We start from the raw sequence: 114,454 nt of genomic DNA, 5'->3' as shown, positions 1-114,454 counted from the left end.
TCTCCGGATCCGCCGCGCCGATCGAGCAGGTCGGCAAGCCGGTGACGGCAGGCGTCACCCTGCAGCCGGCGATGAAGGGTCAGTGGAGCTGGGTCGACGACCGCACGCTCAAGTTCGTCCCCGCGGAAGACTGGCCCGTCGGCAAGCATTTCGAAGTGCGCTTCGAGGTTGCCAAGGCATTCGCACGCCACGTGCTGATGGCCGACGACCATTTCGCATTCGATACCCCGGCGTTCGAAGCGAAGGTGGAGAACGGCGAGTTCTACCAGGATCCGCAGGACGCCACGGCGAAGAAGACCATCCTGCCGGTGACGTTCAATTATCCGGTCGACAGCGCGGAGTTCGAAAAGCGCATCGACGTGGGCCTGAAGCAGCGCGTTGGTGGCGATGCCGCGCTCAAGTACACCGTCACCTACGACCAGTACAAGCTGCACGCCTGGATCCATTCGCAGCCGCTTTCCCTGCCGCGCGATGAAAGCGCGGTGGCCTACACCATCGCCAAGGGCGTCCGCAGCGCGCGCGGCGGCGATGGCACCAGCGAGCCGATCAAAGCGCAGGTGCGCGTGCCGGGGCTGTACAGCCTCTCCATCGAAAGCGTCGAACCCACCCTCGTCGACAACGAAAAGTACGAGCCCGAGCAGGTGCTGATGGTCAACGTCGGCGGCACGGTGCGCGACAGCGAACTGGCCGGCCTGGTGAAGGCGTGGGTGCTGCCCGCGCGCAAGCCGGGAGAGGAGCAGGCCGACGACGCGCCGCCGTATGACTGGGCGGCATCCGAAGTCGGCGAGGCGCTGTTGCGCCAGAGCCAGCCGCTGAAACTGGAGATGGTGCCGACCGAGAATGACTACGAGGCCGTGCAGAGCTTCAAGTTCCATGCGGCGCCTGGGCAGCGCATCTACGTGCGCGTCGACAAGGGGCTGAAATCCTTCGGCGGCTACATCCTGGGCAAGGCCTACACCACGGTCGTCGCCGTGCCCAACTATCCCAAGCTGCTGCGTTTCATGGCGGACGGTTCGCTGCTCTCCATGTCGGGCAGCAAGCGCATCTCCGTGGTGTCGCGCAACCTGCCGGGCATGCGTGTCGAAGTCGGCCGCGTGCTGCCCGACCAGCTGCAGCATCTGGTGAGCTTCAACCAGGGCACGTACGCGCGCCCCGAGTTGAGCTACGACTTCAGCGAAGACCACATCGTGGAACGCTTCGAGCAGAAGCGCAGCTTCCCCAAGGATGACCCCGCCAAGGCCCATTACGAAGGCATCGATCTGGGCCAGTACCTGAAGGAAGGCAAGCGCGGCGTGTTCCTGCTGCATCTTTCCAGCTACGACGCCGCAGCCGAGAAGAAGAAGGAAGAGGCCAGGAAGGCGGCGGAGAACCAGCCGCAGGCAGCGCCGACCAACGACAGCGCCGGCGACGAGCCGGAAGAGGGCGGCGACGAGCAGGGCGAGATGGCCGACAACGGCGATGGCGGCGACACGTCCAGCCCCACCGACACGCGCCTGATCGTGGTGACCGACCTGGGCATGCTGGTGAAGCGCTCGCTGGATGGCAGCCAGGATGTGTTCGTGCAATCCATCCATAGCGGTCAGCCGGTGGGCGGCGCGACGGTGTCCGTGCTGGCGGTGAACGGGCAGACGCTGTTCAGCGACACCACCTCGGCGGATGGCGTGGTGCATTTCCCCACCTTGAAGGGCCTGGATCGCGAAAAGCAGCCCACGCTCTACGTGGTGAAGAAGGGCGACGATCTCTCGTTCCTGCCCATCGGCGGCTCGACCAGCTACGAACGCAAGCTCGACTTCTCGCGCTTCGACGTGGGCGGCGAGCGCAATGCTCAGAACGAAGGGCAGCTGTCGTCCTACCTGTTCTCCGATCGCGGTATCTATCGGCCGGGCGACACCTTCCACATTGGCCTGATCGTGCGCGCGGCCAGCTGGACGCGCAGCGTGGTCGGCGTGCCGCTGCAGGCGGAAATCGTCGATCCACGCGGCATGACGGTGAAGCAGCTGCCCATGTCCATGGATGCTTCCGGCTTTGGCGAACTCGAATACGCACCCGCCGAAACGGCGCCGACCGGCACATGGACGGTGAACCTCTACATCGTCAAGGACGGCAAGGCCGGCGCGCAGATCGGCAGCACCACGGTGCAGGTGAAGGAATTTCTGCCCGACCGCATGAAGGTCGAGGCCAAGCTGGCCGGGCAGGTGCCGGAAGGCTGGGTCAAGCCCGACCAGATCAAGGGCATCGTGGACGTGATGAACCTGTTCGGCACGCCCGCGGCGGATCGCCGTGTCGAGGCGTCGCTGACCCTGCGTCCGGCATGGCCGGCGTTCCGCAGCTGGCCGGACTACCACTTCTACGACGTGCGTCGCGCCAAGGAGGGTTACGAGGACAAGCTGCAGGACGGCAAGACCGACGACAAGGGCCACGCGGAGTTCGATCTCGACCTGAAGAAGTACGCCGACGCCACCTATCAGCTGTATTTCCTGGCCAAGGCGTATGAGCCGGAAGGCGGCCGCAGTGTCGCCGCCGCCGCGCAGACACTGGTGTCCAGCAACGACTGGTTGGTGGGCTACAAGTCGGTCGACAACCTGGACTACATCAATCGTGATGCGACGCGCAGCGTGCACCTGGTCGCCATCGACCACACGGCCAAGTCGATCGCGTTGAAGGACCTCAAGGCGCGCCTGATCGAGCGGCGTTACCTCTCCGTGCTCACCAAGCAGGACTCGGGCGTCTACAAGTACCAGTCCAAGCTCAAGGAAGTGACGATCAACGAGCAGCCCTTGTCGGTGCCCGCCAACGGCATGGACTACGCCTTGCCGACCGACAAGCCGGGCAACTACGCGCTGGTGATCGTGCGCAGCAGCGACGGCGTGGAAGTGAACCGCGTGGAGTATTCGGTGGCCGGTGCCGCCAACGTCTCGCGTTCGCTGGATCGCAACGCGGAGCTGCAGCTCAACCTGAGCAAGCAGGATTACGCGCCGGGCGAGTCGGTGGACATCGCCATCCGCGCGCCCTATGCCGGCAGTGGCCTGATCACCATCGAGCGCGACAAGGTCTACGCGCATGCGTGGTTCCACGCCGATACCAGCAGCTCGGTGCAGCACATCACCGTGCCTGCGGATTTCGAGGGCAACGGCTACATCAACGTGCAGTACATCCGCGATCCGTCCTCCGACGAGATCTTCATGAGCCCCTTGAGCTACGGCGTGGTGCCGTTCTCGGTAAACCTGGACGCGCGCCGCAACGCCATCAAGGTGGAGTCGCCGGCCGTGGTGAAGCCGGGCGATACGGTGACCTTCAAGCTCAGCGCACCGCAGCCCACGCGCGCGGTGGTGTTCGCCGTGGACGAGGGCATCCTGCAGGTGGCGCGCTACAAGCTGGGCGATCCGCTGAAGTTCTTCTTCCGCAAGCGCATGCTGGAAGTGGGTACTTCGCAGATCCTCGACCTGATCCTGCCGGACTTCGAGAAGCTGATGGCCATGGCGGCGCCCGGCGGTGACGCTGACGCAGCCATCGGTCGCCAGCTCAACCCGTTCAAGCGCAAGCGCGACAAGCCGGTGGCGTACTGGTCCGGCATCGTCGACATCAATGGCGAGAAGGATTTCACCTATCAGGTGCCGGACTACTTCAACGGCAAGCTGCGCGTGATGGCGGTGGCCGTGTCGTCCGATCGCGTCGGCACCTACGAGGGCAGCACCACGGTGCGCGGCGATTTCGTGCTCTCGCCGAACGTGCCGACCACGCTCGCGCCGGGCGACGAAGTGGACGTCAGCGTGGGCGTCGCCAACAACCTCACGGGGCTGGGCGGCAAGCAGGTGCCGGTGGCGGTAACGCTGAAGACCGGCCCGCAGTTGCAGATCGTCGGTACGCCGACGCAGAGCCTGAACCTCGGCGAGATGCGCGAGGGCGTGGTGACGTTCCGCGTCAAGGCGACCGACAAGCTGGGCTCCGGCAACCTGAGCTTCACGGCAGGCTACGGCGACAAGTCGGCGCGCCAGAGCGTGGATGTGTCGGTGCGCCCGGCCTCGGCCTATCGCACGCAGGTGGACGTGGGCCGCGTGGACGCCGGCAGCAAGCAGGACCAGCCGGACCTGCGTCGCATGTACAGCGAATACGCCTCGCGTGACTCGGCCATCTCCAACATCCCGGTCGTGCTATCGAGCGGCCTCACCACCTATCTGGTGAACTTCCAGCACTACTGCAGCGAGCAGCTCGTCAGTGCGGCCATGCCGCGGCTGGTGTTGTCCAAGTGGCCGCAGGTAAAGGTGTTCGCCGATGCCCTGCAGCCGGCGATGAACGGCGGCAAGAAGCTCAGCAACGAAGAGGCGTTGTCGCAATTCCTGGACGTGCTGCATTCGCGCCAGAACGGGCAGGGCGGCTTCGGCCTATGGTCGGCCACGCCGGATGCCAATCCGTTCGTGTCCACCTACGCCATGCATTTCATGCTGGAGGCGAAGGACCGCGGCGTGGACATTCCGCGTGACATGTTCGAGGCGGGCAACAAGTACCTCAAGCAGCTCGCCAGCGACGATACGCTGGACGGTCTCGACCTGGTGCGCCAGCGCGCCTACGCGGTGTACCTGCTGACCCGCCAGGGCAATGTCACCACCAATGACCTGGCGGCGGTGCAGAAACGCCTGCAGGACGCCTATCCTGACCAGTGGAAGAACGACCTGGCTGCGGCATGGCTGGCGGCGTCGTACCAGTTGCTCAAGCAGGACAAGCAGGCCGCGCAGCTCATCGCCGGTCCGCAGAAGCTGCTCGAGCGCAGCAAGGCCGACAAGGATTACAGCTATGGCTACTACTACGACTCGCTGATCCGCGACGCCAGCACGCTGTACCTGCTGAGCAAGCACTTCCCCGATCGCGCGAAGTCACTGCCGCCGCGCGTGATGGAAAACATCACCGAACCGTTGCAGTACGGCTGGTACAACACCTTGTCGTCGTCGATGGTGCTGCTGGCGCTGGATACGTATGCGCAGGAGAACAACGTGCAGCTCGACAAGCTGCGCATCGACCAGGTGATGGCCGACGGTTCGGTGAAGTCCATCGCTGCGCCGCAGGGCAACCTGCTGCAGGCGGGCAGCTGGAATGCGGACGCCAAACGCCTGCGCTTCACCAACGACAGCACGCTGCCGGCGTGGCGCGTGGTGAGCCAAGGCGGTTACGACCGTGACCAGCCGGCCAAGGCCATCAAGCAGGGGCTGGAAATCACCCGCGATTACACCGATACCAACGGCAAGGCCATCGACAAGGTGACCATCGGCCAGGAGATCGACGTGCATCTGAAGATCCGCGCCACGGACGACAGCGGCGTGGACGACGTGGCCATCGTCGATTTGCTGCCGGGCGGTTTCGAGCCGGTGATCCAGCCGCCGCCGGCCGTGACGGACCAGCAGCCCGATGGGAGCGACGCGAGCGATGGCGGCGGCGACAGCGAGGTGAAGGCCAGCGAATGGCGTTCGCCCATCGGCGTGGGCAAGGCCACCTGGGCGCTGGAGTACGCCGACATCCGCGAGGATCGCGTGGTGCTCTACGGCTCTGCCACGTCCGACGTCGGTGAATTCGTGTACCGCATCAAGGCCACCAATGCCGGCAAGTTCATCGTGCCGCCGGCCTATGGCGAAGCGCTGTACGACCGCCGCGTGCAGGCGCGCACGGCGGGCGGCAAGACCCTGGAAGTCGTCCGTCAACCCTGATGGATAAGGCGCGCCCGCTCCGGTGGGCGCGCCTGCGGATGTCACGCATGCTCATGTCTTCGCCCATCGTCCGTTGCTGGCACGCCATGGTCCGCTGGGTCCTCCGTTGGCAGAACTGGCTGGTGGGCGCGGCCTTGCTCGCCGCATTGCTGGTGGGGTGCCGGTGGTGGCCGCATCGTCCGCTGAATGCGTGGCTGCCATCGTCGACGGCGGTCTATGACGCGCATGGCCGCTTGCTGCGCCTCACCCTGGCAAATGACCAGCGCTACCGTCTGTGGGTGCCGCTCAAGGACGTATCGCCCGCCCTGGTGGATGGCGTCTTGCTGCACGAAGACCGCTGGTATCGCTGGCATCCCGGCTTCAATCCCTATGGACTGATGCGCGGCGCCTGGGTCACTTACGTGAGCCACGGCAATCGGCAGGGCGGCTCGACCATCACCATGCAGCTGGCGCGCCTGCTGTGGCGGCTCAATACGCGCACGCCGGCGGGCAAGCTGCGGCAGGTGGCGCGGGCGATCCAACTGGAGTTGTTCTACTCCAAGGACCAGATTCTCGAGGCCTATCTCAACTACGCGCCGTACGGCCGCAACGTGGAAGGCGTGGGCGCGGCGAGCCTGGCGTACTTCGACAAGCCTGCCGACAGGCTCAGCCTGCCCGAAGCGCTGACGCTGGCGGTGATCCCGCAGGATCCCAGCCGTCGCCTGCAGGCGGGCGGGGATGCGCCTGACCTTATCAGCCGCCGGCTCAGCGATTCGCGCAATCGGCTCTATGTGCGCTGGAAAACATTGCATCCGAAGGATGCCGGCCTGCAGCCATTGTTTGCGTTGCCGTTGCGCCTTCGCCCTTTGTCGCAGTTGCCGTTCGAGGCACCGCATGCGGTGGATCAGGTGCTCGCTGCGCGCCGCATGATGTCCAGCGACAGGGACAGCCGCGTGACGACCACGCTGGATCTCGATCTCCAGCACGTGCTGGAGCGCCAGCTGGATCGCTACGTGGAACGCAACAGCGGACGCGGCATCCGCAATGTCGCGGCGCTGCTGGTGGACACGCGCGACATGGGCATCAAGGCCCTGGTGGGATCCGCCGACTACGGCAACGCCGATATCCAGGGACAGGTGAACGGCACGCTCGCCAAGCGTTCGCCCGGCTCGACGCTCAAGCCTTTCATCTATGCGCTTGGCTTCGACCAGGGCGTGTTGCATCCGCAGACGGTGCTGCGTGACGTACCGACCGCCTTTGGTCCCTACGCACCGGAAAACTTCGACGGGCACTTCCTGGGACCGGTGACGGCCACGGAAGCCCTGATACGCAGCCGCAATATCCCCGCCGTGTGGGTGGCCTCGCAGTTGCAACAACCGAGTCTCTATCAGTTTCTGCGCGATGCCGGCATCAGCCGCATGGCGAGCGAAAAGCACTACGGCCTGGCGCTGGTGCTGGGCGGCGGCGAGGTCACCATGCAGGAGCTGGGCGGCTTCTACGCCATGCTGGCCAACCGCGGCGAACTCAAACCGTTGCGCCTGCTGGCCGACGATCCGCAAACCGCCGGCACGCGCCTGCTGAGTGACGAAGCCAGCTTCATGGTCATGGACATGCTGCGGCAGAATCCACGGCCGGACGAGACCACCGGCGCGCAGCCGGATCGCCTGCCGGTGTATTGGAAAACCGGCACGTCGTGGGGCTTCCGCGATGCGTGGACGGCCGGCAGCTTCGGGCCGTATGTGCTCGTGGTGTGGGTGGGCAATTTCGACGGCAGCAGCAATCCCGCCTTCGTGGGCGTGGACGCGGCGGCGCCGCTGTTCTTCCAGATGGTGGACGCGCTGAGGGCCGCGCAGCCGCGCATGGCCGAACCGCTGCGGCATATGCCTGCACACCTCAAACGCGTGGAGATCTGTCTCGCCAGTGGCGACCTGCCCAATCAGTGGTGTCCGCAGCGTGGCATGACTTGGTTCATTCCGGGCAAGTCGCCCATCCGCGTGAGCCAGGTGCATCGCCCGGTGGTGATTGACGATGACACCGGCAAGCCCGCCTGTCCGCCGTACGCGGGCAAGCGCACTCATGTGGAGGTCTACGAGTACTGGCCATCCGAGTTGCAGCGCGTGTTCGTGCAGGCCGGCATTCCGCGCCGCGCGCCGCCACGCAACGATGCCTGCGTGCTGAGCGGCGTCGACGGCGAGCCGCCGTCCATCACCTCGCCGCTGCGCGGCAGCATCTACGCCTTGCGGCTCAAGTCCAGCGGCGAGGATCGCATCGCCTTCAGCGCCAATGCGGATGCCTCCGTCCATGAGATGTACTGGTTCGTCAACGATGCCTACGTAGGGCGCAGCGTGCCGGGCGAGCCGCTGTTCTGGCAGCCCGGCACCGCCGGCAACTACGAAGTGCGGGTGGTGGACGACCGCGGTCGCAGCGACATGCGCCCGCTAGGCGTGAATGTCGTCGACTGAGCGCCCCTGCCATGCGTCATGGCGGGGAGACGCCGCACGGCTGCGCTATGCTTGATCGCCTGTACCGAGACAAGCCCACGCCCAACGCATGACTTCGTCACCGGCTGTTTCCTACTACCGCGCCACGGCGACGCCGTACACGCCATTTGCGCCGCTGCAAGGCAAGGTGGATGCGCGCATCGCCATCATTGGTGGCGGTTTCGCGGGCCTGCATACGGCGCTTGGCTTGGCCGAGCGCGGCGTGCGCGACGTGGTGTTGCTGGAGCGCGAGCAGGTCGGATTTGGCGCCTCCGGGCGCAACGGCGGCTTCGTGTTCGGCGGCTATTCGCTGGGAGAGCAAGCCCTGCTCGACCAGCGCGGACAGGATGCGGCCCGCGCGCTGTTCGGGCTGACCACCGATGCTGTTGCGCGTATCCGCGAGCGCGTGTCGCGTTATGCCATTCCCTGCGATCTGGTCGACGAAGGCGTGATCTGGGCGAACTGGTTCCGCGACCCGGCGGTGCTGCGCCAGCGCCAGGAGTTGTTGGCGAAGCACTATGATGTGGCATGGGAATGGCTGCCGCAAAGCGAGCTACGTGCGCGCGTGCACACCACCCGCTACTACGACGGACTCTATGAGCGCGACGCGCTGCACCTGCACCCGCTGAACCTCGCCATTGGCCTGGCCGGCGCCGCGGCAAAGCAGGGCGTGAGCGTGCATGAAAACACTGACGTCTGGCAGCTGCGCCGCGACGGCTCGCGTTGGCGTGTGGAAACCGCACAGGGCGCCGTGCATGCCGATCAGGTCGTGCTTGCCTGCGGCGGCTATCTCGCAGGGCTGAAGCGGCAGGTAGATCGGGCGATCCTGCCCATCGCCACCTATGTGATGGTGACCGAGCCCTTGGGAGAGCGCCTCAACGATGCGCTGGAAACACGCGCGGCCGTGTACGACTCCCGCTTCGCCTTCGACTATTACCGGCCTCTGCCCGATAGCCGCCTGCTGTGGGGAGGCCGGATTTCCGTGCGCGATCGCTCGCCGCGTGCGGTACAGCGCCTGCTGATACGGGATCTGCTGCGCGTGTTTCCGCAGCTCAAGGGCGTGCGCATCGATTACGCGTGGTCGGGCTTGATGAGCTACGCCCGCCACCAGATGCCGCAGATCGGCACCAGCGGTGATGGCCTGTGGTGGGCGCAGGCGTTCGGTGGACATGGGCTCGCCCCGACCTGCGCGGCGGGTGATCTGTTGGCATCGGCCTTGGCCGATGGCGACGACCGCTGGAAACAGTTCGCGCCGTATGGGCTGGATCCCACCTATCGGCCGTTCGGTTACCTAGGCGCGCAGGCCAGCTATTGGTGGCAGCAGGGCAAGGACTGGTTCAAGACGCGATTGGAAGGATGAGCGGGATGGATGCGAAGGCGCTGGAAGACATCAGCTGGGCGGATTTCGAGAAGGTATTGATCGTGGCGGGAACCGTCACGCGCGTGGAGCCGTTTCCCGAAGCGCGCAAGCCGGCATGGAAAGTGTGGGTGGATTTCGGGCCATACGGCGAGAAGAAGACCAGCGCGCAGATCGTGCAGCTCTATCGCGCCGAGGATCTGATCGGCCGCCAGGTCGTGGGCGTCATCAATTTCCCCGAAAAGCAGGTGGGGCCGTTCCGTTCCCAGTTCCTGCTCACCGGGTTTCCCACCGACGAGGGCGTCGTGCTTACCGCGGTCGAACGCCCCGTTCCCAACGGCACGCGCCTGGCCTGATCAACCGGCCTGCAAGGCTGGTTGCAGCCGCGCACGGCGATTGATCATCAGCGCCAGCCCGGCCGCGATCAGGCCGGTGATGCCCGCAACCACGAAGGGCTGCAGATAATTGCCGCTCTGCGTGCGCAACGCGCCTGCGAAAAACGCGGCACTCGCGGCGCCCACCTGATGGCCGGCCGCCACCCAGCCGAACACTACCGGTGCGTCGCGATCGCCAAAGGCTTCGGTGGCAAGGCGCAGGGTGGGTGGCACCGTGGCGATCCAGTCGAGGCCGTAGAACATGCCGAACAACGACAGGCTGGCGAACGAGAAATCGGAATAGGGCAGCCAGATCAGCGAAAGGCCGCGCAGACCGTAGTACACGAAGAGCAGCTTGCGCGGATCGTAGCGGTCGGTCAGCCAGCCCGAGAGCGTGGTGCCGACGAGATCAAACGCGCCCATCATCGCCAACAGGCCCGCCGCGCGCACTTCGGGAATGCCGTGGTCGCCGCACATCGCGATGAAGTGCGTGCCGATCAGGCCGTTGGTGGTGAAGCCGCAGATGAAGAACGTGGCGAACAGGAACCAGAACGTGCGCTGTTTCGATGCCGCGGCCAGCGTGCCCAGGGCGATGGAGAGCAGGTTGCGGCGTGGTGCGGTGTCGACCTCGTCCTCGGTGGCGCCGTAGGGGCGCAGGCCGATGTCGGACGGGCGCTCCGGCAGCAGCCACCACGCCAGCGGAATCAGCAGGGCGCAGCCGGCGGCGACCGTCCACACCACGGGACGCCAGCCGCCATGTTCCGCAATGGCCGCCAAGGCGGGCAGAAAGGCCAGGGTGCCGGTGGCCGTGCTGGCGGTGAGCAGGCCCATTATCAGGCCGCGATGCGTGACGAACCAGCGGTTCACCACCGTGGCGCCAAGCACGATGGCGACGCAGCCCGAGCCGATGCCGGAGAACAGGCCCCAGGTCACCATCAGATGCCAGGGCTGGGTCATCCATGCGCTGGCCGAGATGGACACGGCCATCAGCACCAGGGCGCCGATCAGGGTGCGGCGCACGCCCACGGCCTGCATGAGCGCCGCGGCAAACGGGCCGACCATGCCGTAGAGGAAGATGCCGAGCGCGGCGGAGAGCGAAATGGTGTCCCGGCTCCATCCAAAGGCCTTGCCCAGCGGCAGGATGAGCACGCCGGGCGCGGCGCGGACGCCGGCGGCGGCCAGCAGGGCAAGAAAGATCACGCCGGCAACGACAAAGGCGTACTTCTGGCCGAAGGGGCGGGTGCGCTGTATAGTCATGTTACCGGTCGGTACGGAAGGTTTGCGGATCGTACGTACCGATCGGTAACATTGTCAAGAGTCGTGCGCCATGTCGAACAAACATTCCCCTGCCGAGCCCGCCGAGCCTGCGGTCGAAGGTAAGCCCAAGGCCGCCGAGCGCATACGGCGCACCGCGCGTGAGCTGTTCTACCGCGAAGGCATCCGCGCCATTGGCGTGGAGGAAATCGTCACCAAGGCCGGCGTGACCAAGCCCAGCCTTTACCGCAGCTACGCGTCCAAGGACGAGCTTGCCGCGGAGTACCTGCGCGACTACGAAGTGGCGTTCTGGAAAGTGTTCGAGGCCGGTGCGCAGACGCATCCCGACGATGCGCGTGCGCAGCTGATGGCTTATATCGAGGGCCTTTCCCAGCGCGCCACGCAAGCGGGATACCGCGGCTGCGGACTGACCAATGCCGTCGTGGAATATCCGGGCGATGACCATCCGGCCCGCATGGTCGCCGAAACACACAAGCGCAAGCTCCGCGAGCGCCTGGTGGAGTTGTCGGCGGCGATGGGAGCCAGGGAGCCCTACATGCTGGCGGATGGCTTGCTATTGCTGCTGGAAGGCACCTACGCCTCAGGGCAGATGTTCGGGGAGCACGGCCCCGCGGAGTCCCTCGTCGCGGTGGCCAATCAGCTGATCGATGCCTCGTTGCGCTGAAGCGCGCATTGTCAGGCGGCGGATGTCTTGCGGCTGTCCAGCCACACGCCCAGGCCTTGCGCATTGAGTTCCACGTCCATGCCGAGCAGGTCGAGCAACGACGCGCGATCGCCAGCCCAACCATGCGCCTGCGCGCGCGACAGATAGAGGTCGGTCAACGCGGCCTTCATGGCTTCGTGTCGCTGCCCTTTATCCGACGAATGCGCCTGCGCGGCGGTGGCGATGTTCACCATGGCATCGATCTGCGCGTGCAGGTCGTTCGCCAGCTTCCCGACGTTTTCCACGGGACCGAAGTGGGTGAGGTACATCGCCGAGGGCTTCAGGCCCACCAGGCGGCGAATCGAGGCATGCAGCGCATCGGGGTCGAACTGTACCGGCGTGGTCGTCGGCAGTATGAAGGGACCGTTCGCCGTATCGAATTCCCGGTATGAGAGACCAAACGTATCGCCGGTAAAGCACACGTTTGCCTGGCGGTCGTACACGCTCAGATGATGGCGCGCGTGTCCTGGCGTATCGAGGCAGAGCAGGGGGCGGCCGTTGAGCGAAACCACGTGACCGTCGGGCGCTTCGTCCACGCGCTCGGCGGCAACCGGACGCAACCGCCCGTACGTCGTCTCCATCACGTCCTCGCCGTAGACCGCCGATGCGCCGGCCCACAGCTGGTTGGGATCGATCATGTGCCGTGCGCCGCGTGGATGCACCACCAGACGCGCGTTCGGCAATTGCGCGATCAGCTCTCCCGCGCCGCCGGCGTGGTCGAGATGGACATGCGTGAGGATCAGCCAATCGACGCTGGCAGGCGTGAGTCCTGCCTTGTCGAGCGCCTGGAGCATGCGAGGCACGCTGTGATTCGTGCCGCAGTCGATGAACGCGGCGCGACCTTCTTCGACGAGCAGGTAAGCCGCATCGAACCGTGGGCGGACAAAGCCTGTGTCGATGACGTGGACGCCGTGATTCATCGCCAACCTCGCGCGGAGTGATCGTGCGAGGTTAGCAAGGTCGCTGCGGTGGTTCACTCCCACCTTGGTCGGAAGGATGGCAGGCGTGGCCGCCCGCCATCCGGACTCACGGTGCGCTGTCGACCAGCACCAGTTCCGAGTCTTCGAGCGCGGTGACGGTGAGCTTGGTTTCGTCGCGGATCGCCGCGCCGTCACGCGCATCGAGCGTGACACCGTTCACCTCGAGCTTGCCCTTGGCCGGCACCAGATACGCGTAGCGACGTCCATCGAGCTCGTACACCGCGGTCTCGCCGGCCTTCAGCGTGGCGCCAAGCACGCGCGCATCGGTGCGCAGCGGAAGCGCATCGGTGTCTTCCTTAAAACCGCTGGCGAGCGTGACGAAGCGGCCGGAGCGGTCGCCGATCGGAAACGGCTTCGTGCCCCACGAGGGCGCGTTGCCGTGCTGGTCGGGCATGATCCAGATCTGGAAGATCTGCGTGTTGCCGCTCTCGAGGTTGTACTCGGCATGCGTGATGCCCGTGCCGGCGCTCATCACCTGCACGTCGCCCGCGACCGTGCGGCCCTTGTTGCCAAGGCTGTCCTGGTGCGTGATCGCGCCTTCGCGAACGTAGGTGATGATTTCCATGTCAGCATGAGGGTGGGGCGGAAAGCCCGTCTGCGGCGCGATGGTGTCGTCGTTCCACACGCGCAGCGCGCCCCAGCCCATGCGCGACTGGTCGTGATAGTTCGCAAACGAGAAATGGTGCTTGGCGTTGAGCCAGCCGTGGTTGGCTCCGCCCAGACTGCTGAAAGGTCGACGGTCGATCATGCGGCACTCCTGATGGTGGGATGCGCTGCTGTAGCGCCTGCCGCACAAGATAAGTCGGCGTGGCGGGGAAACCAGACCATGCAAATCGAACGGACTGTTGCTTGAGACGGACACAGGATGCGGCGCCGATCCGGCGGTTCGGGCGGGCTTTCCGATGCGCGTAGGCCCCGCCGGGAACCTCGGTTTGTGAATGTGAAAAAAGTCCTCCAGGGCTCTTCACAAATGCCTTTGTTCTGCTATTATTTCTGACTCCGATGCGGGAATAGCTCAGTTGGTAGAGCACGACCTTGCCAAGGTCGGGGTCGCGAGTTCGAGTCTCGTTTCCCGCTCCAGTTTTTCAGCAAAACCTCGGCAATCCGGGGTTTTGTTTTTTCAACGGATGGTAATCGGTTTTCAGGTTACGATTCGTGAGCAATGGCCTGGTGGCAGAGTGGTCATGCAGCGGCCTGCAAAGCCGTGTACGCCGGTTCGATTCCGACCCAGGCCTCCATTGCATCAACGACTTAGGCGCCGAAAGGCGCCTTTTTCATGCCTCGTTTTCGTGAAGATCGCGGTTTTTTGCGGCTCCGGAGGAGCGCAGGATCGCGTTGCGAGTGCGCAAGGCGACGTACCCGCCGCGTGCTAGGATGCGCATCCTTTCGCAGTGGCCCGGATGGCGAAACTGGTAGACGCAAGGGACTTAAAATCCCTCAACCGAAAGGTTATCCGGGTTCGATTCCCGGTCCGGGCACCACGCGAGACCATTTCAGGTGTGTCTCATGAGTGGCATCAGATTTCTTGGTCCTTATGACGATCGCGTCGCCGCCGAGTTGCCGCAGGGCTTTGTCGTGGGCCACTGCAAAGGCGACCGCAGGATCGAACCTGGTGGACTAATTTACGGCGTGTCTCGTCGCCTGGGCGAGCAGGAATGGTCCGACGATCAGGGACGCGTGATGACGGTGATCGTCGAAGATTTCGATCTGGATGCGCCAGGGCTGCGCAACTGGTCAACGGGCACCGAATAGCGCTGTCAGAAGCGCGGTCGCAAGGCTTGTAGGGCAATTCCTTTCGCCTTCGTAGGTGGGCTTTGTTGCTGCGTTTTTCAGGTGCTTCAGGTGCTTGCATTGCGTCATGCGGCGGCCTATGTTCGCTTAACACACCCAAGGAGGGCGACTGGTGATCAAGGTAGTGCTGATTGACGATCACGAGCTGGTGCGCACGGGCTTCAGGATGATCCTGCAGCAACAGCCGGATATTCAAATCTGCGGTGAGGCGGGTACCGCCGAAGAAGGTTTGAGGCTGATCCGCGCTAAGGTGCCGGATATCGCCTTGGTGGACGTGCATATGCCCGGCATGAGCGGTATCGAACTCACCGAGCGCGTATCCCGCTCCAAGCTGACGACCCACATCATCATCGTTACCGTGGTCGATGACGCACGCTTTCCCAAGCGGCTGCTCGACGCCGGCGCGCTGGGCTACCTAACCAAGGGATGCACGTCGGAAGAGCTGCTCGACGCCGTGCGCCAGGTGGCGCTGGGGCGCCGTTATCTGGTCCCTGCAGTGGCCCAGCAGCTGGCCTTGGCAACACTGGATGGCGAAGGCTCGCCCTTCGACGCGCTTTCCAGTCGCGAGCTCGAGGTGGCCATGATGCTGGTGCGCGGGAAGGCGCTGACCACCATCGGCGAGCAGCTCAACCTGAGCCCCAAGACGGTCTCGACCTATAAGCAGCGACTGATGGAAAAGCTGCAGGTGGATCACATCATCAGCCTTGCCCATCTGATGACCATTCACGGCCTGTTGGATACCCACAACAACCAGGTGGGCAACAACGTACCGGGTATGTGACGAGCGCATCCGGGCAGAATTCCCGAGGAAAGGAGCGGATGCCGCTTCGTTGAAGCGCCCGGGCATTCGTTCGTTTTCTATCCTTGCCCTGCATCGCCGCGACGGCTTCAAGGATGAAGCTACGTCGATGGCATCGAGAGCTTCCAGCGTCACGACAGGCTACCCGAGCCGCTTCGTCGCATCTGAGAATGCGGCTGTCGCGCGAACTATCGTTGCCACGAATTCTGGCGAGTCATCCATCGGGTGATGGTGCTGCAGCCCGACCTGCGTGTAAGCAGATTTTCTGAAGACACAAAAAAACCGGACAGTCGTCCGGTTTTTTTGTGCGGGGAACGCGTCGTCAGCCGTGTGACGATGCGTCCTTCTTCACTTCCTCGGTGCCTTCCTCGTCTACCGGAGCGCTGTGTGCCGGCTCGGCCGCAGGCTGCTGCGCCAGATCCGCATGAGCCAGCAGATCGCCCTGCGCTGGCTGTGCAGCCATCGTCGGAACGTGTTCCGTGGGCGAATCAACATGCACGGTCACCTTGTCGGTAGCGTCGGCAGGCTGCGCGGTGGCCAGTTTCTCGGTCGCCGGCTCGATCTTCGGCGACACGTCCACCGGCGCATGGAAGTCGACGGTCGTGCTCACTTCGACTGCGCTAACTTCTTCAACGATCACCGCCGGGGCTTCCGGTGCGTGGACGACGCTGGCGGCAATGTCGGTGGTCGACGTGTGTGCGGTCACGTCGGCGACAGGCGTCGCAACCACCGGGGCAGGTTGGTGTTCCTGCTCGGCACGGGTTTCGCGCACGGGCTCGGCAACCGCGGCGACGGCCTGCACCTGCTCAGTCGTGTTCTCCTGCGTTGCGGAGACGGACGGGATCGGCGGAAGCGTCGGCAGGTTGAACGATGCCGGCGCCACGGCGCTCAGCACCTGTTCGGGAGCCTGGATCGGCGCGGTCTGCGGCGCAGTGGGCACGACCTTTTCGATCGTTGCGGCAGGAGCATCGACCGTCGGCGCGGCCTGACCCTGTTCCGTCGCCTGGGACACGGCGACAGCGGTGGCGACCGCGGCTACCGGGATGGCAGCCGGCGCTGCTGCTTCGCTCCGATCTTCATCGTCCAGATCATCGAGATGCGCCGAGTCCGAGGACTCGCCTGCCAGGGCGCCGGCCTGCGCGGCGTCATCGTGACGACGGCGGCGACGGCCACCGCGGCGGCCACGGCGGCGACGCGACTGGTTGCCCTCGGCTTCCGGCGTACCGGCGGCTGCATCAACGGCACCGGCGGATGCGATCTCCGTGGTGGCGTTTTCTGCGATGACGGCGGTGTCCTTGATCACCTCGGGTGCTGGCGCGTGCTCCGGCCGCTCGGCGGGGACGGATGCGGCCACCGGGGCGGCGATGGCCGCTGCCACTACTGCCGGGGCAGTAGACTGCGCCTGCTGCGGCTGGCGCTGCTGGCGTTGCTGCTGCTCCTGGCGCTGCTGTTGCTTGCGCTCGTTCTGCGCCTGCTGCGGGTTCTCGGCCTTGGGCTGCGGCTGGCGCTGTTCCTGCTTGGGCTGCTGCTGGGCCTGCGGCTGGCGCTGTTGCTGCTGGCGGTTGCCCTTGGCCTGCTGCTGGCCTTTCTGCTGGCCCTGCTGCGGCTGTTCGCGGCGCTGCTGTTGCTGGCGATTGCCTTGCTGCTGGGTGCCCTGGGCCGGACGGGCGCGCTCGTCGCGGCGCTGCTGGTTGCGGCTTGCCTGGGCGGGTTCGGGCTTCGGCGCGGGCGCCGGGGTAGCGGGGCCGCGGAACCAGCCCAGCAGGCGCGAGAGCACGCCGCCACGCGGCGCGGGGGCGGCGGCGGGCTGACGGGCGGCCACGGGCTGGGGAGCGGGGGCGGACGCGCTTTCCTCGCGGACCGGCGCCGGCGAGGACGGCACGATTCCGCTGACCGCCGGCTGTTCGCCGCTGCCCAGGGTCTGGCCCATCTTCGGAATCGGGGATGCCTCGACCGCCGTCAGGCGCTCGTAGCTGGGCTTGCTGTGCTCGCCCATGTCCGCTTCGCGGATGCGCTGGATCTCGATGTGCGGCGTTTCAAGCTTGTCGTCCGCCACGATGACCACGTGCACCTTGTTGCGCAGTTCGATCTCGACCACGCTGGCGCGCTTTTCGTTGAGCATGAAGTTGGCCACGCTCGGCGGGGCCTGCACCAGCACCTGGCCGGTGTTGTCCTTCATGGCGTGCTCTTCGATCAGTCGCAGGGTGGACAGCGACAACGATTCCACGCCGCGCACATGGCCGTGGCCTTCGCAGCGCGGGCATACGATCTGGGTGGCTTCGCCCAGGCTGGGGCGCAGGCGCTGGCGGGACATCTCCAGCAGGCCGAAGCGGCTGATGCGGCCGATCTGCACGCGGGCGCGATCCAGCTTCAAGGCGTCCTTGAGGCGCTCTTCCACCTCGCGCTGATGCTTGGGGCTGTCCATGTCGATGAAGTCGATCACGATCAGGCCGCCGGCATCGCGGATGCGCAGCTGGCGGGCGATTTCCACCGCCGCTTCCAGGTTGGTGTTGAACGCGGTTTCTTCGATGTCGCTGCCCTTGGTGGCCTTCGACGAGTTGATGTCGATGGCGGTGAGGGCTTCGGTCTGGTCGATGACGATGGAGCCGCCCGAGGGCAGGCGGACCTGGCGGTCGAACGCGCTCTCGATCTGGGTCTCGATCTGGTAGCGCGAGAACAGCGGGGTGTCGTCGCGGTACATCTTGAGCTTGCGCAGGGCGTTGGGCATCACCTGCTGCATGAACTCGCGCGCGTCGTTGTACAGCGACTCCTCGTCGATGAGGATCTCGCCGATGTCGTTGCGCAGGTAGTCGCGCAGGGCGCGGATGAACAGCTTCGATTCCTGGTAGATCAGGAACGGCGCCTTCTGCGCCTGGGCGGCGCCGGAGATGGCCTTCCACAGCTGCAGCAGGTAATCGAGGTCCCACTGGAGCTCTTCGGCGTCGCGGCCGAGGCCGGCGGTGCGCACGATGAGGCCGACGTCGTCGGGAACCTTGAGGTGCTCCAGCGCTTCCTTCAGCGCCTGGCGGTCTTCGCCTTCGATGCGACGCGAGACGCCACCCGCCTTCGGGTTGTTCGGCATCAGCACCATGTAGCGGCCGGCGAGGCTGATGAACGTGGTCAGCGCCGCGCCCTTGTTGCCGCGCTCTTCCTTCTCGACCTGAACGACCACTTCGTGGCCTTCCTTGATGAGGTCGCGGATATTCGCCTTGTTCGGGTCCAGGCCCGGCGTGAAGTACTCGCGGGCGATTTCCTTCAGCGGCAGGAAGCCGTGGCGTTCGGCGCCGTAGTCGACGAAGCAGGCTTCAAGGGAAGGCTCCACGCGGGTGATGCGGCCCTTGTAGATATTGGCCTTCTTCTGTTCGCGGGAGGGGATTTCGATGTCGAGATCGTAAAGGGTCTGGCCATCGACAATGGCCACACGCAACTCTTCACGCTGAGTTGCGTTGATCAACATACGTTTCATTGTAATTTTTCCTCGGCTTGCCGCGCGTCGCGTGCCTCGGTGGCGCCAGTCGCTTCGGCGGCCTGCCGGGGATCGCGCCGCTGCGGTTAAGCGGCAAATGACGGCATCGTTCTCGGTGCCGGGATGATTCTTAGGCTTGCGTCGATCGTTCTCCGGAAACCTTCGGTAACCGGACAAACGACAACCCGAACCGTTACGATGTAAGGGAGCAGCAACCGGCTGCCAGAGAGGCGACCGGCGCTATCCTCGCCGACGTCACGGGATGGGCATCCCGACTCCATCCGAACTTCGGCAGGGCGGGATCAAACGCCGGCCGAGTATCCTATTTCGTCAGGTTTTTTTCAATGCAGACGGTAACTTCCCCCGACGCACCTCACGGTGTGCGTCAAGTCGAGATCGGCCCGGAGCGGGACGGTCAACGCATCGACAATGCCCTGATGACCCTGCTCAAGGGGGTGCCCAAGAGCATGATCTACCGCATCCTGCGCACCGGGCAGGTGCGCGTGAACGGCAAGCGCGCCAAGCCCGAGACCCGTCTCGCGGCCGGTGACATGCTGCGCATTCCCCCGGTGCGCACGGCGGAAAAGGCAGCCGAGAAGGGGCCGTCGGCTAGCATGGTCTCAGCCATCACTGAGTCGATCATTTTCGAGGACAAGCACTTCCTCGCCATCGACAAGCCCACCGGCATCGCCAGCCATGGCGGCAGCGGGGTGAGCCATGGAGCCATCGAGCTGCTGCGGGCGGCCCGGCCGAATGAACATCTGGAACTGGTCCACCGCCTGGACCGGGACACCAGCGGCGTGCTGGTGTTCGCCAAGACCCGCGCCGGCCTGACCGGCCTGCAGGCGGCGATCCGCGAGGGTTCGGTAACCAAGCAGTACCTCTGCCTGATGGACGGGCACCCCGGCAAGGCCAAGTTCAACGTCAACGCGCCGCTGCTCAAGTCGGTGCTGCAGGGCGGCGAGCGCATGGTCAGGGTGTCCGACAACGGCAAGCCGTCGCTGACGTTTTTCCAGGAAATGGAGCACTATCCGGGCGCCCGCCTGATGCAGGCGACGCTGGGCACCGGCCGCACGCATCAGATCCGCGTGCATGCCGCCCATATCGGCCATCCGCTGGCGGGCGACCCCAAGTACGGCAACAAGGACATGAACAAGGCCTTCAAGGACCTTGGCCTGAACCGCCTGTTCCTGCACGCCTCGCACATGAGCTTCGACCTGGACGGGCGCTCCTATAGCTTTTCGGCGGAACTGCCCGACGATCTCAAGCAGTTCCTCGACGCCCTGGCCGTCAAGGGCAACAAGATCAAGCGCCTGTGGGACCGGCTACAGGAAGAAGCGCGCGCTGACTTCGAGTGAGCGCAGGAGGTGGCCGGTAAGGCCGCTCTCCATCAGCAGGGCGCTGGCGGCATGGGCCAGGGCAATAGGCAGCAGCCGCGGCGAGCGCATGAAGCTCCACGCCCACCATAGCTCCGCCAGCAGGCACAGCTGCATGAGCGCCCCGTTGGGCGTATGGAGCAGTGCAAACAGCGTGGCGGTAACCAGGATCACGGCCGCCCGGGAGAGCCCGGTGCGCTCCAGCCGCCCCATCACCAGGGCGAGCATGGCCCATTGCTGCAGCAGTGCCCAGCCGAGATAGGCCAGGACATGGCGGCCATCCAGGTGGATCAGGTGATGGCCATCGGCCAGCGTCAACGCCGCTGCCACCGGCAGTGGGACGAGTGGATAGAGCCAGTCGGACACTCGCCGCCCCCACCAGCCCCATTCGACCGGGCGCCGCCGCCATTCGCTCTGGCCGCCATAGACCAGCGCAGCGAGGAAGGCGGTGATCCCCGGCAGGGAGGGCTCGGGCCCCCAGCGCAGGCCGGCGATCAACCAGAGCGGCCCCGCGGCAATGGCGGCGACCTCCGTCCATGGGCGGATCATGCCAGGACGCTGGCGCGCGGCCAGCCAGCCCAGCCACACCAGGTAGATGCCGCAGACTCCCGCGTCGAGCCAAATCGGCATGCGCGTCGCCAGGCCGTTCGGCAGCGGCTGGTCGAAGGGAAGAATGATCGCGGCAGGCCAGTGCTGGCGAACGCGGTCACGCAGCAGCAGCATGTTTTCCGCGGAGGCGCCTTTGGGAAGGCGCACCAGTGGCGCCTGCGGGTTGGCCGGTGTTTTCGACGGCGGTATCCAGATGCCAGTCGCTTCTGAGCCCGTCAGCCTGATGTCGGCGGCCTGCCGATCAAATGCGCCAGGGAGGGATAACGGCTGGGCGGATGTCAACGCTGCGTTACGGACGGTCAGCGCGCTGCCGGCGGGCAGCGTCACGCGTAGCCGGAGCATGTAGGCCACCACGGCGGGCGGCGGACAGGCCTGCCCAGCACCGGATCGCCACGCCAAGGTCCGCAGGTCGATAACCGCCTGCGCGGCACCCGTCGGTATCGCCGCCGCGTGATCGGCCGAGCAAGGTGCCGCGGACGGCTGCGATTGATAGATCAGGCCCAGCGAGCCGCCATGATCGCTACGCAGGTCCAGCCGAAGCAGCGGCCAATGCGCCAGGTCCACCGGGTTCGCCAACGGCAGGCCAAGCTCGAACGGCGTGCCGCCGCGGCTGGTGATTTCCAGTCCAAGGGGCGATGCGACCAGCGTCGCGGTGCCGAACACGCGACCGGCCACCAGGTCGGAAGGCCGCCGCAGTGTCCATTGCCAAAGCGGGGCCTGTTCCCGGAGCAGCGCAACCTGGTTGCTGGCCTCATGGAGCAACTGGCCACGCGTGACCCAGCCGGACAAGGCCGCCAGGCACCACGACAGGACCGCGACCACCGCGAGAAAGCCCGCGGCAGGAAGCAGGCGAGGCGTGGTGCGTGGATAGCTCAACGCGCGAGCAGGGCGTCGACGCGTGCGGCGCAGATGATGTCGTTCATCGACAGGCCGCCCACGTCGTGCGTGGACCACAGCACCTGGCAGTGGCCGTAGCCAGCTTCGAGATCCGGGTGGTGGTCCTCTTGATTGGCCATGAAGCCCACCGCATTGATGAAGCCGAGCGTGTGGTGGAAGTCGGGGAAGCTGAAGTCCTTGACGATGGCCTTGCCGTCGTCGGTGACCTTCCAGCCGGGCAGCGCGGCCAGCAGTTCCTTGAGCCTGGCGTCGTCGAGCGCGTGTTCCTTGCCCTTGCGCGGCGTGCAGTGCTGGCTGGCGAGTTGGCTGAGGTTCATGGCGAAACGTCCGTGACAAAGGAAAGGTGCGAAGCGTCGAAGCTAAGCGCGCAAAAGTCAAAGCCAGGCAGCGCGATCAAAATAGGACTAAAATGGTGCTGTATTGCCGGCGGTGCCGGAGTTTTCGCTGGAGTGGACATGATCGATATTTCAGAACGCGCGCAGAAGCACTTCCTTCGCCTGCTCTCCCAGCAGGGCATCGAGGGCCTGAGCATCCGCCTGCGCGTGACCTCGCCCGGCACGGCGGCCGCCAATTGCGAGCTGGAGTTTGCCGAGCCGGATGAACTGACCGGGCAGGAGTGGACCATCGTCTGCGATGGTTTCGATTTCAACGTCGATGGCGACAGCGCGCCTTGGCTGGAAGGCGCCAGCATCGATTTCGAGCCGAACGCCACGGGCGGCCAGCTCAATATCCGCGCGCCGCGCATCAAGGGAGAGATCCCGGGTGCGGAGGCCGGCCTGATCGAGCGCGTGCGTTACGTGCTGGAAGCCGAAGTGAATCCGAAGATTGCCTCGCACGGCGGACGCGTGAGCCTGCTCGAAGTGGATGCCGATGGCGTGGTCGTCCTGCAGTTCGGCGGCGGTTGCCACGGCTGCGGCATGGTGGATGTCACGCTCAAGCATGGCGTGGAAAAAACGCTGCGCGAACGCGTGCCGGAGATCACCGCCGTGCGCGACGCCACCGACCACAGCGGCGGCAGCAACCCGTACTACAGCAAGAAGGAAGGGCAGTCCGCGCTGGGTTGAGCGCTCGCCGTCTGGACGTCCAAAAGAAAAGGCCCGCATCGCGCGGGCCTTTTTTCTTGCCGATGGCGGCGCTTACTTGTCGCCCTGGATGTGGCCTTGCAGGGTGTCCAGCTTGGTCGGCAGGCTGGAGAAGTAGGCGGCGACGTCCTGGATGTCCTGGTCCGACAGCGTCGCGACGAAGCCCTTCATGATGGCGTTGTCGCGCTGGCCGCTCTTGTACTCGTTGAGCGCCTGCTGGATGTACATGTTGTACTGGCCGGCCAGGCGCGGGTACTGCGGATCGACCGCATTGCCGTCGGCGCCATGGCAGGCGAAGCACGCGGCGGCCTTCTGCTTGCCGTTCTCGATGTTGCCCGCGGCCAGCAGCTGGGTGGAAGCGAACGCCAGGACGGCGCCGAATGAAAGCAGGGTCAGTGCACGTTTCATGCGGGTCGGGTCCTTGGCTTACTTGGCGAGGCTGGAGAGGTAGGCGGCGACGTCCTGGATGTCCTGGTCGGACAGACTCTGCGCCTGGGCCATCATCGTCGGATGCTTGCGCTCGCCCGCCTTGTACTCGTGCAGCGCGTTGACGATGTACTGCTCGTTCTGGCCGGCGATGCGCGGCACGGGGTAGTTCGGATAAGCGTTGGCGTAACCCGGTACGCCATGGCAACCATTGCACGTGTAGATCAACTTGCGTCCGGCAGCTTTGTCACCCTCGGCATGCACGCTGGCAGTGGCGAAGAGAGCTGCGGCCACGGTCAGGCCAAGCAGTTGCACTCGAGTCATCAGGATCGTCCCCACGATTCCGGCTGGTACATGGTGAATGTCGCGGCAGTATAGTCGTAGCGTTCACGAACGGACAACATGTCGCAAGCCACTGATTTGCATCATCGATGGATGCCACAGTGGCCGGAAGGATGCGCGCACGGAGGCCCGGCGCGCCAAACCCAATGCAAGGGGCAATGCATGCGAAAGATGCTTGAAAAGGCCGGGAATCGACGCGTCCTGAAGGTTGCGGCGTTGGTGGCGATGGTGTTCGGCATCGCGTGGCAGGCGGGCGAGGCGAGGGCGGCGACCCCTGCGGCAGATTACCGCATCGTCGGTTACGTGGGAGACACCCAGCCCTTGCCCCACGTGAGCGCGGACAAGCTCGACGTGATCAATTACGCATTTGCCAAACTCGAGCCCAAGGGTGACGTGGTGTTTCCCAGCCCCACGGCAGGCCAGACGCTTGCCACCCTCACCGGGCTGCGCAAGCTCAATCCCAACCTCAAGATCATCGTGTCCATCGGTGGCTGGGGCGCGGACTACTTCTCGGACGTCGCCCTCACCGAGGCCACGCGTCAGCGCATGGCCGACAGCGTGGCCGCGTTCATCGAAAAGTACGACGTGGATGGCGTGGACCTCGACTGGGAATACCCGACCTTGCCAGGTCCCGGCATCAGCCATCGACCCGAGGACAAGCGCAACTTCAGCCTGCTGCTGGAAACGCTGCGCGCCCGTCTCGACAAGATCGGCGTCGCACATGGCAGCCGCCATTACCTGCTGACCATCGCCGCCGCTGACAGCGAATTCGTTGCGGGCATCGAGCTGGAGCGCGTGTCGCATTCGCTCGACTGGTTCAACCTGATGACGTATGACTTCCACAACAGCCTGACGCCGACGACGGGACACCACGCCGGGCTGCATCTGTCCGCTGTCGCGCCCGCGGACGATCGCGCGGGCGACAAGGCCGTGGCGCAGTTCCTCGCCGCGGGCGTGCCCGCCAAAAAACTCAACCTTGGCGTGGCGTTCTATGGGCGCGCGTTCACCGGCGCCGATCCCGCGCACGATGGCCTGCAGCAGAAGTACACCAAGTTCGCGGGCGCGCCCTCATGGGACGAGCTGGTGGCGAGCTACATCGGCAAGAACGGCTACGTGCGCCATTGGGATGCCAAGGCAGCGGCGCCTTACCTGTGGAATGCGCAGACGCACACCTTCGTGAGTTACGAAGACCCCGAGTCGCTGCGTGCGAAGGCGGCCTTCGTCAAGGCGAAGGGCCTGGGTGGCGTGATGTATTGGGAGCACAGCCTGGATCGCAACGAGGAATTGCTGGGCGTGCTGGATCAGTCGTTGCGGTCGCACTGATCTTGTTGCCTCAAAACCGGCTTGCGTCGGATCGAGCCTCACCGTCATCCCCGCGAAAGCGGGGATCCAGCGCCTTTTATGCGGCGTTACGCGAGCCTAAAGTCACTGGATCCCCGCTTTCGCGGGGATGACGGTGAGGTCACGTGAAATGGCGCAGAACTTTGACGCCGAACTCAGAACAAGCTCTTGAAGATATGAATCCCGGCGGTGTACTCGCCGATGATCGTGCCAAGGCAGACAAGGAAGAAGTTGAGCAGCGTGCGGGCGACGCGATTGCGCCACCAGCCGCGCCAGTGGCCGATGTCGTCGCGCAGCGTTTCGAAATCGGCCACGCGTGGGCGGCGCACCCATGCTTCCACCATCGCGCTGATGCCGCCAGAGGGAATGCCGGGGCGGAAGGGTTTGATCGGTCCGGCAATGAAGGCGGCGATCACGCTCAACGGATGCGCGCCGGCGATGATGGCGCCGATGGCCGAGAAGCCGCCGGTATAGAGCACCCAGTCGCGCAGCGCGGCGGTGCCCAGCGCCGCGTTGCGATGGAAGGCGAAGCCGATGGCGGCGAACACCGCCAGCACCAGGCCGATCGCGATCCATTTGGGCCAGCGTGATTTCGGTGGCGCGGCGGCCAGCGTGGCCGCTTCTGCGGCAGGGTCGCCCTGTTGTGTGCGCAACTGTTCGCACAGGCCCTTGAGGTGTCCCGCGCCGATCACCACGAGTACGCGGCGGCCTTCGCCGAAGCCCGACTGGGTCGCCTGTTCGCGCAGGCGGGCCGCCATATAGGCGTCGCGCTCGGCGATCAGCGCGCGATAGAGCGGCGCCGAGTTGGTGGCGAACTCGCTGAAGGCGCTCTCCAGCATGTCGCCTTGCTTGAGCTTTTCGATCTCGGACTCTTCGATGTCCTGGCGCTCGAACACGCTGGCGATCAAGCCGCCCATGAGGCCGAAGCGCTGCCAGAATCCCACGCTGTGCCAGGCGCGGCGCAAGGTGGTGCCGACTTCGCGATCCACCAGCCACACGGGAAGATGGCGCTGCTCGGCGCCTTCCATGCCCGCTTTCATTTCCGCGCCAGGCTCGATGCCGTACTGCTCGGCCAGGCGCTTCTGGAACGAGGAAAGCACCAGGCTCGCCGCCACCATGCCCGCCTTGCCCTGGCGGATCACCTGGAACAGGTCCATCTGCTTGAACGCATCCGGATCGCGCATGCCCTGCGCGCGGCTGTCGCACAGCTCCACCGCGACGGCGTCGAAGCTTTCGTGCGCAAGCAGGGCCTGCACTGCTTCGACGCTGGCGCGCGATACGTGCGCGGTGCCCAGCACCACGTATTCCACGCCGTCGCGCGTGACGCGCTCGATGGGCTGGTCGCGCAGCACCGGCGGCAGGGAATCGGCGATATCGGTCTGGCTCATGCGTGGTCGGCGTCGCTTAGGCTAAGGACTGCGTGGGGATGGTGCCGGTGTGATGCAAGTCGCGCGCGGCGACTGTTCAGTCGCGGAAGCGCTTGAGCAGGTCGCCGTAGGCGTCGATGCGGCGGTCGCGCAGGAACGGCCAGATGCGGCGCACGTGTTCGCTGCGCGCCATGTCCACGTCCACGATCAGCAGTTCGCGCTGGTCCGTGCCGGCCTGCGCCAGGAACTCGCCCTGCGGCCCAGCCACGAAGCTGGTGCCCCAGAACTGGATGCCGTTGGTGACGCCCGCCTTGTCGGCCTCGAAACCCGTGCGGTTGCACGACAGCAGCGGCAGGCCGTTGGCCACGGCGTGGCCGCGCTGCACGGTCACCCATGCCTCGCGCTGGCGATCCTTTTCGGCCTGGTCGTCCTGCGGGTCCCAGCCGATGGCGGTGGGATAGAGCAGCAGGTCCGCGCCGGCCAGCGCCATCAGGCGGGCGGCTTCCGGATACCACTGGTCCCAGCACACCAGCACGCCGAGGCGGCCCACTGAGGTGTCGATGGGATCGAAACCCAGGTCGCCCGGCGTGAAGTAGAACTTCTCGTAGAAGGCCGGGTCGTCGGGGATGTGCATCTTGCGGTACTTGCCCGCGATGGCGGCCGAGCGGTCGAACACCACGGCGGTGTTGTGGTAGAGGCCCGTCGCGCGCTTCTCGAACAGCGATGCGACCACCACCAGCTTCAGTTCCCCGGCCAGCTTGCCGATGCGCGCCGTGCTGTGGCCCGGGATGGTCTCGGCCAGATCGAACTCATCCACCGACTCGCGCTGGCAGAAGTAGGGGCCGTTATGCAGCTCCTGCAGCAGCACCAGTTCCACGCCCTTGGACGCGGCTTCGCGCAGGCCTGCCTCAATAGCGTCGAGATTGGCATCGCGGCTGCCGCGGTCGGTTTCCTGCAGCAGGGCGACTTTGAGGGTCTTGCGGGTCATCGGCGGGTCTCGGTAGGGGCTGTCGGGGAAGCAGGCCGCCCAGTTTAACGGATACGACGAAGCCGGCCCCGTTCGGGGCCGGCCGGCGGTTCATATATGGAGCATGCCGCGCCGGTTTTCACCGGCTGCGTTCAGACGATGCCCGCGGGAAGTTGCATGGTGATGCAGTGCAGGCTGCCGTTCTGCCAGATCAGCGGGCGGCAGGGCACCTGCACGATCTCGCGGCCCGGATGGGCCTCGCCGATGATGCGGGCGGCCTCGTCATCGGCCACGTCGCCATAGGCGGGCACCAGCACGGCGCCGTTGACGATCAGGTAGTTGGCATAGGACGCGGCCAGGCGGCGGCCCTCGTCGATGATCGGCTTGGCCCAGGGCAGGGGATATAGCGTGTACGGCTTGCCCTCGGGCGTGCGTAGCGCGGCGAGTTCCTCGCCCATGCGCTTGAGCTCGTCGTGGTGCGGGTCGCTGGCGTCGTCGCAGGCCTGGTACACGATGCGCTCGCCCGGGGCGAAGCGCGCCAGCGTGTCGATGTGCGCGTCGGTGTCGTCGCCTTCCAGGTAGCCGTAGTCGAGCCACAGCACACGCCTGGCGTGCAGGCTGTCGCTCAGGATCTCGGTCATCTGTTCGCGCGACTGCTCGGGATGGCGCTGGGTCAGGCAGCGCCAGGTGGTGAGCACGGTGCCCACGCCGTCGCTTTCGATGCCGCCGCCCTCGAGTGCCCAGTCGATGCGCTTGTGCAGGGCCTTGCCGAACACGCCTTCCTGCACGAGGCCGGCGATGAGTGCGTCGTCCTGCTCGGCGCCGAACTTGCCGCCCCATCCGGTGAAGCGGAAATCGGTGAGCTGGAAAGCGCCGTCATCGGCCTTCAGCGTGATCGGGCCGGAATCGCGCAGCCACGTATCGTCGTAAGGCAGCTCCACGAAACGTACCTTGGACAGATCGACGCCCTCGCCGGTCAGCAGGGCCTGCACGCGCAGGCGCAGCGTATTGTCGCCCACCACGATGATCAGCGACTGGAAGCGCGTGACCGCGGCGGCCAGCGCCACATAGGTGGTTTCCACATCGGCCAGGCGGTCGGCCCAGTCGGTGCCAGCGTGCGGCCAGGCGATCAGCACGGCCGACTGCGGCTCCCATTCCGCCGGAAGGCGAAGGCTATGGTCATTCATCGTGAACGTTTCTCTTGCGGGGGCGGCGACCCTGGGGGCCACTGAGCGGGTCAGGGCATCCCGAGCAGGGACGGTGGAGGGCGCAGAGTGTAAACGATGCGACGTAAGAGTCTGTGTAGGGGCGCTTCGCGGATGTCATGCCCGGAAACGACAACGCGGCCCGTGTCTCCACGAGCCGCGTGCAAGGCTCAGGCCGATCAGTTGGCGGAGGCGGGATTGGTGTTGTTGCCGGCCGGCGTGTTGAGCACGGCGTGGATCACGTGGCTCTTCTCGAAATAGACGATGAAATTGGAGTAATCCCAGCGGTTGATCACCGGATGCTTGGCGCTGTCGCCGCCGCGAGGCGCGAGCTTGCGCTGCGGGGCGCCGTACTTTTTCTCGACCTCCGCCATGCTCATGCCGCGGGAGGGCAGGTCCATCGACTTTTCCTGCTGCACGCGGTTGACGAGCAGGCTCTCCGCATGCGCAACGGCGGGCGCGCCGAAGCCGGCGGTGGCCAGCAGGGCAATGGACAGGCAGATGCTGGACTTGCTGATTCCGAACTTGTTCACGGTTCCCCTCTCCGCACAAGGCGTTGCGGCGTCGTTGTAGCAGAACTGTTCGGGCTAATCCACGCGAATCTGCGGCGATTGCGACGCCGTGGGCATTCGGGCCGTTATCATGGGCGGCTTCGGGCGGCAGGACGCCCGGTCCGGATGACGTGCCCTCATGATTTCGTTTCGCCATTTCGCTCTCCGCCGCGGCAGCCGGCTGCTGCTTTCCGACGTCGACCTGGTGATCCAGACCGGGTGGCGGCTCGGCGTGGTGGGGCGCAACGGTTGCGGCAAGTCCAGCCTGTTCGCCGCCCTGCAGGGCCAGGTGGAAGCCGATGCCGGCGACCTGGACATGCCGGCGAAGATCCGCCTGGCCTCGGTGGCGCAGGAGACGCCCGCCTTGCCGGATCCCGCCATCGAATACGTCATGGGCGGCGACGAGGAACTGGCCAAGGCGCTGCGGGACGAACTGGATGCGCAGGCACGCGGCGACACCGAGGCGATGGCGCGCGCGCATCACCGCATCGAGGAGCTGCATGGTTACGACGCGCGTGCGCGCGCCGGCCGGCTGCTGCATGGCCTGGGTTTCGCGCCGGAAACGCACGAGACGCCCGTCAAGGAGTTCTCCGGCGGCTGGCGCGTGCGCCTGAACCTGGCGCGCGCGCTGATGGCGCCCTCGGACCTGCTGCTGCTCGACGAGCCGACCAACCATCTCGACCTGGATGCCGTGCTGTGGCTGGAAGAATGGCTGCGCCGCTACCAGGGCACCTTGCTGGTGATCTCGCACGACCGCGAGTTCCTCGACGGCGTGATCACCCACACGCTGCACCTCAACGATGGCACCGGCAAGCTTTACACCGGCAACTACAGCGCGTTCGAGCGTCTGCGCGCGGAACAGTTGCGCCAGCAGCAGATCGCGCATGAACGCGAACAGGCCGAGCGTGCGCACCTGCAATCGTTCGTCGATCGCTTCAAGGCCAAGGCCAGCAAGGCCAAGCAGGCGCAGTCACGCGTCAAGCGGCTGGAGAAACTGGCCGGGACCGAAGCCGTGCGCCTGGAGCGCCCGTTCCGCTTCCAGTTCGCGGTGCCCGATCGCCTGCCCGATTCCATGCTGCAGATGGAGGACGTGGATGCCGGTTATCCCGGCGAGCATGGCGTGGCGCCCGCCACCATCCTGCGCAACGTGCGTTTCCGCCTGGAAGCGGGCGAACGCATCGGCCTGCTCGGTCCCAATGGCGCGGGTAAATCCACGCTGGTGAAGACGCTGGTCGGCGAGTTGCCGCCGCTCGCAGGTGAGCGCAAGGCGCACAAGGACCTGAAGATCGGCTACTTCGCCCAGCATACGGTGGAAAGCCTGCGCGAAGGCGCCTCGCCGTTCGATCACCTGCAGGACAAGGCGCCGGGCGTGGCCGCGCAGGCGCTGCGCGATTTCCTGGGCTCGTGGAATTTCGCCGGCGATCGCGCCTTCGAATCGGTCGATGGGTTCTCCGGCGGCGAACGCGCGCGACTCGCACTGGCGCTGATCGCCTGGGACAAACCCAACCTGCTGCTGCTCGACGAACCGACCAACCACCTCGATCTGGACATGCGCGAAGCGCTGGCCGATGCGCTTGCCGAATTCGATGGCGCGTTGGTGCTGGTTTCGCACGATCGCCATCTGCTCGGCATGGTGAGCGACAGCTTCTGGCGCGTGGCCGACGGCAGCGTGGAACCGTTCGATGGCGACCTCGACGACTATGCGCGCTGGTTGCGCAGTCGCGGCTCGGAGGCCAAGAAAGCCAAGAAAAAGGAAACCGCCAAGCCGGTCGAACGCGTGGAAACACCGGAAGAGCGCCGCCAGCGCACGGCCGCCGAACGCGAGAACGACAAGGCGGCACGCCAGCGCGTGAAGAAACTGGAGACACGCATCGCCACGCTCGAAGGCGAACTCGCCGCGCTCGATACCAAGCTGGCGGACCCGGAAACCTACAATGGCCCCACGGCCGAGATGATGCGACTGGGGCAGCGGCAGGCCGAGCTTCGCCGTGAGAAGGAAACGTTGGAGGGCGAATGGCTCGAACTCTACGAAAAGCTGGAGGCATGAGCGCATGGACGATCCGGCCCGCCGCGTGATCGATATCTGGCTGCCCCACCTCGCGAGGTTCGCGCCGAACCATCCGCTGCGGAGCCTGCTGCGCAAAGCCGATCCGCTGGCCGGCGGCGCGCGTGGCTATATGGAAGGTCTGGCGTCGCGTTTTGGCTTGTCCAATCCGTTGCCGGCGGGGGCGTTGACCAGGAAGTTGATCGCCGGCGATGCCGGGACGGATGCGTGGTTGTGCGCCGATCCCGCGTGGGTGCAGCCCGATCTCAACGGTGCGCGCCTGCTCGCCTACGGGCAGATGCAGTTGTCCGACGACGATGCGCAGCGGCTTGCCGACGCGTTGAATCCCTTGTTCGACGAAGCCGGCATGGCGCTGCGGGTGTCGTCGCCCGATCACTGGCACGTGCGTTTGTCCGCCGGTATGGACATCCCCGATTTCGCCGCGCCCGAGCAGGCGCTGGGCGAGGATCTCTACTACCACCTGCCGCAAGGCGAGCAAGGGCGTCCCTGGCGCATCCTGCTCAACGACGTGCAGGTGATGCTGCATCAGCATCCACTCAATGAAGAGCGCCGCGCCCGCGGCCTGCCGCCGGTGAACCACCTGTGGCTATGGGGTGGCGGTGTCTTGCCGGGTTCCGTGAGTGCCACGCTCACCCAGGTGATTGGCGACGATCTGTTGCTGGCCGCGCTGGCGAAGCAGGCGCGTGTTTCCTGCACGCCACGCACGAAAGCGTCGGTATCCGCCGCGACGCCGGGAACGCTGGTCGATCTGCAGGATCTGCCCGTGGACGATATCGCCACGCAATGGGCGGACGTTCTCGTCGCACTGGCGAAAAAGCATGCTCTGCAGCTCAGCTTCGCCAGTGGTGAGCGCTGGCTGCATCGCCCATGGCATCGGCTGCGCTTCTGGCGCGGGAGTGGCGCGTGAAGAAGGTTAGTCTTCGACGGCGCGCGGCGCAGGGCGCCCCTTCGGGTTGGGGTTTGGACGTCCATCCGGTGCTTCAGCAGGTGTTCGCGGCGCGCGGCGTGCTTACTCCCGACGATGCCGAGTATCGGCTGGCGCGCCTATTGTCGCCGCAGCAACTGGGCGGGCTCGATAAGGCCGTCGCGCTTTTGTCGGAAGCGATCCGTGACGACTGGTCCATCCTGATCGCGGGCGACTACGACTGCGATGGCGCGACCGGCACGGCCGTCGCCGTGCGCGGGCTGCGCATGCTGGGCGCGCGACGCGTCGATTACGCGGTGCCGAACCGGTTCGTGCATGGCTATGGTCTTAGCCCAGCGCTGGTGGAATCCCTGCAGCCGGCACCGCAGCTGATCATCACCGTGGACAACGGCGTGGCCAGCATCGCCGGCGTAGCCGCCGCGCAGGCACGCGGCATCCGCGTCATCGTCACGGACCACCATCTGCCAGGCGAACAGCTGCCCGCTGCCGACGCCATGGTAAATCCCAACCTGGGCGGCGACACGTTTCCCAGCAAGGCGCTGGCCGGCGTGGGCGTGATGTTCTATCTGCTGCTGGCATTGCGTGCGTCATTGCGCGAGCTGGGCGCTTTCGCCTCTGGCAGCGAGCCGGATCTGTCCGTGCTGCTCGACCTGGTGGCCGTGGGCACGGTGGCCGACCTGGTGCCGCTCGACTTCAACAACCGCGTGCTGGTGGAAGCGGGTATGCGCCGGGTGCGCAGCGGGCGCGGCCACGCGGGCGTCATGGCGTTGGTGGAAGCCAGCCAACGCAGCGCGGCGACCTTGTGCGCCAGTGACCTGGGCTTTGCGATCGGGCCGCGCCTCAATGCCGCCGGGCGCCTTGAAGACATGCGCATCGGCGTGGAGTGCCTGCTGACGGACGACGTGGTGCAGGCGCGCAGATATGCGGAACTCCTCAGCTCGATCAACCAGGAACGCCGCGAATTGCAGGCGGCCATGGTGGCCGAGGCCGAGGTGATGGTGTCGCGCGCGGCCGATATCGATGCTGTCGGCGTCGCCTTGTTCGAGCCCAGTTGGCACGCCGGCGTGGTCGGGCTGGTGGCATCGAAGCTGAAAGAGCGGCTGCATCGCCCGGTGATCGCCTTTGCGCCGGCCAGCGAGGATCTGCCGGATGAACTGCGGGGTTCCGCACGATCCATTGCCGGGTTCCATATCCGCGATGCGCTGGCCATGATCGACGCCCGCCATCCCGGCCTGATCGCGCGTTTCGGCGGACACGCCATGGCGGCAGGGCTTAGCCTCAAGACGGAGGACTATCCGCGCTTTGCGCAAGCCTTCGACGCCATCGCGCGCGAATGGCTTGACGATGACCATCTGCAGGCGGTGCAGCATACGGATGGCGAACTGCCGCCGGGTGCGGCGACGCTGGAGCTGGCGCGCCAGCTGCGCGCGGCGGGGCCGTGGGGGCAGGCCTTTCCGGAGCCCGTGTTCGACAACCTGTTCGAGTGCGCCAGCTGGCGCGTGATGGGCGAGCGGCACCTGCGACTGAGCCTGCGCGATCCGCGCGACGGCTCGGTGCATGATGCGGTGATGTTCAACGCCTATGAAGGCACGCCGCCGCCGTCCGTGCTGCGCGCGGCATACGAGCTGGTCATCAACGACTGGCAGGGACGCGAAAGCGCGCGACTGCTGCTGCGCTACATGGAACCGGTTTGAGCGCTGTCAGACGACCAGCTTCAGCAACTGCGTAAGAATGACCTTGGCGGGAATCACCGACAGCCAGATCGGCGCGAAGGGCAGCAGCGTAGCCACGGCGAGCGAAATGGCCGCGCGCGGGTCGAACAGCATCGGGCGCATGGCGTAGACGTTGGCGGTCACGCCATAGAGGTCGGTAGTGGAGGAGAAGTCGGGCTTCTCCAGCGATTCCTGATCGACAAGGCTATCCGCGCCCAGCCACTTGTCCTCGAACTGGGTACCGAGCTTGCTGGCCAGGGCGCCGTACTCGAAGACGCCGCGGCGCCACGCCATCAGCAACGAGCGCCCGAAGATCAGCGGCGGACTGATGAAGATGGCCACCACCACGAGGGCGGTGGCGATCGGAACGGCGGGATGATCCAGCGGGTTGAGCCCGAGATGGAAGACTTCGTTGGCGAAGGTTCCCGCCGTGATGATGCCGATGGTCAGCGCCAGCGACATGAACATCCGTGGGGAAAATGCGACGAACTGCAGCCCGGCGGCCTTGTCCGGGTGCGAGGCGATCAGGTGCAGGTTCATGCGCGACACCTGATGCAGGAATCGCGTCCACACGCCGACGCGCCATACCCAGCTGAGCAGCAGGCCAAGCAGCAGCGGAAGACTGATCAGCATGTGCCACCAGCCCGCAAGCGAGAGGTGGCTGGCATCGTCCGCGTGGTGCCACGCCGGGAACAGGCCGGGGTGGACGGTCAGGGCAATGACGACGACGATGGCATAGACCAGTACCGTCATGCCGGCGGATGGCCAGATGCCCACGCTGAGGCGGCGCGTCGATGCCACCGCTTCATCGAAGCGCTCGCGGTCGGAGGCATCGATGATCCGCGAAACGAGAAAATGCCGGGCGGTGATGTCAAGGCGCGGAAGAATGATGTATTCCGAAAGAATCAGGATAGGCACCGCCAGCAGGTAGCGTGCGTGCACAGCGATGTCGGTGAAGAACGCATGCAGCAATTCCGGATGTCCGTCGATGACGGCATGCACCGCCGAAAGCAGGGCAAGCGGCACCCACGACACGAGCACGGCGATCACCACGCGCCGGAAAGCCTGGGCGCGTTGCTCAGGCTTGATCAGGCGTAGCCGCCGCAGCACGGCAACGTGCTTGGGTTCCTCGAAGATGCTGGACGTGGGCTCGCTCACGCGGTGTGCTTCGATGGCCCTGTGCCGCCGCTCAGAAGTGCCAGGTCAGGCTGAGCGCTGGTCCGCTCAGTTCCACGCTCTTGAGGAACTCGCCGCCACTGTTCTTCTTGTATTCCACGTCGCGATAGTTGAGCGCGATGTCGCCCCAATGGAAACCATAGGCCACGCCAACCATGAGCTGGTAGGTGTTGTCCGAACCGCCCGCGCCGATGTCCGCGTAATAGGGGAAGAACCAGTTGCTGCCCGCAAAGGGCGACCAGCGGCCGCGAATGCCGACGATGCCATCGGTCACATGGGTCTGGTTGTTGAGATGCCCGCTGTTGGCGATATCGAGGTTGCCGCGATTGCCCGTCAGGCTGAAGTCCCAGTTGAGATTGCCCTTGAGCCACAGGTAACGGGCGCCGAACACCACGTCGATATAGCCCTGCTGGCCATGGGCCACGGTGTAGAGGCCGGCCAATGTCACCATGCCGCCCTTCATGTTCCAGCGCGTGTCGAGATTGGCATTGGCCCCGAAACGCTGTCCCCCGATGTTGGTGAAACGGCCTTTTTCATCGGAGAACTTCACCCAGTCGACATCGCCGTAGATGCCCCAGTCGCCCTTGCGTACGGTGCCATCGAGCATGAAGGCGCCGCTGAGGTAATCGAAGATGCTGTTGTCGGTCTTCTGATCCACCGTGCCGGCGTTGTTGGGCAGTTGGTAGCGGGTCTCGGCGCTGATGCCGGGGAGCCATCCGTAGGGCTGGATGCTTCCGTGCCAGTCGCCATCCCAGTAGTCGGGTGTATCCGCCTTGGCCGCCGGCACCGAAAGCATGCCCAGGCACAGCACGGCGAGGAGGGAGCGGGCACAGGCAAGGCGCGAAGACGCGGGGCGGCGCATGGGTGTCATCCTTTTCTGTCAGGGATTGACGATATCGTCCTTCGCTATCGCTGACACTCACAGCGAACTCTTACTTATTTAGCGCCTAGTAAATTTACGTGCTCTCTTCGACGCCCCTTCATGGAGCGCTCCATCTAAGTAGTTTTACTCGGTTCGCTTCCGCATAAATGCAGTGGTCAATCCCGCATGGCTGGCTTCAAGCTGATATGCGGTGAAAGCTGCATGGGAGCGGCGCTATGAAGATGGCGAGATACGGCGAGTTCTGGCGGATCTGCCTCGTTTGCCTTCTGTGTGTGCCGTTGTTGCTGGTCGGCCCAGTGGCGGCGCAGGGCCAGCAAGGCAGCACGCAGAAGATCTACAACAACCAGCAGCTCGACCAGATGCTGGCCCCGGTGGCGCTGTACCCCGATGCGCTGCTGTCCCAGGTGCTCATGGCCTGTACCTACCCGAGCAACGTGGCGGACGCCGCGGCGTGGTCGGCCGCCCATCCCAAGGCGCAGGGCGACGACGCGGTGAAGCAGGTGGCCAACCAGCCCTGGGATCCAAGCGTGCAGTCGCTGGTGGCTTTTCCACAGGTGCTGGCCCAGATGAAGCAGCAACCCGACTGGGTACAGAACGTCGGTGACGCCTTCCTCGCGCAGCCGGACGACGTCATGGCATCGGTGCAGCGCTTGCGCGCACAGGCGCAGAAGGCGGGCAACCTGAAGTCGACCGACCAGCAGAAGGTGGTGGTGCAGCAGGCACCGGCGAGTGCACCGAGCACCACGGTCATCCAGATCGAGCCCGCCAACCCGCAAGTGGTGTACGTGCCTACGTACAACCCGACCGTGGTGTATGGCACCTGGGCCTATCCCTCCTATCCGCCGACCTACTGGCCGCCGCCGCCGGGCTATGCGTACCCGGTCGCCAGCGGACTGGCGGCGGGGCTCGCGTTCGGCACCGGCATCGCGATCGCCAACTCGCTGTGGGGCGGCTTCGACTGGGGCCACAACGACGTCAACATCAACGTCAACCGCTACAACAACATCAACGTCAACAACCGCATCAGCGGCAACGGCAATGTGAACTGGAACCACAATCCGGACTATCGCCGCGGCACGCCCTACCGCGACCAGGCCAGCCGGCAGCGCTATGGCCAGGGCGTGGGCGGCGCCAGCCAGCGGCAGGCATTCCGCGGCAACGATGCCGCGGCCAACGCCAACCGCGAACGCGCCCTGCAGAGTTTCGACCGCTCCACCAACAACGGCTCGTCCATGGCGGCCAGGCGCTCCGCCGGCGAAACCGGCGCGGCCCTCAATCGCCCTGCGGCCGGAAACCGGGCGGGCGGCGCCGAGCGCGGCAATATCGGAGGCCAGGCGCGTGGCGGGAATATCGGCGGCGAGACGCGTGGGAACTTCGCGGGCAACCGCTCCAACGCAGGCCCGCGCAACAACGCGTTCAGCGGCGTGCAGTCGCCGGGTTCGGCGCGTACGCAGTTTGATCGCGGCCAGGCGAGCCAGCGCTCGATGTCGAGTTTCCACGGCGCGGGTGCCGGCGCCGGCCGGCAAGTTTCCAGGCCTGCTCCCAGCCGGGGTGCCGGCGGATTCCATCGTCGCTGAGGAGCCAGACCATGAATCGCATGTCCAAGATCCATCGCCTGGCCCTTGGCCTCCTGATTGGCGCGGGTAGTTTCGTTTCCGGTGTCGTGCTCGCGCAGCAGGCCAGCTATCCGACCGCGGAAGCTGCGGCCGACGCCTTCGTGCAGGCGGTACGCAACCACGATCAGGCCGCGCTGGCCAAGGTGCTCGGCAATGACTGGAAGGACTACATTCCGGTCGAGGGCATCCACCAGGATGACGTCGATCAGTTCCTGAAACGATACGACGAGAGCCATCGTATCGACGCCGCGGATGGCAAGACCCATCTCGATGTCGGTTCCGACAACTGGGTTCTGCCGTTGCCGCTGGTCAAGGGCAGTGCGGGCTGGCACTTCGACATGGCGGGCGCCAAGGAGGAAATACGCACCCGCCGTATCGGTGAGAACGAACTGGCCGTACAGCAGGCCATGCTCGCCTACTACGACGCGCAGCGCGATTACGCATCGGAAGACCGCGATGGCGACAAGGTACTGCAGTACGCGCAGCGCCTGATCAGTTCACCCGGCAAGCACGATGGCCTTTACTGGCCGACCAGCGGCGATCAGCCGCCGAGTCCGCTGGGCCCGAGCTTCGCCACCGTCCAGCCTGGGCAGGGCTACTACGGCTATCACTACAAGATCCTCACGGCACAGGGCCCTTCTGCACCGGGCGGCGCCTACAACTATCTGGTGGGCGGGCGCATGACCAACGGTTTCGCGCTGATCGCCTGGCCGGTGCAATACGGCGAAACCGGCGTGATGAGCTTCATGGTGAGCCATGACGGCCAGGTGTTCGAGAAGGACCTGGGAAAGGCGGGCGCCAGCACCGCTCAGGCGATGAAGTCGTTCGATCCGGACAGCAGCTGGAAAGAGGTAGACGTTTCGCCGGCCAACTGACCTCGTTTCTGTCCATCTGTTGATCCGGCTATGGCGCCCGCTGGACGCCACAGTTTTAAGTGCTTTTACCTAGGATTGTTCCGAGTACTTGCGCTGTCCGGGTAGGTCGCAGTTGGGCAAAGTCACTCCATCTGTCATTGCAACGATGACCGGACGATGGAGTTGTCATGAGGACTTTCCTCGTGGCTGGCGCGTGGTTCCTGCTGCTGGGAACGATCTTGCCGGCTGCCGCTGAACTGCACGCGCAGGACGTATCGACCGATTCGCAGCCCAGCAAGGGCAGCGCACCCTTGTCGCCGGACTCACCACCCGAAGTGTCCGGCGACGGGAAGAAATCCTGGTGGAGCAACTTTCGCGATCCCAAGGATGGCGCCATGGACATGTCGAGCTGGCTCCTCAAGCACAAGGGCGCCTTGCTCGTTCCCATCATCATTACCGAACCCGCGGTGGGGAACGGCGGGGGCCTGGCGGCCGTGTTCTTTCACAAGCCGAAGCAGTCGGAGGAATCCAAGGAAAGCGGGCGGCGCATTCCCCCGGACATGTATGGCGCGGGCGCATTCAAGACCGAAAACGGTACGTGGGGATTGGGCGCAGCTGGCTCGTTCCATTTCAAGGACGACACCTGGCGCTACGTCGGCGCCGTGGGCAAGGCGTATGTAAACCTGGACTACTACACGCAAGGCCTTCTGCTGGCTCCGAGGAAGATCGGGTACAACCTGGACGGCGTCTTTTCCTTCCAGGAAGTATCGCGACGGCTGGGCGCGAGCGACATGTTCGTATCCTTGCGCTGGATCTATATGGATCTGGAAAGCCGCCTCAACATCCCCAGCAACGACCAGTACTTCAAGCCCAGAGACTTCGCGCAGCGTGCGTCGGGCGTGGGGCTGGGCCTGAAGTACGACACACGGGACAACACCCTCACGCCATCGAAGGGTTGGCTGTGGCAGCTCGAAGCGACCGAGTACGCTCCCGCCTTCGGAAGCGACAACACATTCCAGAGCTACCGCGCGCACGCCTTCGGCTACTTCCGGCTTGCGCAGGACTGGGTATTGGGTACGCGCGCGGACTATCGGGCAGTGCGCGGTGGTGTGCCGTTCTACCAGCAGCCGTCGATCGATCTTCGCGGCATTCCCTACGGGCGTTACCAGGACCAGAACGTTGCCATGCTCGAGGCGGAGCTACGCTGGAACTTCACCGCGCGCTGGGCGTTGCTCGGGTTCGGTGGCGGGGGAAGGGCCTGGGGACACACGACGGATTTCGGCGATGCCAGTACCCATACGGCGGAAGGCGTCGGTTTCCGTTACCTGATCGCCCGGGCATTGGGGTTATACGTGGGCGTCGACTGGGCCTGGAGCCAGGGCGATCACGCTTACTACATCCAGGTGGGTAGCGCCTGGCGATGAGGCGGCCGGAACTGGCAGGCACCGGCCACCTCGACTCCGTCCCTCAGTTGACGGTATATCCCTTGCCCTTCATGCATGCCCCATAGGCCTGCGCCTGATTGGCGGCATTCTGGTTCTGTGTTGCTGCGGCAGCAGCGTTCTGTTCGCGTCGCTGCTCGCGCGCACGCATGCCGCCGGCTACCACGCCCGCGGCTGCCCCGACCGCCGCGCCATGGCCCGCGTCGTTGTTGGCAACGCCACCGACCACGGCACCCGCGGCTGCGCCGCGCATGGCGCCTCCCACGCGCTGGCCGCCGCCGACGGCGGGTCCGGTCTGCGGGGCTGGGCCCGCCTGCACCGGCGCATTGGACTGCGCCCACGACATGCACGCGCTCTTGTCCGCCTGCTGCTGTTCTTGGCTTTGTCCGTTGGCGGGGTAGGCGACCGGGAGCTGTTGTGCCTGGGCCGCGCCGGCCAGGCAGAAGAGCGCGATGCCGATGTTCCGCATGCGATGAATGGTCATGGTGATGTTCCTCGAGGAGCGTGAAAAAGGGCTGCAGCAGACTGCAGCCTTGAATGGGTCAACGGATGATGCCGTCCGCCTTCAGCTTCGGAATGATGGTTTTCGCCAGGTCCTGCGTGGCCTGGGGAATGTTGCTGGTTCCCACGCCCTCGGTGGTCACGGACCAGATGACCTTCTGCGAGCTGGCATCCCACGCGGTGGTTTCGAGGGTGACCGCGTCATACTGGGTCACGTCCGGCGTCGAGGCCCACGCGCCGCCATACCAGCCATAGAAGCCGCCCCAGCCCGGGCCGCTCGGCGTGACATTGAGCTTCTGCTCAACACGCTGTACGCGCGTGGTGAGGATGACCTGCGCGCCCGTGGCCTTGACTACATCGCCCAGCTTTTCCGACGTGGCGCCGGGCGGAATCTGGGAATAGCTCTGTTCCGCCTGCACTCCGGCGGCCTGAAGCTGCTGCGCAAAGGTGTCCTCGAAGACGTGGCGATAGGTGTCGCTCTTGGTGATGCCCAGCACCAGTACGTTGCTGGCGGGCGGCCCCTGCCAGGAGGGATCCTTCCATTGATTGCTGACGCTGAAGGTCGAGCAGGCCGCCAGCAGGACGGCGCCGAGAGGGGCTGCATATCGGAAAACATTCATCTGAAATATCTCTTTGGGATGCGTGTCGAAAAGGGGCTGCGGGGTACGTTGTGGCGGCGGTGTCTAGGGAAGCGGCTTGTCCTCCCGGGTCAGGTGCATGTCATACGGACCTACCGGGATGAGCCCCAGTCGCTCCGCCTCCCGAATGAGGGCGACGCCGCTGTGCACGCCAAGCAGGTCCAGCAGCGATTGGCGGTGGCTTTCCACCGTGCGCACGGAAATGCCCAGGTCAGCGGCGATTTCGCTGGTCCGCTTGCCCTTGGCCATCGACTCGATGACTTCCCGCTGGCGCTTGGTGAGGCGGTGCAGGGACTCGGGTGCATCGAGCAGCGACGCCATCAATTGGGGGCTGATGAACTGATTGCCGGTGCTGACCTCGGCCATCGCGGTGAACAGCTCACTGCTGGGAGACTGCTTGAGCACATAACCGTTCGCGCCTGCCTGCATGGCTTCGCGCACGATCAGCGGTTCGCCATGGGTGGAGAGCACCACGACGGGAATGTCGCTGCCTTGCTGCCGCAGGCGCCGCAGGGCCTGCAGGGCGCTGAAGGGCGGCATGGCGATGTCGGTGATGACGAGATCGACCTCGCCCGCCAGCACGGCTTCGATCAGCGCCTCGCCGTTGTGCACGATCAGCACGGAATGGGTGCGCTTGGCGAGCAGGCCGGCGAGCCCTTCGGCGACGCAGCGGTGCTCATCGGCCAGTAGCACGCGCAGCCTGCGGATGCTTTTGGCGGTGGGCCGTGCGTTCGCTTTCATGCGGGCGTGACGGGTGGGTTCCGGCGCGGGAGCGCGCGCGCCGGAAGGCAAGGCGAAGGGTGTGGGCAGGTGCTGCCCAGCGGGGATCGAGCGTGTTTCGGTCGCATGATCGGTCGGGTTTGCTCAGGCCGCTGATCTATTCGACTCAGCTTCTCCTGTCGCTGCCCGCTTGGTAAGCGAACTTTCACTCAAACGCGGCCGGTAAATTTACTGCTCAGTACGCAAACATGCGGCGGCCCGGCCCATTCACGTGAAGCCGGCGCGCTGCCTTCGCAGGGCGCATCGCTGACCGGAATCAGGGCGTGTGAGAATGATCTTGGGATGAACGTCCAGGGTGTCCTTCAGGCGCCGCGTAGAAGTACGTAAATCATCACGAAGCGATGACGGCCCCTATGGACAAATGTGTGTTGGCTTCGGTTGTCCGGCGATGTCTACTCTGGGGCGGCGGCTGTTTTTCAGCGGCGGGGCGAATGGATGCACGGAGCAGAGGGGTCATGAGCGGTAGGGCACCCTGGGGTGCGTTACCCAACTACCTGGTGCGTGGCGTGGGCGTTGGCCTTGCCGCGCTGGTGGCGCAGTGGGTGTCGTTGGGACTGTGGGATCGCATACACGATTCCCCGATTATCGGGCTGTCAGGGCCCATGCTGCTTGCGCTGCTGCTGTGTACGGATTATCGCTATTGGCCGGCGTACAACATCGGCTGGCTGGGCGGCATGATGCTGATGGCGATGCTGATGGAATTCCCGGGCAAGGGTATTTTCGCGGTGAGCCTTGTCATGCTCGGGCTCATTACTGTCGCCGCATGGCTGCTCAGTCGCCTGCGCAAGGATCAGCCGGCGGACAATTTCTTCCAATTGCTGGTCTTCTTGGCCGTAGCTGTCGTGGCACTGCCGCTGGCGACCGGCTGTCTGGTCTCGTGGTTGTCCCATGCGGTGGAGCTTCCCGGCTGGTTGTCCCGGGAATGGTGGCATGTGGCATTGGCCGGTTCGTTGGGCTATGTGCTGCTCACGCCCGCCATCCTCAGTCTGGTCAGTTCCGGCTCGTCCACGCGGCGCGATGCCATGCCGAGTTGGCATGTGCTGCTGATCGCCGGCGCTGCCCTGGTGATCCTGTGGTTTGGATGGCGAGAGCTCGGCTCGTTCCCCATGACCCGGCCGCTGATGTTGCTGGCTCCCGTGCCGCTGGCGATTTTCGCCGCCATGCGGGCGCAGGCGGTGGGCACATGTGTGGTCAATCTGGCGGTGGGGTTGATCGCCATCCAGCTGAGCCTGGACCACGTAGGTCCGTTCGTCCAGGAAGATTCTGGGCTGACCACCATCAGCGTGCAGTTGTGGATGCTCGGCGTGGCCGTGGCCTCGCTGTATCTGGTGGCGCTGGTGGAGCAGCGAAAGGCGACGCAGCGCGCACTGGTGGTCAGCAGCACCGAGGTGCGCGAGCTGGCAGGCAGGTTGATCGTTGCGCAGGAGCAGGAGCGCGCGCGCATTGCACGTGACCTACACGACGATATCAATCAGCGGCTGGCAGTTGCCTCCATTCGCCTGAGCGCCTTGCGACGCAAGGTGGGCGACAGCAATAAGCAGGACGTTAGCCAGCTTCAGAGTGAACTGATCGCACTCTCGGAAGATGTCCGGCATCTTTCCCATGATCTGCATCCCAGCATGCTTGCGCAGACCGGTCTTACCGCTGCGCTTGCCGGCCTGTGCCAGAACCTTCGCCATCGGAGCGGGCCGGTCATCGAGCTGCGGGTATCGCCCCACGCAAAAGAGCTGCCCGAGGACGTGGCGCTTTGCCTGTACCGCGTAACCCAGGAGGCGCTGGGCAATGCCTTGCGTCATGCACAGGCGCAGCGCATCGAGGTGGCGCTGCAGATTGACGACCACCGGGTGAACCTCACCATCGCAGATAACGGCAATGGATTTGTCACGGAGGGAGAGGGACGTCGAGGGCTCGGCCTGATGAGCATCGACGAGCGCACGAAGTTGCTTGGCGGAAGCTACCGACTGCAATCAACTCTTGGAAAAGGGACTGAACTATGCATACAAATACCGTTAGGAATCCACGAGCCAGTCTGAAGCCCGGGCTTGTCATCGCCGACGACCACCGCATGGTGGCCGAGGGGGTGCAGCACATTCTCGATGAGGATTTCGAGCTGCTCGAGATCGTTTCGGACGGCGAGGCGCTGATCGAAGCGGTGCAACGCCTGCAGCCGGACATCGTCGTTGCGGACATCAACATGCCGCGCTGCAATGGCCTGGATGCGCTCAAGCGATTGCGCCAGTCCGGCATCGAGACGCGCTTCGTGTTCCTGACCATGCACATGGAGCCCGCGCTGGCCGTCGCGGCGCTGCGCGCCGGCGCCCGTGGCTACATCCTGAAGAATTCGGCGGGCGAGGACCTCCGCAACGCCACCCAGCAGGTCATGTCCGGCGGAACCTACGTGACGCCCGCGCTTGGTGCGCGCTACATCAGCGGGCAGATGACGGACATGCGCAACCTGACGGCCAAGCAGCTGCAGGTGCTTCGCCTGGTGGGCGCGGGCCTGCGCTCGAAGCAGATCGCGCTGCAGCTGGGGTTGTCGGTACGCACCGTGGAAGCCCACAAGTACACCATGATGCAGGTGCTTGGCGTGCATTCCACGCTCGAACTGGTGCGCCGCGCGGAGGATCTTGGCCTGCTGTTCTGAAGAAGGCGGTTGCAGGCCCGCTGCGGCACCATCGTTGGTATTTTTACGTAGCGGGGTTTGGGGGCTCTTTCTGTGGCGGAACGCTGGCGGTTGGCAGATGCTGCCACCGATGCGCATCCATGAACGGAAACCGACGTGAAACGGGCCACCCTCGTATTGGCCGAAGATCACACGCCTATCGCCGACCAGCTGCAGGCGTTGCTTGGTGAGGAATTCGATGTGCTCGCCGTCGTGGCGCATGGCCACGCACTGGTGAAAGCCGTCCGCCGCTGGCAGCCGGATGCCGTGGTGACGGATATCGGCATGCCGGGGATGGACGGCATGCAGGCCGTGCGAGAGTTCCTGAAGGACCGGCCTGACACTCCCGTGGTCTTCGTCACCGTGCATGACGATCCGGTGCTGGCGCGCCGTGCGCTTTCCCTTGGCAAGGGCTACGTGCTGAAAGCCTCCGCGGGCGAAGAACTGATCGACGCCTTGCGACAGGTTCTGCAAGGCGGCTATTTCGTTTCCCCCGCGCTGGGGAAGCTCGATGCCATCATGGGTTAGCACGCTGCGAGCGGCAGCGTTCGCTGTGCCTTTGGGTCAACGCCTATCTTGCAGCGCGCCATGTTCTTCTCGCACTTTGGTCACAGCCGCAGGGCTACGTGACGACCCGATCAGGGCGTGGGGTAGAGGTCACGGTTGACGCCCTCGTCTTCCATCGGGCCGTGCCGCTCATCCACCCATGCGGCCATCAATGCCGCGAGTCGCTCGGCGCTTGCCGGCGGATGGCCGCCGCGTAGCGCGGCCATTTTTCGCTCCGCCTCGCGGATCTGCAGTTCACCCACGGGGTGCCTACGCAGCTGGCCGCGTAGCAATTCGTTTTCCTGCTCGAGCAGGCGATAGAGTCGAAGCAGTTCGTCGAACGCTTCGCGCGGCAGGAATCGGTTCTCTCGCATTCCGTCCGTCATCAGCAAGGTTCCTTGACGATGGGATTTCGAAACTGACGAGAGGGCGGTTAACAATGGGTGACGTATCGCTCTGCGTCGCGCCGCTTGTTCATGCAACAACCGCTTGGCGTTCATGGATGGCAAGCGCGCGTGTATCGGTTGTGAAACAGGTGGAGCGATGTCTATTCCTATCGTCGTAGTCGCATTCCTACGAAACGATGGGACAAGTACCCATAGGAGTGTTGGTGTAACAAAGGCATGCTCTTGTAGTCCTTGACGGACAGATCGCAACGCCAAACGCCTAGCGATCAGCTGGTGGCAGGACTCTCTCCCCTAAGGGTTGCATCAATGGTCACCTATTCGCTCAAGCAGTGTCCGGACGGTTCGTGGTGCGTGTGCCGTCTGGGGTTTTCCTTGTTCAACGATCTACGGCTCGGCGCAGCGATCAAGCTGGCACGGGAAGTGGCACGCGACGAGCACCTGCGTTCCGGGCGTTCCGTCTGCGTGGAGATGCCGGGAACGGAAGCCGCCATTCGATTGGCCCAATACGCTCGGCCAAAACCTTCGCTGGAAGCGGCGGCATAAGACGTCGTGCCCAGGGCGTAGGGGCGCCTTGGGCAACAACCACGTTTCGCGCGCTGGAACGACAAACGCCGCACCCAGGGGCGCGGCGTTTGCGGGGGACGGTGGTGCCGGTATGGCTTAGGCCGCTTTGCGGGCGACCGAGCCGATCGACGCGTGGGCGGACTTCAGCGATTCGACCTTGTTCTCTTCGCCAAGGTTCACGCCTTCAGCGCGGACGAACTCGATGTCGGTGACGCCGAGGAAGCCGAACAGGGCGCGCAGGTAGGTTTCCTGGAAGTCCATCGGCTGGGCCGGGCTGCCCTGGCTGTAAACGCCGCCACGCGAAGACACGATGATCATTCGCTTGCCGCCGGCCAGGCCCTCGGGGCCATTGGCGGTATAGCGGAACGACTTGCCGGCGACGGCGACGCGGTCGATCCACGCCTTCAGCTGGCTGGGGATTGTGAAGTTGTACATGGGGGCACCAATCACCACCACGTCGGCGGCCAGGAACTCCTCGATCATCTGGCTGCCCTGCACGGCGGCCGGATCGCTGGCGTCCGCCACTGGGGTCCAATGGGGAAGCGGGTTGGCGGCCAGATCGTGGTAGATGACTTCCGTACCGGGGTTGTTTTGCGTCAGTTCGGCTACGATGGCAGCGGTCAGACCGCGCGAAACGGAGTGGCTACCCAGGGCGCTGGCGTCGAGATGCAGCAGTTTCATGGTATTTCCTCAGTTAACGGGCCGGGTCGACCGGCGACGTGACTAAGTTAGCCATCGGACAATCGTCTGATAAGTCGGGTAAAATCGAACGTATCGTTCAATTAGGGAAACAGCGATGACGGTGTTGGACGGCGCCCTGCAGGATCTCAACGATCTGTACTTCTTCGCCGCCGTTGTCGAGCACGGCGGCTTTTCTTCAGCAGGGCGCGCCCTTGGCATACCCAAGTCGCGCCTGAGCAAGCGCATCGCGCAACTGGAAGAGCGCCTGGGCGTTCGCCTGTTGCAGCGAACCACCCGGCGATTCGTGGTCACCGAAGTGGGCGAGCGTTTCTACGGACACTGCCGCGCCGTGCTGGAAGAGGCGCGCGCCGCGCAGGAGGCCGTGGAAGAGGTGCGTTCCGAGCCGCGCGGCGTGGTGCGCGTCAGCTGTCCGGTGTCGCTGGTGCAGACCGTGGTGGGCCATATCCTTCCGGATTTCCTGGCCCAGCATCCGAAGATGCAGGTGCGCCTGCAGGCGACGGATCGGCGCGTGGACGTCATCGGCGAGGGCTTCGACATCGCCATTCGCGTGCGCAGCAAGCTCGATACCGACGCGACCCTGGTGGTGCGCACCTTCGGCCAGTCGAACGTGTTGCTGGTAGCCAGCCCGGAATTGCTCAACCGCGTGGGCCGGCCCAAGGAGCCGTCCGAGATTTCAGAGCTGCCGGCGCTCAGCAACCAGGAACACGAAGGCGCGCAGAGCTGGGAGCTGTTGGACAAGGAAGGCGAGCGCGTCATCGTGGACATCAAGCCGCGACTGATCTGCGGCGACTTCAACGCGCTGCTGCAAAGCTGCAAGCGCGGCATCGGCGTGACGCTGCTACCGGAGTTCGTGTGCGGCCCGGCCATCGAGCGCGGTGAGCTGGAAGTGGTCCTGCCCGACTGGAGCGTGCCGCAAGGCACCATGCACTTCGTCTACCCGAGCCGCCGCGGCTTGCTGCCCGGCGTGCGCGCCTTCGTGGATTTTCTTGCGGAGCGGCTGCCCGGCACGGTGCGCGAGAAACACGCCCAATGCAACAAATACGTGTAAAAGCACGCGCTGACGCGGGCCCGCAACGAGCACCGTGTTAGCATCGACGTTTAGCCATCCATACCTCCGGATCATGCAGATCGAAACCAAGCTTCCCAAAGTCGGAACCACCATTTTCAGCGTCATGAGCCAGCTGGCGGTGGAACACAAGGCCGTCAACCTGGGGCAGGGCTTCCCGGACTTCGAGCCGCCGCAGCCGCTGCGCGATGCCATCACGCGCGCCATGGGCGAAGGACGCAACCAGTACGCACCGGGTATCGGCCTGCCGGCCTTGCGCGAGCAGATCGCACTGAAGACCGAGCGCATGTACGGCCACAAGCTGAGCGCCGACACGGACGTGACGGTGACCTCGGGCGCGACCGAAGCCCTGTTCGCCGCTATCGCCGCCGTGGTGCGCGCGGGCGACGAGGTGATCGTGTTCGACCCGGCCTACGATAGCTACGAGCCCGCGATCGAACTGCAGGGCGCCCGCGCCGTGCACATTCCGCTGCAGGCGCCGACCTTCGCCATCGACTGGCAGCGTGTGCGCGATGCGATCACGCCGAAGACGCGCATGATCCTGATCAACAGCCCGCACAATCCCACCGGCGCGGTGCTGTCCGCGGCCGACCTGGACGAGCTGGCGGCGATCGTTCGCGATACCGAGATCGTCGTGCTGTCGGACGAGGTGTACGAGCACATCGTGTACGACGGCAAGCAGCATCAGAGCGTGCTGCGCCATGCCGAACTGGCGGCGCGCAGCATCGTGGTGTCCTCGTTCGGCAAGACGTATCACTGCACCGGCTGGAAGCTGGGCTACGCGGTGGCGCCGAAGGCGCTGAGCGCGGAATTCCGCAAGGTGCACCAGTACCTCACGTTCTGCACCTTCCATCCTGCGCAGGTGGCCTTCGCCGAGTTCATGGCGAGCACGCCGGAGCATTATCTGGAACTGCCCGCGTTCTACCAGGCCAAGCGCGACCGTTTCCGCGACCTGATCAAGCCCTCGCGCTTCAAGCTGCTCGACGTGCCGGGCGGCTATTTCCAGCTGGTCGACTATTCCGCCATCAGCGACAAGGACGATGTGTCCTTCTGCGAGTGGATGGTGAAGGAGGGCGGTGTCGCCGCCATTCCGCTCACGCCGTTCTACGAGAAGGCGCCGGGTACCCACCTGCTGCGCCTGTGCTTCGCCAAGAGCGACGCCACCATGGAGGCCGCCGCGGAGCGTCTATGCAAGCTTTAAGAATCAGCCTGATCCAGGGCGCCACCCGTTGGCATGACGCGCCCGCCAATCGCGATTACTACGGCGAACTGGTGCGCAGCGTGGCCGGGCAAACGGATCTGGTCGTGCTGCCGGAAACTTTTCTTTCCGGCTTCAGCAACGACACGCGCGCCAGTGCGGAAACCATGGATGGCGAAGGCGTGGCGTGGATGCGCGCGCTCGCGCAGGAAGTCGATGCCGTGCTGTGCGGTAGCCTGGCGATCCGCGAAGGCGATACGGTGTACAACCGGCTGATCTGGGCGCGCCCGGACGGCAGTTTCGCGCAATACGACAAGCGCCACCTGTTCCGCATGGCCGGTGAGCACACGCGCTACGGCGGCGGCAACGAGCGCCTGATTGTCGAACTGAGGGGTTGGCGCATCCTGCCGCAGGTCTGCTACGACCTGCGTTTCCCGGTGTGGTTGCGCAACGGTCGCCGCGAAGAAGCCGCCGGTGGCATGGACTACGACCTGGCCGTGTTCGTGGCCAACTGGCCGGCGCCCCGGCGCCAGCCCTGGCGCACCTTGTTGCGGGCGCGCGCCATCGAGAACCTGAGCTACGTCGTGGGCCTCAACCGCGTGGGCGTCGACGGCAACGATCTGCCCTATGCGGGCGACAGCGCGGTGCTCGATCCCGTCGGCGAGCCGCTGATCGAACTTGGCCCGCAGGAGCAGGTGGTGACGGTGACGGTGGATCCCGCGCCGCTGCTCGCGCATCGCGAGCGCTTCCCTGCGTGGATGGACGCCGATCGCTTTACGCTCGACGCGAGTTGACCCCGTTCCCGGCCGCGCGCGGTCACTCCGCGCGCGGCTGCGGGGTAGCTTTCGTCAGCGGCTTCCCCACCTCGAACTGCATGCGCCGGAAGTCGATCGTCCAGTATTCGAAGGCTTGCAGGATGTCGCCGCCGAGCAGGTTCACGTCCTTGCCGCCGGCCGCATCGTGCAGCGCGATGGTGATGGCGGGCAGCAGCGCCTGTTGATCGCCGATGCGGACGCGAATGTCCGGCCACGTGACGGCTTCGCTGGCGCGCGAGCCGCCTGCGCCGGCTACACGTTCCCGCTTGGACTGCAAGCCCTTGATCACGGCTGGATGGGCCGAGGCGAAGCCTGAGGAAAGCGCCGAGCGCGCACCGCCGCTATCCAGTTGCATGGACACCGGCATGTCATTGAGTCTCACGTTCACGTAGAGATCGCTTCCCACCATGCGCAGGTTGCCAGTGGCTACAGAGGATGCAGCGCTGCGCGACGGCAGCAGCCTGCCATCGGCGGTGAACTGAAGGCGTTGAAGCTGCCGCAGCACCGGGAAGCCCAGGATCGCATCGATCTGGTAGCCGCCCGGCACTGGCATGTCGAGTTGCTCGTCGTCCAGTACCAGGAAGGCGACATGGCTCAACGAGAGCCCCGCGAATTCGACGTGGTCGGCGATGCCGACTCGCGTTGTCACCGCCTGGCGACTGGCGCTGCCGACGCTGGATGTGCCGTCGAGCAACTTGAGCCCCAGTTTGCGCGCGGTGGAAAGCGACACCGTCGATAGATTGGCCCCGGTGTCGAGGATGGCTTCCTGCGCGTGGCCATTGATCCGCAGGATGGAACGAGGCAGCCCGACCTTGTCGCGGGTGACGTCCACCGGCACCGGTGCATACGTTTCCACCTGTTGCCTGGGCGCGATGGCGAGCTGATCGGCGATTGCCGCCATCTGGAGCGCGCCGGCGCGATCATCAACGCTCGCACCTTGCTCGGCCAGTGCTTTTTCCCATGCATGCGCCGCGTCGGCGGCCTGACGGTAGTCGCCGTCGGCAAAACTCGCGTCGGCCACGATGGGCCACGCCAGTGCGCGCTCCGCGGGAGAGCGCGTGCCTTCGGCAAGGTAGCGATCGACCAGTCGGCGCGCCTCCTCGGCATCGAGCCGCGTTGCCGCCAGTCGCGCCTGCGCCAGCGTAGACAGGCCTGGGTCCTGGATGCGTGGGAGCGAATCGGCGAGCGAAAACACCTCGCCGTCGGCGGCGTTGCGCAGGCTGTCCTCCGCTTGCTGGCGGGACAGGGCGGGCAGCGCCGACGGCCCTGGCGCTGCGAGGGCAAGGCCCGTGCCGGCGCTCAGGAGAGGAAGGGCGACAAGCAGGGCCAGCACGGGACGGTTCATGGTATGGTGCCTGTATGACGGACAAAAATTATCGTAATACAGAAAAAAATTATCATGCAACAGCGTTCGTGCTGACGCGTGCAGCGCGCCGGCTGGCGTGGGTGGCATGGCTGGCGGCGCTGGCCTGCCTGGTCGTGACGGCGGCAGGCATCTGGGGCCATGATCAGACGGCCGGGGTTGCTGCCGTTCTCTCGACCGATGGCCTGCCGCGTGGCTGGGCGGCCGTCATGGCGGCGGTGTTGGCGCTGGTGACCTGCGCAGCGCTGGTGGAGCTCGCGCGCATGCTGGGTCGCATTCATCCGGACGCGCTGTTCTCGAGCTCAGTCACCAGGCATTTCCGGCGCTTTGCCAGCCTGCTGATGGTCGCGGCCGTGCTTCGCATACTGCTGCCGGCCGCGGCGTCGCTGTGGCTGGCCATGCAATCGGGGGCGCATGCGGCCCATGTTGAATTCAGCGGCGACGACCTGCTCTCGCTGCTGCCCGTCGCCGTGTTTTTCTTCGTCGCGCGCCTGCTCGATGCGGCCGCGCGCTTTGAAGACGACCAACGCTCGATCGTGTGAGGCACTGATGGCGATCGTGGTCCGACTCGATGTCATGCTGGCGATGCGCAAGGTGCGCTCGCGCGAACTTGCCGAGTTCGTCGGCATTACGGAATCCAATCTGTCCTTGCTCAAGTCCGGCCACGTGCGTGGCGTGCGTTTCGAAACGCTGAGCAGGATCTGCGAATTCCTCGAGTGCCAGCCGGGCGATCTGCTGGCGTATGAGCCTGACGAGGAAACGGGAGAGAGCTGAGCGGCTCGGTGAAGCCCCCGCAGGCGCAGGGACTCGCCGGCTCAGAGTATGGACAGCACCGTTTCCGGCGGACGGCCGATGGCGGCCTTGCCATTGGACACCACGATGGGGCGTTCGATCAGTCGCGGATGGCTCGCCATGGCCGCGATCAGCGCGGTGTCGTCGAGCGATGGATCGTCGAGGCCGAGCTCGCTGTACTCGGCCTCGTTCTTGCGCATCAACTCACGCGGCGTCATGCCGAGCATGTCCAGCAATTGCGTGAGTTCGGCCGTGCCCGGCGGCGTGTCGAGGTAATTCACCACGTCGCACACCACGCCGCGTTCCTCGAGCAACGCCAGGGTGGCGCGCGACTTGGAGCAGCGGCTGTTGTGATAGATGCGGACCGCCATGGCGCCGGACGGGCTCAACGGTTGCCCGAGCGATTGCCGCCGCGGCCACCGCCGCCATGCGGTCGACCGCCACCTTGCGGACGTCCACCGGCACCGCCCTGCGGACGGTTGCCGCCACGGCCCTGCGGACGGCCGCCCTGGCCGCCTTGGCCCGGACGACCGCCGGGCTTGCCGCCGCGGTTGCCGCCGGCGCCGCCGCCAAAGCCACCGTAGGGGCTGCCGCTGCGGCCTTCGGCACCGCCGGCGCGGTTGCCGAACGGCTTGCCGCCGGCCGCGCCGCGACGGTTGCCCGCCGCGCCACCGCGACCACCGGCGCCGCCGCCTTCGCGCGATTCGCCGGCAAACCAGGTGCGCACCGAGGGCAGTTCCTGGCCGGGCGCCACGCCACGGCGGTTCTTGCGCTGCATGCCGCCACCCGCACGTTCCGGACGGGCGACGTTGCCGTTCACTTCCTTGCCGGGGCGGCGACGCTGCTGCTTGCCGCGCACGGGTTCCTCGCGAATGCGGTCATAGGCACGCAGTTCGCGCGCTTCATCCTGGTAGCCGCCGCTCCACGCACCGGTCGCACCGCGCTCGGGGCGGTACTCCGTGACGTTGCGCGGCGCGCGGCGCTGATGCAGCACCGGGCTCAGCGTGAGCACCGGCTGCGGCGCGCCAAGGCCGGTGGTCTTGCGCAGATCCTTGACGGCTTCCTCGCCCAGCGATTCGCAGTCGCCGCGACGCAGCGCGCGGGGCAGCTCCACGCTGCCGTAGCGGATGCGCTTGAGCCGGCTCACCAGGAAACCCTGGGAATCCCACAGGCGACGCACTTCGCGGTTGCGGCCTTCGCGGATCACCACGCGGAACCAGCTGTGGCTGCCGCCGCGGCTGATCACGGCGATCTCGTCGAAGCGGGCGGGACCGTCTTCCAGCTCCACGCCGGCCTTGAGCTTTTCGATGATTTCATCGGGCACTTCGCCGTGCACGCGGCACAGGTATTCGCGCTCGAGGCCGCTCTTGGGATGCATCAGCGCGTTGGCCAGTTCGCCGTCGGTGGTGAGCAGCAGCAGGCCGGTGGTGTTGATGTCCAGGCGGCCCACGGCGACCCAGCGCGCGCCCTTCAGGCGCGGCAGCTGTTCGAACACGGTGGGGCGGCCTTCGGGGTCTTCGCGGGTGGTCACCACGCCTTCGGGCTTGTGGTAGACCAGCACTTCGGTGTCGTCGCGGTTGTCGGTGGCAACGATGAACTGCTTGCCGTCGAGCACGACGCGGTCGCCCGCATGCACGCTGGCGCCGATGGTGGCGGGCGTGCCGTTGAGTTCGACTTCACCCGCCTGGATGCGCTGTTCCAGCATGCGGCGCGAGCCGAGGCCGGCGTTGGCGAGCACCTTGTGCAGGCGCTCCTCGATGGCGGGGGTGCTTTCGTCGCGCGGGGCGCGCTTGAGGGTCAAAACGGATTTCTGGGGCGCAGTCATGCGCGGTACTCCTCGGTGTCTTGCGTGGCGTCGCCTTGCTCGGCGTCCGCATGGGTCGCTGCCTCGTCGGCAGTGTCAGTCAAGGCCTCGACGTGCACGGCGGCGGCGTCGGGTTCGGGGGAAGCGATTTCCATCGCCTCGGGTGTTTCGTGGCCGGGTTCCTCGACGGCGGCCGGGTGGCTTTCGTCGGAATGGGCCGGTGCTTCTGCTTCGCCGGGTTCGGCAACGACGGCGTCGTTTTCTTCGCCGGCCACCACCAGGGTTTCGTCTTCTTCGTCCGGATCGATCGGCAGGTCGCGCGCCACGTGGGCAGGCAGCGGTTCCGGCGCGATGCTCATCTGCGGGTCTTCCATGTCACGGATTTCCGACAGCGGCGGCAGCTCGTCCAGCGATTTCAGGTTGAAGTAGTCGAGGAAGGCGCGCGTGGTGCCGAACAGGGCCGGCTTGCCGGGCACGTCGCGGTAACCCACCACGCGGATCCATTCGCGTTCTTCCATTGTCTTGATGATGTTGGAGGACACCACCACGCCTCGAATCTGCTCGATTTCCGGGCGGGTGATCGGCTGGCGGTAGGCGATCAGCGCCAAGGTTTCCAGCAGGGCGCGCGAGTAGCGGCTGGGCTTTTCGGTCCACATCCGCGAAATCCACGGATGCACCGCCTGCTTCACCTGATAGCGGAAGCCGGAGCCCACTTCGCGCAACTCGACGCCGCGGTGGGCGCAGTCTTCCGCGAGGGCCTCGAGCGTCTTGGCGATTTCCTCGCGGCCGACCTCGTCCTCTTCGCCGAACAGTTCCAGCAGTTGAGGCACGGTCATCGGCTGGGTGGATGCCAGCAGCGCCGCCTCGATGATGGGTTTGAGTTGTTCGATCTGCATAGCCTCGGATGGGATGCGATGCTTCGGTGAATGGTTCGGGCCGGGCTGCCTATTCGGCAGCGGCGGCCGGCTCGTCGTCGGCGAACAGGTCTTCGGCGGCCTCGTCGGCGCTCGTGACTTTCGCCCTGACGTAAATGGGGCCCAGCGGTTCCTCCTGCACGATCTCCACCAGCATTTCCTTGGCCAGCTCCAGCACGGAAAGGAAGGTGACGACCACGCCAAGGCGGCCCTCGGTCACGTCGAACAGCGTTTCGAAACGCTGGAAATTCCGGTCGCTGGTCAGTCGCCCCAGCAACTCGCCCATGCGCTGGCGCACGCTCAGCGCCTCGCGCTTGATGGCGTGATGGCCGAACAGCTCCGCGCGGCGCATCACGTCTTTCAGTGCCAGCAGCAGCTCCTTCAGGTCCAGCGGCGGCGGCAGCTTGATCACGTTGCGCTCGCCCGTGTCGGCGTGGGCGGGCGCGAAGTCGCGTTCCATGCGGGGCAGGGCGTCGATGTCCTCCGCCGCCTTCTTGAAACGCTCGTACTCCTGCAACCGGCGGACCAGCTCGGCGCGGGGGTCTTCCTCCATGCCTTCCTCGGCCGGGGGCCGCGGCAACAGCAGGCGCGATTTGATCTCGCCGAGAATGGCCGCCATCAGCAGGTATTCGGCGGCCAGCTCCAGGCGCATCACATCGCGCATCATCTCGATGTAGTCCATGTACTGCCGGGTGATCTCGGCGACAGGGATGTCCAGGATGTCCAGGTTCTGCCGGCGGATCAGGTACAGCAGCAGGTCGAGCGGCCCTTCGAATGCCTCAAGAATGACCTCGAGCGCATCCGGCGGGATGTACAGGTCCTGCGGCATCTGCAACAGCGGTTCGCCGCGCACGATGGCCAGCGGCATTTCCTGCTGTTGAGGTACCGACGCAAATGCGTCCTGCGGTGCGGGGACCGCCTGAGGCTCGACTGGCTCAGTGCTCATCAATGCATGTCGTTGGGCCGTCCGCGACGGCTTGCTCTGCGTTCAACACGTTAGGAAACGGTTTTATCCCACCGGCATTCGCTGGACGAATGTCCCCGCCCGAATCGTGACCCGTGGGCGCGACTCGTTGAAACTGACTTGCGATGCCACTCCGGTGCGCACGGCGTCACCGTCGCGGGCATGCATGATGAAATCGCGCGTCCGGCGTTTCGATCAGGCTGGCCGTGAGCGACCCTTGAGCGTCTCTGGCGTGTGTGGACCACGACAATAGGCGCAAGCCATAACGTGACGAAACCTGCGTCACTGGCTTCTCAATCGGTCGGCTGAGTGCATCGGGCGGGTGCCGTAGCGGTCGATCCTGGCCGATCGTGCGCGCACCCTTGTAACCCTGGCGATTCCAAGATTAGCCGCTGGAGCCGGGCAAGTCCAGTACACCCCGCGCCCGCGTAACGGCAAAATACAGCAGACATGCCGCCCGATGAACGCGCCATTATCCACGTCGACATGGACGCGTTCTACGCGTCCGTGGAGCAGCGCGACCGTCCGGAGCTGCGCGGACTGCCGGTGATCGTGGCCGGGCTGGGCCCCCGTGGCGTGGTGTCGACCTGCAGTTACGAGGCGCGGCGCTTCGGCGTGCGCTCGGCCATGCCCACGGCGCAGGCGCGTCGGCTATGCCCTGACGGCGTGTATCTGTGGCCTGATCTGGCGCGATACGAGGAAGTCTCCGACCAGGTGTTCGAGGTGTTTCACGAAGTGACGCCGCTGGTCGAAGGCCTGTCGCTGGATGAGGCGTTCCTTGACGTTACCGCCAGCCAACGCCTGCTGGGCTCGGTCGAGGCCATGGGGCAAAGGATCAAGACCGCCATCCGCGAGCGCACCGGCCTCAACGCGTCCGTAGGCATGGGGCCTAACAAGCTGCTGGCCAAGCTGGCCAGCGAGCTCTCCAAGCCGGACGGCTTTCGCCGCATCACCGCCGAGCGTGCGGCGGCCGAACTGGCGCCGCTGCCCGTGGGGCGCCTGTGGACGGTGGGCAAGGTGACGGAACAGGCCCTGCACCGGCTGGGCATCCGGACCATGGGCGAATTGGCAGCAAGTGACACGGCGCGTCTGGCGAGTGCGCTAGGGCGTCAGGTGACGGCCTTGCAGGCGCTTGCGCGCGGCGAGGACGAGCGTGGCGTGGAGCCCGCGCAGGCCGAACAATCCATCGGCGCGGAGCACACCTTCGATGTAGACGTGGCCGAGCTGGCGATGGCCGAGGCCTGGCTGCTCCGGCATTGCGAGCGGATCGCAGCGAGGGCGCGACAGCGAGGGCTGCAAGGCCGCACGGTGACGGTGAAGCTGCGCGAACCGCCTTTCGAGACCTACACGCGCCAGGCGCAACTGCCCGCGCCCAGTTCGTCCGCCACTGAAATGTATAAGCTGGCACGAGGCTTGCTTCACGCATGGTGGAAGGCGCAACGGCGGCCGCGCCTGCGCTTGCTGGGCGTGAGCCTGTCGGGATTTGCGGCCGAACGTCAGCCGGATCTGTTCGATACCGCGCCAGCGCGGCGCGTGGCCGACCAGGTGCAGGATCGGATCAACTCGCGGTTTGGCACGGGGAGCCTGGTTCGCGCAGGCGTGCTGAGGACGCGGGAGCGGGATTGAAGTTCAATGGAGGCACGCCACATTGCATGGTGGGACGTGTTCTTCAGGATGAAGCGAACGTGGCGCCTGGGCGCCTCACGTGGGGAGAAAGAGCAGGATGAGCAAGGCGGAAGACAAAGCCAGGAGCGGTTCCGACCCGGAACAGCTGCGTCCTGCGCGCATGCGGATCGAAACCACGGTGCTGATGAGCCGTGGCGACGAATCGCACCCTACCGAGCTGGTGGAATTTCCGCGACTGGCGTGCTGCTGCGCCGCCCGCTGGGCTGGCACGGCGAGCAGGGACAAAGCTGGATCCTCGACATGATTTTCGGGCACGACCTGCACATCCATCTGGAAGCGCAGGTGGCGCGGATTTCCGAACGGCACCTGGGCTTCGCCTACACGCACATCCCCGAGGACAAGCAGGTGCCGTTGTGGAACCTGCTGGGTGGCTATGCCGACATCCTGGAGATGTGGCATGACTGAAAAGCAGTAGTGAGTGAAGAGGAGTGAGTAGTGAGAGAAAAACCTGGCGATCTCCTGCTTTCCGCTCTGATTATCAGCTTGCCAACAAAAAGCCCGGCATATGCCGGGCTTTTTGCTTTGGTGCGAGACGAGGTCTTCTCTCACTACTCACTCCTCTTCACTCACTCCTCGCTCCTAGGCCGTCTTTTTCTCGTCGCGCAGTTCGCGGCGAAGGATCTTGCCGACGTTGCTCTTGGGCAGGGAGTCGCGGAACTCGATGATCTTCGGGCGCTTGTAGCCGGTGAGGTTGTCGTGGCAGAACTTCTTGAGCGCTTCCACCGTAAGGTTCGGGTCCTTGCGCACCACGAAGAGCTTCACCACCTCGCCCGAGTGCTCGTCCGGCACGCCGACCGCGGCGACCTCGGCCACGCCGGGGTGCTGCATCACCACGTCCTCGACTTCGTTCGGATACACGTTGAAGCCGGACACCAGGATCATGTCCTTCTTGCGGTCGACGATATAGACGTAGCCGTTCTCGTCCATGCGGGCCACGTCGCCGGTATGCAGCCAGCCGTCGGCGCCGAGCACCTTGGCGGTTTCATCCGGGCGCTGCCAGTAGCCTTTCATCACCTGCGGACCGCGCACCATCAGTTCGCCCACTTCGCCAATCGGCAGGGGCTGGTTGTCTTCCGACCAGATGGCCACGTCGGTGGAAGGAATCGGCAGGCCGATCGAGCCGTTGTAGTCCTTCAGGTCCAGCGGATTGATGCAGGCAGCGGGCGAGGTTTCGGTAAGGCCGTAGGCTTCAGCCAGCGTGCAGCCGGTGACCTTCTTCCAACGCTCGGCCACCGCGCGCTGCACGGCCATGCCGCCGCCCAGGCTCAGATGCAGGCGGGAGAAATCCAGCTCGGCGAAACCCGGCGTGTTGAGCAGGCCATTGAACAGCGTGTTGACGCCGGTCAGCGCGGTGAACCTGGACTTCTTCAGTTCCTTGACGAAGCCGGGCATGTCGCGCGGGTTGGTGATCAGCCAGTTCAGGCCGCCCAGACGCATGAACACCAGGCCGTTCGCCGTCAGCGAGAAGATGTGATACAGCGGCAGCGCGGTGATGATGATCTCTTCGCCCGGCTTGGCGTTCTTACCGATCCAGGCGCCGGCCTGCATCATGTTGGCGACCATGTTGCCGTGCGAGAGCATCGCGCCCTTGGCCACGCCGGTGGTGCCGCCGGTGTACTGCAGGAAGGCCAGATCCTCGTGGCCCAGCTGCACCTTCGGCAGCGGATGCGACGCGCCCTGCGACAAGGCATCGGTGAAGCGCACCGCCTGCGGCAGGCTGTAGGGCGGCACCATCTTCTTGACGTGCTTGAGCACGAAGTTGATCACCATGCCCTTGGCGCCCAGCAGGTCGCCGATGCCGGTGGTGACGATGTGCTCGACGTGCGTCTCCGCCACCACCTGCTGCAGTGTCGAGGCGAAGTTGTCCAGCACCACGATGGCCTTTGCGCCGGCGTCCTCGAGCTGATGACGCAGTTCGCGCGCGGTGTACATCGGGTTGGTGTTGACCACCACCAGGCCGGCGCGCAGCGCGCCGAACAGGGCGATGGGATACTGCAGCACGTTGGGCATCATGATCGCGATGCGATCGCCCTTGCTCAGCTTGAGCACGCCGGTGAGGTAGCCGGCGAACTGGCGGCTCAGCTCATCGATCTGGCCGTAGTTGAGGATCTTGCCGAAGCTGGCGAACGCGGGGCGCTGGCGGAAGCGTTCGAAGGCTTCTTCCACGACCGCGGCCACCGAGGCGTACTGGTTGACATCGATCTGCGGAGGAACGCCTTCGGGATAATGGGCCAGCCACGGACGCTCAATGCTCATGTTGGATCCAACGCTCCTGTATGTGTCTGCCCGCCGACAACGTAGGGCAAGATAATGACGCGGCATTGGAGCATACGCTCGCGTATAGCAGCAAGCCGCGCCGCAGCGAGATTTTTCCATGTTCCTGACGCGAAAACGGCTGGTAAATCCAATGCTTTGGCTGTTGCTGGCGACAAGCCTGACGGCCTGTCACCGCACGCCCGACGAAAGTCGAGTGCGGCAGGGCATCGAAAAGGCCGAACAGGCCGCCGAACATGCCAACGCGTCGGCGCTGGACGATGTCCTCAGCGACGACTTCAACGGCAACAACGGCGAGATGGAACGCCGCCAACTGCTTGGCCTGCTGCGCGCCGCCGCCTTTCGCGGCGAGACCATCCACGCGCTGACCGGGCCCATCGAGGTCGAGCCGCACGGCGACCGCTATGTCGCCCGCTTCACCGTCACCCTGACCAGCGGCGGCAAGCTGCTGCCCGCGCAGATCGGCGTGTACCGGGTGGAGACCGCGTGGCGGAAGGAGGGTGGCGAGTGGCGGTGCTACTCGGCCACGTGGACGGGGCAGGCTTGAGGCAAAGAAAACGCCGCCCGAGGGCGGCGTTTTCCTTCAAGCGTTACGCGTTGCCGGCCCTCAGGCCGCCTTCTTGCCGGCCAGCTGGCGCAGCACGTACTGCAGGATGCCGCCATGACGGAAGAACTCGCGCTCCTTCGGCGTGAGCAGCAGCACCTTCACGGTGAACTCCTTCTTCTTGCCGTCCGCGCTGGTGGCGACGACCTTGGCGGTCTTCGACTCGCCGCCATCGAGGCCGGTGATGTCGAAGGTCTCCTTGCCGGTCAGGCCCAGCGATTGTGCGTTCTGGCCGTCCTCGAACTGCAGCGGCAGTACGCCCATGCCCACCAGGTTGGAACGGTGGATTCGCTCGAAGCTTTCCGCGATCACCGCCTTCACGCCGAGCAGCAGGGTGCCCTTGGCCGCCCAGTCGCGCGACGAGCCGGTGCCGTATTCCTTGCCGGCGATAACCACCAGCGGCGTCTTGTCGGCCTTGTACTTCATGGCCGCGTCGTAGATGGCCATCTGCTCGCCCGTCGGCACATACAGCGTGTAGCCGCCTTCCACGCCATCGAGCATCAGGTTCTTGATGCGGATGTTGGCGAAGGTGCCGCGCACCATCACGTCGTCGTTGCCGCGACGCGAGCCGTAGGAGTTGAAGTCCTTCGGGTCCACGCCTTTGCTGATCAGGAAGCGGCCCGCCGGGCTGTCCTTCTTGATCGAGCCGGCCGGCGAGATGTGGTCGGTGGTGATGGAGTCGCCAAACAGGCCGAGCACGCGGGCCCCGTGGACATCCTCGATGGTGCCCGGCTCCTTGCTCATGCCTTCGAAGTAGGGCGGGTTCTTGATGTAGGTGGAGTCGTCCCACTTGTACACGTCGCCATCCGGCGAGGCGATGTGGTTCCAGCGCGTGTCGCCCTTGAACACGTCGGCGTAGCTCTTCTCGAACATCTCCGGGTTGAGCGCGCTGCCCACCACGTCCGAGATTTCCTGGTTGGTCGGCCAGATGTCCTTGAGGTACACCGGCTTGCCATCGCTGCCGGTGCCCAGCGGGTCCTTGCTGAGGTCGATATCGAGCGTGCCGGCCAGTGCGTAGGCCACCACCAGCGGCGGCGAGGCCAGGTAGTTCATCTTCACTTCCGGATGCACGCGGCCTTCGAAGTTGCGGTTGCCCGACAGCACCGACGCCACGGCCAGATCGCCCTCGCCGATGCCCTTGCTGATCTCGGGCGGCAGCGGGCCGGAGTTGCCGATGCAGGTGGTGCAGCCGTAGCCGACGATGAAGAAGCCGACCTTCTCCAGCTCCTTCAGCAGGCCGGTCTTTTCGAGATAGTCAGTGACCACCTTGGAACCCGGACCGATGGAGGTCTTCACCCACGGCTGCGCCTTCAGGCCCTTGGCCGCCGCCTTCTTGGCGAGCAGGCCCGCGCCGAGCATCACGCTGGGGTTGGAGGTGTTGGTGCAGGAGGTGATGGCGGCGATCACCACGGCGCCGTCGCCGAGCTTGAACGATGCGCCGTCCTTCTCCACGCGCACGCCGCCGTCGGTGATGTCGTTGGCCGGGTTGCCGATGGCCGACGAACCGCCTTCGGCGATGAAGGCCGAGGTATCGGCGTTGCGCGGGCGGCGGTTGGCGGTGAGCGGGCCGACCGCATCGTGGAAACTCTTCTGCACGCCTTCCAGCAGCACGCGGTCCTGCGGACGCTTGGGGCCGGCCAGCGAAGGCTTCACGTCGGCAAGGTTCAATTCCAGCGTGGTGGTGAAGCGCGGTTCCACCGCGTTCTCGTCATGCCACAGGCCCTGGGCCTTGGCATAGGCTTCGACCAGCTTGATCTGCTCGTCGCTGCGGCCCGACAGGTGGAGGTAGTTCAGTGCTTCCTGGTCGATCGGGAAGATGCCGCAGGTGGCGCCGTATTCCGGCGCCATGTTGCCGATGGTGGCGCGATCGGCCAGCGCCAGGTGCTTCAGGCCGCTGCCGAAGAACTCCACGAACTTGCCCACCACGCCGAGCTTGCGCAGCATCTGGGTGACGGTGAGCACCAGGTCCGTCGCGGTGACGCCCTCGGACAGCTTGCCCGTGAGCTTGAAGCCCACCACCTGCGGAATCAGCATGGACGAGGGCTGGCCCAGCATGGCCGCTTCCGCCTCGATGCCGCCCACGCCCCAGCCCAGCACGCCGATGCCGTTGATCATGGTGGTGTGCGAGTCGGTGCCGAACACGGTGTCCGGGTAAGCCCACTGCTGGCCGTCCTTGTTCGCGGTGAACACCACGCGGGCCAGGTGCTCCAGGTTCACCTGGTGCACGATGCCGGTGCGCGGCGGCACCACCTTGAAGTTGTCGAACGCCTTCTGGCCCCAGCGCAGGAAGGCGTAGCGTTCCTGGTTGCGCTGGAACTCGATCTCGACGTTCTTCTCCAGCGCGGATTCCGAACCGTACACGTCCACCTGCACCGAGTGGTCGATCACCAGTTCCGCCGGCGCCAGCGGGTTGATCTGTTTGGCATCGCCGCCCAGCTTCACCACCGCGTCGCGCATGGCGGCAAGGTCCACCACGCAGGGCACGCCGGTGAAGTCCTGCAGCACCACGCGGGCGGGCATGAAGGCGATTTCGGTATCGGGTTCGGCCTTGGCGTTCCAGTTGGCCACGGCCTCGATTTCCTTGGCCGTGACGTTGACGCCGTCTTCGTGGCGCAACAGGTTTTCCAGCAGGATCTTCAGCGAATAGGGCAGGGTCTTGAGGTCAAAGCGCTGGCCGAGCTTGGTCAGGCTGGCGATCTGGTACTGGCTGCCGTTGACAGTGAGGGTGTCGCGGGTGGCGAATGAATCCAGCATGGGGCTAACTCCTGTTGCGTGAGTCTGGCGAACGCGCGGACGCGTAGCTTGGGGATCCTAAGGCACGGAACGTGAGGGGAATTGCAAAGGCCCTTGCTCGTCATCCCGGTGCAGACCGGGATCCCGTGGCGGCGTCGGTGGGCTTTCGCGACCGCCTGGATGACGAGCAGGGAGACTGAGGCAAGACATCCTCTCCATCGGCACTGCCATTCAGTTTGGGCCAAATCCCAGGTCGTGCAAGAGACCCGAATGGGGATTGCGCCACATCCGCATTGCAAGATTTCGAACGCTGCCGGAAGCGTTGTCTTGCGTTGCGGCGCCTGGGGCCCGGCTGGCAAAATAGCGGGCTGTCATGCCGCCGAAAATGGCATGGCGACAAGGCCTTGCGCCCTGTCGAGCGCCGGTAGCGGCCACGCGGAACATCCCTCTGGGCGACCTCCGCCGCAATGGTGCAAGCCATCGCTCGCTGCCCCTTTGTTCTAGTTCACCGGACGAGACCACATGCTTAACGCCTACCGCCAACATGTCGCCGAGCGCGCCGCGCTGGGTATCCCGCCGCTGCCGCTGTCGGCCCAGCAGACCGCCGATGTGATCGAGCTGCTGAAGAATCCTCCGGCCGGTGAAGAGGCCTTTCTCGTCGACCTGATCACCAACCGCGTACCAGCCGGCGTGGACGACGCGGCCAAGGTCAAGGCCTCGTACCTGGCGGCCGTGGCGTTCGGCACCGAGAAGAGCGCGCTGATCTCGCGCGAGAAGGCCACCGAACTGCTCGGCACCATGCTGGGCGGCTACAACATCCATCCGCTGATCGAGCTGCTCGACGACGCGCAGGTCGGCACCGTGGCCGCCAACGCGCTCAAGCACACCCTGCTGATGTTCGACGCCTTCCACGACGTCAAGGACAAGGCCGACAAGGGCAACGCCAACGCCAAGGCCGTGCTGCAGAGCTGGGCCGACGCGGAATGGTTCACCAGCAAGCCCGAAGTGCCGCAAAGCCTGACCGTCACCGTGTTCAAGGTGCCGGGCGAAACCAACACCGACGACCTCTCGCCGGCGCCCGATGCCACCACGCGTCCGGACATCCCGATGCACGCGCTGGCCATGCTGAAGAACAAGCGCGATGGCGCGCCGTTCCAGCCGGAAGAAGACGGCAAGCGCGGCCCCATCCAGCTGATCCAGGATCTGGCCAAGCAGGGCCACCTGGTGGCCTACGTGGGTGACGTGGTCGGCACCGGTTCCAGCCGCAAGTCCGCCACCAACTCCGTGCTGTGGTGGACGGGCGAAGACATCCCGTTCATCCCGAACAAGCGCTTCGGCGGCGTGTGCCTGGGCAGCAAGATCGCCCCGATCTTCTACAACACCATGGAAGACGCCGGCGCGCTGCCGATCGAGCTCGACGTGTCCAAGATGGAGATGGGCGACGTTGTCGAACTGCGCCCCTACGAGGGCAAGGCGCTGAAGAACAGCGAAGTGATCGCCGAGTTCCAGGTGAAGTCCGACGTGCTGTTCGACGAAGTGCGCGCCGGCGGCCGCATTCCGCTGATCGTCGGTCGCGGCCTCACCGCCAAGGCGCGCGAGGCGCTGGGCCTGCCGGTTTCCACGCTGTTCCGCCTGCCGCAGCAGCCGGCCGACACGGGCAAGGGCTACACGCTGGCGCAGAAGATGGTCGGCCGCGCGGTCGGCCTGCCGGAAGGCCAGGGCGTGCGCCCGGGCACCTACTGCGAGCCGAAGATGACCTCGGTGGGTTCGCAGGACACCACCGGCCCGATGACCCGCGACGAGCTGAAGGACCTGGCCTGCCTGGGCTTCTCGGCCGATCTGGTGATGCAGTCGTTCTGCCACACCGCGGCTTATCCCAAGCCCGTGGACGTGAAGACGCACCACACGCTGCCGGAGTTCATCAGCACGCGCGGCGGCATCAGCCTGCGTCCGGGCGATGGCGTGATCCACAGCTGGCTCAACCGCATGCTGCTGCCCGACACCGTCGGCACCGGCGGCGACAGCCACACGCGCTTCCCCATCGGCATTTCGTTCCCGGCCGGCTCGGGCCTGGTGGCCTTCGCCGCTGCCACGGGCGTGATGCCGCTGGACATGCCCGAATCCGTGCTGGTGCGCTTCAAGGGCGAGCTGCAGCCGGGCGTCACCCTGCGTGACCTGGTCAACGCCATCCCGCTGTACGCCATCAAGCAGGGCCTGCTGACGGTTGCCAAGCAGGGCAAGAAGAACATCTTCTCCGGCCGCATCCTGGAAATCGAAGGCCTGCCGAACCTGAAGGTGGAACAGGCGTTCGAGCTGTCCGACGCCTCCGCCGAGCGTTCCGCCGCCGGCTGCACGGTGCACTTGGACAAGGCGCCGATCATCGAATACATCAACAGCAACATCACGCTGCTGAAGTACATGATCGCCCAGGGCTACAAGGACCCGCGCAGTCTGCAGCGCCGCATCAAGGCGATGGAAGCATGGCTCGCCAACCCGCAGCTGCTGGAGCGCGATGCCGACGCCGAATATGCCGCCGTCATCGAGATCGACCTGGCCGACGTGCACGAGCCCATCGTGGCCTGCCCGAACGACCCGGACGACGTGAAGACGCTCAGCGACGTGGCCGGCGCCAAGATCGACGAGGTGTTCATCGGTTCGTGCATGACCAACATCGGTCACTTCCGCGCGGCGTCCAAGCTGCTGGAAGGCAAGCGCGACATCCCGACCAAGCTGTGGGTGGCCCCGCCGACCAAGATGGACCAGCAGCAGCTCACCGAGGAAGGCCACTACGGCGTGCTCGGCACCGCCGGCGCCCGCATGGAAATGCCGGGCTGCTCGCTGTGCATGGGCAACCAGGCGCAGGTGCGCGAGGGCGCCACGGTGTTCTCCACCTCCACCCGCAACTTCCCCAACCGCCTGGGCAAGAACTCCAACGTGTACCTGGGCTCGGCCGAACTGGCCGCGATCTGCTCGCGTCTGGGCAAGATCCCGACCAAGGAGGAGTACATGGCCGACGTGGGCGTGATCAACGCCAACGGCGAGAAGATCTACAAGTACATGAACTTCAACCAGATCGCCGATTATCAGAACGTGGCCGATACGGTCACCGCTTGAGAGCGAGAAGTGAGTGAAGAGGAGTGAGAAGTGAGAGGGATCACCCTCTCGCTTCGGACCCCAGCAAAAGCCCGGCTACCCGCCGGGCTTTTCTGTTTTCAGGGTAGCTGTCCGCGTCGGGCTTCGCGGGCTGCACGCTCTTCTCTCACTACTCACTTCTCTCAACTCACTCCTGCTCGTTTATGCTTCCCGGCGTCAACAGCCACGCCAGCACCCAGCGGATGATCTCCTCCCACCTATCGGTAGTCTCGATCCGCGACCTCATGCTGGTGCAGGCGGTGCGTCGCCACGGCAGCTTCAACAGCGCCGCGCGGGCCATGCACATCAGCCCGTCGGGCCTCTCGCATCAGGTGCAGAAAGTGGAGCAGGCGCTGGGTGCGCCGCTGTTCGAGCGTGGTGGCCGCCGCATCGTACCCACGGCGGGTGGGCAACGCTTGCTGGAGCAGATCGACGCCGTGCTGGCGGCCGCCGAGCATCTGCAGCAGGTGGCGCGCGCGGGCGAGGTCGCCTTTGGCGGCGAGCTGCGCCTGGGTGTGCCGGCATCGCTGGGGCCTTACCTGCTGCCGCATCTGATCGGACCGTTTCCGCAGCATTTCCCCGGCACGCGCCTCAGCCTGTCCGAAGGCAAGCCGCGCGGCTTGCTGCGTCGCCTGAACGAAGGCGAGCTCGACGCCGTGCTCGCACCGCGCGTGCCGCCGGTGAGCGGCGTGGCGATGCGTCCCCTGTTCTTCGAGCCCTGGGAAGTAATGTTCCGGGCGGACCACGCGCTCGCCGGCAAGCGCACGGTGGCGCTGGAGCAACTGGAAGCCAGCGACGCCACGCTCATGACTGAAAGCCACTGCGAAGACGTGCTCGGCGGCGGCCACGTGCAGGACGTAAGCCTGGAGAGCCTGGCCGCGCTGGTGGAACTGCGCGGAGGCTATGCGCTCGTGCCGGCGCTGGCCCACGACCGACTCGCCTCCATGCCCAATGTCGTGCTGGCCAAGCTCAAGGGGCAGGCGCCTGGGCGCGAGATCGCGCTGTATTGGCGCGAGGCCTCGCCGTGGCACGCGGACTTGCAGAATTTCGCGGTGTTGCTGCGCAAGCTGGCGAAGCAAAGGCCGGGGCTAAAGCTGGCGGATGAGGCGTGTTGAGCGGAGTGGCTGCCGTCAGCCACCGGCGGGCAGCACAGATAACCGGCCTCAATATCCAGGCCGTCATCCCGGCGCAGGCCGGGATCCAGTAGCGACAGCTGTCGGTTATCGCGTTGGCTAAAGGCAGTTGCCTCTTGGCGAAGATCTATCCATGCAGTTACTGGATCCCGGCCTGCGCCGGGATGACGAGCAGGAAAAGCTGCGGCGTCCGTCAGAAATCCAATTCCTGCGACGCGCACAAATAGTCAATCATCGGCGCCACGCGCTTGTAGGTATCCACCAGCCACGGCAGCAACTCGCTGGAGCAGGCCAGCTTCTCGTCGAAACCCGCGCCGCAGGCGAAATCCTTGCGCTTCAGGTCGTCGATCAGTTCGTGGTTCGCGTCGTAGCCACGCGGCGGCCGACTCAGCGACTCGCCCCAGAACTCGAAGTGATCGCGGAACGCCTTGCTGCGCGTGGCGCGCTTCCAGGCTTCCGGATTATCGGCAAGGAACTCACGGATCTTCTTCAACGCATCCGACTCCGGATGCCACATGCCGCCGCCAGCGAAATTGTCGCCGGGCTGGATATGCATGTAGAACGATGGCGCATGCACTTCGTTGCGGCGCTCGTGATAGAAGCGCGCACCTTGCCAGGGTTTGTAGGGCTGCTTGTCGTTGGAGAAACGCGTATCGCGATGGATACGGAACAACGAGCCGCCGACCTTGCGCGGATCGGCGCGGTAGTGCGTGCTGATCTTGGACAGTGGCGCCTGCAGGTCGCCGATGAGTGCGAGAAAGGGTTCGCGCACATCCCTTTCATACGCGTCCTTGTGTTCATGGAACCACTCGCGGTTGTTGTTGCGGGCCAGCGAGCGAAGGAAACGGAACGTGGCAGGGGTGAAATAGGTCTTGGCCATGGGTCGTCGGTCAGGCGGTAAGAGGGGCAATGTCGGCGGCAAGCATCTCGCCCCAGGCTTGCAGATGGTCGAGGACGGCGAGCTTTTCCTGGGGCAGGTCGTCGCCACGCAGCTCGGCGATGCGGGCGAAGTAGTCGTCGAGGGTGAGGTTGGTCAGCGGCGTGGGGCGGGTCAGGCGGTCGCGGCAGAAGGCTTGCCAGCGGGCCTGCTCGTCCAGGCTGAGGGTTTCGGGCCAGTTGCGCGCGCGGTAGCGGAACAGCAGTTCCGGATAACGCGGGTCGCGGAAGGGGAAACTGCGCTGGCCCAGTTGTTCCGGCGGCGTCGCGCGGATATCCGCTAGCAGGCGCTTGTCCGCATCGGGCAGGAAGCCACCGTACAGGGCCAGCTCCGGGTCGGCGGGCGGCGGCAGGTCGGCGGCGCGCTGGAACACGCGGCGCAGCTTGGCCGCCAACCCGTCGGCGGAGGCGAGCATGTCGCGATGCGCCTGCATGCGCTCTAGGTTTATCTGCAGGCGGTCGAGGTCCACGCCTTTCAAGGTGGAAAGCGGCGCAAGCGCCGGTGCGCGATTGGCGCGCACAGTGCGCAGGGGAATCCGTTCCACGCCCTCGGGCAGGTCGGCGCGCGGCGTGAAGATGCGGTCGGCGATCTCGTCTTCGTCCAGCGCCAGCAGATCGGAAGGATCACTCGCCAGGTCGTACACGATGATCTCGGCCGGCCGGCTCGGATGCGCCGCCAACGGCGCGATCACGGTCAGGCGATGGCGGCTGGCCGGATAGCGGGAGGACACGTGCACCACCGGCGTCATGGCCACCACGTCGAGCATTTCGAACACGCGCTGCTTCTTGCGCAGATTGAAATGCCAATCCCACAGGCGCGGCTGGCGCACGCGGATCAGGCGGGCCAGGTCGATCAGCGCATACACGTCGGACAGCGCATCGTGCGCGCGCTCCTGCTTCAGGTGATTCGCCGCGGCCAGGTGCTCCAGCTTGAAACTGGGCGTGCCGTCTTCGCGCTTGGGCCATTCGATGCCTTCGGGGCGAAGCGCCTGGCACATGCGCACTAGGTCGATCAGATCCCAGCGCGAATTGCCGCTTTCCCATTCGCGGCCATAGGGCTCGAACATGTTGCGGTAGAACAGCTGGCGGCTGACTTCGTCGTCGAAGCGCAGCGAGTTGTAACCCACCCCGCAGGTGCCCGGCTGGGCCAGCTGCTCATGCACGCGGGCGGCGAAATCCGCCTCCAGGCAGCCTTCGCGCTCGGCCTGTTGCGGCGTGATGCCGGTGATCAGGCAGGCCTCCGGGTGCGGCGGCATTTCCCTTGGGGGCTTGCCGAAGAACATCACCGGCTCGCCCACGATCTCCAGGTCCATGGTGGTGCGAATGCCGGCGAACTGCACCGGCCGGTCGCGCCACGGATCGGCGCCGAAGGTCTCGTAGTCGTGCCAGAAAAAGGTCTGCATGCCGCGATCATCGCATGGCCCTGCGGCATGCTCCACGTCGTCCGGCATCACGCGAAGCCGGAATCCGGGGCCCGGCCGCTGCGCTGCTGCTAGACTTCGCGTCCAGGAGGGCGCATGAGCCAAGCGAACGAAGACAACCTGATCTGGATCGATCTGGAAATGACCGGTCTCGACACGGACAACGACTCCATCCTCGAGATCGCCACCATCGTCACCGACAAAGACCTTCGCATTCTGGCCGAGGGCCCGGTGTTCGCGATCCGCCACCCGCTGGACCGGCTGGAATCCATGGACGCGTGGAACCGCAACCAGCACCGCCGCTCCGGCCTGTGGGATCAGGTGGTCGCGTCCAATGACGATCACGCCGTGGCGGAACAGGCCACGCTCGATTTCCTCAAGGCGTGGGTGCCCAGTGGCAAGTCGCCCATGTGCGGCAACTCGATCTGCCAGGATCGCCGCTTCCTGCATCGGCAGATGCCGCGGCTGGAGCGCTATTTCCACTACCGCAACCTCGACGTGTCCACGCTCAAGGAGCTGGCGCGCCGGTGGGCGCCGGCCATCGGCAAGGGTTTCGCCAAGGAGTCCGCACACACCGCGCTGTCGGACATCCGCGATTCCATCGAGGAACTGCGCTACTACCGCCGCTTCATGGGGCCGCTGGGCGGCGAGTCCTGACGTCTATCCACGGGAGTCATCATGTCCCTCGATCTGTTCGCTCCCGTGCTCGACTGCAACGGCCGGCCGCTCAAGCTCGACCGGCCGCGCGTGGTGGGCATTCTCAACGTCACGCCCGATTCGTTTTCCGATGGCGGCAGCTACGCCTCGCTGGACGACGCCGTGGCGCATGGCCTGCGCATGGTGGACGAGGGCGCGGACATGCTGGACATCGGCGGCGAATCGACGCGCCCCGGCGCCGACGATGTCACTGTCGACGAAGAACTGCGCCGCGTGGTGCCCGTGCTCGAACAGCTCGCGGCGCGCACCAAGGTGCCGCTCGCCATCGACACCTCGAAGCCGGAAGTGATGCGCGCCGCGGTGGCGGCGGGCGCGGGCATGATCAACGACGTCTACGCCCTGCGCCGCGAAGGCGCCATCGACGCGGCCGCCGAACTGGGCGTGCCGGTGTGCCTGATGCATATGCTCGGCGAACCGCGCAGCATGCAGGACGATCCCCACTACGACGACGTGGTGGGCGACGTGCACCGTTTCCTAACCGATCGCCTGTTCGCCTGCGAGCTGGCCGGCATCGATCGCCGCAAGGTGATGGTCGATCCCGGCTTCGGCTTCGGCAAGAACCTGGAACACAACCTCGCCCTGCTGCGCGCCCTGGAACGCTTCGCGAATCTCGGCAGCGGCGTCTACGTGGGCATGTCGAGAAAATCCATGATCGGCGCGATCACCGGGCGGCAGGCGCCGGGCGAGCGCATGGCCGGGTCCGTGGCGGCGGCGGTCATCGCCGTGCAGCGTGGCGCGCGGATGGTGCGCGTTCATGATGTGGCGGCTACGGTCGACGCGCTCGCGGTCTGGCATGCCGTGCAGGCCGGCGACACGCCGGCGCGCCGTGACGACAAGCCTTCCATGCCGCGTTGGCCGGATGACGAATAACCCAACAGAACAGGACGTCTGGCGCCGCAACGCGCCGACGCCGGCAGGAGCAGTGCCATGACGCAACGGAAATACTTTGGAACCGACGGCATTCGCGGTCTGGTGGGCCAGTGGCCGATCAGCGCGGACTTCATGCTGCGCCTGGGCCGCGCCGTGGGCGTGGTGCTGGCCCGCCACGGGCGCGCGCGGCCGAAGGTGCTGATCGGCAAGGACACCCGCGTGTCCGGCTACATGTTCGAGTCCGCCCTGGAAGCCGGCCTGGTCGCCGCCGGCGCGGACGTGTCCCTGCTCGGTCCGATGCCGACGCCGGGCGTGGCCTTTCTCACGCGCTCGCTGCGCGCGGATGCGGGCATCGTGATCAGCGCTTCGCACAACCCGCATCACGACAACGGCATCAAGTTCTTCTCGGCCAACGGCGAAAAACTCTCCGACGAGGTGGAGCACGCCATCGAGGAAGAGCTGGAACTGGAGTTCACCACGGTTCCGTCCGAACAGCTCGGCAAGGCCACCCGCATCGCGGACGCCGTGACGCGCTACGCGGAGTTCTGCAAGTCCACCGTGTCGGAGGATTTCAGCCTGCGCGGCCTGCGCATCGTGCTGGACTGCGCCAATGGCGCGACCTACCAGGTGGCGCCCAAGGTGTTCTCCGAACTCGGCGCGGTGGTGAGCACCATCGGCGACCGGCCCGACGGCTTCAACATCAACCGCGACGTGGGCTCCACCCATCCGCAGGCGCTGGAGCGCGCGGTGGTGGAGCAGGGCGCGGACCTCGGCATTGCCTTCGATGGCGACGGCGACCGCGTGCAGCTGGTCGACCGCGAAGGTAAGCTGGCGGACGGTGACGACATTCTTTTCGTGCTGGCCAACGCATGGCATGCCCAGGGCCTGCTGCTGGGCCCGGTGGTCGGCACGCTGATGAGCAACTACGGCCTGCAGCTGGCGCTGGCCCAGCACGACGTGCAGCTGATCCGCGCCAACGTGGGCGACCGCTACGTGCTGCAGCAGCTCAAGGAGCACGGCGGCAACCTGGGCGGCGAGACCTCCGGACACATCCTGTGCCTGGACCGCGCCACCACGGGCGATGGCATCGTTTCGGCGCTGGCCGTGCTGGAAGCGCTGGCCTATGCCGGCACCGACCTGGCGGAAGCGCGCCGGGGCCTGAGCAAGATGCCGCAGATCATGATCAACGTTCGCGCGGACGGCGCCCGCGAGGCACTGCACAGCGATCCGGTGCGCGAGGCGTTGGCGGAAACCGAGCGCGCGCTGTCCGGCCGCGGGCGCGTGGTACTGCGCGCCTCGGGCACCGAGCCACTGGTCCGCGTGACGGTGGAGGCGGCCGACGAGGGGGAAGTGCGGCAGTTGGCCGAAAGGCTGGCCGGTGTCGTAAAATCCGCCGCAGAACGTTCGTGAGCCTGTAAGAAGTTCGGGGATTCGCATCCCACCCAGGTCGCCAAGGATTGGCCCGACGTGCCCCGCCCCTGCGGTGGCGGATGAAAGAGTCTGTTCGAGATGTTGGGCAGACTCCAAGTGGACCGCACGCACAACCTGTGGACAAGCCATGAAGAAAGTTCCAACCCTCGACATCCGTCGTTACGACACGGACCGTGCCGCTTTCGTTGCCGAGCTGGGCAACGCCTACCGCGAATACGGTTTCTGCTGCATCAGCGGGCACGGTATTCCGCGCGAGCTGATCGACGGCGCGTACGAGTCGTTCCAGCAGTTCTTCGCGCTGCCGACCGACACCAAGATGAAGTACCACGTGCCCGGCAGCGGTGGCGCGCGCGGCTATACGCCGTACAAGGTGGAAACGGCCAAGGACAGCAAGCACGCCGACCTCAAGGAGTTCTGGCACATCGGCCGCGAAATTTCGCGTGATTCGAAGTTCGCGGACGTGATGCCCCCCAACATCTGGCCGACCGAAGTCGCGGACTTCAAGAAGAACGGCTACGGCCTGTTCGAGGCGCTCGACCAGCTCGGCTCACGCGTGCTACGCGCGCTGGCGTTGCACATCGACCTGCCCGAGCATTTCTTCGACGACAAGATCGACCAGGGCAATTCCATCCTGCGTCCCATCCATTATCCGCCGATCACCGAAGACAACATCCCGAATGTGCGCGCCGGCGCGCACGAGGACATCAACTTCATCACGCTGCTGGTCGGCGCCAGCGCCGAAGGCCTGGAAGTGCTCACGCGCGAAGGCGAGTGGCTGCCGATCACCACCGAGGGTGACGCCATCGTGGTGAACATCGGCGACATGCTGCAGCGCCTGACCAACCATGTGTATCCGTCCACCTCGCATCGCGTGGTGAACCCGCAGAACGAGAACGCGCGCAAGCCGCGCTATTCGGTGCCGTACTTCCTGCATCCGAATCCGGACGTGGTGCTCGATCCGCTGCCGCAGACGGTGACGCCGGACAACCCGAGCCGCTACAACACCAGCATCACCTCGCACGAGTACCTGCTCGAGCGCCTGCGTGAAATCAAGCTGATCTAACTCCGCGGCACCTAACTCCCTCTCCCCTCGCGGGAGAGGGGTGGGGAGAGGGGGCAACCCGCGACAGCGTTGCAACAGCCGCTCAAGCCAACCCGCCCAGATCCCGATACCGCTTCGATTCCTTCGCCGATAACCAAAGCGTCAGCCGATCCGGCAGCAGTTTCATCAACGCCTTGATGAAGCGGTTCACGCCGCCCGTCACGTGCACCACGTCGCCACGCTCGACGGCGTCGTAACCCTCGCGCACCACCGCCTCCGCGCTCTGCCACATGAACTTGGGCAGCTTGTTCATCAGTTGGCGCGTGCCGGTAACGTCGTGGAATTCCGACCACGTGAACCCGGGGCAGAGCGCACACACGTTAATACCGCGATGCATGTTTTCCAGCGCCAGCGACTGCGAGAACTTGATCAGGTACGCCTTGCTCGCCGCGTACAGCGTGTGGCCGGCCGAGCCCGGAACATGGCCCGCCAGCGAGGCGACGTTGACGATGCGGCCATAGCCTCGCGCCTGCATGCCGGGCAGCAGGCGCCACGCGAGTTCGGCGGGCGCGGTCATCAGTACCCGGATAAAGGCCTCGTGCGTTGGCCAGTCCACCGCATCGAACGTGCCTGGCACGCCATAACCGGCGTTGTTGATCAGCCAGTCCACCCTAAGTCCACGTGCGTCCAGCACATCGCACAGCTGCGCCACGGCGGCAGGGTCGGCTAGGTCGGCCGGGAGTACAGTGACGGTGGCCTGATGGCGCTCGCGCAGTTCCTGGGCCAGCGCCTCGAGTCGCTCCACGCGGCGCGCCGTCAGCACCAGATCATGGCCGCGGGCCGCAAGTTCCCGGGCAAAGGCGGCGCCGATGCCGGCCGAAGCACCGGTGACCAGGCTGAGCGGACGGGTCGTGGTCATAAAGTGGTCTCCTTGTGGTTCTTCTGATTTTTTCCGTAAAGGCAATAGCTTGTCGTTGGCTCGTTGCCAGTGGCATGGTCGGACGTTAAGCTTTCGGGTTTATACGCAAGGGAACACGCGCATGCGCAAGAAACTCGTCGCCGGCAACTGGAAGATGCATGGTAGCCGCAGCATGGCGACAGCCCTGGTGGGCGACATTGCCGCTGCGCTGCCGCCGGACATCGACGTGGTCGTCATTCCGCCTTTTCCCTACCTGGGCGAACTGGCGATGCAGCATGCGGGATCGGGCCTGGGTTTTGGCGGGCAGGACGTGAGCGAGCACGAAGGGCAGGGCGCCTATACCGGCGAAGTGTCCGCCGCCATGCTGGCCGACGTGGGCGCGCAGTGGGTGCTGGTCGGGCACTCCGAGCGCCGCCAGTATCACCATGAAACCAGCGAACTGGTGGCCCGCAAGTTCGCCGCAGCGCGGGCGGGCGGCCTCACGCCGATTCTCTGCGTGGGTGAAACGCTGGCCGAGCGCGAGAACGGGCTCACCGACGCCGTCGTGGCCCGCCAGCTCAGGGCGGTGATCGAGCTGAACGGCATCGCCAGCTTCGATACCGCCGTGATCGCCTACGAGCCCATCTGGGCCATCGGCACCGGCCACACGGCCACGCCCGAGCAGGCGCAGCACGTTCATGCGTTCATCCGTAGCCAACTGGAAAAAGAAGATGCTATGATTGCCCGTCTGACCCGACTGCTTTACGGCGGTAGTGTCAAAGCGGCTAATGCTGCGGACTTGTTCGCGCAGCCGGACGTGGATGGTGGGTTGATCGGGGGCGCCTCGCTGGCATCGGCTGATTTCCTGGGTATCTGCGCGGCAGCTTACTGAGCGCTACGGACTCTTAAAGAGAACCATGTTCGTCATCTTCAGCGTCTTCTACATTCTGATCGCCGCGGCGATGATCGTGCTGATCCTGATGCAGCGCGGCGCTGGTGCGGACGCGGGCTCCGGCTTCGGCGGCGGCGCATCCGCCACCGTGTTCGGCGCACGTGGCTCGGCAAGCTTCCTTACCCGCACCACGGCCGTGCTGGCCGCGCTGTTCTTCGCGTTGAGCCTCGGCATGGGTATTTACCTGGGCCACAACGGCAAGGCGCAGAGCGACAACGGCGGTGATCTGGGTGTGATGTCAGGTCTTGCCAACAAGCCGGCAGCAACGCAGAATGCGCAGCCCGCCGCTCCGGCCAACGCGGAAATCCCGCAGGCCACCAAGCCGGCTCAGGGCGACGTCCCCGCCGCAACCGCTCCGGCAAAGCCCTCTTCGGGCGACCTGCCGGCCGCGACGGAACCGACGAAGAAGAACTAAGCAAGACACCTGCCCAGGTGGCGGAATTGGTAGACGCACTACCTTGAGGTGGTAGCGCCGAGAGGCGTGGGGGTTCGAGTCCCCCCTTGGGCACCATATGTAAGTTTCAGGACGTCCCATACAGTCCAGAAACAGTAAAGAAACCCGCTACTTGGCGGGTTTTTTTATGCCTGATTGTCCGGAATCGTCCCATAGCGTCCCTTGAAAGCGCGCTCATTCTGGGGGTATATCTGGGGGTATCGGGGGTATGTACCCCCAGTCCGGCGCCCGGGATACCCCCACCATGCCTCTCTCTGACATCGCCATCCGCAAGGCCAAGCCAGCCGACAAACCCCAGAAACTGGCGGACGGGGCAGGCCTCTATCTCCTGGTGAACCCTACGGGGTCCAAGCTCTGGCGCTGGAAGTACCGGGTGGCCGGTCGGGAGAAGGTGCTGGCGCTTGGTGCCTACCCAGCCATCTCCCTGACATCGGCCCGCGATGCCTGCACCGAGGCCAGGCGGCTACTCGCGCAGGGTGTCGATCCGAGTGAGGCGAAGAAGAACGCCAAGCAAGCAAAGATCGAGTCGAACACACCGGCCATCACCTTCAAGCAGGTTGCTGAGCAATGGATGCTCCGTCAGCACGTCGCCGAAGTGACGGCCAACAAGTCCCGTTGGATTCTTCAGTCGTTCCTCTATCCCGATTTGGGGGAGCGCCCCATTGCCGAGATTGAAGCTCGCGAGCTGCTGGAAACGCTGCGCAAGGTAGAAGATGCCGGCATGCTGGAAACGGCGAAGCGTGCGCGCGTGAAAGCGGGACAGGTGTTCCGCTTCGCTGTGCTGGAAGGGCTGGCGAATAGCGATCCGACGTCAAGTCTTCGAGGCGCATTGAAGGCACCTAAGGTCAAACATCACGCCGCCATCGTGGAGCCTGCAAAGGTAGGCGAGCTGCTTCGCGCCATGGATGGATTCTCCGGTCAGTTCGTCACGCAATGTGCCTTGAAGCTGGCCCCGCTGGTGTTTGTGCGGCCTGGCGAGCTTAGGCAAGCCCAATGGTCGGAGTTCGATCTGGACGAGGCTATGTGGCGCATCCCGGCCATGCGCATGAAGATGAAAGCGGCTCATCTGGTGCCTTTGTCTACGCAGGCAGTCGCCATTCTGCGCGAGTTGCACGCCATGACTGGGCAGGGAGACTACCTGTTCCCCGGTTTGCGCACAGCTAGCCGCCCGATGTCGGAGAACACCGTCAATGCCGCCTTGCGTCGTCTTGGCTACGGCGGCGATGAAATGACCGGCCATGGCTTCCGCAGCCTCGCAGCCACACGCCTCAACGAGATGGGGTGGAACGCCGACGCCATTGAGCGCCAGCTAGCGCACGCCGAGTCCAACAAGGTCCGCGAGGCCTACACCCATGCCGCCCAATACCTGGATGAGCGCAAGCGCATGATGCAGGCGTGGGCGGATTATCTGGATGGACTGCGAGCTGGCGGCAAGGTCGTGGCGATTGGAAGAAAGTTGGCCTGAGCAGCTCCGCACGCCCGTCGACTCTGGCGGCGTACGTCGCGGCTATACCTGGTTGCGAGCATTGCGTGCTGCAATCCGTGCCATCACCCAGGCGTCAATTTCTGACGCCACCCACCATACCGAATGCGTGTCATCGTCATGAACGGGCAACGGGAACGTCCCTGCCTTCATGCGCGCGTAGATGGATGATCTACTCAGGCCGGTTCGGCGCTCGACCTCGCGGCGTGGCAATAAGCATTCACTCATACAGAATCCTTGAAGCCTTGAAAGTATTCCGCCACGCATGACGCTGCGTGGGTGTACGATTCGCGCCATGTGGATCTGCATCCGCTGCCATACCGAATTCCCGGAATTCACGGGAGGTGCCGAGGCGAACATCGATAGCTTTGGCCTGCACTTCATGTGCCCGGTTTGTGGTCGCCGGAATCGCCTGCGTAGCTTAGGCTACGACGAAGAGGGCTTCTTGCGCCTGGAGCAGATTGACGAGCCGGAGTGAGTTTCTCAGCGCCGCGTGTTCATCGCCCACTCGTCTACTTCGGATTTTTCCATGACTGGGTACGGACTTATCAAGCGATTCAAAGTCACGTTGACGTTGTAGATCATGGTCTCTCCGCCAAGTGGTGAGATAAGCCGCTGATTCAGCGGATCTTTTCTTTCGCTGATTTCCGCCAGACTATATTTCGGCCCATATTGTGGTTTGTGCTGGGTCAGGCCGCTCTCGGCGTCGTTATATTGGCCGGGGAACCACATCCTTGAGCATGAGGCGAGGATGCGTCTTGGCTAAATTTCCTTGAGACGGTTATGTGCAAGACCGCACTCATGAACCATGCTCACCGTACGTGCCATCGGTAGCGCGATATTCCGCTACCGATGGCACGTGCTCGTGGTGTTCATCCGACGTAGCCGGACTCACAGGATTGCAGATAACCGATCACGTCGTCGGTGCGGCCTTCGGCGATCAGTTCAAGCGCGGTCTTGCCAGCAAACGTTGTGAGCGGCTGGCTGAGCCACCAAACCGCTTTGGCTCGATCGCCGGAGATCGATTCGGCAAGATCGATAACACGATCAACGTCTTGCATGGAGCCTTCCTCGCGCTAAATCTCTTCAAGACACACCGTGATTTTTAAGCCGTGGCAACTCGGGTAGAAAAAAGTCGATGCGAAACGTACCAACAGACAAGCCCCGTTATAAGCATCGATGGCACGACAAACCACCATGTCATGAGCAAGAACATGGCGTCTGTCGATGAACGAATAAATACCAATAAAACGCCGAGTGGGAGCGGTATTACCGAGAGTGTCCCAGCAGGTGCAACTGCAGGCGAAGCGAGCAGAACCCCACAGATGATGAACAATCCTTGCTTACGATGCGTAGGCCACGCCGACTTTTGTAGCTGGTAGAGGGCGAGTGCTAGCAAGCCCACGCCGATCACCATCTCGGCGAGTGAAAGTAGCCCAAGGATCAAAGCGGCGGACAGCATTGCCATGAGATTTAGACGCCGCCGCCTCCAAAAAACAACCATCCTAGCAGCGCCAAAAGTTGTATTCCGGCACATAGCACAACCACAAATGTGGTGAGCCGCTTAGAGAACAGGACAAGGACCCAACTCAGTATGGTCATGACTACAGGCACTACGAGATAAAATCTTGTCTGGCCTGAGTTGGGGTAACCCGGTACGTGTTGTGCGATCACCGAACGATATAAGACGCCCCCTAAAACTGAGATGATCAGCCACATGGTCGCCATGCAAATCGCGACTATTTGAGAGCTTGCCGTACGGCTTCTTGACATAGGTCGCATCCTCAGAACCCCGCCGCATTATTGTTGATGTCCGGATTGGCGTATAGAAACGCATTTGCGGTTAGCCATTGAAATATCAAAGGTCCGGTCTCTTGATTTAGCCACGCATTCGGGCCTTCCCCGCTGCCGACAATGTCTGCGCCAAATTCGCCGTGCGCACCCGCAACAATCGAAATCTCAACCTGGCCACCGAAGATATGACCCGGCCTGGTGATGTTAGTAATTTTCAATCTGCACGGGTCGACAATCTGCGTGATGGGATTTCCACCGGTCAGCGTCAAGTCGTGAGTTCCGGTTTCAGCATAGGGTGCACCTGGGGCGGAAAAATGCCGCATCGCCTCGAAGGCATCGCCAGCCGAACAGCCCCAACAGATGGGCGTATAGACGTGATAGTAGTGCGGATCCAACCCAAGGGGATCGACGTAGCTCAGAGGGTCGCTACCGACATAAGCGAACAAGCTTGGGCCTGCGGCTAGTCCCATCGGATCAGGCTGGTCGTACCGCCCCGTGGCTGATTCATAGTAGCGATGGACGTTGTAATTCAGCCCGGTCTCTACATCGAAGTACTGGCCGGGGAATCGCAATCCGTAGCTAAAGCCGTTTGAACTCGTCGGCACTTGCTCCCCAAATGCATTCCCCTGATAAGCAACCTGCCAGACCGTGTTCCCACTTGCATCCGTCACCGCACGCGGCGTATTCAGCCCATCCGTATGCACGTAACTCACCGTGCTTACGCCGCCGGCCGTGTCGACGGTCGCTACCGGCACATCGCCCAGCCACACATAGTCGCGTGAGCTGCTGCCGTACTCCCCGATCAGCTGACTCGCCTCATCGTAGGCAAACCGCAGGCTGCTGGCGGCGGGGAAGGTCGCCACCTTGGCCGTGCGCTGCCCCAGTGCGTTGTACGTGTACGTGCCCACCGTGCTGCCATCGCGCTGCACGATAGTCATGCGGTTGCGGGCGTTGTAGCCGTAGCCGAAGGTGTCGCCGCCGATGGTGCTGCCGGTGGTGTTGCCGTTGGCGTCGTAGGTGCGGGCAGCGTTGCCGATGGCGGTGAGGTGGTGGGTTCCCGGCTGGTAGGTATAGGTGCCGGTGGCGAGGCCGTTGCCGGTCTTGCTCAAGCGATCGCCGGTCTTGTTGTAGGTATAGGTTTCTTCCGGGTTGTTGCTGGCGTCGTAGAGGCCGGTGAGGCGGTAGAGCGGGTCGTAGGTATAGGTTTCCGTGGCCGGGTTGGCACCGGCCGCATTACCCAAGGCGGTGATGTTGCCCATGGCATCGCGCGCGAAGTGCAGGTTGAGCGCGGGGCTTACCACGTCGGTGAGGGCGTAGTTGGCGTCGTAGGTCCGCGTGATGGTCTGGCCGTTGCCCAGCGTGTAGCTGGCGATGGGGCCGAAGGGCAGGTAGCTGATGGCGGTGACCACATTGCCGGCACCCGCGCCAGTGGCGCCCGGCGGCAGCGCGGTGACGCCGCTGATGCGGCCGGCGGCATCGTGGCTGTACTGGATGGAGGTGCCGGCGGGCGTCAGCGTGCTGGCAAGGCGGTCGGCCAGGGTGTAGCCGTAGGCAGTGACGTCCGTCACCGTGCCCTGAGTCTGGCTCTTGCGCGTGACATTGCCGTGCGCGTCGTAGCAGTACACCGTGGTCACGGCGGTTTCGATGATGCGGGTGAGGCGACCCACCGAATACGATGCCGGGCAGCCCGTGACGCTGTTGGGCTCGTCGTAGGCATAGGCCACATTGAGCGTGCCATCGGCATAGGTAGTGGCGGTGCGACGGTTGAGTGCGTCGTACGTGCTGTGGCTCACCACGCCTTTGGCGTCCGTGCGCTGGATGACGTTGCCCGCCGTGTCGTACACATAGGCGGTGCTGCCGGTATCGGGGCTCTGCACGCCGGTGGCATTGCCCAGGCCGTCGTAGCTGTAGGTGGTGTTGAGTCCATCCGGATCGCTGACGCCTTCCAGCCGGTCGTTGGCGTCGTAGGCGAAAGCACTCTGCGTGTTCTGCGTGGCGGTATCCGTGCCGTTGTAGTTGTCGATGGTGGTGATCAGGCGATTGAGCCCGTCATACCCCTGCTTGCGCTGAACGCCCAGCGCATCGGCGGTATGCACCAGATTGCCGTTGGCGTCGTAGCTGTCGGTGTAGCTGGCGTTGAAGATAGCGTGGCTCAGGCCATCCGTGACCTGAGTGAGCTGACCCAGCGTGTTGTACGTGCGCGACAGGCTGCGACGCAACGTGCCGTTGCTGTCATAGGTCTGCTCGGCGGTTTTGTTGCCAGCCGCATCGAGCGTGTACTGCACATAGTTGCCGAGGGCGTCGGTGATCCGGGTGAGGCGGTGCGCGGCGTCGTAGCCGTAGTTGATGACTACACCATCGGGGTCGGTGATGGAGGCTACTGCGCCGTAAGGGGTATAGGTGAGCGTGGTGGTGGCATCAGCGGACGAGGCGGAACCGTTGGCGTTGACGCGCACGGTGCGTGTCAGCAACCAGCCGCGCGGGCTATAGGTGAGGTCAGTGATGACGCCGTTGGTATCGGACTGGCGCACCACACGGCCGTTCTTGTCGTAGGCAACGCTGGTGGTGATCTGACCCAGGGCGTTGGTCACCTGATAGAGATCGCCGGCGCGGTGACAGGCACCACCGGCCGTACCGCAGCCGGACTCGTCAGTCGCCAGGTAATAGGCGTAGCTGGTGACATCCGACACGTCCGTGCGCGGGCCATCCACCGAGAGCAGTAAACCGGTCAGCGGGCACTGCGCGCCGTCGGCGGCGGTGCAGTAGGTGTAGCGCCATTGGCGCACGCCGACGGGGGCGTTGGGGTTGCTGCCGCAGGGATAAGTGGTGGCGCCGGCGATGGCGGGGTCGACATCGCAGCGGGCGGTATTCCAGCCCGGTGTGTTGTAAACCCAGTCAGTCTTGAGGGTGCAGGCCAGTTTCCCCATCGCGTGAAGCTCGGCCAGGCTGCCAGCGCCTGGATTGAATCCGAAGTCCTTCAATGGTGCGCTGATCGCATCGCGGCCTCTCGCGGGGCGGCAGCATGAGTGCGCCCAAGCTAACCGGCTGCCGCTGCCAGTGCTGCGCTTGCGGGGAATACTTCGGAAACGTCGTGGTGTTCGACCGCCACAGGGTAGGGCGCCACGGCGTGGATCGCCGATGCCTGTCCCGGTCCGAGATGTCCGCTCTTGGCTGGGCGCAGAACGACCGAGGGTTCTGGCTCCGAAGGCCTCTGGAATGTGGCCCCGTGGGGGTAAACGCAGGTTCGAATCGCGCCCCCCGCTACCAACCTACAGGGGATATGCAATGAGGCCTCGTAGCCGCCAAAAGCACAAGGGACGGAAGGAGTCAGGAACCTTCACGATGATCCCGCATGCAGTCCAGGACTCACCTAACTGGAAGGCCTGTGGGGGCTCAGCCGTCAAGTTGCTCTGTGATGTGGCCCGTCAATACAACGGCCGCAACAACGGCGACCTCTGCGCGTCGATCAGTGTTCTTCGCAGCCGTGGATGGACGTCACCGGACACGTTGAAATGGGCGCTTCGCGAGCTGCGGTACTACGGCTTCCTGACACTCACACGTCAGGGTGGTCTGAACTGCGCCAGCCTCTACGCTGTTACCTGGAAGCCCATAGACGACTGCGGTGGCAAGCTGGATTGTCCATCGACGTCAGTTGCCTCCAGCGACTGGAAGGTCCCACGAGAGCCGTTCATACGCCCTAGGAAAAACAGCGAGCCCAGTACGGATTCCGTAGCAGATCGATACGTATTCCGTAGTAGTGGGCGTCAAGAAGCGGCCTGATCGATACGGATTCCGTAGCGATAGGGGCTGTTTTCGACCCTTCGCCCAGTACGGATTCCGTACACCTATATAGATTCTTACCAAGGGGCTTACGCTTATGCTCTCGCCTTCCATCTCTGCCCTGGACCACGGCGGCCAGTTTTCTGACTTAGAAAAACTGCTGGCGGCCACTGCACGAACTCCAGGCTGGAACAACCGGCCGCGAGACATCCGCCAGTACCAGTTGGGCAGCTGTGTCCTGTACGTCGTGCCGTATCGGCGTTGGGCATGGCATCGCCGTGAGCGTGAAATCGCTCGGGCCAAGCTCGACATCGCAAACTGAGGTCAAGTGCGATGGCGGACGGTGGGCAGACCGTTGACCAATGGGACCTCGTAGAAATGGCAGCGCGAATCCTGGCTAGGGCGTTTGGCACGGGTTACGGCTGGGCCCCGCTGATGCAGGAGGCTCGTATAGAGGAGCCCGGCAGTGAGGTACTGGACCAGTCCTGCGTGCTCGCCATAGCCAAGCGGGGCCCAGTCATAGAGCAGGCTGCGAAGTCCATCGACGGTTGCCGACATGTCCGCCGCCAGCATCGGTGGAGTACGTCCCGTACCGTCGTCGCCATCCCGAGCTATCGCCATGACACAGAGGCCATCGCCGCGCTGAGCTTCGCCAAACTGGATGGTCCTCTGGAAGCCATCCTGTTGCTGTATGCGACGGGGGGCGTAAACCGATACTGGCCGACCGTGAAACGGTTTGGGCTGGCAAGGAAACCGTCTTGGGCCGATGACTGCGCCATCACGGATGCGATGCAGCGGATTCTCTGTGGACGCGCAGCGATCTCCCAGGACGACCGGGCGCGAGAGCTTCGGATGCGGGCTAGTGCCTTCCGGGAACTGACGCGGGAATACGAGCGGCGATTGCTATGCTGGCTGGGGCGGGCGGCTTCCGCTTATCTTGTAGCGCTTGGAAAGTAGATTTTTTGGAGGGGCGATGACCGAAGACGACAAGGTGGCAGCAGTTGATAAAGTGCTGGGGGAGCCTTGGTTGGCCGAACTAAGTGAAGATGCCTTAAAGGTGCGTCGAAACCTTCTGGTGGCCAGCTTCATCTCAATTGGCGGAACAGTAGCCGGGGTGCGAATCGCTGCTGACTCTCCCATCTTCGGCTTTCATCTGCAGAACCTGACAGACGATTTGTTGCGATCTGGCATGGCGATCACGGTTGGGTATCTCCTGCTCCACTTTGTCTGGTATGCGTTCGATAGCTTCATGGGATGGAGGGTGCGGATCACGGGAACCAGGCAGGCATTCATAACGGCCGGGACGTTTGGTGATGAGAATCTCGACTACACCGGGGATTTGCGCCAATCCAGCCTCTACAACTGGTGGAAGGGAAAACGGCAATACTTTGGTTCCCTAAAGGGTCGAATGCCAGCTATCGAAGCATCAGTAAGTGACCTTCGCAGAACGATCGAATCCCTGCAGTCAGGTGGCGACATCATTCAAAACTCGACAGCCGTCACTGACGCTCTAGCCAGTGTTGAGGGCCGCATGGTGGAGTTAAGGCACGCAATTGAGAATGCAGAAAGGCAAGATTCTTCTCCCCGTATCCTTGCGTCGCTGAATCGATTCGATCGATGGTTTTCTTTGTGGCTGCGGAGCCAGAATCTGCGGTGGCTGGTAATTGACGTTCTTGTTCCGCTAGTCGCGGGTTCCGTCGCTGTGATCTTGTTGCTTTGCCATCGCGTCTGAAGGCAGTAAGGGTGATCAGGGACGGAAACGCACCCTGCCGACGACTAATTTAGTAGAGGGGCGTACTGCCTTGCGTATACCTCTCCCGACGCCGTGCCGGGTCATGCACGGCAATCAAATTCCACAAGGCAGAGAGGTGCCAAATCATGGGTGGTAGTAGCTAGCCGAAAAACACGACGACCACGACGGTCACGCAGCTTCCCGATTGGCTGCGCAACGACTATCAGAACTTCATCAACCAGACGAACGCAGTCAACGCGTTGCCATACCAGCAGTATCCCGGGCAACTCACCGCCCCGCTTACATCCGATCAGCAGAATGCACAGTACCTTGCTCAGCTCGGATCGGCTGGGTAGCTCGGTAATCAGCAGAATCAATCTTCGGCCCTGCAATCGATTGTCAACGGCCAGTACAGCATCAATCCGTCATCTAATCCCTGGATGGGAGCCACGACGCAGGTCGGGACGAACCAGTACATGGGTCAGAACCCGCAGTTGCAGTCGATGATCAACCAGGCCAATACGAACCTGACCAACACGTACCAGAACAGCGTGGCGCCATAGCTCGCTGCGCAGTTCGCCCAGGGCGGTGCATTCGGTGGGTCGGCCTACAACCAGCAGGTACAGAACGCCCAGAACACACTGGCGCAGAACATCGGCAACACCGACAGCAATCTGCTATTCCAGAACTACAACCAATCGGCCCAGCTCGCGCAGCAGCAGATCCAGAACCAGATCAATGCGCAGCAGACCGACCTTGCGCGCAATTCGGCGCTCTACCAGTCGGGCATCCAGAATCAGCTCACGGCTGCGCAGCAGAACGCCGGGAACATTCTCAATGCGTCACAGGCGATCACTGGGGCAAACGCGCTGCAAAGCCAGTTCCTCGGGCAGTATGCGAACCTCGCCGGCCTCGGTCAGCAATACAACCAGGGCAATCTGGACCAGGCTTACAACGACTGGTACATGAAGAATTATGGCTATCAGCAGCAGTAGCTCAACAACTACGGCAATGCGCTGAATGCCATCGCTGGCAATTTCACGGGATCGGCTACGACGGGTCGAAATCCCAACTATCAGGCACGCACTGCTGGCGGCGGACTCGCGTCTGCAGCAGGCGGAGCACTCTCTGGCGCTGCGGCGGGTAGCGTAATCCCTGGCCTGGGCACAGTCGCTGGCGGCGTCATTGGTGGCGCTGCTGGCCTTCTCGGCTACTACCTCTAAGGAGCGGACATGGGCATTTTCAATTTCATGACTGGGCAGACATAGCCCGCCTACGATCCGTCCGGCCTACAGCAGTATCAGCCACTCTGGAATACCGGCAACCCGCAGGGCATGAATTACGCGAACGTGCTGGGCGGCGGCAACGCCATTCCTGCATCGCAGGGCATTGACTGGTCAGTGCTTGGACCGTGGGCGCTATCACAGCAGGGGACTTCGCACGATTACATGTCGATGCTTTCCGCACTGGGTGGGGCGCTGCCGAACTCAGCTCCAATCGGACAAGGCTAGGATAGCCTCCCATCGGGCTATGTACGGCATCCACTAAGTCAGGTTGACCAGCAGGCAGCTGGCTACATCGGCCCCGGCTTCGCTCCCCTCATTCGCCCGGTGGGTTCTGCCCTCCGCACTCGCTAAGGAACAAGCGATGACTACCCAGAACCGTACGTTCAACCGTGTCGAATATCACGTCACCATTGATCGTGCATCGCCCCTTTCCAATATCCATGCGCTTGCCGCCCAGGCGTTCGTAAAGGCATAGACGCCGATAGGTGCAGACGAACAACAGACTTCCGACAGGGAAGGTCATCCAGTCCTGTACTGCGCCGAACTCGATTTTCGTCACCCAGCCATGTTGAGGGCGCTCGTCCATATTCCGGCAGATCGAGATACAACGATCTTCTGGATTCCTTACTCTCACGTCCTTGGCATCCTGGAACTCCACGGCGCCAAGCCCGGCAGCAAGGAAGATTCTGATGAGTCGATGAGCCATACCGCAGAGAAGGATGACGCTGGTGGTCTCGAATCGGCCAGCTCAGGGAGGTATCACTGATGACCTGGCAACCCGGCCAGCCGGTCCTGACTGCATCGGATGAATCCGAATGGCAGGCCTGGAGAAGGGCACGCAAGCTTGAGCAGCAGCGGAAACGCCGGAAGGCTAACCCTCGCATCGACTACTACCCGAGCAAGGAAGCTCGGGCGGTTATCGAGAGCCTATGGCAGCCCTGTGCTGGCGGCGACTACTCGTCAGTGATCGACAGTCTGGTGCTGGCCTCTGCTGATCTTCCGGAATAAACAAGGGCCAAGTGGGACTGCTGATAACAATGAAAATCAATCGAAGGAATCATTCGTCGGTTACCGGGCGCCGCCAGATTCCACTTATGCATGGTCACGATTCCTTCCCCACGGCCCCGCATGGGCGCACCGGATCGCACACGCGATTATTCAGGCCTGGTGACCACGCCAACCGATCCGGTCGGAAACTGGATGCGTGCGCGCGAGTTGTTGTCACGGTTTGAGATCGACAAGTTGAGCCGCGCCGTCGACCGCGAAGAATGGACCATGTCGCCGCAGTCGGTGAATGGCTACTACTCCGTCAGCCGCAATCAGGTCGTGTTGCCCGCGGCGCTGCTGCAGCCGCCTTACTTCCAGGCCGACGCCGATGACGCCGTCAACTACGGCGGCCTGGGCTTCTTCATTGCCCATGAATTGACCCACGCGTTCGATCGCGCCGGCAGTCAGTATGACGGAACGGGCAAGCGCGTCGAATGGATGACGCCAAAGGACCGTGCCGAGTTCGAGCAGCGCGCACATGCGCTAATCGCGCAGTACAACCGCTACGAACTCGCACCGGGCGATCACCTCAACGGCGAGCTGACGATTGGCGAGAACATCGCCGATACCTCGGGTTTGGCGATTGCGCATGACGCCTACCGGATGGCGCTTGGACAGCGATCGGCCCCTGTCCTGGACGGCTTCACCGGCGAGCAGGGCTTCTACCTGGGCTTTGCCCGAACCTGGGCGTCGGAGCCCATCAGGACGCAGGCAGCTATCACGCAGGCCCTGGCGGACACGCATGCGCCCGATCGATATCGGGTGCTCGGCGCGGTCGAGAATCAGGATGCGTTCTATCGCGCCTTCCAGGTGAAGGAGGGTGATCCCATGTTCCTGCCATCCGCCAGCCGCGTGCGCCTTTGGTAGCGATTGGAAAGCGGGGCGCGTGTCGATTCCGCGGTAAGCCGTTCGTCGTGTGTGCAAACGGAGGCGAGAACGGCTTCCCAATGATGCTGTTCATCGATGATATGGCTTCCGATCACAGCGCTCTGCAATCACCAGGAGATCACGATGATTCCCACCATCACCGCCTTTGAACGCTCGCCCGATGGTGGCAAGGGGCTGGCGCGCGATACGCGTGTGCGCTGGGCGCTGGAGGAGGCGGGCCAGCCGTATCGGGTTCGCCCTGTGTCGTTCGCCGCGATGAAGGAGCCTGCGCATATGGCTCTTCATCCCTTCGGGCAGATTCCCACCTATGAGGAAGGCGACCTTGTGCTGTTTGAGTCGGGCGCGATCATCTTCCATATCGCTTCGCGTCATGCAGGATTGTTGCCGGAAGAACCGAACGCCAGGGCGCGGGTGATCACCTGGATGTTTGCCGCGCTCAATACGGTGGAGCCGCCGATCCTCGATCTTTCCACCGCCAGGATCATGGAGGCAGACAAGCCCTGGGCCGAGGAGCGGCTTCCTCTGGTTGCCGATCGCGTCCGTCATCGGCTGAGTCAGCTTTCCGCACGGCTGGGAGACGCCGAGTGGCTGGATGGCGCGTTCAGCGCGGCCGACCTGACCATGGTGTCGGTGCTGCTCAGGACGAGGCCATCGGGCATCCTGAATGAATTTCCCAACTTGGCCGCCTATGTCGCCCGCGGCGAAGCGCGCCCCGCATATCAGCGGGCATTCGCTGCCCAATGGGCGTTCAATACCGGTCAACCCCAAGCCGGCTGATGGTGTCTTGCCGCAATGGCGAGTCTCACGCCCTTTGGTTTGGACGGCCGTGGCATAAAGAAACCCGATTGCTGCGGTGCGCATCAACGGCGTCAGCCTCCCTTCACGATTCCGCAAGAACAATCGCTTCGCTTAGTCGCAAGCGAAGGATTCGCTAAGACAGAACTCGGTGCCTCTTGTCCGGCGGGATATCCGGAAGACGGCTGGCATCCGATCGACCGGATGGGTGCAACCTCATGCCAGGCATATTTACTGTCTCACTTGATCTTGAGTTGTATTGGGGCGTGCGTGACAAGCGCAGCATCCAGGATTACGAAGCGAATCTGCGTGGCGAACGTCAGGCGATTCAGGAGATGCTGGTCACCTTCGATGCCTACGGGGTTCATGCCACCTGGGCGACGTTGGGCTTTCTTTTCTTTGCCGACGTATCGGAACTGCGCACGCGGCTGCCACACGCCACGCCGACCTATCACAACAGCGAGCTTTCGCCGTACCCCTATATCGAAACGCACGAGTGGGGCGTGGATGACCAGTATCACTTTGCGCCGGAAGTGATCGATCTTATCCGCAGCTATCCGGGACAAGAGATCGGCACGCACACCTTTTCGCACTACTACTGCCTGGAGCCGGGGCAGACGGCGGAAGCGTTCCGCGCCGACATGGCGGCCGCGATCGAAACGGCGAGGGCGCGCGGCATCGAGATTCAGAGCCTTGTTTTCCCAAGGAACCAGGGCAACCCGCAGTATCTGTCACTGCTGCAGGAACTAGGTATTCGCTGCTATCGCGGCAACGAAGTGGCGCCGTTCTACACGGCGAGAAACCAGGAGCAGCAGAACGCACTGGTTCGCGGCCTGCGACTGCTCGACGCCTACGTCAACGTGACCGGGCACAACACCTATAGTTTTGAAGAGTGCGCGCAGAGCCGGCCGTTCAACATTCCATCCAGTCGTTTCCTGCGGCCCTATTCGCCGTCTTTCGCGTGGATGGACGATCTGCGATTGCATCGCATCAAGCGCGCCATGCGCCACGCGGCGATCAATCATCGACTGTTCCATCTGTGGTGGCATCCGCACAACTTCGGCGCGCACGTGGCGGAAAACCAGCGGTTCCTCACTCGGATTCTTGAGTACTACGAGCAACTGCGGCAGCGCTATGGCATGCAGTCGCTGAACATGGGGGAGATATCCAACCTGTTGGAACGCATGCATGCCGGTTAGGCCGCGCGTTGTGATGCTCGCGGGGGAGGGAACCTCCACGCGGCTCATGTACAACGCCTTGCGTGCCAGTTGTGATGTCTGTGCCGTGGTGATCGAGGAGAAACCCTCGTCGTCCGCGATGATCCGATACCGGATGAAGAAGCTGGGCGTACTGGCAACCCTGGGGCAGGTGGCCTTCATCGCCTATAGCCGATGGCTGGCCAGGGCATCGAAGGCGCGTATAGACGAACTGATGCGGCGGTATGGCCTCGATGACGCGCCGATCCCTTCGGAGCTGGTTACGCATGTGGCCAGCGCCAACCGGCGCGAGGTCATCCGTCTGCTCACCACGTTGGCGCCTGATGCCGTCGTCGTCAACGGCACACGCATTCTTTCGAGCAAGTTGCTCGGGTCGGTGAAGGCACCCTTCATCAATACGCATATGGGGATCACGCCTGCGTATCGCGGCGTGCATGGCGGCTATTGGGCGCTGGCCACGGATGATCGCGAGCGCTGCGGCGTCACCGTGCATCTGGTGGACGAGGGCGTGGATACCGGTGGCGTCCTCTATCAGTCAACGATCGACGTTGAAAACGACGACAACTTCTCCACCTATCCCATTCATCAAATGGCCAAGGCCATCCCGCTGATGCAGGCGGCGCTGGTCGATGCCGCGGAGCATCGCCTTGCGCCAGTCGAGCGCAGTGGTGATTCGCGCCAGTGGTATCACCCGACGCTGACCTTCTACCTGAAGCAGCGGCTGTTGAAAGGGATCAAGTAGACCCTTCACCTAAGCGCCTGCGGCCGCTGAGTGGGCGTCGCTTCGTGACGAACCACCATCGGCAGGACTTCCTCGTTCACGTTTGTGCAGGTCGCCGTAAGCTTCATGCCTGGCCATGATCGCGATGGCAAATGAACGGCTCATGCTGCATTCACCATATGCGGCGTTGCGCGAACGTATGGACGTCCATTCATATTCGATGGAATCGCCTCGTTCTCTCATTTGTGTGTTGGAAACCCGGGCATTTCTGGCCCATTGGTGGCCTATTAACCGGTTTCGCCAACCGTTCTGACGAACTCATTAGCGCGCCTCGACCATCAGGCGTGGTGAACGCGTCGATACAACCTTATGGAAATGTCGAGGCTCCATGACGAAGCGAAGTCATGGAGAACGGTTCGTGCAAGTTTCGGCGAATGGCCGGCAATCCATAAGCCAAGGTTGGTGCGCCTTCTGTGATCCCATCAGGAAGAATGAACGAGAGTAGCGGTAGTCGACTAATCCTCGTTGTTCACGTTCGCGATGAATGTGCTTGGTTCTTCGCATCACGTCAGCCTTTGCGAAGAAAAGCCTGAAATTCAGCATGAACAAGGCATCAGCGCAAACGCGTATCACGCATCGAGCGGCAGCTATCCACGCGAATCTTCCCTGATCCGTTCCGCCTCGGTTCAAGGTTGAAATCGTAGTTAAGTATCTCTGCTCGACACGCTGTTCCGCCTGCTGATCATCCGATCGCAACAACAGGTGGCTATGCTTCAGGGGCTCCGCAAGTCGGAACGTCCCACATCAAAACAGGGGGGCTTATGGCTGGCATCGTTGGTGTCGGTCGACCTTGAACGGGAGCCCAAAAAAACTGTGTTTAGACGGATATTGATCGTGTGCAGAGGCAATATTTGCCGCAGCCCTACGGCCCAATACCTGTTCCAGCGTCGCACGAATATGCGTGGCCTCGAGGTGAGCAGCGCCGGACTCAACGCTGTCGTCGGGAGCCCTATGGATGCGACGGCGATGCAACTTCTCAGCGAAAAAGACGGCGTCGATGGATCGACTCATCGCGCCCACCAGCTTGTTACCTCGATGTTGTTGGGAGCGGACCTGGTGATATGCATGGAGAAGAATCACATCGATGAGATGACGGAGTTCGCTCCCGAGGCGCGCGGAAAGATTCACCTGCTCGGCAAATGGACTGACGGGCGCGACATTCCTGATCCATATCGCAGGAGGCGGCCAGTATTCGAGCGTACCCACGAGATGATCGTCCGTGGCGTCGAAAGCTGGATGCGCTATCTATGACCCCTTTCCTTCATTGGTGAGAATCCAGGCAACGAAATGACCGTACAACTGGCCACCATCCAAGATCCATTGTCGCGCGAAGACGAAATCGATCTTCGCGAAGTGCTCGGGACGCTGCGCGATTACCGGTGGCGAATCGCCTTCATCGTCCTCGCCTTCATCGCCTTGAGCGTCGTCTACGTGATGCTCGTCACGCCCATCTATCAAGCGACATCGATAGTGCAGGTGGAGCAGAAGGTGCCCAGCCTGCCCGGGCTGAGCGCGTTGACGCAGACGCTGGGCGCGGCGGACTCCCAGGCGACCACCGAATCGGCGCTCATCACGTCGCGCATGGTCGTGGGTGCGGCCGTCGACAAGCTCAACCTGAAGATCGAGTCGTCGCCGGCGCGCTTCCCGTTGATCGGCGGATTCTTTGCGCGTCATTTCGCGTCCAAGAATCCAGGCAAGCTCGCTTCGCCATTGCTCGGCATGTCGCGCTACGACTGGGGCGGATCGAAGCTGGAGATATTCCAGCTCGATGTGCCCGACGCGTTGCTGGACAAGCCGCTTCGGCTGACGGCTGGGGAGAACGGCGTCTATATCCTCCAGGACAAGGACGATAACGTCCTGCTGGTGGGCAAGGTGGGCCAGTTCTCGCAGGCGCATGGCATATCCGCGCAGGTTTGGTCGCTGGTGGCCAATCCGGGCACGCGCTTCAAGGTCATTCGCCACCGCGAACTTACCGTCGTCAACAAGCTGCAGAAAGCCATCACCACGACGGAGCTTGGCAAGGACTCCGGCATCATACAGCTGACCTACAGCAATACCAATGCAGCGCTGGCGGCGGAGTTCCTGCAGCAGGTGGGCGAGCTCTATGTGCGCCAGGACATTGACCGGAACTCCGCCGAGGCAGCGAGCAGCCTGAAGTTCGTCAGGGAGCAGCTGCCCAATGTGCGCCGTGACCTGGAAAAGGCGACCGCTGCACTCAATGCGTTCCAGAACCAGGCGCACTCGGTGGACGTCAGCATGCAGACGCAAAGCCTGCTGGATCAGTCGGTCTCGATCGACACGAACCTGCAGCAGCTGCAACTTCAGCAAGCGCAGATACAACGTCAGTTCACGCCACAGCATCCCGCCTACAAGTCGCTGATGCAGCAGATCGGCCAGCTGCAGGCGCAGAAGGCCGCCATCGAGAAGAAGGTCAACGGGCTCCCCGACACACAGCAGGAACTGCTGAAGCTCAACCGCGACGTGCAGGTGACCAACGATACCTACACGGGCCTGCTCAACCAGGCGCAGCAGCTGGATATCGCCCGCGCCGGTACGGTGGGTAATGTCCGCATCATCGACAAGGCCGCGGTCGACGTGACCGACCCCATCTGGCCCAAGGGAACGCTCGTATTGCTGGGCGGAACCTTGCTGGGCGGCCTGGTGGCGCTGCTCTACGTGTTCATGCGCGAGGCGCTGAATCGCGGCATCGAAGATCCAGCCGTGATCGAACGCATCGGATTGCCGGTGTACGCCACTATCCCCGTCAGTGTCCGGGAGCGCTCGCTCCAGATCAGGCGCGCGCGCGGGGACGGCAGGCAGCACATGCTGGTGGTGGATGCACCGAAGGATCTCGCGGCGGAAGCCTTGCGCAGCCTGCGGACGAGCCTGCATTTCGCCCGCCTGGAAGCAAAGAACAACGTGCTCATGATTTCCGGCGCGAGCCCGAATGCCGGCAAGACCTTCGTCGCGGCCAACCTCGCGGCGGTGATCACGCAGAGCGGCCAGCGCGTGCTGCTGATCGATGGCGACATGCGCATGGGATCGCTGCACAAGGTGCTTGGCGGCAGGCCTGAAGTGGGACTTTCCGAAGTCATATCGGGGCAGGCGCAGCTGGCCGACGCCGTGCGCTCGGTGCCGTCGCTGGAGAACCTGCATTTCCTTCCGCGCGGCAAGGTGCCCCCCAATCCTTCCGAGCTGCTGATGAATGCGCGGTTCTCGGAGCTGGTGAATCACCTCAAGACACGCTATGACCTCGTGATCATCGATACGCCGCCCATCCTGGTGGCGACGGATGCCTCCGTCATCGGACATCACTGCGGCACCGGCCTGCTGGTGGTTCGTTTTGGCGTCAACCAGGTACGCGAGGTCGCCGTGGCCAAGCAGCGTTTCGAGCACGACGGCGTCGTGATCAAGGGCGCCATCTTCAACGCGGTCGAGAAGCGCAGTACTGGCTACTACTCGTATGCGTACTACGAACTGAGCGATACGGGTACATGAACGTGACTTCCATCCATCGAATGACTCGTGCGGGACTTTCCTCGAATGCGATGGATGGAAGGTGTCGCGGACGAGGGAGTCGTGTAGGCACGGACGATGCCATTGCTGGCAGCCAGTCATCGCCAGGTCATTCGCCGAGAACCCCGAGGAACCGGAATAACGCCCATGAAGAACTTTGCGCTTATCGGAGCCGCTGGATACATAGCCCCACGCCACATGCAGGCGATCAAGGCGACCGGGAACGTGCTCCTGGCAGCTTTCGATCCCAACGACTCGGTTGGCATCATCGATAGTCACTTTCCAAATGCAGACTTCTTCACGGAATTCGAGCGCTTCGATCGCCATGTGGACATGCGGCGGCGAGCCCGGAATGGCGGCCAGATCGATTTCGTCTCCATCTGCTCGCCCAACTACCTGCACGACTCGCACATGCGCTTTGCACTTCGGTCGGGCGCCCATGCCATCTGCGAAAAGCCCGTGGTGCTCAACCCCTGGAACATCGACGGCCTCGAGGAGATCGAACGGGAGACGGGCAAGCGGGTCAACACCATTCTTCAGCTTCGCCTCCATCCCGCCATCACCGCATTGCGCGACAAGGTTCGGCAAGACAAGCGAAACACCAAGTACGAGGTGGACCTCGCCTACGTGACATCGCGCGGCCACTGGTATCTGCAGAGCTGGAAAGGCGACCAGAAGAAATCGGGCGGCATCGCGACCAATATCGGCGTCCATTTCTTCGACATGCTTCATTACATCTTCGGAAAGCTGCAGTCGAACGTCGTCCACCTGAGCAGCGAAACCAAGGCGGCTGGCTATCTGGAGTACGAGCACGCCCGCGTGCGCTGGTTTCTCTCCGTGGATGTGGAGGACGTGCCGGCGGCGCTGCGCAACACCGGGGTCCGCACCTACCGGTCCATCACCGTGGATGGCGAGGAGATCGAGTTCTCCGGCGGCTTCACCGACCTGCATGACCGTAGCTATGTGGAGATTTTGGCAGGCCGTGGCTATGGCCTGGAGGATTGCCGTACCGCCATCGAGACGGTGGCCGCGATACGCACGGGGCGACCCGTTTCCATGAACGAAGACATCCACCCGTTCCTCGCCAGGAAGAAGATTGCATGAGCTACTACAAGCATCCGTCCGCCATCGTGGATGACGGGGCACGGATCGGCGAAGGTTCACGGGTCTGGCATTTCGTGCACGTCTGTGGCGGCGCCCAGATCGGCAAGCACGTATCGCTGGGCCAGAACGTGTTCGTCGGCAACAAGGTCGTCATCGGCGACGACTGCAAGATCCAGAACAACGTATCGGTCTATGACAACGTCACCCTCGAAGAGGGCGTGTTCTGTGGGCCGAGCATGGTGTTCACCAATGTCTACAACCCGCGCTCGCTGATCGAGCGCAAGAACGAATACCGCGACACGCTGGTCAGGAAGGGCGCCACGCTCGGGGCGAACTGCACCATCATCTGCGGCGTCACCATCGGCGAGTTCGCCTTCGTGGGCGCCGGTGCCGTGGTTACCCGCGACGTGCCGGCCTATGCGCTGATGGTGGGCGTGCCGGCGACGCAGGTCGGCTGGATGAGCGAGTTCGGCGAGCAGTTGAATCTTCCCCTGGAAGGGCATGGAGAAGACGTCTGCCACCATTCCGGCAAGCGTTACGTGCTCAGGGGGCGTGTCCTGGAGCTGCTGGAGACCGTTTCATGATCGACTTCATCGATCTGAAGCAGCAGCAGGCGCGCATCAAGGACCGCATCGACGCCGGCATCGCCCGCGTGCTGGCCCACGGCCAGTACATCCTGGGTCCGGAAGTGGACGAGCTTGAGAAGCGGCTGGCTGATTACTGCGGGGCCACGTTCTGCGTTTCGGTAGCCAACGGCACCGATGCCTTGCAGGTGGCCCTGATGACGCTCGGCGTGGGGCCGGGCGATGAAGTCATCGTGCCCGGGTTCACGCACATCTCCACGGCGGAAGTCGTGGTGCTGCTGGGCGCCAAGCCGGTCTACGTGGATATAGACCCGCGGACCTACAACCTCGATGCGAGCTTGCTGGAATCCCTGGTGACTCCGCGCACCAGGGCCATCATCGCCGTATCGCTGTATGGCCAGTGCGCCGACTTCGATGCGATCCATGAGGTGGCCGGCCGGCATGGCATCGCCGTCATCGAGGACGCGGCGCAGAGCTTTGGCGCGAGCTACAAGGGCAGGAAAAGCTGCAACCTGAGCGTCATCGCGTGTACCAGCTTCTTCCCGAGCAAGCCCCTGGGATGCTATGGCGATGGCGGCGCGATATTCACCAGCGATCCCGATCTCGAAAAAGTGGCCAGGCAGATCGCGCGCCACGGCCAGGATCGCCGTTACCACCACGCGCGCATCGGCGTGAACAGCCGCCTGGATACCATGCAGGCCGCGATTCTCCTGCACAAGCTCGACATTCTCGACAGCGAGATGGAGCTGCGCTCGCAGGTGGCGCAACGGTATGCGGAGCGCCTGGCAGACGTGGAAGGCGTCGTTCTGCCAAGCATCGACGATCACAACGTCAGTGCATGGGCGCAGTACACCGTGCGTGTTTCCGACCGGGATGCCGTGCGCAAGCATCTGGAAGCCTCGGGCGTGCCGACGGCTGTCCACTATCCGATTCCGTTGAACAGGCAGCCCGCACTGTTGAACGGCGACGATCCGCTTCCCCGTTGCGACGAAGCGGCTGCCGAGGTGCTCAGCCTGCCCATGTCGCCCTACCTCGAGCGCTCGCAGCAGGACTTTATTGCTGATGCGCTGATATCGAGCGTTTCAAGATGACGCCGCGTTCGGAGACGGACGTATGAAAAAGCTCATCTTCGGAAAGTGCTATGCCTTTTGTGGGGAAGCGGACCATCTGGTCTGGCTGGCCGAGTGCCTGGCGCTGTATGCCGACGCCGGTGACCTGGAGACGCAGGTCGAGATCTGCATCTCTCGCGATGTCTCGTCGGACACGCCGCTGGCTGTGAATCCCCGATTCCATCGAACGCTGCAGGACGGGATGCTGACCTCCTTTCCGGCCGTGGACGTGACCTGGCGCTGGTCGACCAGCGGGTGCCTGATGGTCGATGCGGTGTTCAAGATGAGGGACGGCATCAAGCACCGCGTCAAGAAGCTGCTGTCCATGGAATACGCAACCGACGTGGAGTACTTCGAGCAGCTGCTGCACGAGTTCGTGCTGGTTCCATCCACGTATTTCTTCGACGATCTCGCGCCTGTCCACGCATCGTGCATGACGGTGGATGGCGCGGCGTTCCTGCTGGCCGGCACGGGCGGCGCCGGCAAGTCGGCGGCGATGCTCGCCATGCGCCGTCACGAACGCGTGGGTTTCGTCTGCGACGACATCGCCGTCATGTCGATCGCCCCGTCGTCGCGTTCGATGGTCTACGCCAACATGGCGTGGCCGAAGATCTACGGTTACGACTGCTTCGGCAACGAGCTCGGCGACCTGATTTTGGAGGGTCGCGGCTGGGTCGACCGGACCCATTTCCGCGTCAAAAACTGGATCGATCCGGCGATCGTACGCAGGAAGATCCGGCCCGATCACCTGTATCGCGAAATCGAGCCGCTGGCGGCGCCAGCGTCGCGGCTGTACTACGTGGTGCGCGAGGGTATACCCGATATACGCATGTCGGCGCTCGATGTGAGCAGCGCCGTGGAGATGACGGTTGCCGTGGTGGGCGCCGAATACAGCATATTTCACGACCACCTGTACTGGGAAAAATACAACGCGCTGGCAACGGGACGCCGCGCCATGCTCACCATGGACAGCGTGGTGACCAACTGGCGCACCGTGCTGGCCAACTGCCTTGCCTCGGTGGATTGCTACAAGCTGAGCGTCCCGTTCGACCTGGACCACGCCACGTACCGGCGTCGCATGGTCGACATCCTCATGGGGGAGGTGGCCGTCCCATGATGAGGGTAGTGATCCTTACCAATGCCTATCCCTACTTGCCGGGTGAGCAGTTCATCGATGATGAAATCGTCTACTGGGCCGAGCACAAGGATGCACACGTCACCCTGATGCCCGCCGTGGCGAACGGCGAGCCGCGCCCGCTGCCGCCCGGCATGAGCATCGATACGGCCTTCACGTCCGGGCGATGGCTCGGACGGCTGGTCGCCGTGATCGAAGCCCTGTTCAACGACATCTTCCACAGCGAGTGGCGGCATTTGCGCAGGGAAGGGAAGCTGGGCTGGCGCACCGCCTTGCGCGCCTTGCTTCACAGCTCGAAGGTGCTGCAACAGGCCAGGCAGTTGACGCGATACGCCGACAGGAACGGCGATATCGACGTGGCTTACTGCTATTGGAACGACACGCAGTCCTACGCGGCCATCCTGGCCAAGGCCAGGGGGCGCGTGCGCCGAGTAGTGACCCGCGTGCACGGCGTGGACTTGTACGAACCCCGCCGATACCGGGAGTACATGCCGCTCAAACGGCAGTTCATCCAGTCCTATGACCGCATCTACGTCTTGTCGTCGCATGCGGCGTCGTACATGGCGGCAACCTACGGTGCACCCGCGGAGAAGATGCAGCTGATTCCGCTCGGCGTTCCGCTCGAACAGGCGCTTTCGCGCCCGAGTCCCGAGGGGCGCATCCACATCGTGTCCGTGTCGTTCTGTCTGCCGGTCAAGCATCTCGAGCGGATCGTCGACGGGCTGGCCATGTTCGCCCGGGAGAACCCGCAGGTGCAGGCGAAATGGACGCATGTCGGCGGAGGTCCCTTGCTCGAGGAGATCAAGGCGCTGGCAGCGAACAGGCTCGGGCCCCTGTCCAACATCTCCTTCGAGTTTCTCGGCTATGTGCCGCATGAGGACGTCAAGAACGTCTTCCTGGAGGCTCCGGTGGATGTACTCGTCAACACCAGCGAGTCCGAGGGTACGCCGGTGTCCATGATGGAGGCCATGAGCACGGGTGTGCCCGTGGTGGCGCCCGACGTGGGCGGCATCTCCTATGTTGTATCCGATGAGTGTGGCGCCTTGATGAGCGGCAGTCCGGACGATCGCGAGATATCGCGGGCCATCGCGCGGGTCGCTCTGGGAGAGGACAGGCAGGTCCTGCGCTCCAACGCGCGACGCGTGATCGAACGCCGATTCGATGCGTCGAGAAACTACCGCGACTTCGTCGCCAATGTACTCAGCGTCGGAGCGAACTGAATGATCGCGTTCGAGCCGCCAATACATACCGATGCGTGGTCACCCGGCGCGACTGGAGCCATCGCATGGTGAACATCAAGACCATCCTGGCGTTCGCCATGGGGCCCATCGCGAGTGCTGCGCTCGGGTTGATGACGGTGCCCGCGATCGCATGGATTTTTCCGCCGAGAGACGTGGGTCGACTGAACATGGTTCAGGTGTCGGTGTCGTTCGGCGTACTACTATTCAACCTCGGTCTTGATCGCGCTTATGTGCGCGAGTATCACGAATGGCGCGACCGCGGCGCACTGCTCAAGGCATGTTTCACGCCGGGTTTTCTGTTGATGATGCTGGTCGTGCTGATCAGCATTCCATTCGATGAGCGCATTGCCGAGTGGCTGTTCGGCGTGGGCCACGTGGCGTACTACTGGATACTCGTCGCTTGCGTGATCGTAAGCTTCGTCTCGCGATTCCTGTCGCTCATTTTGCGCATGCAAGATCGTGGCATCGCCTTCTCCCTGAGCCAGATCTTGCCAAAGGTCATTCTTCTGGTGGTGATGGGCGTGTTCCTCTTGCCGATATTCGAACGGTCATTTGGTGGGCTCGAGGTGGCGTACCTGCTGTCGCTGCTCTCGGTGCTGTTCATCTATAGCTGGAACACGTGGCGCCATTGGGTTCCCGCAGTGTCCGCGTCGGTGTCGCGTGAACAGGTCAATCACTTGCTGAGCTATGGCGTGCCGCTCATCTTCGCCGGCGTTGCCTACTGGGGGCTGGATGCAACCAGCTCGGTGGCATTGCGTAGCCTGTCCACGCTTCCGGAGTTGGCCATCTATTCGGTGTCCATGAGCTTTGCTGGCGTGGGCGTGGTGTTCCAGACCATCTTTACCGTGCTCTGGGCGCCCATGGTCTACAAATGGGTGGCCGGCGGCGTGGACATGCGGCGCGTGGACGACATCGCGCGCCAGGCGCTGGCCGTGGTGTGCACGCTCTGGACGCTGACGGGCTGCCTGTCGTGGTTGACGGATTTCGTGCTGCCCGCGCACTACGCGCAGGTGAAGTACATGATGTTGTGCAGCATCGGCCAGCCACTGCTGTATACGCTTTCCGAAATCACATGCGTGGGCATCGGCATCACGCGGCGATCCATGCTGTCGATGTGGTCGACCATCGCCGCGCTGGCGGTGAACGTCGCCGGTAGCCTTTGGCTCGTGCCCGCGCATGGTGCCGCTGGCGCGGTGGCAGCCAATACCGTCGCCTTCCTTGCGTTCTTCGTGGCGAGGACGGAAGCCTCCGCGCACGTCTGGCGTCCCTTTCCGCGCGCGCGGCTGTACGTGTTCGTCACTCTGGCCGTGCTGCTTTCCATCGCAACGCTGGCGTTTGGTCCGGATAGCCGATTGCATGTCGGCCTGATCTGGCTCGCCTTGTTGCCTGTCGTCATGTGGTGCTTCCGCGCGGAGTGGATGGGCATGTACCGCTCGCTGCATGGCGCCATCAAGTCCGAATTCCTATCCGCCGAACCCGGGAAGGGATCGGGGACCGTTTCATGACTGCCATGGCTGGCCTAACCCAATCGTGCGGTGCTAGCGACGCGCCGCATAAGGACGAAGCGTCACTCCGCCGTGACGCTTCGTGCAGATCGAGGGCAAGCATGTGAGCAAGATCAACCTGTTTGTTTTTGCAGCACATCACTTATCCAACAATATTGCGTCCCAGCGCTTCAAGGGGCTGCTGAAGTATCTCGACCAGGGTAAGTACCGGGTGTTCGTCTTCGCGCGCGCAGGGCAGCAAGACCCGCCCGAGGTGAGCGACAGGGATGGCATCCGCGTCTACGCGCTGCCAGGGCATTGCGTAGGGAGCGAATCGCCGGCCATGGCGTCAATTCCAATACTCGCGGCGGCCTTTATCCGCTCACTGCCTTTCGCACTGGCGAACGACTCAAAGCCATCGCGCCAGTGGCTGGTGACGGCACTGTCCGAGGCCGACCGGTTGTGCCGGGAGCGGCTGGAGGCGGGAGAGCATTCCGTGGCCATTGGAACGTATTCGCCGGTCGATTCGTTGATTGCGGCGGCGAGCCTTTCCGCGCGGCATGACATCGCCTGTGTGCAGGATTTCAGGGACGGACTGGTTTTCGAGTCGCTCGGCAGGCCCGGCTGGCTTCCCCGGCTGGTGCGGGAAATCATCGAGCGAAGGGTGGTGGGCACGCGCGGCCTGATCACCTCGGTGAGCCGGCCGCTGGTGGACGACTTCAAGCGGCGCTATCCCGACAAGCCGGTGGCGGTGATTCCCAACGGCTACGATCCCGCCGATTTCTCGGCACTGGATCACGACGCCGAACGCGGGCGCGAAGCCGAGGCCTTGCTGGCGTCGACGGTCCCGGCGGGAGCGATGTTGATCGGACACTTTGGCCGCATCGGCGCCAGCGACAGTTCCGCATCAACGAGCCTGGCGTATTTCATCGATGCGATGAACGGCGATGATGCGGCAGCGTCGAGCCAGCGATGCGTGATGTTCGTGGGCGAACTGACGCAGGACGAGCGTGCGCTGCTCGAGCGGGCGCGCTTCCCGGTGGCCGTGCTTGGGCAGGTCGACCGCCGCCTGGCGCTGCAGTTGATGAAGCGTTGCCAGAAGCTGCTGTTGCTCACCGGCTCCCGCGCCAGCTGCGCTACCGGCAAGATATTTGAGTACCTTGCGGCCGGTGCGGACGTGGTCTGTGTTTCGGGCATCCACAACGCGGCCACGGCGATACTCGCGGAGACGCGGGCAGGGCAGACCGTGCTGACGAGCCAGGGTTCGCAGGGCGCCTTGAGCCTGCGCGGGGCCTTTGCGTCGCCCGGCAGCATCGATCACCGCGACATCGGCGCCTACAGCAAGGTCGAGCAGGCGCGCACGCTGGACCACTGGCTTTCCCGGGCGGTGACGGTATGAGCACCGGAGAAGGCCCCGTGACGACGCGTCACACGATGCAGCCCGCACCGCCGTCGCAGCTGCCGATGGTGAACATGTATCGGCTGACGGTAAGGCATCTTTTTCTCGGCTCGGCCTTCGTGCTGCTGCTGCTGGCCGTGGTCATTCCCAACTCGTTGCCCGTGCCCACGGCGGCCATGATCGGACTGAGCTGCCTGCTGTCGTTCCCGGCCATGCGCATGGGGCAGGGGCTCAGGAACCTGCTGACGCTGTACCTGTACAGCGTCATCGTGACGATCATCTACATGGTCGTCGGCGGACTGCATCATGCCACGATGGTGGCTCAGGCCCAGGTGGCGGCCGTCTATATTCTTTCGCCCCTGGCGTGGGTTTTCATCGCCGATGGCCTTTGCCGATACCTTGGCGTGGAGCGGCTGATTGACTGGTTCATTGGCCTGAGCATCCTATGCTGCGCCAGCGTGGCGGTATTCTTCTATCTGTTCCTGACGCGCGGCGCGGCTGCTGTCTCGTTCTTCTTCGAGGGAGCCAACGTCAATCTCGCCGAGGGCTTCTCCGGCGCGACGATGCACGTCTACGGCTCCATGATCTTTCTCTGCGGCGGCTTCTTCAGCTCGCCGGAAGTGATCAAGCATCGATCCCTGCGTTTCAGCCTGCTGGCCATGCTGCTCATCTGCGCGCTGACCTCCGGCCGCTCCGCGCTGATCCTGTCGGTACCGTCCGGCTTCGTGCTTGGCTGGCTGTTCTCGTCGCGCACGGTGGGTCACGCGAAGACGTCCGTGATGACGCGCACGGTGCGCTATGGCATCCCGGTGGCCATTGCGATCGTGGCGGTGCTGTTCATCCTGCAGTCGTACACCAAGATCAGCCTGTCGGTGGTCCTCAACACCGTCACCAACAAGCTCGCCTCCGGCGGCGGTTTCGAGCGGTCGCAGATGGCCAGGTCGCTGTACGCGGGCATACTCGACAACGGTGGCCTGGGTTCCGGTCATGGCGTGGGCGTGGACTACGTCAGCGACCCGATCCATCCCTGGCGCTACGAGCTGGTATGGCTGGCCACGCTGTATCGGGTGGGCTTGCTCGGCACCATCATCTACGTGTTGCCCTTCTTCCTGTACACGGCGTGGGTGATCAAGCTGGCCATTTCCTGCCGGCTGACCTCGCAGCACAAGTTCATGTTCTGCGGCTTCGTGTGTGCCTTCCTGGGAACCAACACCAACCCGTACATCGAGGCCTTTTCCCTGCAGTGGATGTACGTGATTCCGCTGGTGGCCATGTTCGTCGACTATCCGATGATCCTGAAACGGATGCCGAAATGAAGCGCATCAAGGTACTGCTGTTCTCCAAGTATTCGCGGCGCGGGCCCAGCTCGCGGCTGCGGAGCCTGCAGTACCTTCCGCTGCTGAAGGAGCACGGCATCGACGTGCAGGTGCGTTCCTTGTTTCCGGATGCGTACCTGGAGTCGCTGTACCACGGCCATGCCAGGGCCGCCCGCTACAGCGGCCTGTGGTACGGCGGGAGGCGCATGCTCGAGCTGCTGAAAAGCGAGGCGTTCGACCTGACCTGGATCGAGGGCGAGCTGTTTCCCTATCTGCCGATGTGGATCGAGTCGGCCCTGCTGAGCACGAAGCGCCCTTACGTGGTGGATTACGACGACGCGCTCTTCCACCGCTACGACCTTTCCTCGAACGCGTTGGTGCGCCGCCTGCTTGGCCGGAAGATCGACCAGGTGATGCGCGGCGCGCATTGCGTCACGGTCGGCAATGGCTACCTGGCCGAGCGCGCATCGAGTGCGGGCGCAAGACGTATCGAGATCATCCCCACCGCGGTGGACGACGGCCGGTACGACGTAACGGATCACGCTGGCGACCAGCGGCCGGTGATCGGCTGGATCGGCTCGCCTGCCACGGAGAACTACGTGCTCGACTATCGCGCGCTGCTTGAAAAGGTGTGCGTGGAGAACAACGCCCGCCTGATGCTGGTGGGCGCACAGCCGGCGGCGGCAGAAGGCTTCGATAAGGTCAAGCCCGAAGTGGTTCCGTGGTCCGAGGACACCGAAGCCGAGGCGATCGCCCGCATGGACATAGGCATCATGCCGTTGCGCGACAGCCCGTGGGAGCGCGGCAAATGCGGCTACAAGATCGTGCAGTACATGGCGTGTGGTTTGCCCGTGGTCGCTTCCTCGGTGGGCGCCAATATCGACATCGTCAATCATGGCGAGAACGGCTTCCTGGCCTCCAATGACAGCGAGTGGCGCGGCAGCCTGCAGCGGTTGATCGATGACCCGCGCCTGCGTCGCCGCATGGGGCGGGCAGGGCGGCAGTGCGTGGAAGACCACTACAGCATCAAAACGCAGGCGCCCCGGCTGGCGGCCTTGCTTCGCGACGCAGGGGGTGTCTGATGTGCGGCATTGCAGGCTTCTGGCGATTGGGTGGCGACGGCGGTGGCGGCCTGCGCGAGCGCGTCGAGGCGATGTCGGCGCGCCTGACGCATCGCGGCCCCGACGATGGCGGCAGCTGGCACGATGCGTTCGCCGGCATCGCGCTGGCCCAGCGTCGCCTGGCCGTGCAGGATCTCTCCGAGGCCGGGCACCAGCCCATGCATTCCGCCTGCGGACGTTACGTCGCCGTGTTCAATGGCGAGATCTACAACCATCTTGAGTTGCGCGAGCGCCTGGCCGCCCAAGGCGTGCCGGTGGCATGGCGCGGCCACTCCGACACCGAAACCCTAGTGGCGTGCATCGTGGCCTGGGGCATCGAGGAAACCCTGCGTTCCTGCGTGGGCATGTTTGCGTTCGCACTGTGGGATCGCAAACGGCGGGAGTTGATCCTGGCGCGCGACCGCATGGGCGAGAAGCCGCTGTATTACGGCTGGCAAGGCGGCACCTTGTTGTTCGGCTCCGAGCTCAAGGCGCTGCGGGCGCATCCTGCGTTCAAGGCATCCATCGATCGCAATGCCCTGGCCTTGTTCCTTCGCCACGACTGCGTGCCGGCGCCGCATACCATCTACAGCGGATTCTTCAAGCTGCGTGCGGGACACATGCTGCGCATCGGCCTGCGGAACGGGCGCGACGCGCAGCAACGACCGTACTGGCGCTACAACGACGCAGTGGTTTCCGGCGGCGCCGCTCCGTTCGATGGGTCCGACGCGGAAGCCACCGACGCACTGGAGCAACGCCTCAGCGAGAGCATCGGCACGCAGCTGCTTTCGGACGTGCCGCTCGGGGCCTTTCTCAGCGGCGGCATCGACAGCAGCACGGTGGTTGCCCTGATGCAGGCGCGCAGTCGCAGGCCGGTCAAGACGTTCACCATCGGTTTCGCCGAAGACGGCTACGACGAGGCGGCCCATGCACGCGCCGTGGCGGCTCATCTGGGTACAGATCACACTGAGTTGTACGTGCGCCCGGAGGACGCGCTGGCGGTCATCCCTGCGCTGCCCTCGATCTTCTGTGAGCCCTTCGCGGACAGCTCCCAGATACCTACCTTCCTGATCAGCCAGCTGGCGCGCAGAACCGTCACGGTGGCGCTCAGCGGCGATGGCGGCGACGAATTATTCGGCGGCTACAACCGCTATCTCGCGGCCCGCACCACCTGGGGCAAGGTGCAGCGACTGCCGCTGTCCTCGCGGCGCGCGCTGGCTGGCGTGCTGCGCGCGGTGCCGCCCGATGCGTGGGATCGCCTGATGGCGCGCGCCAAGCCGCTCATTCCCCAGCGGTGGCATCTCGCTTCGGCGGGCGACAAGGCGCACAAGCTGTCCGAGGTGCTCACCTTGTCCTCCGGCGAGGACTATCTGCTGCGTCTCGCCAGCTGCTGGCAGGATCCGGCGAGCGTCGTCGCGGGCGCGCATGAGCCGGCGACGGTGCTGACCAATCCGGCGGCGTGGCCGCGCACCGGGGACCTGGCGCAGTGGATGATGGCGATGGACGCGCAAAGCTATCTGCCGGACGACATTCTCGTGAAGGTGGATCGCTCGGCGATGGCCAACAGCCTGGAGACGCGCGTGCCCATGCTCGATCACCGCGTGGTCGAGTTCGCCTTGCGCATGCCGCTGCACCTGAAGATTCGCGAAGGCCAGGGCAAGTGGATCCTCCGGCAGGTGTTGCATCGCTACGTTCCCAAGGAGCTGGTGGAGCGACCCAAGATGGGCTTTGCCCTGCCGATGGACGATTGGCTGCGCGGGCCCTTGCGCGACTGGGCCGAAGCATTGCTGGACGAATCGCGGCTGCGTCGCGAGGGCTACTTCGAGCCCGCGCCCATCCGCGAAAAGTGGAAAGAGCACCTGAGCGGCCGCCGGAACTGGCAGCGACAGTTGTGGACCGTGCTCATGTTCCAGGGATGGCTGGAGGAAAACCAGGGGGCATCGTGACGGCGGCAAGCCACGTTCAACGCGTTACTCGTGGCTGGTCGCCGCCTTCAACTGCACGCCGGGAGGCGGGCACGAGGTGCGCCCATGAAAGCCATTCTTTTCGCCAACACCGACTGGTATCTCTACAACTTCCGTCGGACGCTGGCGTTGTCGCTGCGCAGGGCCGGCTATGACGTCCTGCTGATTTCGCCCGCCGGCCCTTACGGCGCCAAGCTGCGCGCACTCGGCTTGCGCTGGGAGCCGCTGCCCATGCAGCGGCGCAGCCTTAACGTGGTGCGCGAGTCGGCGTTCCTGCTGTACCTGGTGCGCCTGCTGCGGCGCGAGCAGCCGACGGTCGTGCACGGCTTCACCATCAAGTGCGCGGTGTATGGCTCGCTGGCCGCGAAGATGGCGGGCGTCGCCGCGCGCATCAACGCGGTGGCGGGCATGGGCTATGTATTCACCAGCGACCAGCTCAAGGCCCGGCTGCTGCGCCCGGTGGTGCGCGGCCTGCTTCGCCTGGCGCTGGGCGGCGAGCAGGCGCGGCTCATCCTGCAGAACTCCGATGACGTCAAGCTGTTCCGCAAGGCGGATCTCATCGATACGGCGCATATCCGCCTGATCCGTGGATCGGGCGTGGATTGCGCGAAATATGCCGCGGCGTCGCCGCGAAAATTGCGTGATGGCAGCACGCACGTGCTGCTGGCCAGCCGCATGCTGTGGGACAAGGGCATCGGCGAATACATCGCCGCGCTGCGCCAGTTGCGCGCGCAAGGCTATGCGGTGCACGCCATCCTCGCGGGCACGCCCGATCCGGGTAACCCCGCCACCATTCCCGAAGAAACCATTCTCGGCTGGGTGGAAGAGGGTCTGGTGACCTGGCTTGGCCACGTGGACGACATGGTGGCGCTGTTCAGCGCCGTGGACATCGTGGTGTTGCCCAGCTATCGCGAGGGCTTGCCGAGAAGCCTGGTCGAGGCGGCCGCGTGTGGCCTGCCGCTGATCACCACCGACGTGCCAGGTTGCCGCGAAGTGGTGGCGGACGGTGTCGACGGCCTGCTCGTGCCGGTGCGGGACAGCGACGCCATCGCTGAGGCCATACGCACGCTCGTGGACAACCCGGCGCTGGCGCGCCGGCTGGGCGAGGCGGCGCGGGCCAAGGCGCGCACCTACTTCGACGAACGCATCGTGATCGAGCGGACATTGGCGGTCTACACGGAGCTATGCGGGCATGGCGAGACGGAGCGCGTCAGGCGCTATGGCTGACGCCGCACCAGTCGCCCCATCGATTCCAGATCCGCACCGAATTTCCAATCAGCCCCTCTTGGAGCGTCTGCCATGTCGTCAACCTCCCAGGTCGTGAACGTGCTGGACTTCATCCCGAAGCCCGAGCATGCCGCCATCAAGAAAGGCAACAGCAGTTACGACTGCACGCGGAACATCCAGTCGGCCATCGATGCCGGTTCGCGCGTCTACATTCCATCCGGTGTCTATCCGGTGACGCAGCTGAACCTGAAGTCGAACCTAGAAATGTATGGCGACGGCGAATCCAGCGAGCTCAAGGCGCTGGATGATTCGCTGGCCTGCGAGTTCATGGTCGCCACCTATGTCAAGGACGGCGGCACCAGCAACCCGGCGGACAACATGCGCCATATCCACCTGCACGACTTCAAGCTCAATGGCCGTGTCGATGAGTTCGGCTATTCGCAGTACTACTACCTGCTGGCCGTCAATGCGACATCGGACCTTACCGTCGAGCGTGTGCTGTTCCGCGGCTTTCGCGGCGACGGCATGTACGTGGGCTCCGGGACGCTCAGGGGCACCGAGCGGCACAACCAGCGCGTCCTGGTGCGCGGCTGCACGTTCGACGGCGTGGTGAAGGACAACCGCAACGGGCTGTCCATCATCGATTGCGATCACCTCATCGTCGACAGCTGTGTCTTCAGGAACATCGGCAATGCCCAGCTTTCGCACTCGGTGGGCGGCATCGATTTCGAGCCGGACCACGACTGGAGCGTGTATCGCGACATCCTCATCATCCGCTGCAAGTTCATTGACATCAGTTCCACCAATACCGCCGGCATCACGTTCTTCAACGGCCACCAGAAGAACGGCAACATCCATAACTGGGTGGTCAGGGACTGCCAGTTCGAGAACTGCTACTGGGGCATCGACACCTCCGCCAAGCCGAAGACGCTCGACAGCGAACCGGACAACCTCACGGTGCTCAACTGCCGCTTCACCAACTCCGTGCGCTGGGACATCTCCGTGGGCGGGCTGAGCAACGTGCAGGTCAGTGCGTGCATCTTCGAGCGGGCGCCGGGATCGGGCCCCGGCGGCGACGCGATACGCCTGGGCGCCATCGCCTCCAAGACCAGCCGCAACGCCATCAAATCCGTGATCACGGGCAATCAGTTCACCGGCATCAAACCGCAGATGGGCGCCATCGGCGTTCTGGGCGCCACGGGCCTGGTGTGCGCCGGCAATGTCTTCGTGGACATCTACGGCTCCTGCATCAATTTCTCCGAAGACGAATCACCGGATGACAAGCGCAAGATCGATCAGGTGGTGATCTCCGGCAATGTCGCGCGCCTGAGCTCGGCGGCGCTGGCCAAGGCCGTGCCGATGTCCTTCCTGAGCACGAGCGCGCAGATGCGCATCACGCGAGGGAAGCTGGCGCTGGATCAGTCCTTCGAGTACGACAACAGCGTGGATGCGGGTGTGCGCAAGGTGGCCAACGCGGCGGAGATCAAGTTCCTCGGAACCATGCCGTCGTCGTGATTCCGGCGGCGGGGCGGAATACGCCCCGCGTCTTGCTGCACGCCGCAGTACGGGAGAGCTACTGCCTGCCGGACATCATGGACGATGTAGCCCGGCCATCGTCCAGCGAGCGGCGCGGCGCGACGTGGACCGTCTTTGGCCGGATCTTGATCGCTGCTTTCGCCTGGGCCGCGTTCTTACGCTGCGCAACGGCTTCCTGCCGGAACCACACGCGCGTCACGATCAGGCCATAAGCGAACATGATGATGACGAAGGCCGTCAGGTGAACGCCGGAAGAGGGCGTCAGCTGCTTGAGGATCGCTCCCGTGGCGGCGATGGACGCCGCCATGAGGACAAGGACCATCAGGGTGGTCCGAGGGCCGAGTCCGGCACGCAGGAGAATGTGATGTATGTGGCCGCGGTCGGGCTTGAACGGCGACTTGCCCTGGCTCATGCGGCGGCACATCACCGATAGCGTGTCGCACACCGGCAACCCGACGCACCAGAGCACGTCGACCGGCGTCAACCGCGCCTGAGGCGATTGGCTCATGTGGATCAGCGCCCACGCAAGCAGATAGCCAATGAGCATGCTGCCGGCATCGCCAAGGAAGATCTTGTTTCCCACGATGCCGAGATTGGCCATCAGGTAAGGGATGGACGCGGTGCCGAGCAGGATCAGCAGGATCAGCGTGCTGCGCAAGGTACCAGTGCCGGAGAACAGCGCGATGGATGCGATGGAAACCAGGGCGAGGCTTCCGGCCAGGCCGTCGATGCCGTCCATCATATTGAACGCGTTGACCAGGCCGATGATGGCGATGATGGTCACCGGCGGGCCCAGCCAGTCGAGGTTGATTTCGTGCCCGAACAGATTGCCCAGCGTGTGGATGTACACGCCGGAGATGGCGATGACGCCGATCACCGATGCTGTCTGGATCAGCAGGCGTCCGCGCACGCTGAGGTCGAAGCGATCATCCAGCGCGCCGATCAATGTGAGCAGGAACGACGTGATGATGATGGACTTCTCGAACCAGTGAAACTGCCCGTAGCAGGCCGCTCCCACCGTGACGCCCATGAAGATGGCGAGGCCGCCCACCAGCGGAACGTCGCCGACGTGCTGCTTGCGCGTGCTCGGATGATCGACCAGTCCGAACAGTATCGCGTAACGTCGCAATATCACCATGGCGATTGCCGTGGTGCACGTGGCAACAAGGCAATCAACGAGGATGCTAGGCTCCTGCACGGCAGATCCCTCCCGCGGGTTTGCATGAGCCCCCTGATTTTTTGTACGGCCTTGCCTGAACTCGTTCAACCAGGGAACGGGTTCCAATGGATGCTTCAGGTCACGGCGGCGCCGTGAGGTGAACGTATGACTGGGATTGGGCGGTGGCGAAGAAGGCGTTTTTTCTTCCTACCGGCAACGAACGTAACATGATTTGATGAAGTCTTTGTTTCGTGGGTTGCGTTCATTCAGGCCATTGTCGTTCAGGTCGTTTTTTCGTTAATCGCCGGCTTGCACGGCATTCGCCGTCGCCGGTGTTCATGCAAACGCATGCCGCGAAAGGGCGAGTGTTTCGAAGAGTCGTGCATGGCTTTCATGAACGAACTCCTCAGTGCGTTGCGCTGTAGTTGGCGGCAGCGGCGCTGGTGATCAGGCTCGCCGAGGGCAGGATCTGGCTGATCACGCGGTTCCAACGGGTGATGCCGGCCGCACCGACGAAGACGACGTCGCCAGGCTTGACCATGAACTGATCGGCGAGCGCGAAGGCCGTGGGCGAACGCGCGTCGAGCTGAAACACCTTGGGCGGCGTGTTCTCGAAATTGTTGGCGCCGCGAATGACGTAGACCTCCTTGCCATTGGACGTGGTCGGATTGAGTCCGCCGACGCGGCCAATGGCCTGCGTGAGCGAAAGGCTGGCCACCGTGCGGAAACCGACCTGGGCAGGGCGCATGACCTCGCCCATCACGTAGACCTCGCGGGTATCGTTGTACGGCATGAAGATGCGGTCGCCGGGCTTCAGGTAGATATCCTTGGTGATGCTCTGCGTGTCGCCGAAGCCGGTGAGGTCGACGTGGTAATCGTGCCCGTCGCGGCTCACGATGAGGTTGGAGATATTCGCCTGGTCGGGGTTGATGGTTGCATAGCCGATAGCCTGGCCAAGCGTGAGCGGTACGGCGGTAATGCTCTGGGGATCCGTCTTCATGAATGCCCCGATGAAAGTCACGTGCTGGCTGTTGTAGCCGACGACGTTGACGTCGACCTGCGGACGCTCGACATATTTCGCGAGTTTCGAGGTGAGCGCCTGGCGCAGTTCCTCGATGGTCATGCCGGCAACCTTGATGCTGCCGATATAGGGATAGAACAAGGTTCCGTCGGAGCGCACCAGTCGACCATTGGCGGCGGTCTGCTGCTGCACGCCTGCCGGCGAGGTGAGTTCGGGATGATCCCAGACCGTGATGTAGAGCGAATCGCCGGGGCCGATGCGGTAGGGCTCGGGCTTGTAGTCCAGCAGCGCCTGCGGTATCGCGGCGTTCAATGCCGCCGCGTGATTGGCCTGCAGCAGCTGTGGCGTGATGTCCACCAGTTCGATCTCGCTGCTGTCCTTGGGTGTTCCGCGAACCACTCCGTTGCTGGACATCTGTTGCCCCGGGGCCCACACGCATCCGTTCACAAGCAACACATTCGCAAGAATGAGCAAGGCGTATTTGGTTTTCACGGTCTGCGAACTCCTCTTTGAAAAGTAAGCCGCTTGGCGATCGATCCCTCGGACGGCACGTGGTCGACAGGGTCGTCACATATCCGTTGTTCCCTTGCAGCGGCCAGAGAGATGGCTGTGGACATCGATGAAGAACGGTTTCGTCACTCTCGTGATCGCCTGCTTCCGATGCTGCTTGCGCCGTACGTCACTGCGTGAGTGGCGTGGTAAGTGGGTGTTGAGAAATGACACAGCTATCGTGAACAGGCAGTTACCATGAATTGATAAAACTGAATATGGCCTGCACGCGCGAGATGCGCGGACGAACTTCGTTCATTCACATCGGTAAGTGCGCCGCACCAATGAACACGAACAAAACTGCGTTTTTGTTTGGACGTCTTTTTGCTTCGACGATTTCCTAGACTCAAGTCGCTTTTGACCGCCCGTTGACAGGCCTCCGCCTTGGGCGGGCCGGCAAGTGAAGGTTGCGTGGTTTCGGTTGTCGGCTGCGGTTGTTCGCAGTCATGCGCCAGGCGCGCCGCGCAAGTTATGCGAAAGCAAGCCGGAAGTTCGGTGGGGCGACGCCGATGCGCCGCCTGGAGAAAGACCGCTGCCACTGCGATGCACGGAGAGGCACGCAAAGGCTGCCCGTGATGACACGCATGCGCCTGGGCCATCGCGTCATCCCAAGCGGGGAGGGAGCATGAAGGTACTTGTCTGCGGTGGTGCGGGTTATATCGGAAGCCACACCTGCGTGGCGCTGCTTCAGCACGGCCATGAGGTCGTGATCTTCGACAGCCTGGTGAACAGTTCCCCGTTCGCCGTGGAGAACATCAATATCCTCGGCAAATCCAGCGCGCGCTTTGTGCTGGGCGATGTTCGCGACCGTGACGCGCTGGAGGCGGTGCTGGCCGAGGGTTTTGACGCGGTGATTCACTTCGCGGGCCTGAAGGTGGCCTGCGAGAGCCTGGAAAAGCCGCTGGTCTATTTCGACAACAACATCGTCGGCACGCTGACCCTGCTTCAGGCGATGCAGGCGACGGGCGTGAGGAATCTTGTGTTCAGCTCTTCCGCATCCGTCTACGGGCAGCCCGACCGGGTGCCGATCAGCGAGAACGCGCCCTTGCGGGTGATCAACCCATACGGACGATCCAAGCTGGTGATGGAGCAACTGATCGGCGAGTTCTGCCTGGCCGATCCGCGGTTCAGCGCCATCCTGCTGCGCTATTTCAATCCGGCCGGTGCGCATCCCAGCGGCCAGCTGGGTGAGGACCCATCAGGCAGTCCCAGCAATCTCGTGCCTTACGTGGCGCAAGTGGCGGCGGGGCTGCATGCTCACTTGAGCATCTTCGGCAACGACTATCCCACGCACGACGGCACCGGCGTGCGCGACTACATCCACGTGATGGATCTGGCGGACGCACACATGAAAGCACTTGACAGGTTGGATGGCGGCGGTTGCATCGTCATGAACCTGGGTGCCGGACGGGGTTACAGCGTGCTCGACGTGGTCGCCGCGTTCGAGCGCGTGTGTGGGAGGCCGGTGCCTTACGTATTCGAGGATCGCCGCCCGGGCGATGTGGCCGAGGTATGGGCCGATCCCTCGCTGGCCGAAAGGACGCTAGGCTGGCGTGCCCGTTACGGCTTGCGCCGCATGTGCGAGGACGCGTGGCGGTGGCAGATCAAGCATCCTCACGGCTTTCGTCGCGAGGAAGCGCGGCGGCTGTCTCTCCGTCGGCTTTCCGCACCGTAGCGACAAGTCCGATCACGGCGTTTCGTCGCGCAGCGCCTGTTCTATGCGTTGTGCCACGGCGTAGGCATCGCCGGAAGGCTGGTCCGGGTAATGCTGGACACCGCGGTTCCAGGTGTCACCAAGGGAAAACCAATCGGTGGGCGTTACCGGTGTGCCGGTGCGGAGTTCCTGTTCGAGCTTGCTGAAATAGGTGGCCCAGCGTACGCGGTAGTAATCGCGCGTCAGCCCGGCCCAATCCTTGTTGCCGTAGTCATGCAGACTGGCTCCTTCGCTGGCCTTGCGGTCACCCCAGGTGGTGAGCAGGGAGCGGGCATCGTAGCGAAGGCGCGCGCCTTCCTCCGGCGACGAGGCCCAGCCATCGGCACGCGACAACCAGCCGCCCACCAGGAAGAAGCGCTGGGTGGAGAGCAGCTCGTCCTGCAGATCCATCCAGTGCAGCCACCGTTGCGTGAGTTGATGAAATCGCTCCCTGTCCTTGCGCTCGTAGGCGTCCCTGATCTTCGGCAGCAGCGCGCGGCTTTCGTTGGCGAGCGTCTGGCGGGCGATATCCACCAGATCGTAGGTGTAGGTGGCGCTGCCGCGAAGCGCGGGCGCGACCTTCAGCATCTCGGGCAAGGCACGCCTGAACGCACCCGCGTCATAACGCATGGCCTCCGGCGACCAGTTGGACGCGCGATTGGCCGCCAAGCTTGGCTGTGCGTTGAACAGCGACTCCTGCGCGGCATCGCGCTCGCTGTTGAACGGCACCTGGTCGATGCGGATGTCATAGGCCGTGGAAAGCAGAACCTTCCACGCAG

General features: G+C 64.1%; 97 protein-coding genes, 4 tRNA genes and 1 pseudogene (2 of these 102 only partly in view). 65 read left to right on the top strand and 37 right to left on the bottom strand.

Translation table 11 applies throughout. The features are described 5' to 3' along the window. The 4 genes from BDW41_RS04570 to BDW41_RS04555 form a co-directional block, all read left to right on the top strand. Positions 1-5,696, top strand: the 3' portion of a protein-coding gene (locus BDW41_RS04570) for an alpha-2-macroglobulin (protein ID WP_074546850.1). Its footprint begins 340 nt before the window's first position; only the last 5,696 of its 6,036 coding nucleotides appear in the window; its start codon lies off the left edge, out of view; it ends in the stop codon at positions 5,694-5,696. Positions 5,697-5,743: 47 nt separating this feature from the next. Next, positions 5,744-8,137, top strand: a complete 2,394-nt coding sequence (pbpC, locus tag BDW41_RS04565) for a penicillin-binding protein 1C (RefSeq protein WP_074546987.1) — start codon at positions 5,744-5,746, stop codon at positions 8,135-8,137. Between the two features lie 88 nt (positions 8,138-8,225). Then, positions 8,226-9,515: an FAD-binding oxidoreductase gene (locus tag BDW41_RS04560; protein ID WP_074546849.1), complete on the top strand. Its 1,290-nt coding sequence runs from the start codon at positions 8,226-8,228 to the stop codon at positions 9,513-9,515. Continuing rightward, a complete protein-coding gene (locus tag BDW41_RS04555) occupies positions 9,512-9,868 on the top strand; it encodes a tRNA-binding protein (RefSeq protein WP_074546848.1) in 357 nt (118 codons plus the stop codon). Before BDW41_RS04560 ends, BDW41_RS04555 begins: the two co-directional genes overlap by 4 nt. On the opposite strand, the gene BDW41_RS04550 is transcribed toward BDW41_RS04555, so the two are convergent. Beyond that, positions 9,869-11,143, bottom strand: a complete 1,275-nt coding sequence (locus tag BDW41_RS04550; RefSeq protein WP_074546847.1) for an MFS transporter — start codon at positions 11,141-11,143, stop codon at positions 9,869-9,871. Positions 11,144-11,213: 70 nt separating this feature from the next. Between BDW41_RS04550 and BDW41_RS04545 the strand changes: the two genes are divergently transcribed. Then, positions 11,214-11,825 (top strand): TetR/AcrR family transcriptional regulator, encoded by a 612-nt coding sequence (locus BDW41_RS04545; protein WP_074546846.1) that lies wholly within the window; start codon positions 11,214-11,216, stop codon positions 11,823-11,825. An 11-nt stretch (positions 11,826-11,836) separates the two neighbouring features. On the opposite strand, the gene BDW41_RS04540 is transcribed toward BDW41_RS04545, so the two are convergent. Together BDW41_RS04540 and BDW41_RS04535 are read right to left on the bottom strand one after the other, a co-directional pair. Further along, positions 11,837-12,784: an MBL fold metallo-hydrolase gene (locus tag BDW41_RS04540; RefSeq protein WP_199535273.1), complete on the bottom strand. Its 948-nt coding sequence runs from the start codon at positions 12,782-12,784 to the stop codon at positions 11,837-11,839. 106 nt (positions 12,785-12,890) lie between these two features. Beyond that, positions 12,891-13,592 (bottom strand): pirin family protein, encoded by a 702-nt coding sequence (locus BDW41_RS04535; protein ID WP_074546844.1) that lies wholly within the window; start codon positions 13,590-13,592, stop codon positions 12,891-12,893. A 256-nt stretch (positions 13,593-13,848) separates the two neighbouring features. On the opposite strand from BDW41_RS04535, the gene BDW41_RS04530 reads away from it, so the two are divergent. The 5 genes from BDW41_RS04530 to BDW41_RS04515 all read left to right on the top strand — a co-directional run bounded on the left by BDW41_RS04530 (position 13,849) and on the right by BDW41_RS04515 (position 15,416). After that, positions 13,849-13,924: transfer RNA gene (locus tag BDW41_RS04530), tRNA-Gly, on the top strand. A gap of 84 nt (positions 13,925-14,008) precedes the next feature. Further along, a tRNA-Cys gene (locus BDW41_RS04525) sits at positions 14,009-14,082 on the top strand. Between the two features lie 156 nt (positions 14,083-14,238). Continuing rightward, a tRNA-Leu gene (locus BDW41_RS04520) sits at positions 14,239-14,325 on the top strand. Positions 14,326-14,350: 25 nt separating this feature from the next. Next, positions 14,351-14,596 carry a hypothetical protein gene (locus BDW41_RS22925; protein WP_146217301.1) on the top strand — a complete coding sequence of 82 codons (246 nt, stop codon included), beginning with the start codon at positions 14,351-14,353 and terminating at the stop codon, positions 14,594-14,596. A gap of 151 nt (positions 14,597-14,747) precedes the next feature. Then, positions 14,748-15,416 carry a response regulator gene (locus tag BDW41_RS04515; RefSeq protein ID WP_074546843.1) on the top strand — a complete coding sequence of 223 codons (669 nt, stop codon included), beginning with the start codon at positions 14,748-14,750 and terminating at the stop codon, positions 15,414-15,416. A gap of 340 nt (positions 15,417-15,756) precedes the next feature. Here BDW41_RS04515 and BDW41_RS04510 read toward each other — a convergent pair whose 3' ends face one another. Beyond that, complete coding sequence (locus BDW41_RS04510; protein WP_074546842.1) at positions 15,757-18,900, bottom strand: Rne/Rng family ribonuclease; 3,144 nt, start codon at positions 18,898-18,900, stop codon at positions 15,757-15,759. 344 nt (positions 18,901-19,244) lie between these two features. Between BDW41_RS04510 and BDW41_RS04505 the strand changes: the two genes are divergently transcribed. Further along, on the top strand, positions 19,245-20,258 hold the full coding sequence (locus BDW41_RS04505; RefSeq protein WP_074546841.1) for an RluA family pseudouridine synthase: 1,014 nt from the start codon (positions 19,245-19,247) through the stop codon (positions 20,256-20,258). On the opposite strand, the gene BDW41_RS04500 is transcribed toward BDW41_RS04505, so the two are convergent. Further along, positions 20,226-21,761, bottom strand: a complete 1,536-nt coding sequence (locus tag BDW41_RS04500) for a CPBP family glutamic-type intramembrane protease (RefSeq protein ID WP_074546840.1) — start codon at positions 21,759-21,761, stop codon at positions 20,226-20,228. The two genes, BDW41_RS04505 and BDW41_RS04500, sit on opposite strands and share 33 nt — an antisense overlap. After that, positions 21,758-22,099 carry a 4a-hydroxytetrahydrobiopterin dehydratase gene (locus BDW41_RS04495; protein ID WP_074546839.1) on the bottom strand — a complete coding sequence of 114 codons (342 nt, stop codon included), beginning with the start codon at positions 22,097-22,099 and terminating at the stop codon, positions 21,758-21,760. The genes BDW41_RS04500 and BDW41_RS04495 overlap by 4 nt, the downstream gene beginning before the upstream one ends. A gap of 138 nt (positions 22,100-22,237) precedes the next feature. Here BDW41_RS04495 and BDW41_RS04490 point away from each other — a divergent pair, with 138 nt between their 5' ends. Continuing rightward, positions 22,238-22,846, top strand: coding sequence for an NfuA family Fe-S biogenesis protein (locus BDW41_RS04490; protein ID WP_074546838.1), 609 nt, complete (start codon positions 22,238-22,240; stop codon positions 22,844-22,846). Between the two features lie 72 nt (positions 22,847-22,918). Here BDW41_RS04490 and BDW41_RS04485 read toward each other — a convergent pair whose 3' ends face one another. Beyond that, positions 22,919-23,272 (bottom strand): cytochrome c, encoded by a 354-nt coding sequence (locus BDW41_RS04485; RefSeq protein ID WP_074546837.1) that lies wholly within the window; start codon positions 23,270-23,272, stop codon positions 22,919-22,921. An 18-nt stretch (positions 23,273-23,290) separates the two neighbouring features. Then, positions 23,291-23,614 carry a cytochrome c gene (locus BDW41_RS04480; protein ID WP_026033861.1) on the bottom strand — a complete coding sequence of 108 codons (324 nt, stop codon included), beginning with the start codon at positions 23,612-23,614 and terminating at the stop codon, positions 23,291-23,293. Between the two features lie 180 nt (positions 23,615-23,794). Between BDW41_RS04480 and BDW41_RS04475 the strand changes: the two genes are divergently transcribed. Next, positions 23,795-24,955: a glycoside hydrolase family 18 protein gene (locus tag BDW41_RS04475; RefSeq protein WP_074546836.1), complete on the top strand. Its 1,161-nt coding sequence runs from the start codon at positions 23,795-23,797 to the stop codon at positions 24,953-24,955. A 173-nt stretch (positions 24,956-25,128) separates the two neighbouring features. On the opposite strand, the gene BDW41_RS04470 is transcribed toward BDW41_RS04475, so the two are convergent. The 4 genes from BDW41_RS04470 to BDW41_RS04455 all read right to left on the bottom strand — a co-directional run bounded on the left by BDW41_RS04470 (position 25,129) and on the right by BDW41_RS04455 (position 29,009). Then, positions 25,129-26,361, bottom strand: a complete 1,233-nt coding sequence (locus tag BDW41_RS04470) for a TraB/GumN family protein (RefSeq protein ID WP_074546835.1) — start codon at positions 26,359-26,361, stop codon at positions 25,129-25,131. A gap of 76 nt (positions 26,362-26,437) precedes the next feature. Beyond that, on the bottom strand, positions 26,438-27,328 hold the full coding sequence (locus BDW41_RS04465; RefSeq protein ID WP_074546834.1) for a carbon-nitrogen hydrolase: 891 nt from the start codon (positions 27,326-27,328) through the stop codon (positions 26,438-26,440). Between the two features lie 131 nt (positions 27,329-27,459). Beyond that, the gene (locus BDW41_RS04460; protein ID WP_074546833.1) at positions 27,460-28,494 is read right to left on the bottom strand and encodes an agmatine deiminase family protein; all 1,035 of its coding nucleotides are present in this window, start codon (positions 28,492-28,494) and stop codon (positions 27,460-27,462) included. Between the two features lie 197 nt (positions 28,495-28,691). Then, on the bottom strand, positions 28,692-29,009 hold the full coding sequence (locus tag BDW41_RS04455) for a hypothetical protein (RefSeq protein WP_074546986.1): 318 nt from the start codon (positions 29,007-29,009) through the stop codon (positions 28,692-28,694). A 193-nt stretch (positions 29,010-29,202) separates the two neighbouring features. On the opposite strand from BDW41_RS04455, the gene BDW41_RS04450 reads away from it, so the two are divergent. From BDW41_RS04450 to recJ, 3 genes are read left to right on the top strand one after another with little or no spacing between them, the layout of a single operon-like run. Then, positions 29,203-31,110, top strand: coding sequence for an ATP-binding cassette domain-containing protein (locus BDW41_RS04450; RefSeq protein WP_074546832.1), 1,908 nt, complete (start codon positions 29,203-29,205; stop codon positions 31,108-31,110). Positions 31,111-31,114: 4 nt separating this feature from the next. Continuing rightward, positions 31,115-32,035, top strand: a complete 921-nt coding sequence (locus tag BDW41_RS04445; protein ID WP_074546831.1) for a phosphoglycerate mutase — start codon at positions 31,115-31,117, stop codon at positions 32,033-32,035. Continuing rightward, on the top strand, positions 31,996-33,747 hold the full coding sequence (gene recJ / locus BDW41_RS04440; protein WP_074546830.1) for a single-stranded-DNA-specific exonuclease RecJ: 1,752 nt from the start codon (positions 31,996-31,998) through the stop codon (positions 33,745-33,747). Before BDW41_RS04445 ends, recJ begins: the two co-directional genes overlap by 40 nt. A gap of 6 nt (positions 33,748-33,753) precedes the next feature. On the opposite strand, the gene BDW41_RS04435 is transcribed toward recJ, so the two are convergent. Both BDW41_RS04435 and BDW41_RS04430 read right to left on the bottom strand, forming a co-directional pair. Then, a complete protein-coding gene (locus BDW41_RS04435) occupies positions 33,754-34,923 on the bottom strand; it encodes a hypothetical protein (protein ID WP_074546829.1) in 1,170 nt (389 codons plus the stop codon). A 31-nt stretch (positions 34,924-34,954) separates the two neighbouring features. Beyond that, a complete protein-coding gene (locus BDW41_RS04430; protein WP_074546828.1) occupies positions 34,955-35,803 on the bottom strand; it encodes a hypothetical protein in 849 nt (282 codons plus the stop codon). A 236-nt stretch (positions 35,804-36,039) separates the two neighbouring features. Between BDW41_RS04430 and BDW41_RS04425 the strand changes: the two genes are divergently transcribed. The 3 genes from BDW41_RS04425 to BDW41_RS04415 all read left to right on the top strand — a co-directional run bounded on the left by BDW41_RS04425 (position 36,040) and on the right by BDW41_RS04415 (position 39,718). Continuing rightward, positions 36,040-37,401, top strand: a complete 1,362-nt coding sequence (locus BDW41_RS04425; RefSeq protein ID WP_233496773.1) for a DUF3300 domain-containing protein — start codon at positions 36,040-36,042, stop codon at positions 37,399-37,401. An 11-nt stretch (positions 37,402-37,412) separates the two neighbouring features. Next, positions 37,413-38,315: a DUF2950 domain-containing protein gene (locus BDW41_RS04420; protein ID WP_083337508.1), complete on the top strand. Its 903-nt coding sequence runs from the start codon at positions 37,413-37,415 to the stop codon at positions 38,313-38,315. A 167-nt stretch (positions 38,316-38,482) separates the two neighbouring features. Then, the gene (locus BDW41_RS04415; RefSeq protein WP_074546827.1) at positions 38,483-39,718 is read left to right on the top strand and encodes a BamA/TamA family outer membrane protein; all 1,236 of its coding nucleotides are present in this window, start codon (positions 38,483-38,485) and stop codon (positions 39,716-39,718) included. A 43-nt stretch (positions 39,719-39,761) separates the two neighbouring features. Here BDW41_RS04415 and BDW41_RS04410 read toward each other — a convergent pair whose 3' ends face one another. From BDW41_RS04410 to BDW41_RS04400, 3 genes are all read right to left on the bottom strand, one after another. Beyond that, on the bottom strand, positions 39,762-40,220 hold the full coding sequence (locus tag BDW41_RS04410; RefSeq protein WP_074546826.1) for a glycine zipper domain-containing protein: 459 nt from the start codon (positions 40,218-40,220) through the stop codon (positions 39,762-39,764). 58 nt (positions 40,221-40,278) lie between these two features. Further along, on the bottom strand, positions 40,279-40,857 hold the full coding sequence (locus BDW41_RS04405; RefSeq protein WP_074546825.1) for a hypothetical protein: 579 nt from the start codon (positions 40,855-40,857) through the stop codon (positions 40,279-40,281). Between the two features lie 63 nt (positions 40,858-40,920). After that, positions 40,921-41,616 (bottom strand): response regulator transcription factor, encoded by a 696-nt coding sequence (locus tag BDW41_RS04400; RefSeq protein WP_083337507.1) that lies wholly within the window; start codon positions 41,614-41,616, stop codon positions 40,921-40,923. 494 nt (positions 41,617-42,110) lie between these two features. On the opposite strand from BDW41_RS04400, the gene BDW41_RS04395 reads away from it, so the two are divergent. From BDW41_RS04395 to BDW41_RS04385, 3 genes are all read left to right on the top strand, one after another. Next, on the top strand, positions 42,111-43,688 hold the full coding sequence (locus tag BDW41_RS04395; RefSeq protein ID WP_233496772.1) for a sensor histidine kinase: 1,578 nt from the start codon (positions 42,111-42,113) through the stop codon (positions 43,686-43,688). Beyond that, the gene (locus BDW41_RS04390; protein ID WP_074546824.1) at positions 43,649-44,299 is read left to right on the top strand and encodes a response regulator transcription factor; all 651 of its coding nucleotides are present in this window, start codon (positions 43,649-43,651) and stop codon (positions 44,297-44,299) included. Before BDW41_RS04395 ends, BDW41_RS04390 begins: the two co-directional genes overlap by 40 nt. 135 nt (positions 44,300-44,434) lie before the next feature. After that, the gene (locus BDW41_RS04385; RefSeq protein ID WP_083337506.1) at positions 44,435-44,845 is read left to right on the top strand and encodes a response regulator transcription factor; all 411 of its coding nucleotides are present in this window, start codon (positions 44,435-44,437) and stop codon (positions 44,843-44,845) included. A gap of 110 nt (positions 44,846-44,955) precedes the next feature. Here the strand turns inward: BDW41_RS04385 and BDW41_RS04380 are convergent, their stop codons facing one another. Further along, positions 44,956-45,237 carry a hypothetical protein gene (locus BDW41_RS04380; RefSeq protein WP_233496770.1) on the bottom strand — a complete coding sequence of 94 codons (282 nt, stop codon included), beginning with the start codon at positions 45,235-45,237 and terminating at the stop codon, positions 44,956-44,958. 339 nt (positions 45,238-45,576) lie between these two features. Here BDW41_RS04380 and BDW41_RS04375 point away from each other — a divergent pair, with 339 nt between their 5' ends. Next, on the top strand, positions 45,577-45,813 hold the full coding sequence (locus tag BDW41_RS04375; protein ID WP_074546821.1) for a hypothetical protein: 237 nt from the start codon (positions 45,577-45,579) through the stop codon (positions 45,811-45,813). A 117-nt stretch (positions 45,814-45,930) separates the two neighbouring features. On the opposite strand, the gene BDW41_RS04370 is transcribed toward BDW41_RS04375, so the two are convergent. Beyond that, the gene (locus BDW41_RS04370) at positions 45,931-46,515 is read right to left on the bottom strand and encodes an FMN-dependent NADH-azoreductase (protein WP_074546820.1); all 585 of its coding nucleotides are present in this window, start codon (positions 46,513-46,515) and stop codon (positions 45,931-45,933) included. Positions 46,516-46,630: 115 nt separating this feature from the next. Here BDW41_RS04370 and BDW41_RS04365 point away from each other — a divergent pair, with 115 nt between their 5' ends. The 3 genes from BDW41_RS04365 to BDW41_RS04355 all read left to right on the top strand — a co-directional run bounded on the left by BDW41_RS04365 (position 46,631) and on the right by BDW41_RS04355 (position 49,594). Beyond that, entirely contained in the window at positions 46,631-47,584 is a 954-nt protein-coding gene (locus tag BDW41_RS04365; RefSeq protein WP_074546819.1) for a LysR substrate-binding domain-containing protein, read from the top strand. A gap of 73 nt (positions 47,585-47,657) precedes the next feature. Next, on the top strand, positions 47,658-48,803 hold the full coding sequence (locus tag BDW41_RS04360) for a pyridoxal phosphate-dependent aminotransferase (protein WP_074546818.1): 1,146 nt from the start codon (positions 47,658-47,660) through the stop codon (positions 48,801-48,803). Further along, complete coding sequence (locus BDW41_RS04355; RefSeq protein ID WP_074546817.1) at positions 48,791-49,594, top strand: amidohydrolase; 804 nt, start codon at positions 48,791-48,793, stop codon at positions 49,592-49,594. Before BDW41_RS04360 ends, BDW41_RS04355 begins: the two co-directional genes overlap by 13 nt. Before the next feature lie 22 nt (positions 49,595-49,616). Here BDW41_RS04355 and BDW41_RS04350 read toward each other — a convergent pair whose 3' ends face one another. Further along, positions 49,617-51,068, bottom strand: coding sequence for a pepsin/retropepsin-like aspartic protease family protein (locus tag BDW41_RS04350; protein ID WP_083337505.1), 1,452 nt, complete (start codon positions 51,066-51,068; stop codon positions 49,617-49,619). Here BDW41_RS04350 and BDW41_RS04345 point away from each other — a divergent pair. After that, entirely contained in the window at positions 51,062-51,520 is a 459-nt protein-coding gene (locus BDW41_RS04345) for a hypothetical protein (RefSeq protein WP_146217300.1), read from the top strand. The two genes, BDW41_RS04350 and BDW41_RS04345, sit on opposite strands and share 7 nt — an antisense overlap. A gap of 7 nt (positions 51,521-51,527) precedes the next feature. Further along, positions 51,528-51,752, top strand: a complete 225-nt coding sequence (locus BDW41_RS04340; protein ID WP_074546814.1) for a helix-turn-helix transcriptional regulator — start codon at positions 51,528-51,530, stop codon at positions 51,750-51,752. A gap of 41 nt (positions 51,753-51,793) precedes the next feature. Here the strand turns inward: BDW41_RS04340 and arsC are convergent, their stop codons facing one another. Genes arsC through BDW41_RS04320 form a run of 4 tightly spaced genes read right to left on the bottom strand, consistent with a single transcriptional unit; the run spans position 51,794 to position 55,434 of the window. After that, the gene (gene arsC / locus BDW41_RS04335; RefSeq protein ID WP_074546813.1) at positions 51,794-52,141 is read right to left on the bottom strand and encodes an arsenate reductase (glutaredoxin); all 348 of its coding nucleotides are present in this window, start codon (positions 52,139-52,141) and stop codon (positions 51,794-51,796) included. A 14-nt stretch (positions 52,142-52,155) separates the two neighbouring features. Next, positions 52,156-53,595, bottom strand: coding sequence for a pseudouridine synthase (locus BDW41_RS04330; RefSeq protein ID WP_074546812.1), 1,440 nt, complete (start codon positions 53,593-53,595; stop codon positions 52,156-52,158). Further along, a complete protein-coding gene (scpB, locus tag BDW41_RS04325; protein ID WP_074546811.1) occupies positions 53,592-54,470 on the bottom strand; it encodes an SMC-Scp complex subunit ScpB in 879 nt (292 codons plus the stop codon). Before scpB ends, BDW41_RS04330 begins: the two co-directional genes overlap by 4 nt. 49 nt (positions 54,471-54,519) lie before the next feature. Then, entirely contained in the window at positions 54,520-55,434 is a 915-nt protein-coding gene (locus BDW41_RS04320) for a ScpA family protein (RefSeq protein WP_074546810.1), read from the bottom strand. A 468-nt stretch (positions 55,435-55,902) separates the two neighbouring features. Here BDW41_RS04320 and BDW41_RS04315 point away from each other — a divergent pair, with 468 nt between their 5' ends. Next, entirely contained in the window at positions 55,903-57,078 is a 1,176-nt protein-coding gene (locus tag BDW41_RS04315) for a DNA polymerase IV (protein WP_074546809.1), read from the top strand. A 97-nt stretch (positions 57,079-57,175) separates the two neighbouring features. Further along, positions 57,176-57,543, top strand: a pseudogene (locus tag BDW41_RS04310) (PilZ domain-containing protein). A gap of 174 nt (positions 57,544-57,717) precedes the next feature. Here BDW41_RS04310 and BDW41_RS04305 read toward each other — a convergent pair. Next, entirely contained in the window at positions 57,718-59,394 is a 1,677-nt protein-coding gene (locus BDW41_RS04305) for a long-chain-fatty-acid--CoA ligase (RefSeq protein ID WP_074546808.1), read from the bottom strand. 118 nt (positions 59,395-59,512) lie between these two features. Between BDW41_RS04305 and BDW41_RS04300 the strand changes: the two genes are divergently transcribed. Next, on the top strand, positions 59,513-59,959 hold the full coding sequence (locus BDW41_RS04300) for a nuclear transport factor 2 family protein (protein ID WP_074546807.1): 447 nt from the start codon (positions 59,513-59,515) through the stop codon (positions 59,957-59,959). A gap of 60 nt (positions 59,960-60,019) precedes the next feature. Here the strand turns inward: BDW41_RS04300 and acnA are convergent, their stop codons facing one another. After that, positions 60,020-62,770 carry an aconitate hydratase AcnA gene (gene acnA, locus BDW41_RS04295; protein ID WP_074546806.1) on the bottom strand — a complete coding sequence of 917 codons (2,751 nt, stop codon included), beginning with the start codon at positions 62,768-62,770 and terminating at the stop codon, positions 60,020-60,022. Positions 62,771-63,271: 501 nt separating this feature from the next. Between acnA and BDW41_RS04290 the strand changes: the two genes are divergently transcribed. Continuing rightward, entirely contained in the window at positions 63,272-65,863 is a 2,592-nt protein-coding gene (locus tag BDW41_RS04290) for a bifunctional aconitate hydratase 2/2-methylisocitrate dehydratase (protein WP_074546805.1), read from the top strand. Between the two features lie 221 nt (positions 65,864-66,084). Continuing rightward, the gene (locus BDW41_RS04285; protein ID WP_074546981.1) at positions 66,085-66,996 is read left to right on the top strand and encodes a LysR family transcriptional regulator; all 912 of its coding nucleotides are present in this window, start codon (positions 66,085-66,087) and stop codon (positions 66,994-66,996) included. 211 nt (positions 66,997-67,207) lie between these two features. Here the strand turns inward: BDW41_RS04285 and BDW41_RS04280 are convergent, their stop codons facing one another. Together BDW41_RS04280 and sbcB are read right to left on the bottom strand one after the other, a co-directional pair. Then, the gene (locus BDW41_RS04280) at positions 67,208-67,894 is read right to left on the bottom strand and encodes a DUF2461 domain-containing protein (RefSeq protein WP_074546804.1); all 687 of its coding nucleotides are present in this window, start codon (positions 67,892-67,894) and stop codon (positions 67,208-67,210) included. A gap of 10 nt (positions 67,895-67,904) precedes the next feature. Continuing rightward, the gene (sbcB, locus tag BDW41_RS04275) at positions 67,905-69,353 is read right to left on the bottom strand and encodes an exodeoxyribonuclease I (protein ID WP_074546980.1); all 1,449 of its coding nucleotides are present in this window, start codon (positions 69,351-69,353) and stop codon (positions 67,905-67,907) included. Positions 69,354-69,467: 114 nt separating this feature from the next. Here sbcB and orn point away from each other — a divergent pair, with 114 nt between their 5' ends. From orn to BDW41_RS04255, 4 genes are all read left to right on the top strand, one after another. Then, a complete protein-coding gene (gene orn / locus BDW41_RS04270) occupies positions 69,468-70,028 on the top strand; it encodes an oligoribonuclease (protein ID WP_074546803.1) in 561 nt (186 codons plus the stop codon). Between the two features lie 21 nt (positions 70,029-70,049). Further along, positions 70,050-70,958, top strand: a complete 909-nt coding sequence (gene folP / locus BDW41_RS04265; RefSeq protein WP_074546802.1) for a dihydropteroate synthase — start codon at positions 70,050-70,052, stop codon at positions 70,956-70,958. Positions 70,959-71,015: 57 nt separating this feature from the next. Next, positions 71,016-72,368 carry a phosphoglucosamine mutase gene (gene glmM / locus BDW41_RS04260; protein WP_074546801.1) on the top strand — a complete coding sequence of 451 codons (1,353 nt, stop codon included), beginning with the start codon at positions 71,016-71,018 and terminating at the stop codon, positions 72,366-72,368. A 148-nt stretch (positions 72,369-72,516) separates the two neighbouring features. Then, on the top strand, positions 72,517-73,452 hold the full coding sequence (locus tag BDW41_RS04255; protein WP_074546800.1) for a 2-oxoglutarate and iron-dependent oxygenase domain-containing protein: 936 nt from the start codon (positions 72,517-72,519) through the stop codon (positions 73,450-73,452). 82 nt (positions 73,453-73,534) lie between these two features. Here BDW41_RS04255 and BDW41_RS04250 read toward each other — a convergent pair whose 3' ends face one another. After that, positions 73,535-74,350 (bottom strand): SDR family oxidoreductase, encoded by an 816-nt coding sequence (locus BDW41_RS04250; RefSeq protein WP_074546799.1) that lies wholly within the window; start codon positions 74,348-74,350, stop codon positions 73,535-73,537. Positions 74,351-74,471: 121 nt separating this feature from the next. Here BDW41_RS04250 and tpiA point away from each other — a divergent pair, with 121 nt between their 5' ends. The 4 genes from tpiA to BDW41_RS04230 all read left to right on the top strand — a co-directional run bounded on the left by tpiA (position 74,472) and on the right by BDW41_RS04230 (position 77,200). Further along, complete coding sequence (gene tpiA / locus BDW41_RS04245; RefSeq protein WP_074546798.1) at positions 74,472-75,221, top strand: triose-phosphate isomerase; 750 nt, start codon at positions 74,472-74,474, stop codon at positions 75,219-75,221. Between the two features lie 25 nt (positions 75,222-75,246). Next, positions 75,247-75,696, top strand: a complete 450-nt coding sequence (gene secG, locus BDW41_RS04240; protein WP_074546797.1) for a preprotein translocase subunit SecG — start codon at positions 75,247-75,249, stop codon at positions 75,694-75,696. Positions 75,697-75,707: 11 nt separating this feature from the next. Continuing rightward, a tRNA-Leu gene (locus tag BDW41_RS04235) sits at positions 75,708-75,792 on the top strand. A 187-nt stretch (positions 75,793-75,979) separates the two neighbouring features. Beyond that, positions 75,980-77,200, top strand: coding sequence for a tyrosine-type recombinase/integrase (locus BDW41_RS04230; protein ID WP_074546796.1), 1,221 nt, complete (start codon positions 75,980-75,982; stop codon positions 77,198-77,200). Positions 77,201-77,242: 42 nt separating this feature from the next. Here BDW41_RS04230 and BDW41_RS23840 read toward each other — a convergent pair whose 3' ends face one another. Further along, on the bottom strand, positions 77,243-77,446 hold the full coding sequence (locus tag BDW41_RS23840; protein ID WP_083337503.1) for an AlpA family phage regulatory protein: 204 nt from the start codon (positions 77,444-77,446) through the stop codon (positions 77,243-77,245). Positions 77,447-77,513: 67 nt separating this feature from the next. Here BDW41_RS23840 and BDW41_RS04220 point away from each other — a divergent pair, with 67 nt between their 5' ends. Next, the gene (locus BDW41_RS04220) at positions 77,514-77,696 is read left to right on the top strand and encodes a hypothetical protein (protein WP_074547809.1); all 183 of its coding nucleotides are present in this window, start codon (positions 77,514-77,516) and stop codon (positions 77,694-77,696) included. A 5-nt stretch (positions 77,697-77,701) separates the two neighbouring features. On the opposite strand, the gene BDW41_RS22920 is transcribed toward BDW41_RS04220, so the two are convergent. The 3 genes from BDW41_RS22920 to BDW41_RS04210 form a co-directional block, all read right to left on the bottom strand. Beyond that, a complete protein-coding gene (locus BDW41_RS22920; RefSeq protein ID WP_146217299.1) occupies positions 77,702-77,950 on the bottom strand; it encodes a hypothetical protein in 249 nt (82 codons plus the stop codon). A gap of 140 nt (positions 77,951-78,090) precedes the next feature. Next, positions 78,091-78,279, bottom strand: a complete 189-nt coding sequence (locus BDW41_RS04215) for an antitoxin Xre/MbcA/ParS toxin-binding domain-containing protein (RefSeq protein ID WP_074546793.1) — start codon at positions 78,277-78,279, stop codon at positions 78,091-78,093. 723 nt (positions 78,280-79,002) lie between these two features. Then, positions 79,003-81,939 carry an RHS repeat-associated core domain-containing protein gene (locus BDW41_RS04210; RefSeq protein ID WP_074546792.1) on the bottom strand — a complete coding sequence of 979 codons (2,937 nt, stop codon included), beginning with the start codon at positions 81,937-81,939 and terminating at the stop codon, positions 79,003-79,005. A gap of 950 nt (positions 81,940-82,889) precedes the next feature. On the opposite strand from BDW41_RS04210, the gene BDW41_RS22910 reads away from it, so the two are divergent. The 3 genes from BDW41_RS22910 to BDW41_RS23835 all read left to right on the top strand — a co-directional run bounded on the left by BDW41_RS22910 (position 82,890) and on the right by BDW41_RS23835 (position 85,087). Further along, the gene (locus tag BDW41_RS22910) at positions 82,890-83,114 is read left to right on the top strand and encodes a hypothetical protein (RefSeq protein WP_146217298.1); all 225 of its coding nucleotides are present in this window, start codon (positions 82,890-82,892) and stop codon (positions 83,112-83,114) included. A 651-nt stretch (positions 83,115-83,765) separates the two neighbouring features. Further along, positions 83,766-84,524, top strand: coding sequence for a hypothetical protein (locus BDW41_RS04195; protein WP_074546789.1), 759 nt, complete (start codon positions 83,766-83,768; stop codon positions 84,522-84,524). A 440-nt stretch (positions 84,525-84,964) separates the two neighbouring features. Next, on the top strand, positions 84,965-85,087 hold the full coding sequence (locus tag BDW41_RS23835) for a hypothetical protein (RefSeq protein WP_255412958.1): 123 nt from the start codon (positions 84,965-84,967) through the stop codon (positions 85,085-85,087). A gap of 1,036 nt (positions 85,088-86,123) precedes the next feature. Here the strand turns inward: BDW41_RS23835 and BDW41_RS04185 are convergent. Beyond that, on the bottom strand, positions 86,124-86,468 hold the full coding sequence (locus BDW41_RS04185; RefSeq protein WP_233496769.1) for a hypothetical protein: 345 nt from the start codon (positions 86,466-86,468) through the stop codon (positions 86,124-86,126). 107 nt (positions 86,469-86,575) lie between these two features. On the opposite strand from BDW41_RS04185, the gene BDW41_RS04180 reads away from it, so the two are divergent. From BDW41_RS04180 to BDW41_RS04090, 19 genes are all read left to right on the top strand, one after another. After that, entirely contained in the window at positions 86,576-86,818 is a 243-nt protein-coding gene (locus tag BDW41_RS04180) for a hypothetical protein (RefSeq protein ID WP_074546787.1), read from the top strand. A gap of 192 nt (positions 86,819-87,010) precedes the next feature. After that, positions 87,011-87,724 (top strand): M13 family metallopeptidase, encoded by a 714-nt coding sequence (locus tag BDW41_RS04175; protein WP_158536975.1) that lies wholly within the window; start codon positions 87,011-87,013, stop codon positions 87,722-87,724. 144 nt (positions 87,725-87,868) lie between these two features. Next, on the top strand, positions 87,869-88,522 hold the full coding sequence (locus tag BDW41_RS04170) for a glutathione S-transferase family protein (RefSeq protein ID WP_074546979.1): 654 nt from the start codon (positions 87,869-87,871) through the stop codon (positions 88,520-88,522). A gap of 176 nt (positions 88,523-88,698) precedes the next feature. Further along, positions 88,699-89,739 (top strand): polysaccharide deacetylase family protein, encoded by a 1,041-nt coding sequence (locus tag BDW41_RS04165; RefSeq protein WP_233496768.1) that lies wholly within the window; start codon positions 88,699-88,701, stop codon positions 89,737-89,739. After that, on the top strand, positions 89,729-90,499 hold the full coding sequence (locus BDW41_RS04160) for a formyl transferase (RefSeq protein WP_074546784.1): 771 nt from the start codon (positions 89,729-89,731) through the stop codon (positions 90,497-90,499). Before BDW41_RS04165 ends, BDW41_RS04160 begins: the two co-directional genes overlap by 11 nt. 816 nt (positions 90,500-91,315) lie before the next feature. Continuing rightward, entirely contained in the window at positions 91,316-91,789 is a 474-nt protein-coding gene (locus BDW41_RS04155; protein ID WP_343125749.1) for a low molecular weight protein-tyrosine-phosphatase, read from the top strand. 36 nt (positions 91,790-91,825) lie between these two features. After that, entirely contained in the window at positions 91,826-94,036 is a 2,211-nt protein-coding gene (locus BDW41_RS04150; protein WP_074546783.1) for a polysaccharide biosynthesis tyrosine autokinase, read from the top strand. A 165-nt stretch (positions 94,037-94,201) separates the two neighbouring features. Then, positions 94,202-95,158, top strand: coding sequence for a Gfo/Idh/MocA family oxidoreductase (locus BDW41_RS04145; protein WP_074546782.1), 957 nt, complete (start codon positions 94,202-94,204; stop codon positions 95,156-95,158). Further along, complete coding sequence (locus BDW41_RS04140) at positions 95,155-95,742, top strand: acyltransferase (protein ID WP_074546781.1); 588 nt, start codon at positions 95,155-95,157, stop codon at positions 95,740-95,742. The genes BDW41_RS04145 and BDW41_RS04140 overlap by 4 nt, the downstream gene beginning before the upstream one ends. Then, positions 95,739-96,833, top strand: coding sequence for a DegT/DnrJ/EryC1/StrS family aminotransferase (locus BDW41_RS04135; RefSeq protein WP_074546780.1), 1,095 nt, complete (start codon positions 95,739-95,741; stop codon positions 96,831-96,833). Before BDW41_RS04140 ends, BDW41_RS04135 begins: the two co-directional genes overlap by 4 nt. 22 nt (positions 96,834-96,855) lie before the next feature. Then, positions 96,856-97,968, top strand: a complete 1,113-nt coding sequence (locus BDW41_RS04130) for a hypothetical protein (RefSeq protein ID WP_074546779.1) — start codon at positions 96,856-96,858, stop codon at positions 97,966-97,968. After that, the gene (locus tag BDW41_RS04125; RefSeq protein ID WP_074546778.1) at positions 97,965-99,206 is read left to right on the top strand and encodes a glycosyltransferase; all 1,242 of its coding nucleotides are present in this window, start codon (positions 97,965-97,967) and stop codon (positions 99,204-99,206) included. The genes BDW41_RS04130 and BDW41_RS04125 overlap by 4 nt, the downstream gene beginning before the upstream one ends. A 65-nt stretch (positions 99,207-99,271) precedes the next feature. Next, positions 99,272-100,732: an oligosaccharide flippase family protein gene (locus BDW41_RS04120; RefSeq protein ID WP_074546777.1), complete on the top strand. Its 1,461-nt coding sequence runs from the start codon at positions 99,272-99,274 to the stop codon at positions 100,730-100,732. Between the two features lie 103 nt (positions 100,733-100,835). Further along, positions 100,836-102,110, top strand: coding sequence for a glycosyltransferase (locus tag BDW41_RS04115; RefSeq protein ID WP_074546977.1), 1,275 nt, complete (start codon positions 100,836-100,838; stop codon positions 102,108-102,110). 17 nt (positions 102,111-102,127) lie between these two features. Continuing rightward, complete coding sequence (locus BDW41_RS04110) at positions 102,128-103,426, top strand: hypothetical protein (RefSeq protein WP_233496767.1); 1,299 nt, start codon at positions 102,128-102,130, stop codon at positions 103,424-103,426. After that, positions 103,423-104,508: a glycosyltransferase family 4 protein gene (locus tag BDW41_RS04105; protein ID WP_199535271.1), complete on the top strand. Its 1,086-nt coding sequence runs from the start codon at positions 103,423-103,425 to the stop codon at positions 104,506-104,508. Before BDW41_RS04110 ends, BDW41_RS04105 begins: the two co-directional genes overlap by 4 nt. Beyond that, positions 104,508-106,472: an asparagine synthase (glutamine-hydrolyzing) gene (gene asnB / locus BDW41_RS04100; RefSeq protein WP_074546775.1), complete on the top strand. Its 1,965-nt coding sequence runs from the start codon at positions 104,508-104,510 to the stop codon at positions 106,470-106,472. Before BDW41_RS04105 ends, asnB begins: the two co-directional genes overlap by 1 nt. Positions 106,473-106,556: 84 nt before the next feature. Then, a complete protein-coding gene (locus tag BDW41_RS04095; RefSeq protein WP_074546774.1) occupies positions 106,557-107,717 on the top strand; it encodes a glycosyltransferase family 4 protein in 1,161 nt (386 codons plus the stop codon). 72 nt (positions 107,718-107,789) lie between these two features. Further along, positions 107,790-109,232, top strand: coding sequence for a glycosyl hydrolase family 28-related protein (locus BDW41_RS04090; protein WP_074546773.1), 1,443 nt, complete (start codon positions 107,790-107,792; stop codon positions 109,230-109,232). A gap of 58 nt (positions 109,233-109,290) precedes the next feature. Here BDW41_RS04090 and BDW41_RS04085 read toward each other — a convergent pair whose 3' ends face one another. Beyond that, the gene (locus tag BDW41_RS04085) at positions 109,291-110,391 is read right to left on the bottom strand and encodes an undecaprenyl-phosphate alpha-N-acetylglucosaminyl 1-phosphate transferase (protein ID WP_083337499.1); all 1,101 of its coding nucleotides are present in this window, start codon (positions 110,389-110,391) and stop codon (positions 109,291-109,293) included. A gap of 427 nt (positions 110,392-110,818) precedes the next feature. Continuing rightward, entirely contained in the window at positions 110,819-111,847 is a 1,029-nt protein-coding gene (locus BDW41_RS04080) for a polysaccharide biosynthesis/export family protein (RefSeq protein ID WP_074546772.1), read from the bottom strand. A gap of 760 nt (positions 111,848-112,607) precedes the next feature. On the opposite strand from BDW41_RS04080, the gene galE reads away from it, so the two are divergent. Further along, positions 112,608-113,657 (top strand): UDP-glucose 4-epimerase GalE, encoded by a 1,050-nt coding sequence (galE, locus tag BDW41_RS04075; protein ID WP_074546771.1) that lies wholly within the window; start codon positions 112,608-112,610, stop codon positions 113,655-113,657. 12 nt (positions 113,658-113,669) lie between these two features. Here galE and BDW41_RS04070 read toward each other — a convergent pair whose 3' ends face one another. After that, positions 113,670-114,454 carry the final stretch of an alpha-N-acetylglucosaminidase gene (locus tag BDW41_RS04070; RefSeq protein WP_074546770.1) on the bottom strand. Its footprint extends 1,414 nt past the window's final position, so 785 of the gene's 2,199 nt are visible here — the last part of the coding sequence; its start codon lies off the right edge, out of view; it ends in the stop codon at positions 113,670-113,672.

It is taken from the genome of Dyella sp. AtDHG13 (assembly GCF_003201105.1).
Lineage (GTDB): Bacteria > Pseudomonadota > Gammaproteobacteria > Xanthomonadales > Rhodanobacteraceae > Dyella > Dyella jiangningensis_B.
This window is presented reverse-complemented; position numbering and strand designations above follow the sequence as displayed.

What these genes read in the sequence shown, in the direction of transcription:
- pbpC (WP_074546987.1), top strand. Translation starts at nt 5,744, where the DNA reads ATGCTCATGTCTTCGCCCATCGTCCGTTGCTGGCACGCCATGGTCCGC.
- BDW41_RS04560 (WP_074546849.1), top strand. Translation starts at nt 8,226, where the DNA reads ATGACTTCGTCACCGGCTGTTTCCTACTACCGCGCCACGGCGACGCCG.
- BDW41_RS04555 (WP_074546848.1), top strand. Translation starts at nt 9,512, where the DNA reads ATGAGCGGGATGGATGCGAAGGCGCTGGAAGACATCAGCTGGGCGGAT.
- BDW41_RS04550 (WP_074546847.1), bottom strand. Translation starts at nt 11,143, where the DNA reads ATGACTATACAGCGCACCCGCCCCTTCGGCCAGAAGTACGCCTTTGTC.
- BDW41_RS04545 (WP_074546846.1), top strand. Translation starts at nt 11,214, where the DNA reads ATGTCGAACAAACATTCCCCTGCCGAGCCCGCCGAGCCTGCGGTCGAA.
- BDW41_RS04540 (WP_199535273.1), bottom strand. Translation starts at nt 12,784, where the DNA reads ATGAATCACGGCGTCCACGTCATCGACACAGGCTTTGTCCGCCCACGG.
- BDW41_RS04535 (WP_074546844.1), bottom strand. Translation starts at nt 13,592, where the DNA reads ATGATCGACCGTCGACCTTTCAGCAGTCTGGGCGGAGCCAACCACGGC.
- BDW41_RS22925 (WP_146217301.1), top strand. Translation starts at nt 14,351, where the DNA reads ATGAGTGGCATCAGATTTCTTGGTCCTTATGACGATCGCGTCGCCGCC.
- BDW41_RS04510 (WP_074546842.1), bottom strand. Translation starts at nt 18,900, where the DNA reads ATGAAACGTATGTTGATCAACGCAACTCAGCGTGAAGAGTTGCGTGTG.
- BDW41_RS04505 (WP_074546841.1), top strand. Translation starts at nt 19,245, where the DNA reads ATGCAGACGGTAACTTCCCCCGACGCACCTCACGGTGTGCGTCAAGTC.
- BDW41_RS04495 (WP_074546839.1), bottom strand. Translation starts at nt 22,099, where the DNA reads ATGAACCTCAGCCAACTCGCCAGCCAGCACTGCACGCCGCGCAAGGGC.
- BDW41_RS04490 (WP_074546838.1), top strand. Translation starts at nt 22,238, where the DNA reads ATGATCGATATTTCAGAACGCGCGCAGAAGCACTTCCTTCGCCTGCTC.
- BDW41_RS04485 (WP_074546837.1), bottom strand. Translation starts at nt 23,272, where the DNA reads ATGAAACGTGCACTGACCCTGCTTTCATTCGGCGCCGTCCTGGCGTTC.
- BDW41_RS04480 (WP_026033861.1), bottom strand. Translation starts at nt 23,614, where the DNA reads ATGACTCGAGTGCAACTGCTTGGCCTGACCGTGGCCGCAGCTCTCTTC.
- BDW41_RS04475 (WP_074546836.1), top strand. Translation starts at nt 23,795, where the DNA reads ATGCGAAAGATGCTTGAAAAGGCCGGGAATCGACGCGTCCTGAAGGTT.
- BDW41_RS04470 (WP_074546835.1), bottom strand. Translation starts at nt 26,361, where the DNA reads ATGAGCCAGACCGATATCGCCGATTCCCTGCCGCCGGTGCTGCGCGAC.
- BDW41_RS04465 (WP_074546834.1), bottom strand. Translation starts at nt 27,328, where the DNA reads ATGACCCGCAAGACCCTCAAAGTCGCCCTGCTGCAGGAAACCGACCGC.
- BDW41_RS04460 (WP_074546833.1), bottom strand. Translation starts at nt 28,494, where the DNA reads ATGAATGACCATAGCCTTCGCCTTCCGGCGGAATGGGAGCCGCAGTCG.
- BDW41_RS04450 (WP_074546832.1), top strand. Translation starts at nt 29,203, where the DNA reads ATGATTTCGTTTCGCCATTTCGCTCTCCGCCGCGGCAGCCGGCTGCTG.
- BDW41_RS04445 (WP_074546831.1), top strand. Translation starts at nt 31,115, where the DNA reads ATGGACGATCCGGCCCGCCGCGTGATCGATATCTGGCTGCCCCACCTC.
- recJ (WP_074546830.1), top strand. Translation starts at nt 31,996, where the DNA reads ATGGCATCGGCTGCGCTTCTGGCGCGGGAGTGGCGCGTGAAGAAGGTT.
- BDW41_RS04430 (WP_074546828.1), bottom strand. Translation starts at nt 35,803, where the DNA reads ATGCGCCGCCCCGCGTCTTCGCGCCTTGCCTGTGCCCGCTCCCTCCTC.
- BDW41_RS04425 (WP_233496773.1), top strand. Translation starts at nt 36,040, where the DNA reads ATGAAGATGGCGAGATACGGCGAGTTCTGGCGGATCTGCCTCGTTTGC.
- BDW41_RS04420 (WP_083337508.1), top strand. Translation starts at nt 37,413, where the DNA reads ATGAATCGCATGTCCAAGATCCATCGCCTGGCCCTTGGCCTCCTGATT.
- BDW41_RS04415 (WP_074546827.1), top strand. Translation starts at nt 38,483, where the DNA reads ATGAGGACTTTCCTCGTGGCTGGCGCGTGGTTCCTGCTGCTGGGAACG.
- BDW41_RS04410 (WP_074546826.1), bottom strand. Translation starts at nt 40,220, where the DNA reads ATGACCATTCATCGCATGCGGAACATCGGCATCGCGCTCTTCTGCCTG.
- BDW41_RS04405 (WP_074546825.1), bottom strand. Translation starts at nt 40,857, where the DNA reads ATGAATGTTTTCCGATATGCAGCCCCTCTCGGCGCCGTCCTGCTGGCG.
- BDW41_RS04400 (WP_083337507.1), bottom strand. Translation starts at nt 41,616, where the DNA reads ATGAAAGCGAACGCACGGCCCACCGCCAAAAGCATCCGCAGGCTGCGC.
- BDW41_RS04395 (WP_233496772.1), top strand. Translation starts at nt 42,111, where the DNA reads ATGAGCGGTAGGGCACCCTGGGGTGCGTTACCCAACTACCTGGTGCGT.
- BDW41_RS04390 (WP_074546824.1), top strand. Translation starts at nt 43,649, where the DNA reads ATGCATACAAATACCGTTAGGAATCCACGAGCCAGTCTGAAGCCCGGG.
- BDW41_RS04380 (WP_233496770.1), bottom strand. Translation starts at nt 45,237, where the DNA reads ATGCGAGAGAACCGATTCCTGCCGCGCGAAGCGTTCGACGAACTGCTT.
- BDW41_RS04375 (WP_074546821.1), top strand. Translation starts at nt 45,577, where the DNA reads ATGGTCACCTATTCGCTCAAGCAGTGTCCGGACGGTTCGTGGTGCGTG.
- BDW41_RS04370 (WP_074546820.1), bottom strand. Translation starts at nt 46,515, where the DNA reads ATGAAACTGCTGCATCTCGACGCCAGCGCCCTGGGTAGCCACTCCGTT.
- BDW41_RS04365 (WP_074546819.1), top strand. Translation starts at nt 46,631, where the DNA reads ATGACGGTGTTGGACGGCGCCCTGCAGGATCTCAACGATCTGTACTTC.
- BDW41_RS04360 (WP_074546818.1), top strand. Translation starts at nt 47,658, where the DNA reads ATGCAGATCGAAACCAAGCTTCCCAAAGTCGGAACCACCATTTTCAGC.
- BDW41_RS04355 (WP_074546817.1), top strand. Translation starts at nt 48,791, where the DNA reads ATGCAAGCTTTAAGAATCAGCCTGATCCAGGGCGCCACCCGTTGGCAT.
- BDW41_RS04350 (WP_083337505.1), bottom strand. Translation starts at nt 51,068, where the DNA reads ATGCCACCCACGCCAGCCGGCGCGCTGCACGCGTCAGCACGAACGCTG.
- BDW41_RS04340 (WP_074546814.1), top strand. Translation starts at nt 51,528, where the DNA reads ATGGCGATCGTGGTCCGACTCGATGTCATGCTGGCGATGCGCAAGGTG.
- arsC (WP_074546813.1), bottom strand. Translation starts at nt 52,141, where the DNA reads ATGGCGGTCCGCATCTATCACAACAGCCGCTGCTCCAAGTCGCGCGCC.
- BDW41_RS04330 (WP_074546812.1), bottom strand. Translation starts at nt 53,595, where the DNA reads ATGACTGCGCCCCAGAAATCCGTTTTGACCCTCAAGCGCGCCCCGCGC.
- scpB (WP_074546811.1), bottom strand. Translation starts at nt 54,470, where the DNA reads ATGCAGATCGAACAACTCAAACCCATCATCGAGGCGGCGCTGCTGGCA.
- BDW41_RS04320 (WP_074546810.1), bottom strand. Translation starts at nt 55,434, where the DNA reads ATGAGCACTGAGCCAGTCGAGCCTCAGGCGGTCCCCGCACCGCAGGAC.
- BDW41_RS04315 (WP_074546809.1), top strand. Translation starts at nt 55,903, where the DNA reads ATGCCGCCCGATGAACGCGCCATTATCCACGTCGACATGGACGCGTTC.
- BDW41_RS04305 (WP_074546808.1), bottom strand. Translation starts at nt 59,394, where the DNA reads ATGAGCATTGAGCGTCCGTGGCTGGCCCATTATCCCGAAGGCGTTCCT.
- BDW41_RS04300 (WP_074546807.1), top strand. Translation starts at nt 59,513, where the DNA reads ATGTTCCTGACGCGAAAACGGCTGGTAAATCCAATGCTTTGGCTGTTG.
- acnA (WP_074546806.1), bottom strand. Translation starts at nt 62,770, where the DNA reads ATGCTGGATTCATTCGCCACCCGCGACACCCTCACTGTCAACGGCAGC.
- BDW41_RS04290 (WP_074546805.1), top strand. Translation starts at nt 63,272, where the DNA reads ATGCTTAACGCCTACCGCCAACATGTCGCCGAGCGCGCCGCGCTGGGT.
- BDW41_RS04285 (WP_074546981.1), top strand. Translation starts at nt 66,085, where the DNA reads ATGATCTCCTCCCACCTATCGGTAGTCTCGATCCGCGACCTCATGCTG.
- BDW41_RS04280 (WP_074546804.1), bottom strand. Translation starts at nt 67,894, where the DNA reads ATGGCCAAGACCTATTTCACCCCTGCCACGTTCCGTTTCCTTCGCTCG.
- sbcB (WP_074546980.1), bottom strand. Translation starts at nt 69,353, where the DNA reads ATGCAGACCTTTTTCTGGCACGACTACGAGACCTTCGGCGCCGATCCG.
- orn (WP_074546803.1), top strand. Translation starts at nt 69,468, where the DNA reads ATGAGCCAAGCGAACGAAGACAACCTGATCTGGATCGATCTGGAAATG.
- folP (WP_074546802.1), top strand. Translation starts at nt 70,050, where the DNA reads ATGTCCCTCGATCTGTTCGCTCCCGTGCTCGACTGCAACGGCCGGCCG.
- glmM (WP_074546801.1), top strand. Translation starts at nt 71,016, where the DNA reads ATGACGCAACGGAAATACTTTGGAACCGACGGCATTCGCGGTCTGGTG.
- BDW41_RS04255 (WP_074546800.1), top strand. Translation starts at nt 72,517, where the DNA reads ATGAAGAAAGTTCCAACCCTCGACATCCGTCGTTACGACACGGACCGT.
- BDW41_RS04250 (WP_074546799.1), bottom strand. Translation starts at nt 74,350, where the DNA reads ATGACCACGACCCGTCCGCTCAGCCTGGTCACCGGTGCTTCGGCCGGC.
- tpiA (WP_074546798.1), top strand. Translation starts at nt 74,472, where the DNA reads ATGCGCAAGAAACTCGTCGCCGGCAACTGGAAGATGCATGGTAGCCGC.
- secG (WP_074546797.1), top strand. Translation starts at nt 75,247, where the DNA reads ATGTTCGTCATCTTCAGCGTCTTCTACATTCTGATCGCCGCGGCGATG.
- BDW41_RS04230 (WP_074546796.1), top strand. Translation starts at nt 75,980, where the DNA reads ATGCCTCTCTCTGACATCGCCATCCGCAAGGCCAAGCCAGCCGACAAA.
- BDW41_RS23840 (WP_083337503.1), bottom strand. Translation starts at nt 77,446, where the DNA reads ATGAGTGAATGCTTATTGCCACGCCGCGAGGTCGAGCGCCGAACCGGC.
- BDW41_RS04220 (WP_074547809.1), top strand. Translation starts at nt 77,514, where the DNA reads ATGTGGATCTGCATCCGCTGCCATACCGAATTCCCGGAATTCACGGGA.
- BDW41_RS22920 (WP_146217299.1), bottom strand. Translation starts at nt 77,950, where the DNA reads ATGTGGTTCCCCGGCCAATATAACGACGCCGAGAGCGGCCTGACCCAG.
- BDW41_RS04215 (WP_074546793.1), bottom strand. Translation starts at nt 78,279, where the DNA reads ATGCAAGACGTTGATCGTGTTATCGATCTTGCCGAATCGATCTCCGGC.
- BDW41_RS04210 (WP_074546792.1), bottom strand. Translation starts at nt 81,939, where the DNA reads ATGGGGAAACTGGCCTGCACCCTCAAGACTGACTGGGTTTACAACACA.
- BDW41_RS22910 (WP_146217298.1), top strand. Translation starts at nt 82,890, where the DNA reads ATGCTCTCGCCTTCCATCTCTGCCCTGGACCACGGCGGCCAGTTTTCT.
- BDW41_RS04195 (WP_074546789.1), top strand. Translation starts at nt 83,766, where the DNA reads ATGACCGAAGACGACAAGGTGGCAGCAGTTGATAAAGTGCTGGGGGAG.
- BDW41_RS23835 (WP_255412958.1), top strand. Translation starts at nt 84,965, where the DNA reads ATGGGAGCCACGACGCAGGTCGGGACGAACCAGTACATGGGTCAGAAC.
- BDW41_RS04180 (WP_074546787.1), top strand. Translation starts at nt 86,576, where the DNA reads ATGACCTGGCAACCCGGCCAGCCGGTCCTGACTGCATCGGATGAATCC.
- BDW41_RS04175 (WP_158536975.1), top strand. Translation starts at nt 87,011, where the DNA reads ATGCGTGCGCGCGAGTTGTTGTCACGGTTTGAGATCGACAAGTTGAGC.
- BDW41_RS04170 (WP_074546979.1), top strand. Translation starts at nt 87,869, where the DNA reads ATGATTCCCACCATCACCGCCTTTGAACGCTCGCCCGATGGTGGCAAG.
- BDW41_RS04160 (WP_074546784.1), top strand. Translation starts at nt 89,729, where the DNA reads ATGCCGGTTAGGCCGCGCGTTGTGATGCTCGCGGGGGAGGGAACCTCC.
- BDW41_RS04150 (WP_074546783.1), top strand. Translation starts at nt 91,826, where the DNA reads ATGACCGTACAACTGGCCACCATCCAAGATCCATTGTCGCGCGAAGAC.
- BDW41_RS04145 (WP_074546782.1), top strand. Translation starts at nt 94,202, where the DNA reads ATGAAGAACTTTGCGCTTATCGGAGCCGCTGGATACATAGCCCCACGC.
- BDW41_RS04140 (WP_074546781.1), top strand. Translation starts at nt 95,155, where the DNA reads ATGAGCTACTACAAGCATCCGTCCGCCATCGTGGATGACGGGGCACGG.
- BDW41_RS04135 (WP_074546780.1), top strand. Translation starts at nt 95,739, where the DNA reads ATGATCGACTTCATCGATCTGAAGCAGCAGCAGGCGCGCATCAAGGAC.
- BDW41_RS04130 (WP_074546779.1), top strand. Translation starts at nt 96,856, where the DNA reads ATGAAAAAGCTCATCTTCGGAAAGTGCTATGCCTTTTGTGGGGAAGCG.
- BDW41_RS04125 (WP_074546778.1), top strand. Translation starts at nt 97,965, where the DNA reads ATGATGAGGGTAGTGATCCTTACCAATGCCTATCCCTACTTGCCGGGT.
- BDW41_RS04120 (WP_074546777.1), top strand. Translation starts at nt 99,272, where the DNA reads ATGGTGAACATCAAGACCATCCTGGCGTTCGCCATGGGGCCCATCGCG.
- BDW41_RS04105 (WP_199535271.1), top strand. Translation starts at nt 103,423, where the DNA reads ATGAAGCGCATCAAGGTACTGCTGTTCTCCAAGTATTCGCGGCGCGGG.
- asnB (WP_074546775.1), top strand. Translation starts at nt 104,508, where the DNA reads ATGTGCGGCATTGCAGGCTTCTGGCGATTGGGTGGCGACGGCGGTGGC.
- BDW41_RS04095 (WP_074546774.1), top strand. Translation starts at nt 106,557, where the DNA reads ATGAAAGCCATTCTTTTCGCCAACACCGACTGGTATCTCTACAACTTC.
- BDW41_RS04090 (WP_074546773.1), top strand. Translation starts at nt 107,790, where the DNA reads ATGTCGTCAACCTCCCAGGTCGTGAACGTGCTGGACTTCATCCCGAAG.
- BDW41_RS04085 (WP_083337499.1), bottom strand. Translation starts at nt 110,391, where the DNA reads ATGGTGATATTGCGACGTTACGCGATACTGTTCGGACTGGTCGATCAT.
- BDW41_RS04080 (WP_074546772.1), bottom strand. Translation starts at nt 111,847, where the DNA reads ATGTCCAGCAACGGAGTGGTTCGCGGAACACCCAAGGACAGCAGCGAG.
- galE (WP_074546771.1), top strand. Translation starts at nt 112,608, where the DNA reads ATGAAGGTACTTGTCTGCGGTGGTGCGGGTTATATCGGAAGCCACACC.